Source organism: Mucilaginibacter sp. P4_C11 (assembly GCF_056402115.1).
This window is the reverse complement of record NZ_JBFUIA010000013.1, coordinates 1-115343: the sequence shown is the minus strand read 5'-3', so window position 1 is coordinate 115343 and position 115343 is coordinate 1. Positions and strand designations below refer to the sequence as shown.

The window sequence follows — 115343 nt, the reverse complement described above, 5'->3', positions numbered from 1 at the left end:
TAATTTACGCCGGTTTTCGGCGTAAATTTGTTTTATTATTTAACGTTATGCAGCATTTTAAAAACTTAGCCGATATGCACCGGGCCAACGGTTACGCCCCGCCCGAGAACCCACTCATCAGCATACAGCGGTGCACGCAAACCTGCAGCCTTGGCGACAGGGAGTTTACATCCGATTTTTATATGATCGGGTTTAAAAAACTAAAGTCGGGCGTTATCAAATATGGCCGTACCAAGTACGATCATGATAACGGCAGTATGATGTTTGTAAAACCAAGGCAAATCATTGAATTTAGCAGCGTGGAGTATGAGGACGATGCTTTTATCATCTTCATCCATGAGGATTTTTTGAACGGACATGTGTTGCATACCGAGATTAACAAATACCCTTTTTTCGATTACGAGGCCAACGAGGCCCTGCACCTATCGCCGCAGGAAGAGCAAACCATCTGGGATCTTTTTTATAAAATAGATACCGAGTACCGCAGCAACACCGATGAGTACAGCCGCGATATTATGCTAACCCATATTGATTCGATGCTTAAATATTCGCAGCGGTTTTATAAGCGCCAGTTTATAAACCGGCGCGAGCTATCGGGCAAAACCGTTTCAAAATTCAATGATGCACTGGCTGCCTATTTTAAAAAAGGCTTATTGGTTACCCAGGGACTGCCTTCGGTAAGCACACTGGCATCGCGCCTTAACCTATCTCCCCGTTACCTGAGCGATCTGTTGAAGCAGGAAACCGGCAAAACTGCCATCGAGCTGATCCATATTTACCTGGTGAACGAAGCCAAAAACCTCCTCATGGGCGATGATCAAAGCGTATCTGAAATAGCCTACCAGCTCGGCTTTGAAAACCTGCCCTATTTTTCGAGGCTTTTTAAAAAGGAAACGGGTATTAGCCCCAACCAGTTTAAAAAGCAGTTGGTTAACTGATGGTGATAAACGCCGTTAAACTATGGGGCCCCGGGGTGGAGTATTGAACTTGTTAACTGCCAGCCTCAGGCGGGGCTGGCGTTTGTAGAGGGCAAGTCGCAATCCTCAAAACCGTATTTCTGTGGTCCCCCAGGGTACAGTCCGGCAGAAAGAGCCTGATACAAAAACATATTTATCAATAAACCTTATAATAAATGTGTTAAAACAACGTACCTGTTGGGTTGGCATTCGCCTACAACAATCCGCCTCATCATGACCATAAAACCGTTACTATTGCTTTTGCTGGTATGTATAACTGCCTCACGTGTTCTCGCCCAGGCTAACACTGCCGAAAATATTATACTTAAGGGTATTGTGATTGATAAGGAAAACAGCAAGGCATTGGCTTACGTTAGCGTGGGGATTTTGAACAAGCCCAATGGCACGGTAACAGACACAGCCGGGCATTTTAGTTTCGGCATTAGCCGGGATAATTTTGCAGATACCATCCAGGTAAGCATAGTGGGCTATGCCGCGTTGAAAATTCCGGTAAGTGATTTTATGCCGGCGGCCGATAAAACAATCCGGTTATCAGTAAAGCCGCAACAGCTTGCCGAAGTAAGAATTACAAATGCAATACGGGCAATAAACACAGAAATTATTGGCCGGCAAGCCGTGAGCAAATTTGTACAGGTGTCTGTCCACAACAAAAAAACGGCCGACGAAACCGTAGGCTCCGAAATGGGAATGCTGTATAAAACCAGCCAAAAAAAAGCCCTTATTAAAAATTTCAACTTTTACATATCGGTAAACAACTTCAATTTTATAAAATTCAGGGTAAATATTTACGCCGTAAAAAATGCCATGCCCGACACATTGCTATGTAACCAACAAATTTTTGCCACAGTAGATAATTTTAAAACCGGCTGGACCAATATCAACCTCGATCAATATAACATCAGGGTTAACGGAGAATTTATTATAACCGTTCAGTGGATAGAAGGACGGATGGATAAGAAGGAAGCTCCGCTTACCGTACTCCCGGTGGCAATTACGCCATTTTCGAAAAACTGCTACGCCCGCATAGCAAGCCAGGACAAGTGGAAGAAAATGGGCGTTAACTTGAGCAACTTTGTTACTATAGCATATTAGGTTAGGTGAAAGTTCCCGCTTTCGCAACCACAACATGCCTCTTCCAGTCCCCGCGGATTCTATCGGAGAATACCCTGCGGTTGTGCAAACCAGTCGTGATTAACAAAGCTGTGTTTATGTGCGATGATCGTAAGCATCATTTACTCAAACCCCAAATCGCTCCTTGCAATATAAAAATCCGCTTTGATGTTTTTATATTAGCCCAATAATCATACGTCATATTATACCTTAACCCAATCACACCTGCAACCCAAACCATGCCCGAAATAAACGACAAGCTAAGCACCCTCTACGAAATTTTGATTGATAATTCAGAAACGTTTGAGCAGGAAACAATTGACCTGATTAGCCAGCCAAACAAAATAAATAACCTCAATAGTTTTGCGTCCTTGATGGTTCTCCTCAAAAACGCCAGGTTTATTGAACCACTGCTGCTTCAAATTAGCCGTGGCGAAAAAGGTGACGTTTGGTTATGCGATTTTTTATATGCCGCGGGTGGATTATTACGAGAGCTTTCGGAAGACGAGGACTTTGACACGCCAAAAAACTTAGTTTCCAAATTGGGCTCATGGATTATTAACTACTCAGGCGAACTTGCCTGGATGGGTGCGAGCTTGTTAAAATACAGCCCAGGCAAATCAGCAGAAAAAATCCAGCTGCAAAAACTGGAACAACGGGGAGATTTCTTTTTAACTTATGTTGAGTGTATTTCGGGGCTTTTACGTTACCATAAAAGCAAATACCTCCCATTGGTAAAACAAATTGCGGCAGATGAAACAAGAGACATTAAACTGCGGGAGTATTGCCAGAGTGTTATCGATAATGTGCAGTAATTGGCTAAAAAAACAACCAAATCAATTGCGCCTCTGCGATCTTTGCGCGAAAAAACTTCTTTCCCCCTCATCGGCTCTAACCGCTAATTCGTCTATTCATCCCTGCCAAACGACGATTACAGGAGGCGATACTCCGGGTAGTTGCTACCTTTAAACGATATAAAACAGCTATCCTGTAATTTAAAATCATGAATAAGTTTCAACCAACATGGTCGCGGCGGGAATTCCTGGCCGCGGTTGCCCTTGCCGGAGCCGGTACCGCCATAATGCTAAACCCGATGGCAGCCTGGGCAATTGATGAGGTAGACCCACGCGTAGCCAAAATAGTAGCCGATACACTGGGCATAGATACGCACAACCACATCGACGTACCACTAACCACTGCTGAAGTACCCGGCCCGGATATAAACCTGGCGGGCGAAATGAAAAAGTCGGGCTTATCGGCCATCTGCATGACATTCGCTGTGGATTATCAAAAACTGCAAAACCCCGGCGATGCCTACGAACGGTTTAAAAATGGGCTGGCTTCCATGGACCAGCAGCTGGCCCGTAACGGTATGAAGCGCTCACTAAACATGGCCGATCTTAACACCGCTCATAAAAAACGCCAGCCCACGGTTATCCAATCGGTTGAGGGAGGCCATTTTCTGGAAGGACACATCGAACGACTTGAAGATGCATATAGCCGCGGCCTGCGACACCTGACGCTGCTGCATGACAGCGATGCATCAGTACCCCTGGGCGACGTTTTCACCAATCCCGCACGCTGGGGAGGCCTTACCACTTTCGGTGCCGACGTTATCCGCGAATGCAACCGACTTGGCATCCTTGTCGACCTTGGGCATGCCAGCGCCGAAACAGTGGCCGCTGCACTCAAAGTAGCTAAGCAGCCGGTAATCATTTCGCACACCGGCCTTGATACCCAATTGGGGCAAAACGAGAACATGGCCCGCATGATGCGCCCTCGCCTTATCAGCAAGGAGCAGGCAAAAATTGTGGCAGATACAGGAGGTGTTATCGGCGTATGGACGCACCTGGCTGGGTCAGCATTGGAGTATGTCCAAAATATCCGGGCGCTGGTTGATGTTGTGGGGATAGATCATGTTTGCATCGGCACCGATACCAAACTAACCCCGGCCTACAGGCCGGCGGGCGGCGGTTTCGGCCCCAAACCGGGCGAACAAGGCCCGCCACCGGGAGGCATGCATGGCAATCGTCCTGATGGCCTTCCTCCGGGCGATAAACCCCGTGATGGCGCTAATGGCGGCCTGAACCGCGGCAAAATGGACGGCGGTACCAACCAAACCTGGCCGGATCAAAATACAGGGTTCTATTACACCGTAGTAGAGGCGATGCTGAACACCGGTTTTAACGCAGATGAAATAGGCAAGATAGGTGGCGGCAACTTTTGCCGCGTGTTTGATGCTGCTACGGCCGGCAACCATTAATGTTTGCTACTGGTCAGCCAATCTAACTGTTGTCATACCAGCGCTTTCAAAGGTCAGGTTAACTGACCTTTTTCCATTAGGCCGGGTGCGGTGTTTTACATTTTTTGGTATGGTAAATAACTGGTTGGGCAGTAACTCGATGGTGCTATCTTCCAGGTCAATAAATACGGAGCCTTCAATGACCAGGAAACTTTCATCCGAATCCGGGTGGAAGTGCCAGAAATAAGGCTCCGTCATAACGCTCATCCTCACTACATGGTCATTCACCAGTGCAATTGGAATATTGGTGTATGTGCCGTTGATTGCGGTCGTTTGCGCAATATCAATTATTGTTAAATTTGGAGTATCCATGTGCCCGCAGTTATTATGTTATATAAAGTTCGAAAATATATAGCAGCGAAGCTTTTAGACGAAACCCTAACGATTTTTTTTATTTAAAAATAAAGCCCCCTTATGCAGGAGGCTCATAAATTACTATTTATCTCGCCGATTATTTAATTTGAATCTGTCTGCTTACAGATTTGGCTTCATCTTTTTTGGCAATGTCTACCTTAAGTATGCCATTGGTATAAGCAGCTTCAATCCTGCTGTCGTCTGCGCTATCGGGCAAGGTAAACGATCTTACAAATGAGTTGTAGCTGTACTCGCGCTTGCTGTAATTCTTTTTGTCGTTGTTGTTTTCTGATACATGTTCAACAGAGATGCTTAGCACGTTGCGGTCAAGGCTTAGTTTAAAGTCTTCCTTTTTTAAGCCGGGCGCAGCCAGTTCAATGTGAAAGGTTTCGGCAGTTTCGCTGATGTTAGCAGCAGGCACGCGCGCTATCATGCGGTCGTTAAAAAAGGTGTCGTTAAAAACAGAGTCAAAAACGTCACTAAAACCTGGCAGTAATGAGTTGGTCCTTTTTTCGGGATTAAATTTAACCAATGTCATGGGTTGTCCTCCTAAATAAATTTAATGATTGAACTTATAATTAATTAAACTTCAGAACTTCGTGTTCTGATAATAACTCAACAACTAAAATGCCAGAGGCTAACAGGGGGTAAAAAACTGAAAAAATTTCATACCCGGTGAAAAATTTTCAGTTTACGGCTGTCAAAAATTCTAATATATTATCCACCAATTTACCCCTACCYTTCCCTGTTATACTTAGCCCTGTAATCCAACGGCGATAGGCCTGTTATCTTTTTAAAAACTTCCCTGAAGGCTTTATCATCAGCATAGCCAACCTGGTCCATTACCTCGAAAATGCTTTTGCGGCCTTTTTCAAGGGTGCTTTTGGCTACTTCTACTTTTACACGTTGCAAGTACTCAACCGGGGTATTCCCGGTAGCTTTAATAAAACGCCTGTCGAAATTGCGGCGGCTGATGGCCAGGTTAGCGGCCAACCCTTCAAAAGATATTTTTTCGCGTAAGTTTTCTTCTATAAAGCTCTGGGCCTTGCCAATCAGTTCATCACCATGATTTTTTTGTGCCTGAAAAATACTGAAGGGTGATTGCGATGTCCGGTCCATATCAATCTGGAAAACTTTGGAGCAGTAAATAGCCGTTTGCCTGTCAAAATATTTCTCAACCAGGAAAAGTACCAGGTTCAAAAAGGAGTAGGCACCGCCATTGGTGTAAATGCCGTGCTCAACCGTAAGCAGTTTATCGGTGTGCAATTCGATGTTCGGAAAAAGGCGTTTAAAAGCAGTTGCCGCATTCCAATGGGTTGAGCATGTTTTACCGTCGAGCAGGCCGGTAGCCGCTAACAAAAACGCACCGGTACAAATGCTCGCTATTTCGGCACCAAGTTGATATTGTTCGCCAATCCAACGTACAAGCGCTGCGTTTTCTTTAAGTACCCGGTCGTACTCGTGCGAAACAGAAGGAATAATCAGGAGGTCGGCCTTTGATATTTCATTAATATCTGCCGGAAAAATAGAAAAGAAACCGCCATCCAGTTTTAGTTCCGTTTCAAATCCGGCTATACGCACCTGCATCATAGGCCTATTCCCCATCTGCTGCCAATAGCCATTGGCACGGTTAAGTATTTGAAAAGTACCCACCACGCTGGCCAGGTTGGCGTAGCCTTTAGGAACTAAGATGATCACTTGCTTCATGATGTTTTTTTTGAATAAAGATAGTTAACCATTGTGTCCAAATCAACCCGTCAACATGTCCATATTACACCCTGTGTTTATGCTGTCAAGACATTAAATTTGTAATACAATTCCCAATCAAACCAAAAACTGATAAAAATGACCACACCAGATTTTACAACCACCCTGTTGGTTGACAAAACCCCGAAGGAAGCATTTGATGCCATCAATAACGTACGCGGATGGTGGTCGGAAGAAATTGAAGGCGGTACCAGCAAGCTGAATGACGAGTTTAATTACCATTTTGAAGACATCCATACCTGCAAAATAAAACTGGTAGAAGTTATCCCCAACCAAAAAGTAGTTTGGCTTGTGCTGGATAACTATTTTAAGTTTACCCAGGATAAAACCGAATGGAAGGGCACAAAAATCAGCTTCGACATTGCGGAACAAGATGGCAAAACGCAGATCGTTTTCACCCATCATGGCCTGGTGCCCGAATATGAATGTTTCGAGATTTGCCGGGGCGCGTGGACCAATTACATTCAAAACAGCCTGGCCAGCCTCATCAGTACAGGTAAAGGCCTGCCCAACGCCGCCGGCACCGCAAGAACGGCAGATGAAGAGAAACTCCTGGCCGAAAAACAGTAAAACGGTAAACCATACCATTTCAAAAAACACCATGAACAATTATCAAAAAAGCATCACTGTAACCAAACCCGCCGATGAGGTTTACGCCGCAATTACCCGGCATATTGCCGATTGGTGGAGTGATGACCTAACCGGCGAAACCGCACACGCCGGCGACCAGTATGATATTGCCTTCGGAAAAACAAAAAAGACCTTCAGTATCATTGAAGCGGTACCCAATAGCCGTGTAGTGTGGCAATGTGATAAAGCCTATATAGATATGGCTTCCCTAACAAACAAGGCAGAATGGGTGGGCACAAAACTGATATGGACCATAAGCGCCGATAGCCAGGCTACAACCCTGAATTTTTCACACGAGGGCTTAAACCAAAGTTTTGAATGCTACAACGTATGCGAGGCCGGCTGGGATTATTTTATAGATAGCCTGTATGCTTTTTTAACCACCGGTAGCGGAACGCCGTATCACAAATAACAAGCAGTATCAAATTGATCGTGTACAAACCAAGGCGTCGCGCAGCGGATTGGCAGCGCTGTTAAAAAATACGTATGCAACTGCGTTCAGGGCAAGCTCATCTAAATTGTTAACGGCCATAAGCTGTTATTTAATAATAGCTAACGGAATAAGCTTATAACGTCGGGAAGATATAAGCATCAAACGCTACCTTGTTTTCATTGCCTGATCCTGGTTATATAATCGAGGTACCGAAGGGACTTGTATTGCTCAATAACAGCCACAAATATTGGGATGCGCCTAAATTACGCGATCAGTTTCGTGTTAACCATGTTAAAATATAAAATATTGATTATCAATTATTTATAAATTTTTTATTTGAAATGTGTTAAGTTATGTTAACCCAATCAGATGCGTTTGCCCTGCAACTGTGTTGCTGTTATTTGGCCTTATTGAAAATAAAGAATAATTTTATAGTAAAAACCGCCGACCACCGCTTTCCCAAAACCACCAATATTAAAACCATGAAAACAACCTTATTTTGCCTGCTCACTTTTATAACTTTCCATTTTTATGATGCCCGGGCACAGGAATTGCCTTTTAAAATACCGGCAGCAAGTTTGGGGCAACGTATTGAACAGGATTTTGGACTTGGCACCATATCGGTAAAATATTACCGCCCCAATACCAAAGGCCGCAAAATTTTTAACGGGATGGAGCCCTACGGCATTGTTTGGCGAACCGGGGCCAATAATGCCACCGTTGTAACCCTTACCGATAGCATCCAGGTAGAAGGGAATACCCTTGCGCCCGGCTCCTACTCGCTTTTTAGCATACCCGGCGCCGACGAATGGACAATTATATTTAATAAAACCATTAACCAATGGGGCGCATATGCCTATGACCCAAAACAGGATGTGCTCCGTTTTAAGGTAAAACCAACAAAACTTACCAATAAAGTGGAGACCCTTACCATCCAGTTTGCAGATGTAAAGCAAGACAACTGCCTGCTGCAAATACTTTGGGAAAACACCGGCATCAACATCCATTTAAAAACCGATGTTGATAACCGCATTATGGCCAATATACGGGAGGCCATGAAAAGCGAAAAGAAACCCTACTACATGTCGGCAGTGTGGTGTTACAACCACAACCGAAACCTGGCGCAGGCGCTTACCTGGATGCAGGAAGCTGATAAAACCAACCCAACGGCCTACAATATCAAATACTGGCTGGCCAGGTTACAACTAAAAACAGGTGATAAAAAATCGGCAATTATATCGGCCAATGAGGGGCTCAAGCTGGCTTCTGCCGAAAATAATGCCGAGTACATCAGGATGAATAAAGAGGTATTATATGATGCCGGAACAAACTGATAGCGTACTTCCCTGTCTCATAGTTCCAAAAACTTAGTGTTACGTATCTTTTAAAGCCTTAAATCAACTTTTCCTTATTAATTCAAACCGGCATCCAACTAAAACAAGTAAATTGGGATGCCGGCAAGGTAACAGCCTTCTATGTGCTCAACCTTTGGCATGTTAATTCCGTTTAACTGTAAAGTTTGATGAACTATAAGGTGAATGTTCTGTGGAATAAATTAATTGGCGATAAGCCCTACTTTGCATTAGAGGGGCGCATCTTCCATTCAGTTTGTATTATTGTAATGTTCGGGCTTGCGCTCAACATCCCTTTCAATTATCTGATTGGCCTGCCAAAGCTGGCAGGGCTTATGTTTGTGGTATTGCTGGTTGTAGCGGCGGCTTATTATGCGTCCCGTTTTTATAAAATGCTCAGCCTGGCAATTGTGGCGTTCCAGGTTATCAACAATCTGATGCTGATAGTCAATTATTATGCTAACTCGGGCCTCAATGGCCCTACTTTTGCTATCTTCCTGTTATCGTTTATCATAGCCGTATCAATAATTCCGCAAAGGCAATACGCCATTTGGCTGCCTTTAAACATATCGGTAATGCTTTTGCTGATATACTGGGAAGCGGCCCATCCTGGCTGGATAAAAGATACCTACCCTAACTCAAGCAGCCGCTTTGCTGATTTTGGATACAGTTATATTATCATTGCCGCGCTTATTTTTTTTATCATAGCTTTTATCAGGAGCGCTTATCACCAGGAACGCCGCCGGGCCGAGCATGAAGCCACAGAACTGGCAGCCAGTAACGAAACCAAAAACAAATTGCTATCCATATTGGCGCATGACCTTAAAGAGCCCTTAGCTTCGGTACAGGGTTTCCTGGAACTACTTACTTATTATAAACTGGAGGAAACAGAAAGGCGGAACATTGAAAATGAACTATTAAACCGTACACGCGATACTACGCAAATGCTGGGCAATGTACTTTCCTGGACAAAAAGCCAGATGGGAGGCGTACAAGTACAGTTGATGCCATTACAACTGCGGCACACGCTAACCGGCACACTACAGTTATTAAAAAGTATTTCTGTAGAGAAGCAGATTGAACTACAGTATGACATTGACGAGGCCATTTGGGTTGCTGCCGACCCCGACATGTTGCAACTAGTAGTCAGGAACGTGGTGATGAACGCCATTAAATTTACCTTCCCGGGCGGCAAGGTTACTATTAGCGCAACTACAAGCGATGGTAAATGCACTATCGCGATAGCCGACAATGGCACGGGAATCCCGACCGAAAAGCAGGCTAAACTATTTTCGATAAGTGAGCAGGTTACCTATGGTACCGGTAAAGAAAAAGGCGCCGGTCTTGGCCTGGTGCTTTGCAAAAACTTTGTAGAATTACAGGGCGGCAATATTTGGTTTAAAAGCGAGCCAGGGCTTGGGAGTACCTTTTTTATCAGCCTTAATTATTGCCAACCGGCAACAATCGCGGGTAATTCTCCGGAGTTGTTGATGCAATCGCCCGCAAAACCAGTTTGAGCAAGCCTTCCCGGGATAGGGTGTATCAACAACCGGCCTGCTATGCCTTTAATCACAGTCGCAATCTTCTATATTGGCAATCTGTGTAGACGTTAAAAAAATTGCAGTCCAAAAACATATTTATTGCTAAGTAGGTTGCATTTTTGTAATACACAAAACATCAATCCATGACATCAGTAAAAGCCTATGCAGCGCAGGGAGCAGCAACGCCCCTGGCTCCGTTTTCAATTGACAGGCGCGAACCAGCGGCCGACGACGTTGAAATTAAAATTTTATATTGTGGCGTTTGCCACTCAGATATCCATACCGCCCGTAACGAATGGGGCGGCACCATTTATCCCGCCGTACCCGGCCATGAAATTGTGGGCAACGTTACCCGCGTGGGCAATAACGTAACCCGATTTAAAGTAGGCGATACCGTTGGCGTGGGTTGCTTTGTAGATTCATGTATGCATTGCGCCAACTGCAAAAACGACCTGGAGCAATACTGCCAAAACGGCCATACCCAAACCTACAATTCGCAAAGCCAGGATAAAAAAACTATCACCATGGGCGGCTACTCAAGCCATATTGTGGTTACACAACACTTTGTGTTATCCGTATCAGACAAATTACCGCTCGAAAAAGTAGCACCATTGTTGTGTGCCGGTATTACCACCTATTCGCCGCTACGCCACTGGGGGGTAAAAGCCGGTGATAAGGTTGCAGTAGTTGGCTTAGGAGGCCTGGGTCACATGGCTGTTAAACTTGCGGCGTCAATGGGTGCCGAGGTGACAATGCTAAGCCGATCAAAAAGCAAGGAAAAAGACGCCGCCGAATTAGGCGCGCACCACTTTAAACTAACAACCGATAAAGATACTATGGCCGAACTGGCCAACAGCTTCAATTTTATCATCGATACGGTTTCGGCTGCCCATGATTATAACGAGTACCTGAACCTGCTAACCACCGATGGTGTAATGGTTCTGTTGGGCGCTCCGCCACAACCTACACCGGTAGCTGCTTTCCCATTCATTATGGGTCGCAGAAGTTTGGTTGGATCATTGGTTGGCGGCATAAAAGAAACTCAGGAAATGCTGGATTACTGCGCAGAGCATAACATTACATCAGATGTGGAAGTTATCAGCATTGATAAAATTAACGAAGCCTATGAGCGTACCCTTGCAGGAGATGTGCATTACAGGTTTGTAATTGATATGGCTACGTTGTAAAGCTTAAAGCCGAAGGCTCAAAGCTAAAAGCTAAAGGCCAAAAGTTACTGTTTATGATGACAAAGAACAGGTTTCCTAACAAGAGGTCTGTTCTTTTTTGCGGAAGGATGATATGACATTTATGCAAACATGATAATTCATGCACTTCTACTTTGCTATTTTTCAAGTCAGTTTCGTGCTTTAAGCTCCCTTCCCCCTACCAGCTAACCCTGAAAATTTCGTGATCGTCGCCGTTATCCCTGTCGGCTAAAAGCGAAACCTGTGCCGGGGTGCCATACATTTTCCCCAGGCCAAGCAATAAGCCCCTTACAAATGCTTTTAAACCAATCCGTTTAGAAAAATAATGTACCAAGATGCTGTTTTCCTCAATATCTGTAACCCGGAATTCAGGCGGTGTCAGCTTAGGGTATATCAGCATAATGCGGTTATGAAACATTGGTAAGTTAACCAGGAAAGCTTTTAAATGCTCTCCACCGGCTTCCATCAAATCGCCGTATTTTTCTTTCCCGGTTTTCAATATCCACCACTCGCCAAAAGCCTCCAAAACATCGGCAACAGACATATTCATTTCTTCACTTACCGCATTGGCCAAACTATATGTTAGGTCATCGTCATAAGGTTCGCTGCTGATAAAAAAATCTATGTCAAGCTTTGTACGCAGTTTTACCGCCTCCCATTTTTCTTCACCGAAGTTTGCTACTACTAAATCCTCTATCGCTTTGTTAACTATTCCATACATTTTTTTAAAGGTTTAAGTTTGGGCTAAAAAATACGATGCCAGAATTTTATCCGCCCTGGTAAAAGTATTTGCATTATTGCTTTCGTTATTATCAAAAATTACGGGGTGTTGAATGATGTTTTTAACGTAACGCATCTACGATAAGTTACTATATATAAAGACCATAGCATGAATTAGTGATTTTTATATCAAATTTACTATTTCATTAATTACAGTATCGAGTTTTTTGGCGCTTTCTAACAGAAGCGGTAAAATTAAAGGATCAATCTCACCTTCGGTTTTGTTCATCTCCAACAGGTTAATTAAGCCTAAAATATTAGCCAGGGGCGCCCTCATTAGGTGGGTTTGGTCAAACGCAACTTTTGCCAAAACCATGCTTTTATGTTGGTTGTCGTGTTTAACTTCCTCTTTTTCGGTAACATCCCTGCCATAAACATTAATATAGTCATGGTCGGCAACGTAACGGCCTATAAAGGAATATATCTTATTATCATAACCAGCCTCAAACGGCATATCAAAAAAGGTTTGAAGCTTTAAAACATGCTTCCAAAACTCTTCGCGGCAGTAAGTTTTGCCTTCAAAAGTAAAACATGCAATCTGGTCGGCCGCAGGATTACTCATTAAAATATGGCCGTCGGTCGCAATCCTAAACAACGGATCGGGGTTTTGCAGGGCAAAAAGCGCAATCTCTTCAATTTCATCGGTCGCCTTTCTTAACTCGCTTTTTTTGCGATGAAGAGTGGTAAGTAACTGCCTTAAATCATCATTTACGATATCCTTGGTTTTAAGCACATGCAAAAGATCAATTAACGGATCGTGAAAGGCAAAGTCATGCAGGGTAAGGTGGCGTTGCTTAACGTCTGTCATGTTATCAAACCATGGCGAACCTATAAAAAGCAACTGGTTTGAACTCTGTAAAAGTTCAAATTGACCTCTTAATATATCATTAAACGGGCTGTTAACTTCAATTACCACCAATTGTTTGCACGTGGCTGATATGGAAGAGAAATTAGGTTCGATGCCTGCAGGTCGTTTTAAACGGAAACAGCGATCAAAACTTCCTTGAGGGTCATGTTCCAGCAGCTTTTTTAAACTGTTGCCGCACGATTGAACGGAGAAATCTTGGTTGATAAGTATATAAAACGGAAATAATTGATTGAATTGATCTTCATTAAAAGAAAATATCGTATCGACACTCATTTTATGTTCGGTAAAATCAATCAATAGTTTAGTATTTATAAGGTGTTTTTACGCGCTAATTATCAACGCCTATCTTACTACGTAAAACCCTGACAGGCTGTTGCGTACCATCGGTTATTTTTACGCATATTATACGGATAAATTAAAAATTCTGGTAAAACAGAACTTCTCCCTCCAAAAAAGGCTGTTTTTCAATACCTCATTTTTATTGTAACCTAACATCGCCCAAAATAAACACCACCTAATTCCTAAAATTACCTACCTTAGCTGCCATACTTGCACGGGGTGCTTTTAACCATTAAGGTTATAGGCTGAGATAATACCCGGAGAACCTGACACGGATAATACCGGCGTAGGGATGCATGGGCCATTATTGTTTACGGCGTAGCCGTTTATCCATATAAAGCCTTGTTTCTGTACCCGTATTTACGGTTTAGGAACAAGGCTTTTTTAATTAATAATGGAATAAATGGAGCTTCAAAAAAACAATTTTGGCCTGATGACCCAAAGCCTTAGCAACTGGCAAGGCCGTAAAGAGTGGTTTTTTAACCGCGAACACACCGATACATACGAGCAATGGTACGAAGGCCGCTATAAACGCGCCGAAGTATGGCAAAAAAAGGTAATGGGACAGCTACTGGGTAAAGACCAGCGGGTAAAAGAACTGCTGGAATTTGGCTGCGGCACTACCCGTTTTACCCGCTGGTGGCACGAGATAGGTATTGATGCCACCGGTGGCGATCTTTCGCCATTTATGCTTGGGCAAGCGGTACACCTGTTTAAAGGCGACCTGGTAAATGCCGATTCGCACTTTATGCCGTTTAAGGACCATACTTTTGATGCACTGGCCTTTATTACCACCTTTGAGTACTATCGCGACCCGGTACAGGTTATCCGCGAAGCGGCAAGGGTGGCGCGTTGCGGCATTGCTTTTGGTATGATGAACCGCAATTCGCCCAAAGTACTGCGCCGTAGAGTTCAGCAGGCTTTTGGCAAAAACCCGTTTTATGTTACGGCCACCTTTTACACCCCGGCTATGCTTACTGCCAAAATTGATGAAGCATTAAAAGGCAGGTCGTACAGCCTCGAGTGGACCTGCACCGGCCTGCCCGAATGGTTCCCGGTACAGCAATGGAGCGTACCCGTAGGCGATTTTTTTGGATTATATGTAAAATTTTTAGACTGATAGCCTATGCCGTTAACCGGAAAAATCAGTAGCGGTGGTTTTGATGAAATCATTCTGCCACGCTGCGGCCATCCGCGCAGCGAAGTATTAACCGGGCCCGCCTTTGGTGTAGATGTCTCGCTGGTTGAGCTGCCCAATGGCTTAGGCCTGGCCATGACCAGCGATCCGCTTTCCCTTATCCCTTCGCTGGGTTTGCAGGAATCGGCCTGGCTATCGGTGCACTTAATGGCCAATGATATGGCTACAACCGGTTTTGCCCCGCAATACGCCCAAATGGTGCTGAACCTGCCCGAAGATATGCCGGAAGTAGATTTGATCACCTATTGGAATTTTATCCACCAATATTGTAACGATATCGGCGTGGCCATCACCGGCGGCCATACCGGGCGTATCCCGCAGCAAAACTCAACCATTGCAGGCGGCGGCACCATGCTGCTTACCGCACCGGTAGCCAATATTTTATTAAGCCACAAAGCACAGGCAGGCGACGTAGTGCTGGTAACCAAAGATTGCGCCATGTCATCAGCCGCCATACTGGCCATGAGTTTCCCGGAAACGGTAAAAAACAAATTAGGTAAAGAAGTTTATGACCAGGGCTGCGGGTTGTTTTATCAAACATCGTCATTAAAAGATGCCTTAACCGCAGCCGCAGCAGGCGGTATTACCGCCATGCACGATGTAACCGAAGGCGGGGTACTGGGTGCTGTTTACGAAATGGCCATAGCATCGGGCAGTGGAGTAAGCATCAACAGCGATTTATTGCCCTTAGGCACTGCCCAGCAGGCCATTTGCGGTTTGTTTGGTATCGATTCCCGGTTTTGCATTGGCGCTGGCTCGATGGTGATGTCGGTGAATCCGGAGCAGGTTCAGTACGTTATTCAATACCTGCAACAAAATAACATCAAGGCAACCGCGATTGGCAGCTTTACCAGCAAAACCGGGGGCTACACGTTAATAGAAAACGGCGTTGAAAAACCGATGCCCTACTATGCTACCGACCCTTACTGGGGCGCATTTTTTAATGCTTATAAAAACGGATGGAAATGAAAACAAGCCTTAACATAACCGGCGGCATTTACCTGGTACTTAACCCCACCATGGAGCTTAATTTATTATTGCAAAAACTGGCTGATGCGTTGAAAGGTGGTATCCAGGTAGTACAAATCTGGAATAACTGGCCTGCCGGTGCCGATAAATTAAGCCTGATTGAACATATAGCCGGTCTTTGCCGCTTTTACCGGGTGCCTTTATTGATAAACCAGGAATGGCAATTACTACAAGCTTCGCCCTTTTTGGATGGTGTTCATTTTGATTGTATACCATATGACTTTGACGCTATAAAGGCAAACATTGGCAAACCATTCCTGGCTGGCATCACCTGCTCCGGTAATCTTGATGATATAGCCTGGGCTCACGAACATGGGTTAGATTATGTGTCATTCTGCGCCATGTTCCCCTCTCCTTCTGCCGGCAGCTGCACTATTGTAATGCCCGCTACCGTAAGGGAGGCAAAAAAAATGACTAGTATGCCGATTTTTGTCTCCGGCGGCATGACACCCGAAAATGTCATCGCCCTAAAAAAACAAGCACCATTTGACGGCGTGGCCGTAATTTCCGGATTGCTAAGCACCGCAAACCCCGAACAAAAAGTTAAACAATACCACGAAGCATTAAATTATAAAGCTGATTAACATGAAACTAAAAACCATTAATAAACTATGCTGCCCCTTTGATAAGCAGGACCTTACTTTACAGGTATTTATAAAAGATACCGAACAAAATATTATAGAAGGCATATTAAGCTGCACAGCCTGCCTGCGCAAATACCCAATTGTTTATGGCGTGCCTATTATGTCGCCTGATGAATACAGGCAGATAAAACTGGAGCAGCCTATTGTAGATAGGTGGAAGATAGATCATGGGGTTGAAGACATCATGTTGTTGCCAACGGTAACAGAAGGATAGAGAATACGTTTCGGAAAAGCGCTTTTTATGGCGTGGTTTGATAACAACATTTACCCAACCACCGTTTTTATCATTTATATTTAAGCCATCAAACAATATAAATGACCAGGGCCACCATTCATAAAATATTAACCATCATGATTGCCCTGGTGTGGCTTGCCAATGGCTTGCTTTGTAAGGTACTTAACCTGGTTCCGCGGCACCAGCAAATTGTAGGCAGAATTTTGGGCGAAACACATGCGGGGCTGTTAACCAAATTAATAGGCGTTTCAGAAATATTGATGGCCGTATGGATTATCAGCGGCATCAAATCCCGCTTAAATGCGGTAGCACAAATGCTTATTATCGCAATCATGAACTGCATTGAGTTTGTTTTAGCACCCGATTTGTTATTATGGGGCAAAGCAAATTCGGCCTTCGCGTTTATGTTCATCGCGTTGATTTACTACAACGAATTTAAACTCCGTAAAAACCTGGTGATTTAACCTATGCCTGCATTTTTAAAAGACCATCCTTTTGCTGTCGAGGCTTTTTTTGAGCATTCTGTTGTTTTAACATTCGCATTTCCGAAGGAACAATTAACGCATTTAATTCCCGAATGTTTAACATTGGATACTTACCAGGATAAGTGGGCGTTTATAGCCATTGCGCTGGTTAACACCACAGGATTGCGCCCAAAAGGTTTCCCTAAGTTTATGGGGAATGATTTTACGCTGATAGGGTACCGCGTATTCGTCCGTTATACCAGCAATGCCGGCAAGCGCCTGCGGGGCCTTTATATACTAAAATCCGAAACGGATAAAAAGATGATGGAGTACCTGGGCAACCTGTTTACCCATTATGCTTACACCACAACAGATATTGGACAACGACAGCATAACGGCCAGCTTAATATCCAATCTGCAAAATCCGGTCTCGACCTGCATATAAGGGTAAAAGGCGAGGATATCGCTCTGCCTGCCGGCTCTCCCTTTGCAGACTGGAAGGAAGCGCGCAAATTTGCCGGCCCGTTGCCGTTTACTTTTTCTTATGATAAGCAAACCAAAAAGGTGTTAATTATTGAAGGCGTGAGAGAAGATTGGATCCCGAAACCTGTTGAGGTTATAAGTCAGCATATTTCATTTTTTGACGATGTGGCATTAACCGGCGGGGTTTTGGCCAATGCTTTTATCATTAATAACATTCCGTATTATTGGAAAAAAGGGAGGATTGAGCAATGGAGCCATTAAGAAAACCATTGAAGGGCGTATGGAACATTATCCGCTTTAACCGGCACTTTTATATCCTTGCTGCCGCTTTGGTAGCAGGTTCGCTTTTAGCAGCTCATTATTTCAACTCCCCGTTCAGCACTTTAGCAGTTATCATTAGTTGCCTGGTTGCCGTCACAACGTTGGTATCGCTTGCTATTTCTTTGTACATCTATGACCTTTCGGGCCTGTACAATCTGAACTGGCTGAATGTATTGCCGGCTACTGCACCTCCTATCCTTGTAAATATCAACGCAGGGTTTGATGAAACCAGTGCGCTGTTACAGCTTAAATACCCCGATGCATCGTTAATAGTTTACGATTTTTATGATCCCCAAAAACATACCGAGGTTTCTATAAAACGGGCGAGAAGGGCTTACCCCGCCTTTAATGGTACGGTACAGATAAGTACGGCGGCAATACCCTTGCCGGATAACTACACCGATGTTGTATTTTTAATATTTGCCGCCCATGAAATAAGGGACAAGGCAGGGCGCGACCAATTTTTCGGGGAGCTTAACCGGGTTTTAAAACCTGGCGGCAAAGTGGTATTGCTTGAGCATCTGCGGGATGTGCCAAACTTTATGGCTTACAACCTGGGTTTCTTCCATTTTATGAGCAGGGCAGCGTGGTTGAGTACATTTGCCACCACCGGATTTAACATCGCCTGCGAAACAAAATTCACACCCTTTATTACCAATTTTGTGCTCAGTAAAAATGGAAACACAAATTAAAATAGTCGGTATAATTTTAATGTTGCTGGCTTTGCTGCACAGCGTGTTCCCAAGGTATTTTAACTGGGGAACCGAACTGAGGGATGTAAGCCTGGTTAACCGGCAAATGATGTATGTGCATACTTTTTTTATCGCCCTTACCCTCGGTTTAATGAGCTGCCTATGCCTTACCTCGGCCCATGACCTGGTTGCAACCAAACTGGGTAACCGCATCGCTTTCGGTTTGGGAATATTCTGGACTGCAAGGTTAGTAATTCAATTTTTTGGTTACTCGTCAGATTTGTGGAAAGGCAAGCGCCTGGAGAGTACAGTGCACATTGTTTTTTCTATTTTGTGGCTGTACATGAGCGTGGTGTTTTTTATGATTTATTTTAATCATTAAAAACATCTTTGGGAGGAGGGTATTATTATACATAGCAGAGATTACAGATTAACAACCCCAAAACATAAACCCGCCCTTATTGTTCCCTAAAAAACCCCAGCAAATGAATAATCACCCCTCTCCTAACTGGCCTGTTTTAGATTATCACGATCTGAAAGAAACTATAGCTACTGTACACATGTACACCCAGGTAGTTGGCAAAATAAGGCTGCAGCAAATGCCCTGGATCAATCATTCATGGCAGGTTACTTTGTATGTTAGCCCAACAGGCTTAACTACCGGCAGCATGCCGTATGCGGGCGGTGTTTTCCAGATCGACCTTGATTTCATCAGTCACCAGGTACAGATAACTACCAGCAAAGGGGCAAAACTTGATTTTGCCATAGGAGGCAAAACTGTAGCCGAATTTTATACCGGTTTGATAAATACACTGCAACAAGCCGGCGTGGATGTAACCATTTACGCGGTACCCAACGAGGTTGATCCAGCCATACCTTTTGCCCAAAACCATGCTCCCTGTGGCTATGATGCCGCTGTAATGCACAACTTTTGGCAGGCACTGGTGCGCATCCATAATGTATTCACCGATTTCAGGGCCGGTTTCCAGGGCAAAAACAGCCCGGTACACTTTTTTTGGGGTGGTTTTGATTTGGCTGTTACCCGTTTTTCGGGCAGGCCGGCGCCCTTGCACCAGGGCGCTATGCCCAATATGCCCAAAGTCGTAATGCAGGAGGCTTATTCGCACGAAGTAAGCTCATGCGGCTTTTGGGCAGGCTCGGATGCGTTTCCGCACCCCACATTCTATTCGTACTGTTACCCTACCCCGGGTGATTTTGGCACACAGCAGGTAGCACCACCCGAGGCATTTTATAGCACTGAAATGGGCGAATTCCTGCTCACCTACGAATCGGTGCAACGAGCTGCAAATCCCGAAGCTACTTTGCTTGAGTTTATGCAATCCACCTATGATGCCGCTGCAACAACCGGCAACTGGGACAAAACCTTGCAATGCGACCTATCAGCGCTGAAGAACCGGCTTTAACAGGTCGCCATGCATCCATTAAAAAAGCCGGTCCTGCTCCGTAAGGAGGCAGGGCCGGTTGAAACATGTTGTTGAGCTGTTTTAAGCTACCAGGTCAGCTTCGGCACCAAAGGCCTGGTCGATGATTATTTTCCAGGTACCATCGGTTTGCTGCTGCATTACTTCAATGCCTTTGGCAGCCACTTTCACGTCGTCGCCATCAGTAATGCTCCATTCAGACCGGCCGAGGGCAATATTTCCGGTTTGCAGGCAATACACGGTTTTAATCTCCATTTTTCCTTTGATGGATAAAATGGCTTTTATCGAATCTTCAAACTGTTGCCTGCCCGATACCGGCTTGTTGGGTTCGGGTACGATAATGCCGGTTACATCGTACATACTCATTACGGTGGCTACATCGCCTGTGTTAAAAGCAGCGGCCAGTGTTGCATGGGCATCTTCGGCCCTTCTTGGTAAGTTCATGGTTTATTAAATTTATGGATGAATTAAAATGGTTAAATAATTGACAAGAAATTTTTATCGCTGATGACCGCGGCGGCGAGCCGGCTAACGTTATCATAGGCCTTATTAAAAAGAAACGGCCCCATGCTAACGCGTTTTACACCCAGCGAAGCAAGTGCTTCAAAATCGGGCAGTGCAGGCATGCACATTACGTTTACAGGCAAACGGGTAGCTTTCACAACCGCTTCAATGTCGTTGCTATAGGTAATGCAGGGCACAAAAACTCCGCTGGCTCCCGCGTTTTCATAATTTTCAACTCGTATAAGTGTTTCGGATAGTGCCGATGGCAGGCCCAGCAGGAAACCATCGGTGCGGATGTTTAAAAACAGTTTTAAGTTGTTCCTGCTGATGTGGTTTGCCACTGCCGACAGCGTTTTTTGAAATTCATCAACAGGCTTCAGGTACCTGCTGTCACCGGCAATGGTATCCTCCAGGTTTATACCAACCACACCTGCATCGTGCAGTTTATCTATGTTGGCAATAATACCTTCGATAGTGCGGCTGTAACCGCCTTCCATATCTACGGAAAAGGGGATATTAACTACCTCAACAACTCGTTTGGCCAATTGCAGCAGCACGCCAAAGGGCAGGTTCTCGCCATCCTGGTAGCCCATTGCATTTGATAGCGCCTGGCTGGAAACACCAATGGCCTGGTAACCATTGGCCTCAAAAATTTGTGCACTCCTTACATCCCAAATGTTTCCTAAAATAAGCGGGGTTGGGTTTTGGTGCAGTTGCGAAAATGTTTCGAAATTATTCATGTTGTACCTTTGTTTTAATTGTTGAAACAAAGGTATGGCAGCTGCAAATGCCAAAATTGTACAAACCGGAACGGTTTAAATTATTGCTGTAAAAGCTGGTTAACCGGGGTTATATTTTGCAGGTAGGCCGAGGGTGTAAAGCCCGTAAAAGATTTAAAATCGCGGATAAAATGCGACTGGTCAAAATACCCGCTATCATAAGCGATAGCAGTAAAGGGCTGCTCGTTTCTGGTGATAAGCTTAAGGCTATACTGAAAGCGGATGATTTTATTGAATGACGATGGCGACAAACCTGTATGCCGGTAAATTAATTTGTGCAGGTAACGGGGAGTAATACCATATTTTGAGGCAATATTGCCCAGGTTATTTTCGGCGGGTTCTTTTTTTATGCTTGATAAAATATGAGCCACCCTGTCAATTCCTGGTGCTCTTTTTTCACTGTCCATCAATCGCTTTACCAGGAAGTTTTCTATCAGGGTTATTCTTTTCAGTTGCTCTGTTGTTTCCAGCAGCCGGGTGTGCAATATTTTTGCGGGGCTGCCAATAACATCAGCAAAATCGGTTATCCTGTCGTTAAACGCGCCTATGTCATCATTGAAAAAATAGGCCGCTGAATGTGTAAAAAACTTAATGCCCAGCATAGTATGGCGGCCCTTTGATCGGATGGCCAGGGGTTTTGTAATTTGTCCCCATAGCTCAATGGGTGGGGTTTTCAGAAATTCATGATCAACCAACGATTCCCAGGTACCACTACCCAGGTTAAAAATAACTTCCATATCTCCGCTCGGAAATACAGTATCCTCAAATTCCGTGTCCGAATCTGATTCAAAAATATAGTAATGCCTTACATAAGGCTTTAAAATATCCGATGGAAAAAAATGTTTAAATTCCATAATGTGAATTTACGGTTCTTCTGTTACATCAACCCTGATTTATTACATTATTTATGGTGATCGCTGCTGAACGAATCGCGAAACATTTTCCAACCTGCGGGCGTTTTCTTCCACAACACCAGGAATTTACCCTCGTCAAACAGCTTATTGTTGGCATCGTACGATTTCCAAAGCCCTACTTCGGTTACATAATGCTCACCATCGCCAAATACATCAAGGGTAATAAATTTTCCGTTCCGTAGCCCTATTTTGTCATAGGTCATTTTAAAAAACTTTAGCGGTGCGTCGCCCCCCTGCATGACCGGGGCGTTTGGCGGCATTATCCAGCAATCTTTGGCATATCTGTTGATAAATATGGCCGGATCATTTTTAACAAACGCCTGGAAATAAACGCGGTTACTTTCGGCTATCGCTTTTTTTGCTTCGGCCAGATCTGGGTTTTTACTTTTTTGCTGGGCATTGCCGGTATAAAACATTGATGACAAGGCCACGGTAATAATAAGGGTGATTTTAAACATAACAACAATAATTAAATGATGATACAAAGCTATTGTTGCCGCCGGTGACAAAATTGTACAAACCGGAACTGTTTCTTTGGATTTACTATCGCACAGGATAGCAGGCCCACAATTACCCCCAGGTTCGCGTTAATGATAGCCGCGGATACCGGCCCGTGCTTAATGCCGGTTGTGGGTACAGCGCCGGGCGTACAGTATGAGCAGATAGCACAGCCACCACTTATACCAGTGGTGGAAACGCCCACAAACGTAATTTATCTTAAAATAGTAACATTACCGGATAGCCTGGACCTGCTGCTATCTTTGGTATCGATAATGTAATAATATACCCCGGCAGGTAATGTTTTGCCGCCATAGGTGCCATCCCAGGCTTTGGCATAACCTGTTGATTGCATCACCTTAAGCCCGTACCTATTAAACACACTCACCAGGCAATCGGGAAAAAAAGAAAGGTTGGGAATATTCCATGTATCGTTAACCCCATCGCCATTGGGGCTAAACGCGTTAACAACAGTTATGACAACAGGTGGCAAAATATTAACAAACAGCAAATTACTGGTAACAGGTGCTGTGCAGGCATTGTTTGTTGTAATGGTACAGGTAACCACATCGCCATTATTAAAAGAATTGCCGGTAAATGTACTTTGATTTAAGCCCACATTGGTACCGTTTACCTGCCATTGGTAGGCTGTAATGGCTGCGGAGGGCTGTGCTGTTGCGGTAAATATAATGGTGGTGCCGGCATACACGCCATCGGCCGATGCGGCAATGGCTACCGATGGTGATGGGCTAAGCGGTGCTATCACGTTCACATTGATGGCATTTGAATGGGCCGTTAACGGCCCGGCACAGGTGCTGTTATTGGTGAGTGTACAGGTAACAACATCGCCATTGGCCAGTGTACTGCTTGAAAATGTAGCGCTATTATCCCCAGCAGCACTGCCATTTACCTGCCAGGCATAAGTTGGACTTGCACCTGCGTTGGTGGGGCTTGCCGTAAATAAAATAGTGGTGCCGTTACAATTAGGACTATGCAGATCTGAGCTTATAGATACGGCCGGCGCCGATACGTTAGTAACTGTTAAAACCTGAGTAAGCACCTCGCCGTTACTGGTGGCCGTTATAGTTGAGGTGCCGGTAGCAACCAGGTGAACCTGGCCATTTACAATCGTTGCCACAGCCGGGTTACTACTGGTATAGCTAATTGGCTTAAGGCTGGTGGCACCGGGATCGAAATCATTGTCGCAGGATACTTTTGAAGGTATAACTCCAAATGCCAGCATCGGGCTAACGGTTAGCTCCTGGGTAACCGGTGTAGCCCGAAGGTTCAAAGCGTCCCCTGCCTGCGATGCTGTAATGGTGGTAGTGCCAATACCCGTAACATGGATCATTCCATTAATAATGGTTGCTACCTGCGGATTACTGCTGGTATACGTTATGGGGAAGGCTGTAACATTGCTTTTGGCTACGGGAACAAAGTCGGCATCGTTCAGGTACTTAACCGGTAAGGCTGCAAACACAATAACCCCTTGCTGGTATACAACAAGTTGCCGCGATACCGGAGCGGCTGTGCTATAATTCACATTGCCGTCCTGGGTGGCGGTAATTGTTGTATAACCCACGCCGGTTAGCAGTATATTGCCATCAGCAGTAATAATGGCTACAGCCGGGTTGCTGCTTGTTAAAACAACAGGCGTCTCTGGGTTGGTGCTGCTGACACTTGGCTTTATAACGTTTTTAACAGCAGATGGCAACGAATTAAAGGTGATAACAGATGGCTTAAGCGGCACATCGCTTACCTGTATATTTATAGTTGTATTGCTGCTGCCGCCCGCGTTATACGCCGTAATGGTATAATTGGCGGCCGGGGTTGCGGCCGTTGGCGTACCACTTATAATGCCGGCGTTAGGATCAAATACCAATCCGGCCGGTAGCGGCTTATCAATAGTATAGCCGGTTAAGTTTATTTCCCTTACCAGGTAATTGGCAAAATCCGTTATAAATAAATTACCGTTGCTGTCAACAACCACGCCGATGGGATAATTAAAAGTTGCTGCGCTACCAATACCATTTACACTACCGGGCGAGCCATTACCGGCAATGGTTGTTACCTCCCCCGCCGGTGTAATTTTCCGGATGGAGTGATTTTTATAATCGGCCACATACAAATTACCAGGTGCATCAATTGCCAGCCCGGTAGGGTAGTTAAATGAGGCTGCTGTTTTTAACCCATCGGCATTGCCAACTGCCCCGCTGCCCGCAAAAGTTGTCACCGAACCATCGGTTGCAATCTTCCTGATCATGTTATTTTTTGTATCGGCCACGTAAATATTGCCCTGCTTATCAATTGCAAGCCCGTCGGGGTTATTAAAAGTAGCAGCAAGGCCGGTAGCGTTGTTGGCACCGGCAACACCACTACCGGCAATTGTTTTAACTTCCCCCGCAGGACTGATGAAACGAATGCTGTTATTTTGCTGATCGGCTACATAAATATTGCCCGAGGCATCAACAGCTATACCTCCCGGGGCGCTAAACGAAGCTGCGCTGCCTATGCCATCAATTTTGCCGGCGTTGCCGCTGCCTGCAAAAACCGACGATACGCCCGCCGGGGTAATTTTAAGGATCTTATTGGTGTTAAAATCGGTAACATAAATATTGCCCTGGCTATCAAGCGCCAATCCCGATGGCGAATTGGTGTTGGCAATGGTGTGTACATTGGCCGCAGGCGATATTTTACGGATAGCACCGCTGCCAAAATCCGAAACGTAAATGTTACCCACAGCATCGGCACTAATGCCCGAGGGCAGGTTAAAGCCAGCATCTGTCCCCTGTGAATCGTAAGTAACCGGAGCGCGCCCGCCGGCAAATGTACTTACCTGCCCGTATATTGCTGCAGGCACCGCGCCGCCTGTGTTGGCAGGCGTTAATGATGGTATAACCGTATTGGTGATGTAAACCTGCGGACTTTGATATTTAATATTTGGCGGCAATACGGTTTGTGTCGCATTCACTTTAAGTTGCCGATTGCCAATTGCCTGCACCTTGCTCGGCGCAAATGTAGGTGCAGCCTGGCCGCTATCTTTATAAATTTGAAATACGGTGTTGATTTTTGCAGGTGACTGCGCAAAAGCGCCGACAGAAAAAATGATATGAATTAAAAGCCATAAAAAACAGGTATATCTTTTATTCATACTTTATTGAAGGCCTGCTTATTGTCATAAAATTTGGATGGCACCAAAATATGGTTTTTTGCCCAATAATAGTAACAAGTTTACCGAAGGCTAAGGGCAAACGCACCTAATTGGGTTAACATAACTTAACACATTTCAGATATATTTTTTACAAACATTTGATAATCAATATTTTAAATTTTATCATGGTTAACACTAAATTGGTAGCATAATTTAGGCTCATCCAAATATTTGTGCCCCGTTGCTGGCCAATACAAGTCCCTTTGGTACCTGGGGCATTTAACCACTGTCGGCCAATAAAAACAAGGTATCATTTGATGCTTGTATCTTCCAGACGGTATAAGCTTATTCTGTTAGTTATTATTAAATAACAGCTTCTCGCCGTTAACTATTTATATGCCTTTCTCCTGACAGAAAGCTTACCTGGCAACTAAATTTTATTTGTTCCCTGTGCTTTTTGACAAGATAGCCCGAAAAAACAGCGACGCGCTAAAAAATTGACCGTTTAAACAATTTAATTACAAAAGCTTTGCTTAACATTACTGCCTAAGCGCGAATTTCCCTGCCCGCTTTTAATCACCAATAAAAATTAAAAGAAATGGAACAAAACAAAACGTGGCACGAGAAGCACACAGCATCATTAGCATTTGGCCAAAGGCTGGCCGATAGCGTAGCAAAGGGCATGGGTTCATGGCGATTTATCATCATTCAATCGCTGATAGTAGTTTTATGGATGGGCCTTAATGTGGTTGCGTTTGTAAGGCATTGGGACGTTTACCCTTTTATCCTGCTAAACCTGCTTTTTTCTACCCAGGCCGCTTATGCCGCGCCAATAATTATGATGGCCCAAAACCGGCAAGGTGAACGCGATCGCGCGCAGGCCGATGCCGATTTTAAAACAAACGTAGAAGCCAAACAGGAAATAGAACAATTGCTGGCAAAACTAAATTCAATTGAAATTGAAAAGCTGGATAAAATAGTTGAAATGCTGAAACAAATCTGCCCTCCTAATTTACCGTCACCTCCGCCACAATAACAAGATGCGTTAAGCAGGAAGCAACAAAGCCTTTCAGTTTTAAGCTTTCTGATTTACGCCTTCAGCTTCCCCCTTTACAAATTATGCACATAAGCAAACATTAGTCCAACCACAAAATTAGTTGCGGGACTATTTACAGTTTCGCCGTTTAAAAAATTACTTTCGTGCGGGGTATTAAAATTGTAGGGTTGCATGTATTGCGTGGTATACCCGTAGGTAAACAACAGGCCCACACGCAGGTTAAATTTGCGCCTTTTTAGGTTGGCACCTATTTGCCCATGATAATTGTTGTAATATGCAGTATTTACGGTTTGTCCGTCATCATCCGCAAAAAGGTTCTTATCGGCATAACTAAAATCGGTACGGCCCGAAACATAGCCGGTAACCTCGGGCGTTAGCCCAAAACTTACACCTAAGCCAAAGTTGGTTACTGCTTTCCGGGCATCTTTCACCTTTATAAATGATGATGTAAAACTTTGGGAACCACCACCATCTCCCCTTATAAAGTAATCATTCCTTGGGGTTATAATATTGTATTCGTTTATCCTGCTAAAATACTCTGCACTCACATAAATTTGGCCCCAATCGGTGTCATAGGCATAACCACCTGCAATACTTAAGGGCATTTTCCAGGTTTCTTTAAGCTTGGTTTGCCGGCTGCTGGCCAAAAGATTTATAGTATCTGTGGGGGTAAGCCGTAAATCGGTCACTATGTCATCGCTTAGTATTTCGCCATTGCTTTTCAGTTTAACCAGGGGCGATGTTACCGTCAATCCTAAATGATGCCGCGAAAAGTCGTAAGCCACGCCAGCCCTAAAGTTCATCCCTGCATTATAATGACTCACCTGGAATTCTTCCTGGTCGTTAGCAATGGGCGGCAAACCATCGCTGGTAGCAGTGTTAATAAAAGCCCTTGCGCTGTAATTTTGGGTATAATGCTGGCTGTGCAGTTGGCCCTGCGCCGAAAGCCCCAGCGACAGCCTGGGCGAAACCTTAAAGCCCGCGCTTACCAGGCCTGCGGTTTCGGTAACCGTATTTTGAATACTGTACTGGCCTATAAACTCTTCGCTGCCGGGGCTGTAATCATCGCTCAAAACATTAAACTTGTCATCGCGCTGCTGGGTGGAGTGAAAATCAATCACCGGGTTATGAATAATGGCGTATCCTATAGTGAATTTTTTGCCGCCTTTAAACGCGATAACTCCCGATGCCACCACCGGTATAATACTTACGTTTGATGATTTAAGGGGATAACCCGTGCCCACGCCATTATTAACCTTTGCAGAATTAAACTGGTACACCGAGCCACTGATGCTGGCCGAGTTTTTAGTATTAAAAGCCAAAAGCGCGGGATTAAAGTACAGCACGCCGCTGTCCCTGGTTAGGGCAACGGCAGCCCCCGGTGTTAAAAATCCGGCAGGATTATATTCCTGGGCCCAATAGTGGGTATCCTGGGCGGCCGCATAATAAAAGCAAAAGCCGAAGCAAATAAGAGTTAGGCAGATTTTTTTCAAAGCAGGTTGTTTTAAGCAATTTAATATTTAACTCTTAATAAAAAAAATTTAACTTAATACGCACAAATACCTGCTGTCATGAAGCCTCGCCACGTTGCCTTTTTTTTAACTTTTTTCACATTTATAAGCGTGAGCGTTATTGCCCAAAACCTGAGCTTTAGTGTACCAATAAACCTTTTGCCTAATGCTGTTACAAACAAGGCGGTAGATATTACCCTTTTTAACGGCAGGTATTTTATAACATGGACCGATAGCCAAACAGGCGGCATACATGTGGCCTACCTTGGCGATAAATACCAGCACTTAGCTGTTGAGCATGACTACCTTATAAAAGAAGCACAAAGCGGTTTCGCCCCGGTGTTACGCAAAACACCAACCCGCCTGTATTTAATTTGGATTGGTACCGATGGCAGCATCAAATATACTTTTAACAGCAGCGAAACCGGCTTTAACGACAGCCAGGTTTATACTTTGGCTATAAACAATATGTCACCTTTAACCCAGGGCATTACGTCGGCAATAAATGGCGACAAAATAACCATTACGTCGCACAGCAACTCCAAGGATGGAATGGTGTATGCATTGGCTAAAATTAGTACCGATGGACAGCTTACCTGCGATGGCCTTAAAAAAATACCCGGTAAAAGTGCGGCTTATCCCTTTGTTGCCAGCCTTTCAGATTCGGTTATCAGGATTACCTACAGGGGTTATAGGGATGAGGGTATTTATTATGCCGACTGTAATATCAATAACGATGAATGGACCAAACAAAAGCAGTTGTACAAGGTTCAAAGCGGCGTATCGCCGGCTATTTTCAAGGTGTATGACTCGGGTAAGTTGTTTTACGTTTGGCGGGGTGGCAAAAAAGAAACCAGGCTTTATTATACCACCGAAGAACTGGGCAAACTACGTCTCGCCGAAAGTCCGTTGCCAGGGTATTTTGCCACGCAAAGCCCGGTTTCGATATGTGATGTGGACAAAAGTAAATCAATACTGGCCTATGTTGGGCTGGATAACAAATGCTATATATCTTACTTCAGCAATTATAACCCCGCCAAATGGATGGAGGAAACCTTTTACCCCGCCAAAGCCAATTACAACTTAAAAGATATTGCCATACCCGGTGCACATGATGCCGGCATGTCGGTTTTAACGGCTGCGGGCGGGCAGCAGGCAGGTACCATTAATGAGTGTAATACCCTTACTCAGGTAAAAAATGTAACAGGCCAGTTAAATTCGGGCATCCGTATGTTTGATTTACGGATTGGCATTTATAAAAACGCGCTATATACCAAACACTGCGCTTCTGATTGTATGGAAGATGCTATTGGAGGGGGCTATGGCGAAAAATTCAGCAGTATTTTATTGGGCATAAAAGGTTTCCTGGCAGCCAACAATAAAGAAACTGTTATACTATCCTTCAGCCATTTTTGCGAAAAGGAAGCACCGGCTGCTAAAGTTGCCCAATTTATTTTAGATACCCTTGGCCGCAACATGGTATTTGCCAACGGCGGCAAAAAACTGGCCGATATACCATTAAGCCAGCTGGCCGGCAAAGTGGTGGTAGTTTTTGAGCAATATGCCAGCGCCGATAAAATGATAGACTCATGCTCCATTGCAAAATCATCCAAATGCTTTATCAATTTTAAACGGGAATATGCGGCCACCAACATTTTAGATAACCTGCTTTTAAAAGAAAAGACATTTTTTACCGGCATCACCGGCAAATTGAATGATAACGACCTGGTACGACTGGATTGGCAGCTAACCCAAAGCAGCGATGAAGCCGCCATGGTGTGCAATGATTTCCAGGACGAAAACCTTAACCCGCTGATAAACGGCGTAATGGCCCTCACCAGCGTTATCCGCAATCACCGCAGCATCCGGGATTTATCGGTTATAGGAAACCGGTCTATCCCGGTGGCGGTTAACGAGTGGATGGATAAACGTATTATCAACAAAAACAACAAACCCAATATTTTATATGTTGATGTAGCTAACAACTGGATAACCGATTATTGCATCCAGGTGAATATGCGGGAGATATACACGAGGTAGGGCAGCCTAATAATAAGATGCAAAAAATGCGAAGCCTTCTGGACTTCGCATACTCGATAATTATGTAAAAAACATATTAAACCACCTCCGCCATCGGTTCCAAAATAGCGGCGGTTGGGTCTCCAATCAATCCATTTATAGAAAAATGCATCTTCAGGCACTCCAAAAAATTCTGAATAGCCGGTGTTTGCTTAATAGTTGCTGCGTACCAGGTGCGTTGGGCAATGGTATGATGTAGTGGTTTTGTCACAATGTTGCGACCATTGAGGTATGGTTTAACAATCCAGTCGGCCATAACGCTGATGCCAAGGCCTGCGTTTACCATCTCTATAGTGGCATCTGTATAGTGAATACGGTGCAGCGTTTTGGGCTTTACCTGCTGCGCCTGGATAAGGGCTTCAATCACGGGCGTGTCCTGGTATGATGGATCATACAACGGTAAAATGAGCTCTTCGCCATGAAAATCTGTAACGTCTATAACCTCTTTTTTTGCCAGCGGATGATCGGTACAAATTACGGCCACAAGCTGGTCTTCAAAGATAGGTTCGTATACAATTTTGGTATTTATCATCTGTGTACGCACTATGCCAATATCCAGTTCGCCGCGCATTAAATACTCCAGCGGACGGCGTGTTGCATCCGATAAAATGTGGATATTGATATCAGGCCAGCGGTTTTTGTAATATTTGATGATGCCCGGCAACCAGTGGTATGCCGTGTAACATTGCATGCTGATGGTGAGTTTTCCGGTCTTGCCATTCTTGTAATTCTGGATGTCTTCCTCCAGCGAATTCAGCTCGGCCAGGATCTTTTCGGCGCTCCGCAGGAAGCGGTACCCCTGCTCGCTAAGATGGAGTTTTTTACCCTGCCGGTGAAAAACTTCAATGTCCATTTCGCGCTCCAATTCTTTCAGCTGATGGCTCAGTGCCGACTGTGTTAAGTGCAAAGTTGCGGCTGCTTTTGTAAGCGATCCTTCTTTAGAAATTGTATCAACCAAACGGAAATGATGGAGTGCAATATTCATATATTAGTTTTTCTAATGATTATGACAAAATTAATTCATTTTTCTAATATATATGATAAATCTACATTTGCCGTGTACAAATTACACTACAATGTTACAGATACCTTCAAAACAATTACTTCTGTTTTTAGGTGTTTTTTATGTCATCCAGGCTCAGGCTCAGCAAAAGGTTCTCAATATTAAAGATGCTGAACAAATGGCGCTCGCTAATTACGGTACCATCAAGTCGAAAGCTAATCAGTTAAACGCTGCCAGGGCATATTTAAAAGAAACACGCGCAGAATATCTACCAGATGTAAGCATCTCGGCACAACAAGACTACGGAACCGCCAATGGCCAAAACGGCCCGCTTTATGGCTATCATGGTCTTTCGGCGGCATCATCGGGCCCTGCACTACCTAAGCAAAACTGGAATTCGGCATTTGGCTCGCTTTACCTAAGCAATGTAAGCTGGGATTTTTTCAGCTTCGGCAAAGCAAAGGAAAAAGTTAAAGTGCAAAGCCAGGTGGTTAACCGCGAACAAGCCGACCTGACCCAGGAAACTTTTCAACACCAGGTACGTGTTGCAAGTACCTATCTTAATTTATTGGCCGCACAACAATTGCAAAAAGCACAGGAGGATAACCTTAAACGTGCCATCGACCTGCAAACCGTGGTGGTTGCCCGTGTAAAAAACGGACTTAATGCCGGTGTTGATTCATCTTTAGCCAATGCCGAGGTATCAAACGCCCGTATAGCTTTAACCAATACGCAGCAAACGGTACAAGACCAAAGCAACCAGCTTTCTGTTTACTTAGGCATCCCGGCGCGGGAATTTGAACTGGATAGCGCCTTTATTACCAAAGCGCCAACAACACTGGCCGCGCAAAGCGCCGTTGCTGTTACAGATCATCCTACTTTGCGTTATTACCAAAACCGGATAGGCGTGAGCGATGAGCAGGCCAAATACCTTAAAACGTTTGCCTTACCCACCTTTAGCCTGTTTGGTGTTTACCAGGGCCGCGGTTCGGGTTTTAACTCCGATTATGGCACCAACCAAAACAGTTACAGCAGCAGCTATGGTGCCGGTGCCGACCCTACCCGCTATAATTATTTATTTGGGGTGGCTATGGTTTGGAATTTTACAACTATTTTCAGGACACATTACCAGGTACAATCGCAAAAATTCACATCGGCTCAATATAAAAATGATTATGACCTGGTAGCCCAGCAGCTGCAGGCCCAGCAGTCATTGGCCGAAACCCGCATCAGCAACGCCCTTAAAAACTACAACGAAGTACCCGTTGAAGTTAAAGCAGCCAGCGATGCCTATACCCAAAAATATGCCCTGTATAAAAACGGGCTATCAAACATTGTTGATTTTACGCAGGCGCTTTACACGCTAAACCGTGCCGAAGTTGACAAGTACATAGCATCCAACAACGTTTGGCAGGCATTGCTTTACAAAGCAGCCGCCACCGGCGATTTTGGATTATTCATCAATAATTTTTAAAGATATATTATATAAATAATGGGAATGATAAAAGGGGCGCTTCAAAAACCAATTACCATATTGGTGATAGTAGCCGGGTTGTTTTTTTTCGGGATAAATGCGGTACGTACCATCAAGATCGATATTTTTCCGGATTTGAACCTGCCGGTTATCTATGTATCTCACCCATACGGCGGTTTTACCCCAAACCAAATGGAGGCTTACTTTGGTAAGCAATATGTTAACTTACTGCTATTTGTATCGGGCGTAAAAAGTATCGAAACAAAAAACATACAAGGCTTAACACTGATAAAAGTTACTTTTTACGAGGGTACCAACATGGCACAGGCCGCGGCGGAGGTCACGAGTTATACCAACCGGGCACAATCGGCTTTTCCGCAGGGGTCGCAACCGCCGTTTATCCTCAGGTTTGATGCTTCTACCCTGCCCGTTGGCCAGCTGGTATTAAGCAGCGCCACTCGTACCAATAACGAGTTACTGGATTATGCATCGGTTTATATCCGCTCGTCGTTTACGTCAATACCCGGTTTGGTTGCACCTGCTCCGTTTGGGGGTAACCAACGTACCGTATTGATTAAAATAGATCCGACTGCGTTAAGGACCCACAATTTAACGCCCGATCAGATTGTTGCTGCCCTGCGCGAAAACAACCAGAACACCCCTGCGGGTAACGTGCGCATAGGCGATTATAATTACCTGGCGCCATCAAATACCACCATTAAAAATGTAAAGGATTTTGGGGATATCCCGCTGTATAAAAACGGCATCCAAACCGTATTTATGCGCGATGTAGCAACCATTGAGGATGGGGCGGATATCACCAATGGATACGCACTTATCAACGGCAAACGGTCGGTTTACCTGCCTATTACCAAATCGGCCACGGCATCAACCTGGGAGGTAGTGCAAAATTTAAAGAAGGCATTGCCGAGGTTCCAGGCTTTGGTACCGCCGGATGTAAAACTATCTTTTGTATTCGATCAATCGATATATGTAATAAACGCCGTTAAAAGTTTGGCCGAGGAAGGCGCAATAGGCGCCGTGCTTACCGGTTTAATGGTGTTGCTGTTCCTGGGCGACAGGCGCGGCGCGTTAATTGTAATATTAACCATCCCAACCTGTATCATCTCGGCAATATTCTTCCTGTCGTTGTTCCATCAAACTATCAATATCATGACGCTGAGCGGGCTTTCGCTGGCTATCGGGATCCTGGTGGATGAATCAACGGTGACTATCGAGAATATTCACCAGCACTTTGATATGGGCAAACCCAAGGCATTAGCCATCTGGGATGCCTGTAAGGAGATAGCATTCCCTAAGTTATTGATCCTGTTTTGTATCCTGGCGGTATTTGCGCCAGCCTTTACCATGACAGGTATCCCAGGCGCTTTGTTTTTGCCACTGGCATTAGCCATCGGTTTCTCCATGATCATCTCTTACTTTTTGGCCCAAACGTTTGTACCCATCATGGCCAACTGGATTATGGTGAACAAACACGAAGACCACAGCCATCCCGACGGTTTCGCGCTGGAAGATGAAGGCGAGCCTTGGGAGCAAAAAGAAAAAGCCATGAAGCTTGCATTGGAGCACCATGGCGAAAAGGCAACCCGGTTTGACAAGTTTAGGGAAAGCTTTATGCGCCTGATGGACCGTATGCTGCCGGCCCGCAAGCTTATTGTAACCGTATATGTATTAGGTGCGTTTGCTTTGGCTTTTTTACTATTCAATATCATTGGGCGCGATGTATTGCCCAAAGTAAACTCCGGCACATTCCAGGTGCGTTTACGTGCGCCGGATGGTACAAGGCTTGAACGTACCGAGATTATAGCTGTTAAAGCACAGCATATATTGGGCGAAATTGTGGGCAAAAATCATATTGCCATCACCTCAACATTTGTTGGCTCGCACCCGTCGTCGTTTTCAACCAACCCTATATACCTGTTTATGGCCGGCCCGCAGGAGGCTGTTATGCAGATAAGCTTAACCGAGGATTACAAAGTAAACCTTGATGATTTGAAAGAAAAAATACGCTACCAGGTTGCTAAACAAATACCCGGTGTAAAATTATCTTTCGAGCCGATAGAACTTACTGATAAAATTTTGAGCCAGGGCTCGCCTACGCCTATTGAGATAGCTTTATCTGGTAAAAACAAAAAGCAAAACCAGGAATATGCCTTCAAAATTTTAGATAAGCTAAAGGATATCAAATATCTGCGCGATGCACAAATAGGACAGTCATTTAATTACCCTACTATCGATATCAATATCGACAGGCAGCGGGCGGCTCAATTGGGTGTTGGTCTAAACGACATTTCGCGGTCGTTAGTAGCCTCTACATCGTCATCAAGATTTACCGAAAAAAATAACTGGATTGATGAAAAGGCGGGTCTAAGTTACCTTGTACAGGTACAGGTACCAGAGTACCAGATGAGCAGCCTGAATGATGTGCGCGAGATACCTATACTGGCTAACCAGGCCCGCCCGGTACTGGGCGACGTTGCCGATATTAAAACGGGGGTTACCAACGGCGAAAACGATAATATTGGCGCAATACCTACCTTATCGGTAACGGCCAACTTATACAACAAGGATTTGGGTACAGCCACAACAGATGTGCAAAAGGCTATTAACTCGTTAGGCAAACCGCCCCGTGGTTTAACTATTGAAATGCGCGGTATGAGCCAAACGTTAACAGACACACTGGATAGCCTGCAATCGGGATTGATAGTGGCCATCCTGGTAATATTCCTGATGCTGGCTGCTAACTTTCAGTCGTTTAAAATGTCATTGGTGGTATTATCAACAGTGCCTGCTGTGTTGTTTGGATCGTTGTTTTTGGTAAAAATAATGGGGTCAACGCTCAACCTGCAGTCATACATGGGTATGATCATGTCTGTAGGTGTATCCATCTCCAACGCGGTATTGCTGATAACTAACGCCGAAGAATTACGCAGACATAATGGCGACGCATTAAAATCGGCCCGCGAGGCGGTTGCCCTGCGTTTACGCCCTATTTTGATGACCAGTTTGGCCATGATTGTAGGTATGGTGCCCATGGCATCGGGCCTGGGCGAAGGCGGCGATCAAACATCGCCATTAGGCCGGGCCGTTATTGGCGGGCTTATAGCCTCAACCTTTGCAGCTTTGCTGGTATTGCCGCTGGTTTTTGCATGGGTACAAGGCAACACCACAACCCAATCCGTTTCATTAGACCCAGAAGATAAAGAAAGTAAATTTTATGTCCCTTTACATCATCATGAATAAATTTAAAAATAAACCAATACTTATCCTTGCCGCTTTTGCTATTGCTTTAAACTCATTAAGTGCTTGCCACTCTGATGATAAGGAAAAACAAGACCAACAGGCAGAAGAGCAAACGCAGGCAGCTGCAGAAACACCAACTGTTGAACTGGTAACTGTAGCCAAAGGTAAATTAAGCAGCAGCATTTCCATCCCCGGCGAACTGATTCCTTACCAGCAGGTTGACCTTTATGCAAAAGTTAACAGTTATGTTAAAAAACTTTTAGTTGATATAGGATCTGAAGTACATGCCGGCCAGTTGCTGGTGGTGTTAGAGGCGCCCGAAATAAACTCACAGCTTGCAGGTGCGCAATCGCGCATTAAGCAATATGAGGCTGTTTATTATGCCAGCAAAGCGACTTACGATAGGTTGGTAAGCACCAGCAAAACCCCCGGAACTATTTCGCTAAACGACCTGGAACAGGCCGAAGCTAAAAAGAATGCGGATATGGCTAATGTGGAAGCTGCAAAATCTGCCTTAAAAGAAGTATCGGCTAACCTGGCTTACCTGGAGATAAGAGCCCCTTTTGATGGTGTTATCACCAGCCGTAATGTAAACCTGGGCGCTTATGTAGGCCCCGGTGGTAAAGGATCTGATCCGTTGTTTACTTTGCAGGACCAAAACCGGCTTCGTTTAGTGGTATCGGTGCCAGAAAACTACACCGGATCATTAAGCAATAAAAGCGAAGTGAACTTTACCATAAAAGCTTTGCCCAACGAAAAATTCACAGCCCAGGTAAAACGTATGGCCGGCGCGCTTGACGAAAAACTAAGGGCCGAGCGTTTGGAAATGGACGTTTACAATAAAAGCAAAAAACTACTGCCGCATATGTTTGCAGAAGTTAACGTTCCCCTGCCCGACGGCGACAGCACCTTTGTGGTAGCCAAAACAGCGGTAGCAACATCAACCGAGAAGGTTTTTGTAATTAAAGTGGTAAACAATAAAGCCCAATGGGTTGATGTAAAAAAAGGCCTTACATCGGGCGATATGATGGAGATATTCGGCGACATTAAACCCGGAGATAAACTGGTAAAAGTTGCCAGCGATGAAATAAGGAACGGAAGCAACGTGAAGGAAAAGCAGTGAGTTTGGTGAGAGTGGGGAAAGGCAAAAGGTGAAAGGCGAAAGGTGAGCAGGAAAAACTTGCAACGTTTCATTTCCTGCTGCGTCTTATAAACAAAAAGGATGATCATGAAAAAACTTATCTTCTCTGGGATGGCATTGCTGCTTACCGCTTTCATAGCTGTTAATGCATCGGCGCAGGCGGTAACACGAAATGTATCTGGCTACACAGGTATTGCCTGCGGTGGCCCGTTCAATGTATTTATAAAAATTGATGGCACAGAAAGCATTAAGCTTGATGTAGATGCCGATGTGGTGAACGATATTAAAACCGAAGTAGAAAACGGGGTGCTAAAGGTTGAATTCAAAGATCACTGGAACAAGCACAACAATATTAAACGCGCCAATATTTATATTACAGCCAAAACGCTAAAATATTTGGCCAACAGCGGGTCGGGCAATGCAACCGTAGATGGTGTATTAACCGGCGATAACGCCAGGGTAGCCTTAAGCGGTTCGGGCAATGTTAAAACGGCGGTTAAGTCATCAACACTTGATTTGCGCTTAAGCGGTTCTGGCTCTATCGATATTAAAGGAAGCACCGGTATGGCTGATGTAAACATCGCAGGATCTGGCGAGGTAAACGGCAAAGAACTGAAAACCGAAACCGTAGAAGCCAGGATTGCAGGCTCGGGCAGTGTTAACATCATAGCCAATAAAACCGTGTCGGCCCGTATAGCAGGTTCGGGCAGTGTTTTATATTCTGGCAATGCCACAACCGGCGAAACAAAATATATGGGATCGGGCAGGGTGAGTAAAGTAGACTAAAATTATACCATTACATTCAAACCAAAAGGGCTGTCGCAAAATGTGACAGCCCTTTTGGTTTAAAGTTATTTTATATCGGCTATAATATTACTCAAACTTAAATACATCGCCCAGGTTGGCATTATCGCTGGTGCTCACTTTCATATCTTTGATTTTGCCGGTGCTTATGCTGTACACCCAGCCGTGTACGGCAAGGGGCTGTCCTTGTTTCCAGGCATTTTGCACTATCGATGTTTTGCAAAGGTTATAAACGTTTTCAATCACATTTAATTCTACCAGGCGATTGGTACGCTCCTGCTCATTTTCAATAGCGTCGAGTTCCACAGCATGCAGGCGGTAAACATCTTTAATGTGGCGCAGCCAGTTATCTATCAAACCAAATTCATGGTTGCTCATAGCTGCGATAACACCTCCGCAACCGTAGTGGCCTGTTACAATAACGTGTTTTACTTTCAACACATTTACCGCGTAATCCAATACCGATAACATATTCATATCCGAATGCACCACCATATTGGCAATGTTGCGGTGTACAAATATTTCGCCCGGCGATGTATTGGTTATCTGGTTGGCAGGCACGCGGCTGTCGGCGCAACCTATCCAAAGTACCGGTGGGGTTTGACCATTAGCCAGTTTTTTAAAATATTCCGGATCTTCGGCTAAAGCATCGGCAATAAATTGCTCGTTACCTTCTAAAAGGCTTTCGTAAGTAATATGGCTTGTGTCGTGTAATAATTTTTTGGCACACATAGTTTTTCGTAGATTATTGTTTGGTAGTTTTTATATCGATCTGCCTTTATCGGCCCAAAACAAACGGGTTATTTTGTGCAGCGCTACGGGCGATAAATCATAATATAATATCGTAAGCAAAATTAATGGAATGAAGTAAAAAATTGCAAAATCGTACAGATTAAATAAAAATCCGCCGGCAATTGCCCCTATGAAATAAAAGGAAAGCACCGTGAGGCGAACTATAATTTTATTACGGATCACCGTAGTTTTCTCTACATTAGGATGTACCCACTCGGATACATCGCCCCCAAGGTCGGTAAACAAGCCGGTTAAGTGGGTTGATTTAATCAACCCGCCAGATATGGTAGATACCAGGCTATTTTGTAAACCCATACAAAAAATGATAACACCTATAACTATTTCGCGTTCCAGGTCAGTCTCTTTATAAAAATTATGCCCGTAAACAGCCACGAATAATAGCAGCACAATCTCGATAACTATTGGTGTAGAATGCGCCTTATACCTGCTTTTATACTCCAGCGAACGCACAATAAAGTTAGATAAAAAGGCACCGGCAAAAAACAGCAGCAACCAAATTACAAATACAATGATCTCCCTGAAGTTTTGCTCAACAATATGCTTGGCCAGGTTGGCCACATGGCCGGTAATATTGGATGTAAAGGCCAAAAACGCAACCATACCAGCCACGTTGGTAACGCCCGATACAAAAGCTGTTGATGACGCCAGCAATAAATTTTGTTTAAGTGTGCGTTCTTCTTTTGATTGCCTTAGCATAGGTAACCGTTGTTTATAAGCAACGGATAAAAATAGTATAAAAAATTCAAAAGCCTCACCTAAACTGCGAAGCTTTCATGAGCACAAAAAATATTAAACTGCGAATAATCCTCTCCAAAGGAGAGGGCTTTTGATTTGGGTGTTGGAAAGCAACCCCTTCTCAGTTCGATTTTTAAAGTCTATCCTTGGGAAAAAGCTTTGTGGAATGTCAATTGGAAGTTTATCTGATTTTCAAAATCCTCTCCTTTGGAGAGGATTTAGGTGAGGCTAAAAAACCCCGGCCATTTTCATGAGCCGGGGCTAATCAAACATAATAAACCCCAGATGCCAATCAAACAAAGGGAGGCTATTTCAATCAAACAAAAAATTAATGTGAAGCCACGGCCTCAACGCTATCCAGTTCATACACATAACCTAAATTATGCGGACTGCTGCTGCTCACTTTAATATCCTTCACCAAACCGGTACCTAAATCTATCACCCAACCGTGTACTTCCAGGTCGTGGCGCTCCATCCAGGCATTTTGGATAATGGATGTTTTGCACAGGTTGTATACCTGCTCACTTACATTCAACTCCACCAGGCGGTTTAGCTTTTGGGTTTCGTCGGTAATACGGTCAAGCTCATGACTATGCAGGCGGTACACATCTTTAATGTGACGCAACCAGTTATCAATTAAGCCAAACTGCTTGTTGCTCATTGCCGCAGCCACACCGCCGCAGCCGTAATGACCGGCAACTATCACATGCTTTACTTTAAGCACGTTAACAGCATAATCCAGCACGCTCAGCATGTTCATATCCGAGTGTACACATACATTCGCAATATTCCGATGCACAAATACTTCGCCTGCCTTGGTGCCCGTAACCTCGTTGGCGGGTACGCGGCTGTCTGAACAACCTATCCACAATACCTGTGGCGACTGACCTTTAGCCAGGTTAGTAAAAAAATTACTGTCTTCCTTTAACTTTTTATCAACCCACTCGGCATTGCCGCGGATAAGCGCTTTATAGCTATCGGCCTGGGCCAGTTTTATATTGGTGGTATCAATTACCGGTTTTTCGTTCTTTTTATTTTCTATAAGTGCCATGATGTTTTTCTTTTTTTAATTGTTAATTACTGGTATTGCTAAATCTGTTTAACGGCGATTTGCCGAGACTAAAAACTGATAACTCAATACTCAAAACTAATTAGGGTTATACATTAATTCTTTTAAAGGAGGTACATCGTACTTGTCCTTCATTTCAAGCAGCTGCACTACAATGCCCTTGGTATAGGCGTTGTGCTTATAATTATGGATGATCTCCAAAACATCCGGGTCTATATAACGCGAGTTGGAGCCGTCGATGATCACATCTGTTCCGCTGGGCAGGCTGGTAAGCGTAATTTGTATGGCTGCTTTATTTAAAAAGGATACCTCCTCGGCCAGTTTAATCCTGATCACCTTTTTATCGCCGTTTTTAGTAATCTGGTAAAAATACGGGTTACGTAAATTGGTACGCAGGATATAAAATATACCCACCAGCATACCAATGCCCACGCCTATCAGCAAATCGGTTAAAACAACAGCTGCAATGGTTACTACAAAAGGAATAAACTGGCTTAACCCCTGGTGCCACATATGCTTAAACAGGGCAATGCGTGCCAGTTTATAACCTGTCATAAGCAGGATTGCCGCCAAACAGGATAACGGAATTAAGTTGATTAATACCGGGATAAACAGCAGCGATATTAATAAAAGCAGCCCGTGAACAACGGCGCTTGTTTTGGTACGCGCGCCTGAATTAACGTTGGCAGACGACCGAACTATAACGGCTGTCATAGGCAAACCGCCTAAAAGGCCGCTGGTAATGTTACCTATACCCTGTGCTACAAGCTCGCGGTTAGTTGGCGAGATACGTTTAATGGGGTCAATTTTATCAACGGCTTCCAAACTGAGCAACGTTTCAAGGCTGGCAACCACAGCAATTGTAAAGGCGGTTATCCAAACCTGCTTATTACCAATACTGCTAAAATCTGCCGTTTTAAAAAGGGCAAAAAACTCTGTACTGCTGTTTACAATAGGTATGCGTACAAATTGCTTATCAAGCAGCGCCAAACCTGTATTTTTAAATGCCAGGCTTAAGCCAATACCCGCCAATACAACCAGCAAAGGCGCAGGTACCATAGCCATTTTTTTGAACTTTGGCCAATATATCATCAAAGCCAATGAAACTACGCTGATAATTACTGCCCCATAATTAATTTTACTCAATGCGCCAAGCACACCCGAAAAACTATTGTGTTCATCGGCCTGGTTAAAGCCTTCATCGCCCTCAAAATCGGCATCGTAGCCCACCGCGTGCGGAAACTGCTTCATGATCAAAATAATGCCGATAGCGGCCAGCATCCCTTCAATTACCGCCGACGGAAAGTAGTTGGCTATCGTTCCGGCCTTTAAAATACCCAGCAAAATCTGGAAAAGGCCTGCCAGTACAAGCGCCAATAAAAATGTTTCGTATGTGCCCAGACTGGTTATAGCGTTTAATACAATAACGGTTAAACCCGCCGCCGGGCCGGCCACGCTAAGTTGCGAACCGCTTAGCGAGCCTACTACTATGCCGCCAATGATACCTGTAAGCACACCGGCAAATAATGGAGCGCCCGATGCTAAAGCTATACCAAGACATAAGGGTAAGGCTACCAGGAATACAACAAGACTGGCCGGAAGATCGCGTTTTAAGTTTTTGGGCAAAAAGTATTTTTTTAGGTTAAGATTGCCCATGGCAAATCCACCTTGCTTAATTGACATAAGAAATGTGTTTGAATAAAAATTTAAATGAATTGTAAAGCGTTACAGCCCGGATAAGAAATATCCGGTTAAATCATTTAAACGTTGGGCGGGGGAGTTGGCACTACCGGGTGGTAGGTTTGTATATACAGGGCATGCTCCATGTTGTGGAGCACTTTAGTTTCTGCAACAAAAGTAATGAAATCAATACTGTGTAAATCGTACTCGTCAAAAACCTTTTTCTCTTTAAAGATATCCTTGTCAGGCGTATCCTTTTCGGCTTTTGATTCCTGCTCCAGTTGCAAAATCACCGCACTTACGGCCTTGCTGTCAAGATATAAAAATACAGGAGCAAGTGATAAGGCCATCTTTAACATAAAGACACCCATAAACATTGCAACTACCAGTATTTTGAATTTCCTGACCTTCATTGTCACAAATATATTAAAAATCCCTCGTGGGAAAGCATGTCACAGCAGTTTTATGTACATCTTACAATTTAATTACTATTTTTAGCATGTTACAAACAACCTGAATTGTGAATAAAAAGCTCGGAGTATTAAGACAAAAACGCCAAAAGGCATTTGAAGGCGGCGGCGCGGTACGTATTGAAAGTCAGCATAAAAAAGGGAAATTAACGGCACGTGAGCGGCTCCATTTTTTAATGGATGATGGCTCGTTCCAGGAGATTGGAATGCTGGTTTCTCACCGTTCTACAGATTTTGGGATGGAGAAAGAAAAATACCCGGGCGATGGTGTTGTAACGGGCTATGGCACTATTAACGGACGATTGGTTTATGTTTTCTCGCAGGATTTTACCGTTTTTGGTGGCTCATTGTCCGAAACGCACGCCGAAAAGATCGTGAAGATCATGGACCTGGCTATAAAAAACGGCGCACCTGTTGTAGGCCTGAATGATTCCGGCGGTGCCCGCATCCAGGAGGGGGTTGTATCCTTAGGCGGCTATGCCGATATATTTTATAAAAACACCATGGCATCGGGTGTGGTGCCGCAAATTTCGGCAATTATGGGCCCCTGTGCCGGCGGGGCGGTGTACTCCCCGGCCATTACCGATTTTATATTAATGGTTGAGCACACCTCATACATGTTTGTAACCGGCCCAAATGTGGTTAAAACGGTTACCCATGAAATTGTAACATCCGAAGAACTGGGCGGTGCAACAACCCATGCCACCAAATCGGGTGTTACCCACTTTGCCTGTGCTAACGAGATTGAGGCTATCCAAAACATCAAAAAACTGTTAAGCTATATGCCCCAAAATTGCGAGGACAGAGCCCCTGCCCTTCCTTATGATATTGGAAACGAGCTTCGCCCCGAATTAGATACCCTTTTGCCCGAAATAGCATCAACCCCTTATGATATCCGCGAGATTATTGACCATGTGATTGATACAGGCTCATTTCTGGAGATCCATAAAGATTTTGCCGAAAATATTGTTGTTGGCTTTGCCCGCCTTGCCGGCCGCAGCATAGGTATTGTTGCCAACCAGCCTGCATTTTTGGCCGGGGTATTGGATATTAACAGCTCGACTAAGGCTGCCCGCTTTGTGCGCTTTTGCGATAGCTTCAATATACCATTGCTGGTGTTTGAAGACGTGCCCGGCTTTTTACCAGGTACCGACCAGGAATGGAATGCCATAATTACCAACGGTGCCAAGCTGCTTTATGCCTTTTGCGAGGCTACCGTTCCGCGTGTTACCGTAATTACCCGCAAAGCCTATGGCGGCGCTTACGATGTGATGAACTCCAAACACATTGGCGCCGATATGAACTATGCCTGGCCATCAGCCGAGATTGCTGTGATGGGTGCCAAGGGCGCTGCCGAAATTATTTTTAAGCGGGAAATCAGCACAGCCGAAGACAAGGACGCCAAATGGAAAGAAAAAGAGCAACTATACTCAGATACCTTTGCAAACCCCTACCGCGCCGCCGAACGCGGATTTATTGATGAAGTAATTGAACCCGCCGAAACCCGCCTTAAACTCATTCACGCCTTTAAAATGCTGGAAAATAAAGTAGTAAATAACCCAAGAAAAAAACACGGGAATATCCCATTGTAATAATTCCGCCCGCGATTAAAAGTTAAATAGCCATTAAACTATTTGGTGCCGCCATAGTCATTATTACAAAACTTAAACTTATGCGCTACCTCATCATTCTTGCCGTAACCGCTGCCTGCCTTAATTTTAATAAAACTGTTAAACATTTACCAACATGGTATACTCATGCTACCGGGATGGCAAACGCGGGGTTAGCTACAACTAAATTTTTAGGCGACGAAATTGCTGTTTACAACAAGGCCGGAGTTGTGATAGGGTGGATACAAAACAGCATTATATTTAACTACGAGGGCAGTAAAGCATTAGCCTTTATAGACAAACAGGACGTTTTTGCATTTGGTGGCAACAATACATACTTAGGGCGGTTTCACAATGGCTTTTTCCGTGATAAAGCAGGGAATGCAGTTGCCTGGGTGCGCGGGGCCTCGGACGGGCCAATTACGCTGCCTCCCTTAGATAGAGTGGCCCCTGTTTTCATGCCAGTAATAAAACCCATAACCCCGATAATAGTTACCTTTACTCCGATTGAAACATATTCATGGTCGAACCTGAGCTGGGCCGATTTTATGGGGCAATAAGTAAGATAGTGAAGAAACGTTTTTAAATTAAATTCTCCAATATCTCGTAATCGAAGCCATTTTTTGAAAAGAGCTGACCTGTTTGCGTAAAGCCAGCTTTCAGGTAAAAATTTATAGCCGATATGCGGGCGTTGCACCAAATGCGCCGACCGCCGTTGCGTTTAGCAAAATCGGAAATGTAGGTAAGCATTGTGCTGCCAATTCCCATATTTTGCTGCCCTTCATCAACTGCAAATTTTCTGAATTGAAAATCATCGCCACGCTGAAACAAGGAAACTACGGCAACCATAGCATTGTCTTTAAAAGCTGCAAAATGGAGGCCGTCGTTATCCTCCTCCATTTCCATTTCATAAAGTTTTTGTTGCGGATATAAAACCTTTTGACGTAGCCGCCAGGTTGATTCAGGGCGTACTTGCTCTATCTGCATTTATTTTAGTTAACATTGTTTAGGCAAAACTAACTGTTTTTAGTATATCCAACTACTCCTTCATCAAATCTACAATGATAGCTTTAGCGTAATCGTTCGGGTGTTTTTGGTTAGATAGCTTGGCGGTTTTAAGTGCCTCTTCAATGTCGCCCTGGGCTTCGTAAACAACTGCAAGGTTATAAGCTGCTTTACTGGCCAGCTTAACATCGGCACCATCTATCAGCGGGTTCAAAATTTTAAAAGCTCCATCAAATTTACCCGCTTTAATTTGCATTACCGACGATTCCAGTTGCCCGCCATCGGCATACAATGGCCTTTCATTTGATATCGAGAAAGGCAAATAATCTTTTAACGCATCCAGCGTAGCTTCACGGGTAGCAGTTGTTATAGCAGGTACACTACTCCTGTACGATGGGCGGTAAAATAAAGATGCAAAACCACCCGAATAAACTTCATCCTGGGGCACTTCGGCCATACCTACCAGTTTTTTCGAATAAATGCCATTACTCTCAAATAAGGATAAGCTGGTTTTTATTTTAGTAGCGTAATAATTAGATGGTACACCATTATAATATACCGTTTCGGGGTAAATGCCCGCAGTAACATCGTTGAGCACTAAAACATAATTGGCTTTATTCGCGGCAGCCAAAAACTTAACCGAGTCGGTATTTACAGCATAATTTATCGAATCGACAAGGTTGATGATGTGCACACCTTTTAAATATTCCAACTGGCCGGCCGCCGTTTGGAGCGATATAACTGCCATTTTTTTCAAAACATTTATTCGCCTGTAATCCCTGATTTTAGCAGAATCGGGCTGATAACGATTTACCACAACAATGGTAGTACTATCGCGGCTAAAGCCCATTTTAGGACCATAATTAACAGGTACGGTAACGTATTGAGGTATGCTGCATGACGTAAAAAAAACAATAATCAGGATAAAAAAAGGCGCAAATCGTTTCACGATGGGGTTTATTAAGGTATCAAAATTCAAAAATATTGTAAATATCCCATACTTACAGATTACTGTAAAGCTTACAGTTAATGACAAAAAAATAATGAAAAGGTTTAATTGCCACATGAATTAAAAAAAACATGAATTCCCGATGTAGAGATATTAAATTAACAATAAAAACGTCAATTTATTTCCATTATGGCAAGTTATTTTGAGGCAATATCAATGGCTTTATTATATTTGCTTTATTGCTTATTATAGGTTACCCAAACAACATGGCTAAAAAGAAATCAGATCCCACTCCGCATATTTCAGTTGTAAACGAAACTTCACTGTCTTTTTTCGAAAAATATATCAACAACCCCTCGCCTACCGGTTTTGAATGGAAAGGCCAGGAATTATGGCTGGAATACCTGAAACCGTACATCGATACACATTATGTAGATAACTATGGCACCGCGGTTGGTATTATTAACCCAAAGGCCGATTATAAGGTTGTTATTGAAGCGCATGCCGATGAAATTTCATGGTTTGTAAACTACATTACCAACGATGGTTTAATATATGTAATCCGCAATGGAGGGTCAGATCACCAGATTGCGCCTTCAAAACGCGTAAACATACATACCGATAATGGCATTGTTAAAGCGGTATTTGGCTGGCCGGCAATCCACACACGTACAGGCGGCGATAAAGAAGAGGCCCCCACTCTTAAAAACATCTTTTTAGATTGCGGGTGCACATCAAAGGAAGAGGTTGAAAAATTAGGCATTCACGTAGGCTGCGTTATCACTTATGAAGATGAGTTTATGATCCTGAACGACCGCTATTATGTTGGCCGCGCGTTGGATAACCGTGCCGGTGGTTTCATGATTGCCGAAGTTGCCCGTTTGTTAAAGGAAAACAACATTAAACTGCCTTTTGGCCTATACATTGTAAATGCCGTACAGGAAGAGATTGGCTTACGCGGTGCCGAAATGATAGCCCATAAAATAAAACCGAACGTGGCCATTGTTACCGATGTAACCCATGATACCCAAACACCGATGATCAACAAGATTACGCAGGGTGACCTGGCTTGCGGTCGCGGACCGGTAGTATCATACGCCCCGGCTGTACAAAATAATTTGAATAAATTGCTGATAGAAACTGCTCAAAAAGCCGAAATTCCTTTCCAGCGCCAGGCCTCCTCGCGTTCTACAGGTACGGATACAGATGCATTTGCTTACTCAAATGACGGTGTGCCTTCAGCATTAATCTCTTTGCCACTGCGTTATATGCATACTACTGTAGAGATGATTCACAAACAGGATGTTGATAACGTTATCCGTTTAATTTATGAAACGCTGTTAAACATTACAGCCGGCCAGGATTTCAGATACATCAAATAATTAAACAGGTTAAAACAATTTCGATTTTAAACCATTTCCTTATTCTATTAATAAAATACAATATTAGCAACTAAGTACCCCACATATACATCCTTATGAAACCCACGCTACTTATTTTGGCCGCTGGTATGGCCAGCCGTTACGGCAGTATGAAACAGGTTGACGGCTTTGGCCCCAACGGAGAAACCATAATAGATTATTCAATATATGATGCTATAAAAGCAGGTTTTGGTAAGGTAAGCTTTATCATCCGCGAAGAATTTGCCGATAATTTTAAGGCTATTTTTGAACCCAAACTAAAGGGCCGCATTGAAACCGATTACGTTTTTCAAAGTTTCGACCTGAAACCATTTGGCATTGATAAAGAAATTGAACGCGCAAAACCCTGGGGTACTGCCCACGCGGTACTTGCTGCACGCAACCAGGTAAATGAGCCTTTTTGCGTGATTAACGCCGACGATTTTTATGGTTACGACTCGTTTGAAAAAATGGCCAAATTTTTAACTACCGAAGTTACTGATGATACTTACTCATTAATAGGCTACCAGATTGATAGGACATTGTCTGACTACGGATCGGTATCGCGCGGCGTTTGTAAAGTTGATGACGCCGGCAATATGGTTGAAATTAATGAGCGTACCGAAGTTTACTTTAAAGAAGATGGCAGCGTTGCATACAAAGACGCTACAGGCGAACATGCATTAAGCAATGATACCCGCGTATCTATGAATTTCTGGGGCTTTACCCCTGCTGTTTTCAAACAAAGCGAGGAAATGTTCAGGGAATTTGTTGCCGCTAATGAAAACAACCCAAAATCAGAGTTTTTTATTCCTTTGGTAGCCGATAAGCTGATCAAAGAAAATATCGCATCATTTAAGGTTATACCTACCGGCTCAAAATGGTTTGGAGTTACTTATAAAGAAGATAAACCTATTGTACAAAAAAGTATTTCGGCTTTGGTTGAGAACGGAACCTATCCGGCTAATCTTTGGGACTAAGTCGATTTTTCTGAAATCAAATGCAGACTGTAACTTTTACTCACAAATCAACTTTAAAGGTGGCTTTAGGTGCACTGTGGATGAGATTTTACACCTCCTATTGGACAATCGCTTTATTGGGCTATGTATTCATTAGTCAGGTTGCCTTATTATTAATGCGCAAGATAGCTTTTAAAGACTTTATCAAAGGGTGGACGGCACTAATCTTATTTTTGGCTTTCATCGCGTTAGTAGTTTTTGTCCGGCTTAAACAAGCTTATAAAACCACGCCGTCTGCCGGAGAAGAGTCGCAATGGAAAATTGACAATAATGGCATAGAAATAAAAAAAAGCACTTTATCCATAACGCTCGGCTGGGATAATATCCGTAAAGTAGAAACCAACAAAAAATGGGTGCTTATTTACCTTAATAAAATTCAATGCTTATATATCCCGAAAGAGAAAATTACAGAACACGATCTTTTGGAAATAAAGCATTTGTTATTTACTCAAAAGCTTTCGTTCAAAAGCAAAGCTTAACATATGCTATAAACAAAAAAATCCCGCAATGAGCGGGATTTTTTTGTTTAACACAGATCCGGATTAGTCTACAAAGAAGAATCTCTTTTTGTTGTTCTCGTCGTAAACATGCACGGTTTTTATAACCACCTGATCGTTTGATTTAATCTCAAATTTATAATCGCCGTTGTCAAGGCTGGTTAGCACATAACCTTTTTCTACCTCAACTTTGCTTGGCAAAAAGTCTTCCATCAAAATATTATTTGCCTGGTCAAAAATGGTTACATATGATTTGCTGGCTTCAGATTTTGAAATGATTACCGCAACACCACGATCATGTTTTAATGATGATACAGTGATTACATCTTTACTTTTTTCGGTATGTCCTTTGGCATTGGCAGCAGCCGAAGTAAAAATGCCTGCGCTTAATAACAAGAATAATGCTGATAATTTGATTGAATTTTTCATGATCTTTTTATTTTTTAAATGTTGTTTTTAAATGTGTTTGTTATTTTCAATATCCAAAACAACAACATCTTTTGCAGTTGTTAAAACCAAATAGACCACCTATAAGTAGTTATAGACCAACGGCTTATAATGATCTGCAAACTGCTAAAAATCTACATTCCGGCTACTCAGCATGGCTTTATAGTTCAATATCAGCCGTTCATAGATGCGTTTTTGGTGTTCATCGGTTATGGGGGCATAATTGGCTTGTGTTAAGTCGATAGTACTAAGTCGTAAGTCTAAAGTTGTTTTTTTCTTTTTTGGCTTAGAACCTAAGACTTTGGGCTGAAGACTATCCGTCAATTTATCGTTGACACGACACTGATTTACTTTTATAAAAACTATTGAAACTTAATGGCGTTGCTTTTTTGTGCCCTGTTATCAATTGCACCGGCATGTTACCATATGGAAATAGAAATATTAGGGAACCTACAAAGCGTTGAACAGCAAGGGGGCTTGCTAACCATTAAAACAATAGGAGCAGAAGCAAGGGTGTATGTTTACAGCCCGACAATTATCCGGGTTAATATCAGTAAAAAGCATAGTGATCCAGATAGTTCTTATGCTGTCATTCGGAAAGCTACCAGGCAACTGGAGTTTACCGAATCGGCCGATGCTATCGAAATCAATACTACCGCTATAAAACTCCGTATCCAAAAATCGCCGTTGAGATTCAACTTTTTTACGGCCGACGGCAAGCCACTAAGCCAGGACGATAATCGTTTTGGCACCAACTGGCAGGGCGAGCGTGTAATTACCTATCGTAAATTATACGCGGATGAAAGATTCATTGGGCTGGGCGAAAAAGCCGGCAACCTTGACAGGCGCGGCACATCCTACGTTAACTGGAATACCGATGCCGTTGACTACAATAACAAAAGCGACCCTTTATACAAAACGTTTCCGTTTTTTATAGGCCTGCATAGCGGCCTCACTTATGGCCTGTTTCTGGACAATACCCACAAAAGCTATTTCGATTTTGGCGCAACTACCGACGATGAAATGAGCTGGTTTGGTGCCGATGGCGGCGACATGAACTATTATTTTTTTGGCGCGCAGGGCGTAGCAAAAATAATTGAGGATTATACCTGGCTCACCGGCCGTATGGAGATGCCGCCGCTATGGAGCCTGGGGTACCAGCAATGCCGCTGGAGTTATATGAGCGCCAAAGAGGTATTAAAAATTGCCAAAACCTTTCGCAAAAAAAAGATCCCGGCTGATGTGATGTATTGCGACATTGACTATATGGAGGGCTTCAAAATTTTCACCTGGAACAAGAAAACCTTTACCGATCCGAAGGCCATGATGGAGGAACTAAAAGTGATGGGCTTTCATCTGGTTACCATAGTTGATCCGGGAATAAAGATTGAAGAAGGCTATAAGCAATATGATGAAGGCGTAGCTAACGATTATTTTGCCAAATATCCCAATGGCGAAAATTATACCGGATATGTTTGGCCAGGCCGCTGTCACTTCCCCGATTTTTTCAGGGATGATGTACGTGAGTGGTGGGGCGCAGCTTTTACCGCGTTGACCGATGTTGGCGTAGACGGCTTCTGGAACGACATGAATGAACCGGCAGCCTGGGGACAAAACATCCCTTGGATGGTAAAATTTGCCGATAAATACATGCCGGAAGTGCGCAATGCCTATGGTATGCAAATGGCCCGGGCTACTTACGAGGGCACAAGAAAACTCCTAAATAACAAACGACCATTTGTACTCACCCGCGCCGCATACGCCGGCACACAGCGCTATTCGGCCGTGTGGACTGGAGATAACACCGGCACCGAAGAACACATGCGTTTAGGCCAGCGTTTAGTAAACAGCCTTGGTATTACAGGCATGAGTTTTACCGGCGTAGATATTGGTGGCTTTAGCGCCAACCCAACGCCCGAGCTAATGGTGCGCTGGAATTCGTTGGGAGTTTATACGCCGATGTTTCGCAACCATGCCATCCAGGGTAGCAAAATGCGCGAGCCATGGGAATGGGGTGATGCCAACGAGCAGATCATCAAAAAAGATATTGAGCAACGGTATAAGCTGCTCCCCTATATTTATTCGGCCTTTTATCAATCCACACAAACAGGCCTGCCTATTAGCCGCACGCTGGCCATTGAATATCCTTTTGATGAAAGAGTGTATTTCGAACGCTTCCAAAACCAGTTTATGTTTGGCGATGCGCTGCTGGTTGCGCCGGTTGAAAGCGATAAACTAACAACCGAAGCTTACCTGCCCAAAGGCGACTGGTACCGCTTAAGTACCAACGAAAAACTGAAGGGCGGTAAGATTGTAAAAGCAGCATCGCCTTTAACTGATTTGCCTGTATTTGTAAAAGCAGGCGCTATTATACTGATGCAAAGCATAACGCAAAGCACCGCCGCTAAAGGTGATGGCGTACTGCAACTCCACATCTGGAATGGCAAAGAAGCCACCGAGTTTTTGTATTATGAAGATGACGGAGCGTCTTACGATTATGAGCAGGGTGTTTATTATAAACGGAGCATTAGGTTTGATCCGAAGAAAAAGCAGGTTAATCTTTCTGAAGTTGAAGGAACATTTCAGTCAAAGTACCAGCAAATTAGTTTGGAGTTGCATGGGTTTGAGGGTAGTTCGAATAAAAGATTTTTGGCTTTTGAAACTGGGATAATGGAGATAAAATTTTAGCGGTAAAAGCTTATAACTTCGTCATTGCGAGTGAGCACCAGCCTATGCTGGAAAAAACAGTAATGACATAATTGTAAACGGAGCTTTTGTAGAGACGCAACATTTTGCGTCTCCCGCTTGCAAATCACGCTTGCAAATCACGCTTGCAAATCACGCTTGCAAAGCGAGCTTGAAAATTTTGAACATCCTGGGGGAGACGCAAAATATTGCGTCTCTACATTAAAAAATAATACTGATAATCAACAACTTAAAATCATGTCATTATAAGGCACGAGGCAATCACCTATATGCTTAGGCCCATATAGTTTCGAGATTGCCTGGCACATTATAACGACGTGATCACAACAAATTGATTATTAATATTTTTTGATGTAGAGACGAATAATTGTGTCTCCCCCATGCAAATCGACCATGTATGTAAAAACGTGGATAATTACAGCGGGCAATATTGCCTTTCTATCAAAAATTTGCCATATTTATTTTTGATGGATGAAAAATTTAACAATAGATATCTTGTTCCGGCAACCCGTCTTTCAGGATGGGATTACGGATCAAATGGCTTGTATTATGTAACGATATGCACGAAAAACAGAGTTCATTATTTTGGCGACGTTATTAATGAACCGAATTCGGCAGTAGCTTTAAAAATGACACCGATTGGAGAGGTGGCTTCTAAAAACTGGGCGAATATTCCAATTCATCATCCTTTTATCGAACTGGATGAATTTGTGCTGATGCCGAATCATTTACACGGCATCATTTTTATAAACAAGCCTGATAAAGTTGATTGGCAGGTTAATAAATTTGGCGTGCAAAGCCAAAATTTAGCATCGGCAATGCGTGGTTATAAAGCATCAGTTAAAACATATGCCACCATCAACGAGATAGATTTTGCATGGCAGCCACGATATTTTGATAGGGTGATTCGCAATGAAAAGGAATACCAAAATGTAAGAGCATATATATTCAATAACATGACAGATTGGTTGGCCAAAGGCGATAATGAAGATAATTATTTCCCAATGTAGAGACGCAATACTTTGCGTCTCCCGCGTTTAGGCCCGGATTTCCAACGCTCAATAGTTAGCATTTGAAAATCCGGGAATTTGCATGATTGATTTGCATGCGGAAGACGCAAAGTATTGCGTCTCTACAAATCACGCTTGTAAATGATGGATTTTCAATCATCCTAATCCATTCCGATCGGCGATCCATCCGGCATATTCAACACAGATGCGGGTTGAAATTTATCGGGGTTTTTCTCAAACTCATTGATTTGTGATAAGCCGAACAGCAAATTGGCTTTACTGCTGCCGGTGGCTGTAAGCGCAGCTGTTTTCATCCATTTTTTAAGGTCATCTATCTGTAGTAAAGCAATACCACGTACGCTTTCGGGTGCGCTGGTTGTGGCAGCCAGGGTTAAAACCTGCCTCAGGGCAAGGTTATTTACCAGGCGTTGCAGCTCGCCTTTATAGCCTGCCGGTTGTGGGGCTTTCCAGGTTTGGGCTACCAGCCTGTTCAAGACAGCCAACAGGCCCGGCTGGGTATTATCGCGAGATTGGTATTCAACCAGCCTGGCGGCCCTCTCGGGTTGCAATATGAACGATAAGGTTGCGGCGGCGGCAGATTCTGCAGCGGCCATCGGATCAAAAGTCAGGCCTGTATGCGATTTAAAAGTTTCCCTTGTACGCGGATAACCAATCGGTCGCGGTGGTATTTTCTGTATTAACTTTTCGGGCAGTGCCAATGCATCGGGGCTGATGGTACCCATCAGTGCATTAAAAGCCTTCCATTGCTCGGCAGGGGGCACAAATTTGGTAATGGTTTGCCCATCGTTTTTTAAAGCAAAAGTATAATACAGTCCGCCAAGCATTTTCGAAGCCGCCTCGGCCTGGAAACGGTGAACCAGGTACATCGGCACCAATACCTCTTCAAGTGTGGCCATCGGCGCATCCTGGCGAATGGCTTTTTCCGAAAAATTATCCAGTACATGTTTGCGCAATGCCATCAAGCGGTTCAGTTCATCGGCGGCATTGGTACCGCTATCCCATAAGTGGGCCTGCGGATGGGCGCTGCCGGCAGGGCGGGCGTCATCGTCGGATATAAATAAAAAGCCTTGCTTAATGGTTTCGCTAATAATGCCTTTTAAAGCTTCATCCTCATTTGTACCTTTGGCAAAATCCTGGTAGCCGTAAAGGATAGCGCGTTTATCGTATTCACCAATTTCTGTGCGATAGGCTTTACTGAGGTCGATAGTACCATCTGCATTCAGGCTAATAACCGGTGGCGGGTAGTCCATAACAGATGCCCGGCCATTTACACTGGCTGTAAAATTATGTTGCAGGCCCAGGGTGTGGCCAACTTCATGTGCGGCTAATTGGCGCAAGCGCGCAAGGGCCATTTTCAGCATTTTATCGCTTGTAGGCTTGCCATCTTCATAGGGCTGAACCAATCCTTCGGCAATCAGGAAATCCTGCCTATCGCGCAGGGAACCAAGGGAAACCTGCCCTTTAATAATCTCCCCTGTGCGTGGGTCATCAATCGATTCGCCGTATGACCATCCCCTGGTTGAGCGGTGGATCCACTGGATAATATTGTAACGGATGTCCATTGGGTCGGCATCCTCGGGAAGTAATTTAACCTGGAAAGCGTTTTTATAACCGGCAGCCTCAAAGGCCTGGTTCCACCAGCCGGCACCTTCTATCAGGGCGTTGCGCACAAGTTCGGGTGCACCACGGTCAACGTAATATATTATGGGTTTTACCGGTTCGCTAATTGCCGCTGTTGGGTCCTTTTTTTCCAACCGGTGGCGGGTAAGCATCCGTTTCATGATTGGCTCATCAATAGGCGTAGCGTAATCCATGTACTCTACATCGTAAAAACCAGACCGTGGATCGAAGTTGCGTTTTTTATAGCCCTCATCAGGCAGTTTAATAAAGGATTGGTGCATCCTTACTGTAACAGCATTAGGATCGGGCGTTACCGAGCTAATCTCGTATCCCTTGCCTTTTCCGGCCAGGGTAATAGTGGCCTCAAATTCCGAATTATCAGGAAAGCTTTTTGTATTGGGTAAATACACAGCCGACCGGCTATCATCAAAACCAAAACTGCCTTGGTTAGCATCATTCAATCTATCGGCAATTTTATGGCTGTCGCGCAGCAAAAAGGGCGTAAAATCAACCAAAACCTTATTGCCATCCTGGGCCACAACCGTAGTGCCCCAAATAGCCGATTGTGCAAACGCTTCTTCTACCGATTTACGCTCATCGGCATTATTGCTGATAGCCCGGTAGCTATAATTGGGTTGAATCAGCAATACTTTAGGGCCACTCCTGATGAATTTTACGATGCGGCTGCCGCCAATTTGCCCCCTGTCCAATCCCAGGTCGTTTGAACCAACACCCGCAGGCATCGAGTTTACGTATAAAAATTCCTGGTCGAATTTATCGATCTCTAAAAAGATCTTCCCGGTTTTCTCGTCCCAATAAAAGTTGAAATAGCCTTTGTATTTGATAAAACCTTTTGTTTTGGCGGTAACTTCATCAGTTTGTTGGGCTTTAACGTTCAAAACAAAAACCAATAAGGCAAAAAAGAACAGGTAAACTTTTTTCATAGGGAGGGCAAATCTGTTGTTAAGCCCTAAAATAGGTATAAAAACAGAAAAGGAGGTAAAATTACCTCCCTTCCATTGCTATAAAATCAGCATTAATTATTTCATGCCCTTTTTTATCGCCTCTATTTCGGCAAGGTGGCCTTTAATAGTAGGTAAAGTTTTTGCGGCAAAAGCTTTCAAATCTGCATCTTTGCAGTTTTTGGCAGCATCTTCAAACATCGATATTGTTTTTTTGTGCCCGTCAACCATGGCATCTACGTAAGCTTTGTCGAAATCGCTGGCCGATTTTTTTGAAAGATCTTCCAGTTCCTTTTGCTTGTCTTCGCTTGGTGCAGCAGGCAATGTAATGTTTTTGGTTTTGGCAATAGCCATCAACTCGTCGTTTGCTTTGCCATGGTCGGCCACCATCATCGCAGCAAAGTCTTTAACTTTTTGATTTAAGGCTTTGGTTTCGGCAACTTTAGCTACTGCAACTTCGGCCATACCACCGTTGGCAGCGTCGACAGCAAATTTTGCATCATCTTTGTCGACAGCAATGCCTTTTGCACCGGTTACGCCGGCAGTATCTTTAACCGCCATTGTTGACGTGTCTTTAACGGCATTGGTACTGTCGGCAGCATCTTTACTGTCTTTGGCACCGCCGCATGATTGGAACGATAAGGCAGCAATTGCCACCATCGCTATTAAACTTAACTTTTTCATAGTAGTGATTTATTTATGTTTTTATAGGCAACAACTTTTACTCAGATAAGTTTTATTTTCTTATTTGTAAAATAAATTAAGTCCATATCAACACACCGTCTAATTCCAGCCGGATTTACCTCCTCCTCCCTGGCGAGCATTCTCCCAACCAAATATTTTTGACTTTTTAATTTTGACTTTTGACTTATAAGACGCTTTGTCACATAAATCGTTCAAAATTTCTATATTGGTAGCCTATATATTTATACTAAATGCTAAATAAGCTTTTCTTTACGCTGGTATGCCTGTTGGGCTGTACCGCATTGTTTGCCCAGCAACATGGCCAGGAGTTTGGCATCCAAACCGATAACGATTCGTACCTGGGTCAGGGGTCTGACAAGTATTACACCAATGGTATTTTCTTTTACTACCGCAAGGCTTTAAAAGTGGCAGACACGGGGAAACTTCAAAACAAAATTTTAGGCATCGAATTAGGTCAAAAAATGTTTAATGCACAATCAGGTAACGTTGAGGGTGATCCCGGCAACGTTGACCGGCCTTTTGCCGCATACACCTATATAGGCGGTACCTTAAACCTGCTATATAAAAACGAAAGCACCCTTAAACTTGGTGCCCAAATAGGCCTGGTTGGCCCTGCAGCCGGCGGCGAGCCTATTCAAAAACTTATTCATAACACCTTTGGCTTTTATACACTGAATGGCTGGCAATACCAGATCAGGAACGATGTTGAGCTTAACTTATCTGCCGAATATAACAAACTGCTTGCCCGTGCATCATGGGCAGATGTGAGCCTGGCCAGTTATGCCAATTTGGGTACCGGCTTTACAGGAGCCGGAGTAGGACCGCTTTTTCGCTTAGGCAATTTTAACCAGCTATTCAGTTCAATAAGTACGCAAAGCACGGCATCGTTAACACCCCAAAGCAATTTGCTGCATAAGCAAGAGTTGTTTTTTTACTACAAACCGCAAATAAACGCCGTAGTGTACGATGCCACCATACAAGGCGGCCTTTTTAGCAGCCACGACCCCAATAGCCTGGAAATTACCAGCACCAAAAAAACCTTTGTTTTTAGCCAGCAGTTTGGCGTGGGCTTTAGCTTTACCCGTTTTACTTTTGATGTCGCCGCTATTTTCCACACCCGCGAAGTAGAGACGATGGTATATTCGCACCAATGGGCGGCTATAACCGGGGTTTATCGGTTTAAGTAGTAGATGTGCAGATTTCAAATGTGCAGATATGCAGATGAAGAAAATAGATGTGGGGATGACGAAAACCTATTAATGATGCATGTTTTCGGCATTTTCAAATCAAAAAAACATCTGCACATCTGAAATTTGCATATCTGCACATTAATTATTCATCACGCACATCCCTCCTGTTTTCCTTTTTTGCCGATTGTTTCTTTTTGTTATCTAACCGGGCGGCTTTGGCGGCTTTGCTTACTTTGGTTGATTTGCGTGCCTTTTGCACGTGTAATGCGCGGTTAAAAAGGGCAATCAGCCTTTCAACGGCTTTTTCTTTGTTAAGGTATTGGCTGCGCTCTTCATCGCAAATTACCTGCACCAGCCCGTCTTTATTTAAGCGGTTTTGCAATTTATCAGCGAGCAATGTTTTCTCATCATCAGTAAATAACGCCGAAGCGGCAACATCAAACAAAAGTTCAACCTTGCTTGATACTTTGTTTACGTTTTGGCCTCCCTTACCCCCGCTGCGTGATGTTTTATAAGTTATTTCTTTTTGTAAATCGGCTTTATTCAGGTTCATTTTTCAAATGTAGCTTTTTTAGCTTGATCAGCCTGGATAATTACCTTCCCTTAAATACTGCCTTACGTTTCTGTAAAAACGCAGCTACCCCCTCTTTAAAATCCTCGGTACCAAAGCATTTTCCAAATTCACCTATCTCTGTTTCATAGCCATTTACCCCATCAGTTAATCCGGCATTTACCGAGCGGATGGCGGCAGAAAGGGCCAGCGGAGCCCTTGATATAATTTTCAACATCAATTCCCGGGCTTTATCTAATAATGCTTCCTGACCAACTACATGGGTAATCAGGCCATAATTGAGTGCATCGGCAGCAGTAATCATATCGGCGGTTAATATCATCTCCAGCGCCTTGCCTTTTCCTACTAATTGGGTAAGGCGCTGGGTACCACCGTAGCCAGGTATCAGGCCAAGCGTTACTTCGGGCAAACCCATTTTGGCAGTTTCGGCAGCTATGCGAATGTGGCAGGCCAGGGCCAGTTCCAACCCGCCGCCTAAGGCGAAACCATTTATTGCAGCTATAACAGGTTTGTTGCCGTTAGCAATCAGGTCGAAAACGTCAATTTGATTATTGCGGGCAATGGCTGTACCACTTTCGGCATCAAGGTTGACAAATTCGCTGATGTCGGCGCCCGCAACAAAGGCCTTGATACCTGCCCCTGTTATGATGATGCCGCTTACCAACGGATTATTAAAAGCATTAAAAAAGGCAGTATGTAATTCGGCCAGCGTAGCCTTGTTGAGGGCGTTAAGCTTGCTTTCACGATTTATAGTAATATACTGTATGCTATCTTTCGTTTCTGTTAATATGTTTTCAAATTCCATTGCTGTAGCTTATTTAAAAATTGCGGTGCTGGTGCACCCAATCGGTAATATATTTTACAATGTCCTGGGTATTGGTGCCTGGAGGGAAAAGTTCGCCCACTCCCTGCTCTTTCAGCGTAATCATATCATCATTAGGGATAATGCCTCCTCCGGTTACCAGTACATCGTCCATCTGTTTTTCTTTTATCAATTTCAATATCTTAGGAAAAACCGTCATGTGCGCACCGGATAGTATGGAAATACCAATGGCATCCACATCCTCCTGAAGGGCAGTATTTACCACCATTTCGGGCGTTTGGCGCAAACCGGTGTAAATTACTTCCATACCTGCATCGCGCAGCGATGTGGCAATAATGCGTGCGCCACGGTCATGCCCGTCGAGCCCTACTTTGGCAACAAGAACGCGGATGGGTCGGTTAAAGGTATTACTCATACATTGTAAATGTAATAAGAACGAAGTATAATATCGAATAATGAATTTTGAAAAAAGCCCTGCCATACATACTGCAAAAATCTCCGTTGCAGCTTTATCTTCGCTATTTACAAGCCCTGTTTGCAAGCAGTTATAGGAAGTTGCTGCATTACCCATTGACATGTCCAGTCTCCTTATCACCCTTGTAAAGGCGACAACTTCTTTTACGATGTCTTTTTCATTTACAAGAATCCCCGGATTTTACCACTTGTAATGATATAAAAATTGAAAATAAAAAAGCCTCCCGAAGTACTCAGGAGGCTTTTCTTATTAAAGGCTGCTATTACATTTTTGCTGTAGTATCCTTCATTTTTTTCTTAATCTTCGTTTTTCCGTTCTTCTTTTTCACCTTCACTTTGGTGGTATCAGTTTGCATGGTACCATTTGATGATTTTACCGGTGCCCCATAAGCAAAAACGCTTCCGAAAGAGATTGCTGCTAAAGCAATCATACAAAGTGCCTTTTTCATAGTTTTATGTTTTATAGTTTTTATACTATCAATAACAAATTAACTATAGATTGTTTTTATTTCGTTTAATTAAATAATTGTACCGTTAGGAATAATGGCACGCTTTTTAACAACTACAATACCATCTTGCACCGTATGGGTGCCGTAATCGCCATCGGGCAACAGGCCACCACAGTTAATGCTTACGTCATCGCCTATGTATGTATTTTTATCAATAATGGCGTTTTTTATCTTCACCCTGTCGCCTATACCCATAATCGGCGAATCGCTTAATTTCAGTTCGGCAATTTGCTCCAGCGTTTGGTAATTATCGCTACCCATTACATAGCAGTTCTCAATTTCGGTCTCAACTCCTATTCGGGTACGGATACCAATGATAGAGCGGGTGATAGTTTTAGCGCTGATGATACAGCCATCGGCAATAATCGATTTATTTAATGTAGTACCGGATACTTTTGACGGGGGCAGCATGCGCGCACGGGTATAAATATGATTTTCGCCAAAAAGGTTAAACTTAGGTATCTCGTCGGTAAGGCCCAGGTTAGCATCAAAGAACGATGGGATGGTACCAATATCTGTCCAGTAGCCCTCATACTGGTAACTCAAAACCTTATGATTAACTATAGATTGCGGGATAATCTCTTTACCAAAATCGGTACGGTCATTACCTTCCAGCAATTCATAAAGCAGTTTACGGTTAAAAATGTAAATACCCATTGATGCCAGGTAAACCCTGCCTTCGGCTTTCATCTCGTCGCTTACGTCAGACGCCCAACTTTCAAAGTCCGATTTTGGTTTTTCGATAAATGCTGTAACCATGCTGTCATCATCCGCTTTCAAAATACCAAATCCCGGAACATCAGCCGCGTCAACAGGAATGGTAGCGATAGAAATTTCGGCACCGGCTTCAATGTGCTTGGTTATCATATCATCAAAATCCATCTGGTACAGTTGGTCGCCCGATAGGATCAGTACGTACTCAAACTCATGTACAGCCAGGTGGTGTAAACTTTGTCTTACCGCATCGGCCGTACCTTGAAACCATGATACGCTTGATGGGGTTTGCTCTGCCGCCAAAATATCAACAAAAGCATCGCTGAAGCTGCTAAAGTGATACGTGTTTTTGATGTGTTTGTTTAGCGAAGCCGAGTTAAACTGCGTTAACACATAAATACGTGTAATACCCGAGTGCAGGCAATTGGAAATGGGAATATCAACCAAACGGTACTTACCGGCAATTGGCACAGCCGGTTTTGAACGTGTTGCAGTTAGGGGCGATAAACGACTGCCCTGGCCACCGCCAAGCACAATTGAAATTACTTTAGATGTCATATCAGAGGGTTTAAACTTTCATAAAGGTTTATATATTCTTTGGCCGATCTGTCCCACGAAAAATCGAGGGCCATCATGCGCTTGCGGAGTATTTGTAGTTGTGGCTGGTTTTGGTAAAGTGCGGCAGCGCGGCTTATGGCGTGGCAAATATCATCTACCGAAACCTGGTTAAACCGGATGCCRTAGCCGCCTTCGTCGCCAAAATCAATTACCGAGTCGATTAAGCCGCCTGTACTGCGTACCAACGGCATGGTGCCGTACCGTAGGGAATAAAGCTGGTTAAGCCCGCATGGTTCAACACGCGATGGCATCATCAGGAAATCGGCACCCGCATACACCACGTGTGCCAGCCCTTCGTCGTAACCGATAAATACATTGCACCTGCCGGGATATTTAGCCTTAAGTTCAAGCAAGGCAAGTTCCATATCTTTATCACCCGAGCCAAGGATAAAAAAGTTAATCTCATCGCCATATTGTTCAAGTGTACGGTCAATAGCTTCGGGCAACAGGTCGGCACCTTTTTCTATCACCAGCCGGCCGATGAAGGTAAACAGGGGCTTCGATGCATCCAACCCAAAACGGGTACAAAGAGTTTCTTTGTTTAATTGTTTTCCCTTCGCGAGCGTTTTAGTATTAAAATGGCTCGGGATCATCGGATCTTTCAAGGGATTCCAAACTTCCGTGTCAATACCGTTAATTATACCGTAGCCTTTGGCTCTTTCGATATAAAAAAGATATTCCAAGCCGTTTGAATTAATGGTAAGCTCGCGCAGGTAAGTTGGCGATACTGTGGTATACAGCCAGCTACATTTTACCGCGGACGCCAACGGGTTTATGCCACCAGCCCAATCAAGCAGGCCTGTTGAGGCCGGATCAATTTCGGGCAGATACTGAAAATGCTCCCAGCCAAAAGCGCCATGATACTGGCCGTTATGTATGGTAAATACCGTAGGCACATTGGCCAGCCGTTTATACAATTTGGAATGGTAAAGCAGGAAGGGTACCAGGCCGGAGTGATGATCATGGCAATGGATAATATCCGGTGTTTGCTGCGAGTAGCTGATCCAATCTAAAAAAGCCAACTGAAAAGCAATAAACTGCTCCCGTTCGTCGGGATAGCTGTATACATTTTCCCTGTCAAGCAATCCGGGTATGCGGACTAAAAACAACTCGAAACCCAGCTTATCGGTTTTTTCTTTTAAAATTTCAAAATAAAGGCGGCGGGTGTTTAGTAAAGTTACGGCAGTAAAAACAACATCAAATTCGTTTTCCTGCGTAAACTTGCGATCATAGTAGGGCATTACAACCGCTGCCTGCAAGCCTGCCAGGTTTTGATATTTGGGCAGTGCGCCAACAACATCTGCAAGGCCGCCAACTTTGGCAACAGGGTAACATTCGGCACTCAAATGGAATATTTTCATTCAGGTTTTATTGGCTCAATTTAAGGAAAGATTACCAAAAGAGAAACCTATAATCATTAATATAGTTTTTGAAATTTACAGAGAAGATTGTAAAAATGTTATTAAAGTTTTGACGGTATAGTTATAAAAATGATAGCAAAAACAGCTAATTAAACTTAATCAACGTTGAGTATTGAGTACACTAAGGTGGGATTATTTACTTAAAACGGATTTTTATTGACAGGACACCGGATTTATAGGACATATGCCGATAGATAATATGTGGGATTTGCCAAAGCCAAAGAAACCATCGTTGATACAACGCCATCAGAACATCAGAAAGATATCCGGCAGGATAGAATCGCCGATTTTAAAACACCCGTCTCCTCGTATGTTTGCTCATATAACCCAGTAGCACCAAGAGTAAGTAAAATGACTTTATTATTTTCAGGATCGATGATAAAGTACTCTTTAACACCTGCCGATTCATAAAGCGAACGTTTTTTTTGAGTATCGTAAGCCCTGTTTGTCGAAACAATCTCAATAATTAATCGCGGCACACCATGAACACCATTTTTTTCAACAATATCCATTTGGTCATTTAACACAACAAACAAATCTGGTTGTACTACGGATTGTTGTTTTTCGAAGTAAACATCAAAAGGAGCAGTAAATAATTCGGCTATTGGGCTATTGGTTAAATATTCGAATAAAAGGGAAGTTAACTTTATTAATAATTTTTGATGCTCACGGGATGGCGATGGCGACATACTTAATTCATTGAAAATAACTTCACAGCGGGTACCTTCGGGCAACATCCGATAAATATCAACAGCGGTAGATGGGATCTCCGTTATAAAGTTTTGATATTTATGTTTTTCGTCCATAATGCCGGTAATCTTAAAGCGATAACACAAATATAATTAATTGTGTTGTAAAAAGATTCACTCCTATTTTTCAATTGATTTTAGAAAAAACGTGCCACTGTCTGTTCACGACAGCAGCACGTTTTTATTTTAAGTGGCATATTGATAATTATGCCCGATAGAATTTCTAACTTAATCAACCCAATCTAACTCAATCAACTATTGACCATTATCAATGCGCCTCCAACCAATTCAACCCTGTACCAATCTCTACCATAATAGGTACTGTTGTTTTAATGGCGGTTTTCATATTGTGCATAATGATGGGTTTTACAATTTCAATTTCGTCATGAGGCACATCAAACACCAACTCATCATGCACCTGCATGGTCATGCGGGCGTCCAGCTTTTGGGTTATAAATTCGCGGTGAATGTTGATCATGGCTATCTTGATCATATCTGCAGCCGATCCCTGGATTGGTGCATTGATGGCATTTCGCTCAGCAAAACCACGTACTGTAGCATTGGCCGAATTGATATCGCGCAGGTAGCGGCGGCGGCCCATTAACGTGCATACATAGCCGTTTTCGCGGGCAAAGTTCATCGTATCGCTCATGTATTGCTTTATTCCAGGAAACTGGGCAAAGTACTGCTCAATAATATCCGCAGCCTCTTTACGCGGGATGCCTAAACTTTGTGATAAACCAAAGGCCGATTGCCCGTAAATAATACCAAAGTTAACCGCTTTTGCGTTGCGGCGCTGCTCGCCTGTTACTTCATCTAAAGCAATACCATAAACATTGGCCGCGGTGGCGGTATGAATATCGAGGTTATCAACAAATGCTTGCGTCATGTTTGGGTCTTTGCTAATCTCGGCTATGATGCGCAATTCTATCTGCGAATAATCGGCAGATACAATGCTGTGGCCTGCATTTCTGGGTATAAAAGCCTTACGCACCTCCCGGCCGCGCTCGGTACGGATAGGGATATTTTGCAGGTTGGGGTTAACGCTGCTTAACCTGCCGGTAGCGGCTACCGCCTGGTTGTATGAGGTATGCACCCTGCCCGTTTTAGGATTTACCATAGTTGGCAATGCGTCAACATAAGTTGATTTTAGCTTTTGCAGCTGCCTAAAATCTAATATATCCCTTACAATATCGCTTTTGGCGGCTAATGATAGCAATACATCTTCGCCGGTTTGGTATTGGCCGGTTTTGGTTTTCTTGGCTTTAGGGTCAAGCATCAGTTTTTCAAACAATACTTCGCCCAACTGTTTTGGCGATGCGATATTAAACCTTACCCCCGCTTTTTCATAAACAGTTTTTTCCAGTTTACTAATGTCGGTCTCCAATTCTTTGCTGAACTCGCCCAACGTAAAATGGTCTATTTTTACCCCTTCAAATTCAATGTCGGCCAGTACGTAAATCAATGGATGCTCTATCTCGTGAATAAGCTTTTCGCTTTCCACCTCTTTCAATTTCGGTTCGAAAACGGATTTTAATTGCAGGGTAATGTCGGCATCCTCAGCGGCATATTCTTTTATTTTTTCTATCTCCACATCGCGCATGCTGCCCTGGTTTTTACCCTTGGGGCCAATAAGTGAAGTGATGGAAACCGGCTTATAACCCAGGTAGTTTTCGGACAATACATCCATGCCGTGGCGGGTATCCGGATCTATAATATAATGCGCCATCATGGTATCAAACAGCTTACCCTTAACCTGCACATCGTACCATTTCAGTATCAGGATATCAAACTTAATGTTTTGCCCTGTTTTGCCGATGCTTTCATTTTCAAGCACCTGTTTAAACTCCTTGACTATAGCTTTAACCGCTTCCTGATCTTCGGGCACCGGCACATACCAGGCCTCGCCTGCTTTTATCGAAAAAGACAGGCCAACCAATTCGCAATAATTAGCATCAGTTCCGGTAGTTTCGGTGTCAAAGCAAAAACTTTCCTGTTTTTCAAGGATGGCTATCAGCTCAGCGCGTTTTTCAGCCGTATCGGCCAGGTGGTACTCGTGCGGTACGTTATCTATATTTTTAGATGCTGTTACAAAGTCTTCGCGGATGTCCTCCACATCAACCGTCATGGTGGTGCGGGCCGTGGCAACAGGCTCGCCAAACAGGTCGGTTTGAGTACCGGCAGATTTAAACTCGGTGATGGTGAAATCATCGCCAAACACACGCCTGCCCAGCGTGCGGAATTCCAGTTCGGCAAAAAGGGGTTCTAACAGTTCTTTGCTTGGTGCGCATATCTCCAGGCCCTCCTCGTCCAGTTCAACCGGCACATTTAACAATATAGTCGCCAGTTTTTTTGACAGTAAACCCTGCTCGGCAAATTGCTCAACATTCTCGCGTTGTTTACCTTTTAGCTCATGGCTATGGGCAATAATATTTTCCATCGAGCCGTATTGTTTAATGAGCGATTTGGCCGTTTTCTCGCCTATACCCGGAATGCCGGGAATATTATCTACTGCATCGCCCCAAAGGCCTAAAATATCTATAACCTGTTCAACGCGTTCTATTTCCCATTTCTCCAGCACTTCCTTTACGCCCAAAATTTCCATCTCATTCCCCATACGGGCCGGTTTGTAAATGCGGATATTATCAGATACCAGCTGCGCAAAATCCTTATCAGGGGTCATACAATAAACCTGGTAACCTTTTTGCTCGGCCTTTTTGGCCAGGGTGCCTATAATATCATCGGCCTCGTAACCATCTGATGTTATTACCGGGATGTTGAAACCCAGTATCAGCTTCACTACATAGGGTAATGCCTTTGATAAATCTTCGGGCATAGCCTCGCGGTGGGCCTTGTAATGTTCGTAATCGGTATGGCGTTCGGTTGGCGCTTCGGTATCAAAAACAACAGCCATGTGGGTTGGCTTTTCTTTTTTCAAAACATCCAGCAGGGTATTGGTAAAGCCCATTACCGCCGATGTATTCATCCCACCCGAGGTAAACCGAGGGCTTTTACTCAAAGCAAAGTGTGCCCGGTAAATAAGGGCCATGCCATCCAAAAGAAATAGTTTTTTCATTATATGTGATTACACTGATTTTTAATGATTGCACCGATTAAGATGATCCATTGATTATCAGCAGCTATGTATTGATGATTAAAATTGATTAGTTGCTTTTCAAAAATACAATTAATGTGGTTTAATCACAGTGTTGGCTTCTAAAATCGGTGAAATCATTTTCTATCGGTGAAATCAAAAAACTACTTAAAACTGCACTCCGGAATATGGTCATTCACCATACCCGTTGCCTGCATATGGGCGTAACAAATGGTGGTGCCAAAGAATTTGAAGCCCCGCTTTTTCATATCCTTGCTGATAGCATCCGATTCGGGTGTACTGGCGGGAATTTTATGGTGATGGTTGATAATGGGTTTTCCACCGGGCATAAAGCTGTACAGGTATTTATCAAACGAGCCAAATTCCTGTTGTAACCCAATGAACAGTTTAGCATTGCTTATAGCCGCCAGGATTTTTAACCGGTTACGAATAATACCGGCATCCTGCATCAGGCGCTCTACATCATCATCGGTAAAGGCAGCTACTTTGTGCACGTCAAAATCGGCAAAAGCTTTGCGGTAGCCGTCCCTCCTGCGCAAGATAGTTATCCAGCTTAAACCAGCCTGGGCAGATTCGAGGATCAGAAACTCGAAAAGCGTTTTGTCGTCGTGTACTTCTTTGCCCCACTCTTCGTCGTGGTACTTGTTGTATAAAGGGTCGGTTCCCGCCCATGAGCAGCGAATTATTTCCTGGGGGTTTTCGTTCATTTTTGCCATATAAAAGAATATACTATGGTGAATTTATTTACGTGTTGCTTGTGCAATACGCTTATAATTTTCTTAATAACCGGGTAAGGCGTTTCGCCGTCAGCCGCGATAGCGATGCGCATTTGGGCATTGTGTTGTTTCACTGTTGCCTTTCTTGCGCATCTTATCCAATTGAATAATTCGTCGTCACATGCTAAATCGGGCAATAAACCTGCCTGTGCGCGATAGTTGATAAAATTGTAATAGTTGGTAATATATTTTTTTAACGAGGTTAAGGGGGTACCAATAAAATCAGTTTTGCCAAACTTAGCAATGTCGCCAGGCGAAAATGGCACGTTGTATATCGCGGCCATTTGTTTTAACGCGTCTTCGCGAACATCGGCATATTCGAGTCCAAACATTACCTTATTTTCTCCCACTAATATGGTTCCAAAATCCGCGTCAGGATCCCCGGTATTAAATGAATGACCAACCGGCAAATTAATATCAATAGGACTTCGGGGCAAAGGCCTGCCATAAAATAATAGAAACATCAATACAATCAATAACAGGTTGAACATCGGAAACATATCAACATAAAATAACTTGCGGCGGGATTTTGATTGATACATAAGATTAGGTTTTTACTAATATTATACGCTTGCCATTCATTTTTATTGCGTTAAAAACCAACACATTACCGATAATCATGATTACCTATACAGTTCCGGCTTTGATTTTCCTACCAGTGCTAAGAAGTATGTCAGCGCGTCGAAATCGCAACGCTATAAAGCGGATTTGTATAGTTTGCGATTGTTTCGTTCCTCTTAATGACATAGTTTGCCTATGTCATTTTACCTGTAAGCGTCTCAGATTTTACAACCCGCAACGATGCATGTTTAAAAATCACTCCATTTATTTTCTTATCCAACCCGAAACTTGCTAAGCTTGGTTTAGTTCATCCCAATACTCTACCGCACGTCGGTAATGAGGTATAACGATAGATCCGCCTACCAAATTGGCTATCATAAATATCTCGTTCATTTCGTCGTTGTTAACGCCGACCTCGTGGCATTTGCCAAGGTGGTATTTAATGCAATCGTCGCAGCGCAATACCATACTGGCAACCAGGCCAAGCATTTCTTTGGTTTTTACATCAAGCGCGCCACCGGCATAGCTGGTGGTATCCAGCGCGAAGAAGCGTTTGATATTAGTGTTGGCAGTTTCCATTATCCTATCATTCATCCTGGTGCGATAGCTGTCAAATTCTTCTACAAGTTTTCCCACTTTATAATTATTGAGTTAATGAATTAGTGAATTGTTGATTTCATTTATTTTTGACAATTTTACTAAATTATTTAGCATTTTCAATATAAATCTATAATTTTATCCCGAGTATTTATTTCAATTTTTACCGCTTAATTAAAAAACAATGGAAAGCTTGTCGCCCAATATTTTTGTTAAGGACATTAACGAAACTATAAAATTTTATCACCTGCTGGGTTTTGAACTGGTAGTAACCGTACCCGAAGCCGGCAATGACCTTATTTGGGCCATGATGGCCAAAGGGAACGTAACCATGATGTTTCAAACCATGGCCAGCCTGGGCGAAGAGCTTCCCGATATCAGCCGCCAGGATGGAGCTTCGATGCTGTTATATATCAAACTTAAAAACATCCGGGCATTTTTTGAGTCGGTAAAAGAACTGGTACCTGTTTTGAAAGGCTTAGAAACAACTTTTTACGGGGCCACCGAGTTTTCGATTAAAGACAATAACAATTACGTGCTTACGTTTGCCGAGGACGAGTAAAACGATTAAGCCAAAGGGTGGCAATCATTAAAGTAACTTTCATCTTTTACCGGTGGATATATATTTTCAACAAGCCGTTGCCGAAGAAAAGATGGTCTTTTGCTTAATAATTTTGTATCTTCAAACCTCGGGTACCGTTTTGTGTTAAGGTATCTGAACAGCACCAGATAATCATCTACTCTATGCCGGCAAAAAAAATTATAGCCCCTTTTTATGAACGACTCGCGCTCACCCTGCTGGGTTTTTTGGCCCTTGGCTACCTTATCATTATCGGCAAAGATATCCTCGACCCATTAATTTTCGGGTTTATATTTGCCATCCTGTTGCTGCCGGTTTCCAATTTCCTTGAAAAAAAGCTGCGCCTGCCGCGCAGCATGTCATCATTGGCATCTATCCTCTTGTTGGTGGCCCTGGTTGGCGGCATACTGTATCTGGTGGGCTCCCAAATATCAAACCTTGCCAACGATTGGCCGATGCTTAAAAGCCAGGTTTCGCAATCCATTCACGATTTGCAGAATTGGGTACAATCGGCATTCCATATTAACGCGGCCAAACAATTAAAATATGTAGATGATGCTTCCAAAAAAATAATGGAATCTGGAACGGATGTGGTAAGCACAGCTTTCGGCGCAATCTCGTCGCTCATGATATTTTATGTGTTTATCATGATCTTCACTTTTTTTATTTTGCTTTACAGGCGGCTCCTTCTTCGTTTTATCATTTGGGTATTCAGGGACGAGAACTCGGCCGTGGTGATGGATATTGTAGAAAACATTCAATCTATCATGAGGCAGTATATACTGGGCTTATTGCTTGAAATGTTTATTGTAGCCAGTGTTGCCATTACCGTTTTTTTATTAATCGGCATAAAATACGCGGCATTGCTGGGCATCATTGTAGGTTTATTTAACATCATCCCTTATATCGGCATTTTCACGGCGTTGTTATTAAGCACCATTATCACTTTTGCTACCGGTAATATTGGTAAAACCGTAACGGTAGCTGTTAGCGTAATTATAATACACGCCGTAGATGCCAACTTTTTGCTGCCAACTATTGTGGGTTCAAAGGTGAGGCTTAACGCCCTGATCTCGTTCATCGGCATTATCCTTGGCGAGATGATCTGGGGGCTTTCGGGCATGTTCCTTTCTATACCGGTTATTGCTATTTTCAAAATTATATTTGACCGCATTGAAAGCCTTAAACCCTGGGGTTACCTGTTAGGAGGCGACTATGAGTTAAATAAAAAAGCTGCCGAAAAGCTGAAAGTTGAATAATATCAGTTCAGACATTGAATACTACAAAGCTGAGATTTTGAGAGCCATTGCTTTTAAAACAGCTTTTATTTTTGTTTAATTGATAGGTATATCATTAATTTAGCGGCATAACAATTGTGCTGTACTGCAATTGAAAATCTACCTTTAATGATCCGTAAATACCTTGCTTTAAGTGTTATTGTATGTGCGCTGATACCTTTTGGGACAAATGCACAGGTTAAACCTGCACCGTCATTCAGGCTGGTGCCTTTGGGCGTGCTGGGGGGCATTGATGAAAGTAACCTATCAGCATACATGCTGGCAGCAAGCGGCAGTAATAATTACATATGTTTAGATGCCGGCACGCTGCACTATGGCATAAAAAAAGCCATCGAAAACAAGGCTTTCCCTGTTTCGCCCGAAAAAGTATTAAGGCAATACATCAAAGGATATTTCATTTCGCATGCCCATCTTGATCATCTGGCGGGCCTGGTGATTAACTCGCCCGAGGACAGCACTAAAAACATTTATGGCCTGCAATGCACACTCCAAACACTCAAAACCCACTACTTTACCTGGGCAAGCTGGGCCAACTTTGCCGACGATGGAGAAAGTCCCGCTTTAAAAAAGTTCCATTACAAACCACTTGAGCCGGGCAACGAGGTGGCTATAGAAAACACCGCACTGAAAGTACAGGCATTCCCGCTAAGCCATTCAAACCTCACCAGCACCGCCTTTTTGGTACACAGCTATGATGCTTATATTTTATATTTAGGCGATACGGGGCCCGATGCTATTGAAAAAAGCACCAACCTGCAAAAGCTTTGGGAAGCTATTGCCCCCCTGGTTAAAAGCAAACAACTAAAAGCCATCATGATTGAGGTTTCGTTCCCAAGCGAGCAACCTGATAAGACATTATTTGGTCACCTAACCCCCCATTGGCTAATGGCCGAAATGGACAAACTGGCCGCATTAACCGGCCCGGATGCCATCAAAGGGTTAAATATTGTTGTCACACATTTAAAACCGCCGGCAAACAGCATTATCAAAATAAAAGAAGAATTAAAAGTTGAAAATAAATTACAACTAAACCTGGTTTACCCGCAGCAAGGCAAATCGCTTACTTTTTAACAGCTACCAACCCCAATTTAGGATATATGAAAAATATTTTCAAAACGTGCCTGTTCCTTTGCTTCCTGGTAAGCACGGGCAGCGCATTTGCCCAGCAAGGCAAAGTAATTGAAGAGCAAACCGTTAAAAGCAAAATTTTAAAACGCAACGTTAAATACACCATTTACCTGCCTGCCGATTATGAAACGGCAAACCGCACCTACCCTGTAGTATACCTTTTACACGGATACTCCGACGATAACACCGGCTGGTTACAATTTGGCGAGGTAAACCGTTTTGCCGACCAGGCCATTTTAGACGGTACCATACCGCCAATGATTATTGTGATGCCCGATGGCGGTACCAGCTGGTATATTAACTCCTATGATGGCAAGGAAAAGTATGAGGATTTTTTTATCAAAGAATTTATACCACATGTGGAGCAGGCCTACCGAGTAAAAACAGAAAGACAATACCGCGGAGTTGCCGGCCTTTCCATGGGTGGCTACGGTACACTGATTTACGCTATTAAATACCCGCAACTATTTTCGGCGGCGGCGGCATTAAGCGCGGCAGTATTCCCAGACGACCAGATGGTTAACCAGCCCGATGACAATTACGAACACGTTTTTGGCCAGCTATTTGGCCGTGGATTGAAGGGTAAAGACAGGCTGAATAAAGACTGGCAGGCAAATTCAGTGTTGAACCTGGTACAAAATAAAACGGCAGACGAATTGAGCAAAGTGCGCTACTGGATTGATTGCGGCGATGACGACTTTTTAACCATAGGCAACAGCATGCTGCACATAGCCCTGACAGAAAAGAAAGTACCTCATGAATTCAGGATGCGCGATGGTGCCCACAACTGGACGTACTGGCGCACAGGCATCACCAACGCCCTCAGTTTTATAGGCGATGGTTTCAGGCAGAAGTGATAGATGTGCAGATATGCAGATTTCAGATGTGCAGATGGATTGATAAGATGGATGAGATAATGTTTCACTGTTGATAAATGGCAAAGGATTTTAATCTTCCGATTTCAATAGACCACCTGGAAAAACTTACGGATGGCACGCTACCGATAGCAGAATTTTTGAGCGTTTTTTTGGGCGACGATCAAAACAACGCCAATATGCGGCAGGGCCTGGCGTCCTACTTTTATGATAACGGAGGATCGCCCGAAGTGCGGGAATTTGATATTGTAGATGCTCAGTTTAACACCAATGACTTAACGGGATCATTCAAATGCATGTTCACGGTGTATTATTTTTTCACCTGCAGCGATATTAAAAACGACAAACGCGAAAACATAACCTGGAAATTTAAAATTGACGAGACAGCGCCAACCGTTGCTTTTGCAGGCGAAGAACCATGGGTGTGGGATGCGGATTAATTATAAATGTGCAGATATGCAAATTTCAGATGTGCAGATGAAAATGGAAACATTTCAGACGTATAGATTTATTTTCAAATCCTCAAATTTTCAAATTGATTAAAATATTATGAAAAAACTTATTCTAATCTGCCTTCTCCTTTCTGCATCTGCCGCATTTGCACAGCGTATCCCGGCCGGCAAGGTGATAGAGGAACAAAACGTAAAGAGCGATATTTTGGATTACAACGTAAAGTACGCCATTTACCTGCCTGCCGATTATGAAACATCAAACCGTACCTACCCTGTAGTATACCTGCTGCATGGCTATGGCGACGACCAAACCGGCTGGCTGCAATTTGGCGAGATTAACCGTTACGCCGATAAAGCCATCGCCGAAGGTAAAATACCACCCATGATTATTGTAATGCCTGATGCAAAAACCACATTTTACATTAATTCCTACGATGGTAAACGTAATTATGAAGATTTCTTTTTCAAGGAATTTATACCTACCATCGAAAAAGATTATCGCATAAAGGGGACCAAGAAATACCGCGCCGTAGCCGGTTTATCTATGGGTGGATTCGGCACCTTAATTTACAGCATCAAACATCCCGAAATGTTCTCGGCAGCGGCAGCATTAAGCGCAGCCGTACGTAACGACGAAGATTTTATGGGTATTACCGATGCCCGGTGGGCCGAGGCCTACGCCAAAGTTTTCGGCCCCAACCTTAAAGGCGCCGATCGGTTAAATGATACATGGAAAGCAAATTCCATTTTAGGCTTAATTCAAGGCAAAACAGCCGATGATCTTAACGATTTACGTTACTGGATTGATTGCGGCGATGATGATGCCTTAAGCAAAGGCAATTCCCTGTTACACGTAGCCCTGATGGACAAGAAAGTCCCCCACGAGTTCCGTATCCGCGACGGTGCCCACAACTGGACTTACTGGCGCACCGGCATTATAGATGCATTAAATTTTATCGGGGATAGTTTTAGACAGAAATAAAATAGTATCAAGTAGTAGTTAGTATCAAGTATCAAGACTGGAGTTGCTGGTTTGCATTGTTAATTCGACATTACTGGTAGCTGCTTGTGAGAATGCAAGCAACGAAAAAAATCTTGCTACTTGATACTTGCTACTTGATACTAAATTTTGACACTAACTACTTGATACTAAAAATCTATTGATCACTCAACAAATCAATACAGTTCTTGCTCAATTTTGCAAGGCGGGCGGGCAGGGTGCCAAGGGCGGCTTCGTTATTTAAATTGGTATAGAGTACCTTAATAATTTTCAGGGTATTTTCGTCCGGATCGCAGGCCTGGGCTTTTTCAAGGTGGGGTAAAGCCAACCGTGCTTTTTCAATATAATTCAAGTTCATTACCACGGGCTTTCCCGAAATATCTTTGATATACAAGTAGCCTAAAGCACGGTGCGCCACATAATAATCAGGCTGGGCAGCCACAACTATTTTGTAATATTTAATAGCATTGATGCTTTGATTATCGTCTTCGTAAAGTTTTGCCAACGAATTATAAAATGCCACCCGCACTTTGGGCGTTAGTTTGGCTGTATCGGGCAAAATCTTTTGGGCAAGGGCAATTGACTGGGCAGCGTCATCATTCAGCTTTGCCACATTAAAATCAAGGTAACTATCATAAACCTGTTCGGCAGTTTGAGCCCGGGTAACGGCTCCCGAAAACAATAATAAAAGCAGCACTAATACCTTTCGGGTCATCATTTAGTTATCCTTCTGCCTTAACACTGAACAAAAACACTACCGATTCGCCCAATATTACCTGGTCGCCTTCATTCATGGGGTGGCCAATCTGCGTCGAGTTAAGCTTAATCAGCTTATCGTCTGCTGCTATGCTGATCTTGGTTTTATTACGCGGTGGTACACCACCCTCATCGGCAAAAATCATAAAACATTCCGTGTCTTTATTCCACTCAATATGGGCGTGTTGCCTGCTAATAAATTTGTTACTGGGGTCGTTACTATCTGCCGGGAATATGATCTTGTTCAGCCTGTATGATCCGTTCTCGGTTATCACTTTTTTATCCCGGCCAATATTAATCTTGCCGTCGGTAGCCTTAATCAAATACTCTTCCTGTTCGGCCTCTCCGCTTAGTATCCTGATATAAGCAATGGCCGACGATGCATTATGCGCCACCTGCCTGCGGGTATGCATCTGGAAAGCGGCGTCAATCTCGGGAATCTTTGGCACATCAGCGGGAAGCTTATCTGCAAATAGCACGTCAATGGTCCAGTCATCGGGTAACTCTATCGCGTAGTCATCAGCAATCCGTTGAATCTCGTTCCTGAATACTTCCTTTTCGTGCACATAAACCGCACCTTCATAAAGATGTTTGTCGTCGGGGTCGGGTGCCAGGTAAAGCAGTAGCTCTTTGATGTGTCTGCCTTCGCCGCCTTCAACCTTTTGCAGGGCCTCTTTTATAAAACGTAGTATGGCTTCGCGCAGGCCCTTTACATCAACCTGTCCCTTTTCTCCGCCGCTTTTACTAAAAAAACTAAATGCCATTTTTTAAAGTTTTAAGTCTTGAGTTTTAAGTTCTGAGTCTTTATTTTTTGACTTGGAACTTAAGACTCTATACTTTATTGAATAATCTCTTCCGGATTCTCCGGCACAATACTCTTCATATAACCCTTTTCCAAAAGGAAGGGGATTACGTGTTTCCCGGCTAAATGCACCGCATCTGACGATCCTTTGGTCGATTCTACACGGATACAAACAACCATATTGCCTTTTCCGTTTGCCTCCGGCGCAAAAAATACATACCACCCATCATTTACGCTTTTATTTTTAACAATACGCTCGGGCGTACCGCTTTTACCGGCAACTGCTATACCCAATATAGGCACCTTTGGCGCGCTTTGCGTTATCATATATTGCTTCAGCAAGGCGGCATAATCTGGTTTATCGGCCAAGGTAATACCGGCCTTTACAGGCATTTTTGTTTTGCCAACATTCAATACAAACCGATTGGCTAATAACACGCCATTATTGGCTACGCCCGATACCAGCCGGGCAACAGATGCGGGAGTAGCAATCAACTCTCCCTGCCCCCAGGCCATACCCGAAATACCCTTGGCCCTGGTTTTATGAATATTGTTAGGATCGTACCGGGGTTTGGTATTAAACTCGGTTTTACGCCACAGGTTACGCCACTTTTCTTCCTGAGCATCGTTTTCGGCGGGTTTATTATAATAGTAGCCGCCCACCCCATGCAAAAACATCCCGGTTTTCATATACAGGTTTACCATATACTCTTCCAGGTGCTGCTGATTGGCCAGTTTAATAAAATATACGTTGTTTGACTTGGCTATTGCGCGCTCCATGGTAATGATACCGGTTTCGTCCGGCTCGATACCTTTGGTACGGATACGCTCTTCCATACTTACGTGGTAGGTTACTTTAGATGCGTCAATGCCCAGCTTATTAAATGCCGACATGGCTGTTAATACTTTAGCTGTTGAACCTGGCTGCGAGGCATAAGTAAAGCCCAGATCGGTAGTGGTCATCCAGTTGGATAATTTATTCTGATCGGCCTGCGACATCGTTAGCTGATCCCAGTTGTGCACTGGTGGCAGCGGGTACTGCGCCGATACCAGTACATCGCCAGTATTGGCCTCCATAACCACTACGGATACCCGGTTATCATACAAAGATGTATCGGTAGCTATAGATTGCTGAATTTTTGTTTGCAAGTCGGCGTCCATCGTCAGCTTAACATCCCGGTTACGATTTTTAAATGCTGCCACTTCGGGGCCGTTAATATCGGCTAACAGCAATGGTGCCAGTTCGCTATAATCCTTCTTAGCTACCGTCATTTCCTTTACGCCACGGGGCAAAAACCTGTCTTCCTGGTAGCGCGATGCCTTTACATTGTAACTACTGACGGGCATTTTAAAACCACGTAATTCGGCCGCGTGTTCATACTCGGCAAAGTAGCCGTTGGTACTGCCATTAAATACACCTGTATTTACATCGCCAGTCCAAAAAAACATTTGTTCTTCAAAGGGGTAAAACCGTTCCAGCCGCTTGTGCACTGCCGAATCGAGGTTATAATCTTTTACGCCTGCTACAGCCAGTTTCTTTTGCTGTTTTTCAATAAGTTCGGGTTTACTGGTAGCCAGGATCAATCCGTTCCTGTCCAGTAACGATCCGGCTTGCAGCTTGTTCATCAATATGGCAATCCTTGGGTTATAACTAAACATCCGCAGCCCGCTTTTATCGGCAACCAGGGCTGGCTTCACCACCCATTTTTTATTATCGGCGCTATAGCGCGATACATTTACGGTTAACAATATTACGCCGGCCAACGCCGCCGCTAAAGCGGGCACCAGGTTTTTATCCTGCTGTTTGGTAATGTAATCCATTTGCACCTGGCTGCCCTTTACCAATGATACCGACAGCAAAAAACCGGTTGCCAATAAATTGATTACCAACGACGAACCACCATAACTCTCAAACGGCAACGATACGCCCGACAAGGGCAAAGCACCAATTGAGCCACCGGCTATCAGCAAAAACTGCACGAACGTACATACCCCTATCCCTGCGCTTAAGTAAAACAACAGGGGCGTACCCGTTTGCCGCCCAATAATTATCGACCGGTGTAAAAACAGCAGGAACAATATAAATACGGCCGCCATACCTGCCCAGCCAAACTCCTCGCCTATTGATGGCAAAATCATATCGGTATGGGCTTCGGGGATTGTTTTAGCAAAGCCCTGGCCAACACCTTCGCCTGTTAAACCGCCACCGGCCATAGCCCAAAGGCCGTTGGCTACCTGGTCGCCGCCATAAACTTCATTGTTCCATGGATCCTGCCAGATGGCTTTACGCTCAACCAAACGTTCAACAGGGCCGGGAATAATTTTATCTAATCCCGGAATTTTGTCGATGGTTAAAAAAGCACTGATCACAATTAGTGCCATCACGGCCGATTCACTTAAGTATCTTGGTTTCCAGAAACCAAACAAACCTAATATGCCAAAGGTAATGCCCGCGCTTAGCCAAACATTGTCAAAAAACCAGGTAATAAGCACATAAAGCACCACAAAACCGGCCATTGGAAAAAAGTCGCCACGAGAGAAAGAGAACAGGATGATAAAAGTAAAACAGATTACCATGGCAGGTCCCAGATCGCCCAAAACTAAAAACAGCAGCAGCGTTACCAAAGTGGCTATCAGTGCCGATGAAAAGAACGACAAGCGCTTGCTCCAGCTGGCATACTGGCTGATAAATTTTTCATTAGCGGCAAAAAATCCCGCCAGGAAAATAATTACCAGGTATTTTACAATCTCGCTTGGCTGAAAACCCAACAGGTTTACCTTAACGCCGCTACCCTCGGGCCCGGTGCCAAATAAAATTGTACTAAACAAAATGCCCATAGCCACAACAACCCATGGCCAGCCATTTGCAGCGCTGCGCGTATTTTTAAATACCAGCAAACGGTATAAACCCGAGTCGGCAGTAAGCTTGCGCAGGTTGATAAACAGTACAACGCAGATAATACCAACGCCTATGCCCAGGTAAATGAGAGTGTCTTTTGCTAAAAACCTATCCCTTAACGGATCCTGCAAGCTTAATAAAGTAAGAAACGAGATTCCCGTAAGTACCATTACCAGGGGTAATATAATTTGATCGGCCTGCGGATAACGGTAGCTTAACAGGATATGGATAATAATAAACCCGGCAAAAAAGCTGGCAGCAATAATCCAATACCAGGTGTTGAAATCGTCGATGGTACGTATAATAAATGCTCCTTCTTTTTTCAGGATATTGAAATCGCGGGTTGACAGCAGCTTAATGCTGTGCGGCGACTGCACAAAGTTTACCTTTTTATCGCCATCCAGTTCAACAACCCCCTGCGAGCGGCCAAACTCAAAACCTGGCTGCAAGGGTAATAGTTCAAATGCCTTATCGGTGGGCAAATTTTTAAACTCGTAATTGCCATTGGCATCGCTACGGGCAAATGCCGTAAGCGACTGTAGCTGTCGTTTTTTATCGGCATTGGCAATAAACACCTTTTTTGCAGCCGGCAAATTCTCGGTGGTTGTGTTTTTGGCAGCCGTTTCCTCGTCAGAATAAATACTGTCTCTGGGCAATATCATATTCAGCCTCACTAAAACACCAGCAACCGGTTGTTCTTTGTGGGTGATTTTGCCACTGATGCTGTAATCGCCCAGGCCCAGATCGTTTTGGACGGGAATTTCGGGCGGGTGATTTTTTTCCTGGCTAAACCGGATGGAGTCATCCCCGGTATAACCCAGCAATTCGCGCGAATCCAATACCCGCTGCCTGAATGATTCCCCGCCTTGTTCTATAGCCTCATCGGCATTAACATAGTATTTGCGTTTATTCAGTTCGCCGGCGTTATCAAAAGCGCCAGCCGAGCTTGCCTTGACGGCAATAACAGACTGAATATAATCTACATCCCTCGGGTCATCAAAATAGTAACCTTTTTTTAGTAACGCGGCTACGTTTCTGGCCCTGTTTGGGGCATTTAGGTTTACGATGGTGCCATCCTGCAGGCGTTTATCAACATCCGTAAATTTTTGCTGCAAAACCATATATAGCCGGCCAAAAAGCATAGCCAGCAAAATACCTGTAAGTAATAAAAACAATCGCTCCAACCGTCTGCCGGGAGCTTTGGGTGTGCCCTTATCCATTAGTGCTTGATGGCTTTGGGTAACGAATCTATTTTGAACATGCCCCCAAACAACCTGCCCGATACATATTGTTTATCGGGGAAAAGGTAGGTAGTTTGCACAGGCGTTACGCAGTTACTAAACTGCACATATTTTAATACCAGGGCATCGTTATGTGTAATAACTCCGGTTTTAAAGCCATCAAATGCCACACTATCCAGCACCACATATTTGCTTTTTGGCGATAACATGAAAGCCGCGCCTTTATAACCCGAATCGGGCTTAAAAACAATTTTTCCCTTCGCCTTTATGTACAGGCTATCCCTGCCAATATAAATGGAATCGCTTAATACTATTGGTTCCTTAAAGTCAGTTGCCGAAAGTATAAGGGTGCTCCCCTTTAACTTATTCAGCGTGTCCTGTAGCTTTATTTCGCCCGCACTTTTTGGCCTGGTAACAGGCCTGGCGGCAACCGGTTTTGTATCGTCGTGCTTTAGCTGCTGGTTTATCCAGCACTGCCACACAAATCCGCATAAAACAACCAGTAACAATATGGCCAGTAAAACTACCGCACCGCGATTGCTTTTTTGCTTTACTGGAACAGTTTCGGGTCCATCGGGTAATTTAGGGCGATGTTTGGGATCAATAATCTCTTCGGCAACCTTAGCCGAAGCCACCGGCCGGGTTACATTTTGAACACGCGGGGCTTTGTTGTTATGTACCAACACCACCGTCACGTTATCTTTACCGCCTTTATTATTGGCCGCCTGTATCAGTTTAGCTGCCTTATCTTCCAATTCGCCGGCCCCTGTTAGGATACTTTTTATCAGGTTTTTATCAACCAGGTCGGTAAGGCCATCGCTGCAAACCAATAACATATCGCCGGGTAAGAAAGGCGAATGGCCTGTTTCTACAAAGTCGGCTTCTTTAGCAATATTAGGATCAAAACCCAGGGCTTTATTAATTTCGTTGCGCTTAGGGTGATCCATAGCGGCTTCTTCGCTCAACCTGCCCGAATCTTCCAGGAAGCCTACAAAGGAGTGATCTTTTGAGATTTTAATGAGCGAATTATCGCGCAGCAAATACAAACGGGTATCGCCCACATGGGCGTAATGAAACTGGTTATTCTCCAGGTCGACCACCGCAAGCGTAAGTACGCAGGCCATGTTCTGCAGTTCCTTATCTGCTATTTTTTTATCGTAAATTTGTTTGTTGGCATCAATAAAAGTATTCACCAACAAGGCGCTCACATTGCCGGCGATGTACGATAGATCTTTAATAATGGTCTCGCGCGCAATTTCGGCGGCAACCTCGCCGCCTACATATCCGCCTACTCCATCAATTACACAGGCCAAAATAAAATTATCATCATTGGCTTTCTGGGCAATAAAGGCATCCTCGTTATTGTCCCGCTGCCTGCCGGTATCGGTTAGTCCGAAATAATTATTTGCCATGGCTTGATCTTTTTATGTCGATAAAATGGGCCAGCAATAACAAAACACATATTGCCAGTAAGCCTATTGATAATATTTGTGACATTACGCTTCGGGTTTAAATATGTTGATGCCGATAATACCATTCAGCAATATTTTTGAGTTAAAAGGCAATTCCACCCATTGCGGCGAGTTTACATCGCTCCGGGTAATTTCCTGCTCGTTAATCATGGTCAGTTCGCCAAATGATGACAGGTAGAGCTTACCATCGGCTTTATTCATGCGGATGCGCAGGTGCGGGGTATTTACCCAATCGCTCGGAATTTTAAATACAGCGGCATCTTCGCGCGTTTCTTCGTTGCCAGATACTACAATATCTTCATTCTTCATCAGGAATTCCACCTTACGACCTACAAACTGCTTATCGGGCATAATTGTATCCAACCGGGCCAAAACAGTTTGCCCGGGTTTTACCACGTCCTTTTCGTTATAATGCAAGTCATTTGCGTAAGGTAGTTCGTAATATCCCTCGCTGTAATAGGTAAAGCCTTTTAAAATATCATTGCTTATATCCAAAGTTTGAGCAACGCCGGTATGGCGGGGTATAAAGGTTACCCGCAGGTTTTCTTCTTTTTTATTGCTCCCGGGCAACAGTTTGCCTATAAAGCCCTTGTCACCCTTTTTATAATCAGGATGTGATACCAGCCTGAACACCCATTTTGAACTTGATGGTTCAACCTTTTTGCCTACTTCCTGGTGTTCGCGCAGTAGTTCATAAAATTTTTTTACCGATTCATGTACAATGATGCCAAACAAACCCGAACGGTTGTTTATAAACTCCTGATAGTCTTCTTCGTTAAAGCTGATGATGTATTCGTGATAAAAAACAACCCTATCGGCAAATGACAGCTGAGCAACGGATTCTTTAAATTTTTCGATAATGTACAGGTACACATCATCGGGAGTGAGCGTTTTATTTGCTACAGCAGCCACCGCGGCGGCCTTCCCATTCGGCAGAAACCAGTCCTGCAGACCTATTTTTTGCCAAAATGTAGATTTGGATTCCATTAGGTAAATCTTTTTTAGATGTTAATTATCATTAACTAAAAACTCAATTTTGATGTATCAGCGTTTTTTATGCTATCGCGGTAAAACTGCGGGTCGGATTTAGACTTGTGTTTTACGCCACGCAATATCGAATCTGCCAATGAATCCACCTCGGGCGGAATACTGGCAGCAGGATCATTGTTAACCGGTTGTGTTTCTTCATGTGTATCCCTTTTAACCTGGCTATCTGGTTTGGCCTGGGTACTGCCCTGACTTAAAGTATCCCTTGGCGGCGTTGTTGATTTAAAAAAAGTGTTATAAATACCCTTACGATGCTTAATGGCCATAACAGACGAAAAACCGGTTAGGGCAACCAATACCACAATTAAACTAATAAATAACGGTTTAGAAATACGTACCGCATGCTTACCTACAACAACAGGCGTTTCAGTTCCAGGGTTTACAACGTGCACGCCCCTGGCGCTTTCGGCCTCCTGGTAGTAAAGTAACAGCCCTTGCAGCCGCTCATTTTCCTTTAATAATACCGAAGCATTCCAGGAATCATCAACATCTGTACTGTTTACCGCCGATATACTGCTATATACCAAAACCTCCTGCAGCTCGATTCCATTGGCATAACGGTTTTCGGGCTCTTTTTCCAGGCATTTGGCAACAATTTTAAGCAGCCATGCAGGCACCTGCATTTCATGCTGTTTCTTTTCGTCGGTCCACCCGGCAGGCAAATTCTTTTTGCGTAGTTCCATCACATCAGGAACTTCCTTTTCCATATGCGACAGCATAACCGCGTTGCGGGAGGTTTCGCCGTTATCGTTAAGCGGGAAAGGTACCTGGCCGGCAATCAATTCATACAGGATAATACCGTAGCTGTACACATCGGTCTGAAAATACATCAGTCCTTCGTTTTGCTCGGGTGCCATAAATTCAATAGCCCCGGCATGCCTGATGCTGGTGCGCCGCTGATCGTCAGACATAGCCGAAAGGCCAAAATCAAGCAGCACATAGTTACCCGTATGGATATTGAACTTTACATTGTTGCTTTTAATATCGCCATGCTTAACCGATACCTTGTGGCAATGCGAGAGCGCATTTGCCAACTGATCGGCCAGTTTAATGATTTCCTTGATGGTAAAAATAGCCTCGTGCGGTGGCTTCAATAAATCCTCCAGGTCGGGGCCATCAATATATTCCATCTCGATAAAAGGAAACGAACCGCTTTCGGTAATACCCGAATTGAGGATTTTGACCACATTGGGATTGGGCTCTTCGTTTACCTTTTTTAGTTTTTCAACCTCGTTCTGAAAATTTCTGAAATTTTTATCGTCAGTACTCTCCGTATGGATTGGGGTGGGTAATAATTTTACCGCTGTAATGATAGGGCCATAGCGCCTGCCTTTATAAACAGAGCCTTGTCCGCCCGTTCGCAAAGCCCCCATATTCTCCAAACCTTCGGTAATTGTAAATACTTTGCTCATTGAGTTATACTTGCAGTGCTGTAAACATAAATAACAATTGATTAAACTTTGTTATTTCAACATAACGCACATGTTGGCGTTTGGTTATAAAAATATGAAAAAAAGTGCGGATGATCGATTTGAAAATTTGAGGATTTGAAAATTTGAAAATGAGGATCGGAAGATGTGCGGATGATTATACATTTGAAAATAACTCCCATCATTTTCAAATCCTCAAATTTTCAAATTCTCAAATAACTCATTAGTTAACAATTATCTCATCCACCAATAACCAGGCCTTAGCACCGGCAATATATTCGCCAGGTGGGATAATGCCTTTGTTGGTACCAATTACCCTGACATAGCGGCCCTGCGTTGGTTTAATATCGGCTTTTACCGTGTTGATACCGTTGGCGGTAAACTCGGTTTGGCGATAAACTTCGGTATAGTTTTTTCCATCTGCCGATACTTCGAACGTAAGCAGTGTTGGCTCCCACATTTTTTGCCAGTGGTATTTTAAAATATTGATACCCAACTGTGATATTTTTTGAACCGAACCCAGATCGACCACGGCATCCAGGTTATTGCCGTTAAAGCCATACCACTGGCCATCATTGTATAATTTGCTGCCAAAAATACCGTTCACCAAACCAAAGGTATTGCCGGGATTATAGGCCACCTGCGGCTGGTTTGCAAGGGTTACGGTTTTACCAATACCTTTGTGAATGGCAAAACTTTTTACGTACACACGCCCGGTTAATTTGCCATTGCCAAACACCGCGGCTTTTATAGTATCCGATTGGGTGATGGTCAAGGCATTGATATACGCTTTACTACCTAAGCCCGGCGTCGATCCATCGGTGGTATAAAATATTTTTCCACCGGGCAAGGTAGTGCTTAAGCTAAGCGACACCTGGTGGTTTGCAGTTTCACTTACATTATCTGTTATCTCATCAAAAGTATTAGCGGCATTAATATTGAGTTTTTTGAACAGTGATTGCTCAAACCGTAACCGCCTCAAAAAGCCATCATAGTCCTTATTTTCCTTAGCCGACCAGGCTACTTCGGCCAAAGCCAGCATCCTGGGGAACAGTTGCCGCTCGGCCCGGGCGGGGCTGGGCAGGTATTCGCTCCAGGCATTGGCTTGCACACCTTTGATGTACCGGGCTTCATCGCCAGATAATTCTTTTGTTAAAGGTTCGTAATTATACACTTTGCTGAGCGGGGTATAGCCGCCGGCTGTTATGGGTTCGCCTGGGTATAACGACTGATAATAGTCCAGGTAAACATATTTTTCGGGCGTCATGATTGCATTGTGATGTTGTTTGGCAGCAGCTATGCCACCTTCCTCTCCAGTCCAACTCATTACGGTAGCACCGGGAGTTAAGCCGCCTTCCAGGATCTCGTCCCACCCAATAATCTGCCTGCCTTTGCTGTTCAGGTATTTTTCCATGCGGCCTATGAAATAGCTTTGCAGTTCGTGTTCGTCTTTTAAATGCTCATCCTTAATGCGTTTCTGGCATTTGGGGCAGGTTTTCCATTTAGTTTTGGGACATTCATCGCCACCTATATGAATATATTTTGAAGGAAAAAGTGGCAATACTTCGTCGAGAACGTTTTGCAAAAAGGTAAAGGTTTCATCGTTACCGGCACAATATACGTCATCAAAAATACCCCAATATGTAGCCGTTTTATACGGGCCGCCGGTGCAACCCAGTTGCGGGTAAGCTGCCAATGCCGCCAGCGCGTGCCCCGGCATTTCAATTTCCGGTATAATGGTGATGTGCCTGTCTGTCGCATATTTTACAATGGCTTTAACCTCCTGCCGGGTGTAATAACCGCCATACCGTTTGCCATCAAAAAGGTGAGGGATATCGCGCTTGTGGCCTATGATGGTTTCATCCCTATAGGCCGAAATGCTTTGTAAAAGCGGGTATTTTTTTATTTCTATGCGCCAGCCTTGGTCGTCGGTAAGGTGCCAGTGAAAGGTATTTATCTTGTACAGGGCCAGCATATCAATCCACTTTTTGATATCATCGGCAGCAAAAAAGTGGCGGCATACATCCAGGAGCATGCCCCGGTACGCAAAGCGTGGATGATCTTGAATGGTGCAGTTCCCGGCGGTTATTTTTCCGTTAGATGAGCGTAATAGCTGAATAAGCGATTGCAGGCCATAAAATACGCCAGCCTCGTCATGACCGGTTATATTAATTTGCTTTGATGTTACCACCAGTTCATAACCTTCATTATCGGCGACTTTAGAGGAATCGATTTTCAGGATGATAGTGCCTTCGCTTTTCAATTTAAGCTGATAGCCGGCAAGAGATTTAAAATATTGATTGAAAAATATAAGGTTACCTGTTTTGATTCCCGGCCCAATAGTTATACCGGTAGCCGCAGAAAAAGTAAATACCCCACTATTTCTTTCAAACTTATCCGGCTGCGGTATAACGCCCTGCTGTTTAATTTGTGCCGATGAATAACCGGCAATTAATATCAGGCCTAAAGTAGTTAACAGAAATTTGCACGAAGGCATCAGCTTTATCATGAATAGGGATTTGCAGAGCCGAATATAGCTGATTATAGGTATCTGCGCACTAAATATGAAAATTACAGGCTGCCAATGGCTTTGCGGTAGTTGTTAATAGCAGTCACAATAGATTTCACTATAGCATCCTGCCCGCCGGGCGAGTTGAGGTAATCCTCTTCTTCGGGGTTGTTAATAAAACCTGTTTCGATAAGTACGGCAGGCATGGCGCTATGGGCCAATACCAGTACACCCTGCTCCTTCACCCCTTCGCTTGGGCGGCCGTCAAAATCAGTAAATTCGGCATTGAGCAAATCCCCGAAGAGGATACTTTGCTTGCGGTATTTTTGAATATAGGCATTCAGGATAATAGCGTTTGATGGGTCGGTTTCATCATAGCTTTCGTAGTTTTGCTTATAGTCTTTTTCCTGAAAAATGGAGGCGTTTTCACGTACGGCTTCCTCCTGCTCTTTAAGCCTGTGGAAACCATAAACCAACAACAACACTCCCTTACGCTTATGGGCCGAAGCTGCGTTCCCTTCGGGCGACGAGTTGCAGTGGATAGAAACAAACAGGTTGCCATGCGCCTGATTGGCTATGTTTGAGCGTTGATTAAGGGGAATAAACGTATCATCGGTACGGGTCATTAGGCTGGTGATGCCTTTCATGCCGGTATCAATATAAAGTTTCAGTTTTTTGGCGATGGCCAGGGTAACATTTTTTTCAACCGAGTATGATCCGCGGGCGCCAGGGTCTTTACCGCCATGGCCTGCATCAATAATTACCGTTTTAAAGCGGAAGCCGGAGGTAGCCGGAATGGTATCCCTTTGCTGGGCACCGGAGCTAAAACAACAGCACAGGCATAGTCCTAAACCGATGATTACTACTGAAAAAAGCTTTTTAAAACCCCTCATTTTTTTACCGCCTTTTTACTGCATTTGGGACACAAGCCGGTTGCGTATAATGTAAAGCCCTGTGGTTCAAAACCGGGGGGCAGGGTTATGGCCGGCAGGTGCAAATCATCAAGGCAGTATACGTTTTTGCATTGGGTGCAATTGAAATGCAGATGCTCGTCATGGTGATGGCCTTCATTGCAGCTGGATGAGCATAGCGCGTAGTTGGCTGTGCCGTTTAAATCAAACACCTTGTGGATAATGCCTTTTTCTTCAAAAGCATTCAGGATGCGGTATAGGGTAACGCGGTCAATATCATTCATAACACTCTCCAGATCAGGCTGCGAGGTGGCTGCGCTGCGTGCCGACATCATGGACAGTACCCGGAGCCGTGGGGCAGTTTTTTTTAAATGGTGCCTGTTCAGCAGGTCCTCGAAGTGAAAGTTGTTACGGGCTGGTTCCATTTAAGTTTTACCGGGGGTGTATACGTGCAAATATATACAACGTTGCATTAAGGATGAAATTATACCCGCCTCCCTGTTATGCATGTGTTTGCCCAAAACTACCTTTCAATATTTATCGCGCCTCAAACATCCGGCTTGGTAACCGGAAATTCCAAAATAATCTCGGTCCCCTGAGTTAGTTTACTTTTTACATTTATACTGCCACCTAAGGCCTCAACCTGGGTTTTAACCATAAAAAGCCCCACACCCTTGCCTTCCATGGTTGTATCAAAACGTTTGTACAAGCCAAACAGGTTAGCAGCGTTCTTGTCAAGATCAATGCCTTTGCCATTATCTTTAAAAGTAAGCCTTATTTTATCATTTTGCCGATGGCTTTCAATATGAATAAGCGGTGCGGTACCTGCCCGGCGATATTTGATACTGTTTGAAATAATATTATAAAAAATACTGTAAAGAAAGCCCCGTACAGTAAACATGGCATCTATTTCATCAAACGCGCATTCAAAAGAGGCATTTTCGCCGGTGATGATATATTGCATATCGGCTTTAACATCATTCACGAGGTCATTAAAAACCACCAGGTCTTTTTGCTCATTTACCACCTTGCGGGTTTGCAAAATATGGTTCAGATCCTTAATAACTGTATCAATGTCTTTTGCCGATTGCCCGGCTTTTTCAAGTACCTCGTGCATTTCGCTCAACGTTTCATCTTTTTGGTCGATGAGGTACGATAGGCCAATTATATTGGCTACGGGTGCCCGCAGGTTATGCGATATGATATAGGTAAACTGCTCCAGGTCTTTATTTTGCCGAATCAAATCGGCCGTTATCTTTTCGCGTTCAAGCCCGGCAATTTTATGCCCGGTAATGTTTTTGTTGGCCACCACAAAACCACAAGGGGTATGCTCGCTGTTTTTTACAACAAACCATTGTATGTGATACCATTCTACACTGCCATCTTTTTTTGGATAACTTAATTCATATTCAGCGCTTCCGTCCCTGACTACTTTATCCAGCATTTCTTCCATAAAGCCCATTCTTTCTGCCGGGAAATAATTCTTCATGGCCAGGCCCGTCTTCAGCGTTTTGTTAGCGCGTCCTTCAGAATATATTTGCGCCTGTGTGTTAAAAGAGATGATATTCAGCTCATCATCAAACAGCACGTAAGCTATATCTGTGTTATCAAAAATAGCGCGCAGGTTTGCCTCTGATTTTTGCAGCGCTTCCTGATCCTGTTTACTTTGGGTAATATCTGTTACCATGGCAAGGGCTCCCCTGTACCTCCCCGTTTTATCAAAAATTGGGTTGGCCGATATATTTGCCCAAACATCCTCGCCGTTCTTTTTTACATACCTGATATTTAAATTTTCTTTGGCCCCGTTCCTGCGCCTTTCCATACATGCTATGGCGTAGGCCTTACCTTCTTCATCCATAAAATCGTAAAGCTCTTTTCCCAGCATTTCTTCTGCGGAGTAGCCCAAAATTTCGCCTATTTTGATGTTTACAAAATTGGTCTTTTCGTTTTCATCAATTGTCCAGATGCCTTCCTGCGCCGTTTCAACAATTTGCCGGTACAGTTCCTCGCTTAACCTAAGGGTTTCCTTTTCGGCTTTGCCCGATGTAATATCCCTGATAATCCCTTCGGCCTTTGCCAAATGCCCGGTATAATCCATTATGGGGATCGTTTTTTTCTCTACCCAGCGTATCGTTCCGTCTTTGTGGATAATACGGAACTGGTTACTAACCCGCTCGCCCCGCTCTAAACTTCTATGCTCGTTAACAGCAATATCTTTATCCTCCGGGTGAATCATATCAAACAATAACCGGCTGCCTGTAATAAAATCCTCAGGTTTATAACCACATAGCTTTTCGCACCCCTCCGACATTTGCAATACCTGCGTGCTTACCATATCCACAGCAAAGAAAACTTCGTCCATGGCATTAAAAAATGCCATCAAATTATCATGGGTACCTTCCTGTGTTTGCATATTTACGGCTATAGGTTTATTTGGTAACATGAAAGTACCAAGTTTGATTTAAAAAAAACAAAGCATATAGCACGGGGCTGCTAAAAATGCCATTCTCCAGTTAGTTAATGTTAAACCGCGCTGCTTGTACTTAAAAAACTCCCGAGGCTATTAAAGACAAGTTGCATGTTATTTAATAACACCACGGTTTGTTAGCCATAATAGCGAATGTAATATACGCAATTGCAAAACTTATATAATAGCTATTTTAAAATAGATAACTATCGCGACGAAGGGGAAACAATCCACATAAACAATTGACTATAAACACAATAAACACCCGCAACAGCGCAATTATTTTTTTTATTGCTAAAAAACAAATTTTAGTTAACAATTTGGCAATCAAGATAATATTGAATTACTAACTGCAACAGGTTATTTGGGTGCTTTAAAAATTAAATAACAGCCAAGCAACCCAAATAAAACATTAGGCAACATGACAACTATTGCCGGAGGAAAGCCCCCTTTGATTGAAAATGTGATGGCAAATTTTTCGACTATAATATAGGCAAAACAAAGCAAAATGCCCGCTCCCAACGGGAGGCCCACACCGCCGCGCACCTTGCGCGAGGATAAGGCCACACCCAAAACCGTTAAAACATAAGCAGATAAAGGGTACACAAAACGATGGTACATTTCGTAATACAAGTTGTTTAAAACTTCTGGGCGGCGTAATTTCTCTTTGCCGATGTTTTTATTGAGCTCCTGTAATGACATTGCGCTATATACATTATCATACAAAATAAAATCGGTCGGGTGCATGTCAAGGATGGTATCTTTTGGGGTATTGCTGCTTATAAATTGCTCGCGCAGGCCATTCACATATTTAACCGAGTAGTTTTTTAGTGACCATACCCCTTTTACCGAATCATAGGCAGCTGTTTGTGCCACGAGTTTCTGAAGCAAAGTATCACCGTTAAATTTTTCCATAATAAACAGGTCGCCGGTGTGTTTGGCTTCGTTATAACTTTGCATGTACACAAAAGTGTGTTTATCTATCTGCATATGTACGCCACTTTTGGCCGGGTCGTTATCCGTCATTCCGTTGGCATTTTCAAAATTGTTTTTTAAGCGGTTGGTATAGGGTATCAGGTATACATTGGCGAAAAACGAAATGATAAATATAATGGTAGCGGCCATAAAATAAGGTCGCAAAAAGCGGTTAAAGCTCACCTTGCCGCTTAAAATGGGCACTATTTCTGTTTGGTTGGCCATTTTTGCCGTAAAGAATATAACGGCCAGGAAATTAATTAACGGTGATAATAGATTCAGGTAATAAGGGATAAACCCGGCATAATAATGGAATACGATATCATGAAGCGACGCATGTCTGGCCGTGAAATTATCCAGCTTCTCTGATACATCAAAAACAACGGATATCACCATGAAAATGCCCAGGGTAAATAAAAAAGTACCCAGGTATTTGCCGACAATAAACTTGTCGATAATTTTCAACTGCCGGCCCATAAATGCCATCCCTTAGCTCAATAGCGTTATGGTGCCGGAGCGGATATTACAAATGGGGTAATGATGATATGCCATTAGTTAAATTGCTGATAAAGGTATTGCCCCTATTAACGCAATTTTTAGTTTGATAATATAAGGTTTAGGAAATTTGATTATAAAGGGGCAATAAACCACAAATCCGTGATTATAATTTGAGCTTTATATTGAAAGGAAGGCCCCCGGCATTTCAATTAAAGGCACGCGCTATTTCATCTCCCTTAAAAACGCCGCCGCGTCATCGCCCGTTTTGTAATCCAAACTGGCAAGCCTGGCCATATACAGTTGGCGAACATTGACCCTTTTGTAATATGGAAAATCCGTTTTTAACCCGTAATGTGTGCCTCTTTTTCGTTCAGCAGAATTTTGACCAGGTAATTTGCCGATCCTTTAAAAGGCTATCTTTTTCCTGTCGCCCGGTAAACTATACGCCCTCCAACCATTGTCATATTCACTTTGATATTACGTATTTTATCAGGATTGATGGTTGTTGGGTCGGCATCCAGCACCACCATATCGGCAAACCGCCCCGGAAGTAATGATCCTTTTTTGTTTTCTTCAAAAGTAGTATAAGCACCACCATAGGTGTAGGCTTTAATGGCATCCTCGGCATCAATGCATTGGTTGGCGCCAATTACAACGCCCTCTTTTGTTTTGCGGGTAACAGCGCTGCCCAGCCGCAGCATAGCCGGGTAAGCAGATATTGGCGCATCCGAATGCAAGGCATACACAATACCCATATCCTGGGCTGTTTTGGTAGGGTGCAGCAATTTAAGCCTTTCGGGGCCGTAAACCAGCATCTTCTCGCCCAGTTCATACATGTAGCAATGAAAAACCGGGATAATACCAGCGTTCTTAATATGGTCAAGTATATTTTGGTTGGTGATGCTGCAATGCTCAATACGATGGCGGGCATCGGTACGCGGGTGCAATTTCTGAGCCTTTTCAATGGCTGCTATCACCATGTCAATTTCGCGGTCGCCGTTGGAGTGGCAGGCTATCTGCCAGCCAAAGCTGTGAATTTTCAAGAACAGGCTATCAAGCGCGGCCTGGCTGCGGGCCGGCGGGATACCGTAGTAATCCTTTTTGCCGGTAAGCGGGTTAATCATGTCATACGGTTCATACAACCAGCAGGTTTTGCCGCTTAAAGAGTTCCCTTGTATCACCTTGATGGTGTTGATGCGTAAATAATCGGAATGCAGCTGCGGTATTTTACCATTCAAAACCTGGTCAAGGTAATCAACCCCGATGATGAGGTTAAAACGCATCGGGAATTTTTCGGCCACCAGTTTGTTGTAGGTAACCACTTTTTCGGGGGTTGTCCAGGCATCCCCTATACTGGTTACGCCGCTGGCCAGCACCTGGTTAAAGTAAAGACGGTAACCCGCCATTTCCTGTGCCGGCGTAGGCTTAGGCGGATAGGTGATATTTTTTGCCCGGCGCAGGTAGCCCGCGGCCAACTCTTTACAAATACCATCGGGTTTATTGGTGCCCGGGTAGCGCTCAAACAGGCCGCCTGCCGGGTCTTTAGTGGCTTCATTAATACCAGCATGCTCCACCAGGTATGAATTAGCTGCCGACATGTGGCCGCTTACATGGCTTATTAAAATGGGGTGCATGCTACTGGCCTTATCCAGGCTATCGCGAATGGGCTGCCCGCCAAGCTTGGTTTCGTTATAGCCAACGCCCCGTATCAGCATCCCCTTTGGGGTAATGGCAGCCTTGCGTTTAAGCAAGGCGATGAGATTTTTCATCGAACTTACCGTATCCAGCCTGAGCACGGCGTAAGGTTCCTTAAATTCATATACAGGTGCCGGGTGCTGGTGCACATCATTAAAGCCGGGCATTACAGTTTTACCATGTAAAGCAATAACGCGGGTAGCCTTGCCTATATATTTAGATACCTGTTTATCGGTGCCTGCAGTCAGTATTTTCTCATTTTTTATGGCGATAGATTGGGCACGGTCGCCCTTATGTTTAAGGGTGATAATATTGCCGCCGGTAAGCACAAGTTCGGCCTGTTGGGCATGCAGGGTATACGACAACAATAAAAAAGAAAATACGATAAGCTTTTTCATAATGGATGTGAAAATGCTTATCGCATGTTACTGCCGTGTTGGGTAATTATTAACTTATTGATATAAAATGGCTTAGCAGGGGTATGAAGTAACCAAATGAAGTATATCAACCCATTCACTTTCCAATTGCACAGCTTTCGAGGTGATACCCTCGGGGAGACCATAACTTGGCCAGCGGCCACAAACGTAAAGTATTGCTGCCAGCAAAGCCAATTCGCACCTATATGCTACAATTAATTATTTAAAACGTTCAATCCCCTTTAATACGTTCTCTAAGCCTGGTTTTATACCCGTGCCCGTTATCTTGAAAGATGTTAGAACAAATTGATTAAAGCCGCCATAAAACTCCAGTTCCAAGGCAGTAGCGTTAAGCTTGGTTATTTTGGCATATTGCCGCCAGGTGTTGTTGCTATTAAGTTCGAGCCAGCCATTTAAAACACGATAACTACCGAAGCTAACGTTTGTTGGGCCCGATGATTGATACTCGGAAACGTAGGGCGTACCTTTACTGCACGCAGTAGATAATTTACCAATATCGGTGCTTACAATTGCGTTTCCATTTGCAGTTCTGGTTAAAACATCTGTGAAAGTATATTTCTGCTCAGCCAAATAATCTGCTACATAACTCCAGCTTGAACAGCTTATAACACCATTACTGTTTTTAAATACATAGTAAATATCTTTTACGTTGCAGGAGTTGCCAATTATATTACAGCTTTGTTGTTTTGTATCTGGATCAATAGCATAGTCTTCATAAGCTGTCCAAACCTTGGCTTTTAACAGGGCAACGGAATCAATGGTAGGAGTGTAGGTAGCTGACTGAGTTTTTGATACATTATTGTTTAGGGCCGCCTGGTTATATGTGATTTTGAATGTGAAATTAGTAATTGTCTTTATGTTTTTATTAGGATTTGATGCTGTTATCTTTAATCCTTTTGTATCGTTTATCGCTGTTAATGAAATATCAGGATTACTCACTTCAGAAATAGTTACATATTTGTTATTCGCCAAAATTATTTTTTCTGCGGCTGTAGTTTTAACCATTGTTGGATGTACTATAGTTGCTTGAGTAACTTTTTGAAAATAAGTACCAAAGCGATTTTTTAGATCATCAAATTTAGCTTTAAACATTTTTTCATCATCCTGCAAAGCTGTGGCCTGAGTTATAAAACTGCCGAGTAACGGATCATTTAAATCGGATTGCTGTATAGTTCTGAAATTGCCATTAAGATTTAACCAAACATTTTTGTTATTGCTAAGTGCAAGAACACTGGTTGTACCCCTTGTTGAAATAGATGCAGTATTTATAACAGGGGCTTTTATAGTATTTAATAAAAAATCCGGTGCAAAGTCTTTTATTTTAATGTAACTGTCAAGCAAATTACCTTCTTCGTTTAAAGCCGCCTTTACCGCCATTTTGAAAAGCACAGCCGAAACAACCACCGGAAAAACCAAAGCTAGCGAAGGAGCAGCTATCATTGCGCCTATTGCATAAGCAAATGTAGCTGTGCTTGCTGTGGCAATAATTACTTTAGTAGAGAATATCCTACCTAATGTAAAGCCCTGGCTGCCAATTTCTGTATTCCCAATTTCGTTGACGTTCAATTTATTAGCAATCAAAGCATTTACAGACTGTTTTACGCTAAAGCCCCTATAATCAGGATCAATAGATCCGGCGCTTTTAAAAGTTGCAGGGTTTAAATTACTATTTTGTATCATGTATGCAATTGACAACTTTTCGGCTGGTGTAGCCGATTGTAAGTTTGTACTAAATTGTACCATCAACTGCTTTATAAATGCGAAATCGTCGTCAACCGTCGTATTGGGCCGTGATTGTTGTTGTAAAGTATCAATAATGGCGTTGACATTATTTTTAAACATATCAATTGTTGCATTCGGGTCCGAAATGCTCTTGTAAGTATCAACTATCGCTTTGGTGGTATACGGCTGATCGCCAAGTTTAAAACTAACATCATAGCTTCCAGACGAAATTACAGGCAACAGTAGCGACAGCTGCTTGTCACCTGTTTTATATAATACAACCGTAGATGTACCTATTTTTGCCATTATCGTATCCTTAGTTATCGATTCGGGCGTGTTATAAGTAATTATTTTACCCGGCCCGCCATGTGCCGAGGTATCGGGAATAAGTGTAACCGGATTTTTAGGAACTATCACCACCGGTGGCAGCGTTACCACAACCGGCGTGGCTGGTTTATTTTCTTTTTTACACGAGCCGGCAATAACTATTGTTATTGCCAAAATGAACAGTATGTTGCGTTTCATATTGTGATTGGTTTATGGCAACAAAATAAGTTCAATTTATGACCATGTAAATACCCACTTCCAAGTAATTTTCAGATTATTGACACTGCTTGCCACTAAGGGCCAAAGCAAATCAATAACCGCCTAATACTATAGCTTGTCTGGTCTTTGGCGAGGCAATAGTAAATGCCGGCTTGATCATAGTTTTATCATAAAACCGTTTTATTTGGTGCGAAGATCGCCTGAAGTCTAAGAAAAAATAAGCAATTCACTTTGCAGTTGAATCTTGGCTCGAAAAGCCTCTCAACTTAATGGCTATCTGGCATAGGCCCTATGGAGATAGTAAAAACAGCTATTTCACCTCCTTTAAAAACGCTGCCGCGTCATCGCCCAATTTATAATTAAGCTTGGCAAGCCTGGCCATATACAATTGGCGAACATCGGCCCATTTGTAGTACGGAAACCCGGTTTTTAACCCGGTAATATGCGCCTCTTTTTCGTTCAGCAGGATCTTTACCAGGTAATTTGCCGATCCGTTCTTTTTATAAAACACCCACTGGATATTTGAGCTTAAAGGGGCCACGTTCGAAGCTTGCCACGCGGCATCAAATTGGTTGATATTTGGCGACACCTTGTCGGCTCCCACAATGCCCAGCAGTGCGGCAAATGGCGAAATAGTTTCGGCATGGGCAAAGCGGAGGTTGGCGTTGGTTACCCCGGTTTTTATGAAATCGTCGCTGGTGGTTATAAAATTGGCCAATAAAGGCGCTGCTATAATTACCTGTATGCCATTGGGTTTTACACCAGGGCCTTTCACCAAAAAATCTTCAACGGCATCGGTGCGGCCTAAAGCCTTTAGCTCGTCGCAGGTAAAAAAGCTTGTAAAATCAAGATCCTTTGGATCGATGCCTTTTTGGCTGATTTCCTCCTTTAACGAATATACTATAGTTGCAAAACCCCAGATATCGCTCACTACTTTTTCCGCCCACTTTTTATCCTGTGTTTTCAGAAAGTCCGACTTAAAAAGTCGTGAGGTGATGTTTTTGTTAATCTCGTCAATGTGCTCTGCCTGGGCGATAATTACTTTGTACTTTTCCCAATCGTCCCCGTCTTTATAAGCTGTGTAAGCCGGCGATTCGTCATAAAAACGCAGGTTCAAATCATCATTAGCCTCGGTTATTTGTGCCGAATCTTTAAAGCCGGCTCTCAGCCCCGATAAAAAGGCGTCGGCACTTTGTTTGGTGCGTACTTCTTTGGTGATGGTAACATTCAATTTGGGGTGGCTGTCAAATACGTTGCTGTAGTTTCGATACATGCTATTGCCTATCTCCTTCAACTCAGCACGGCCTTCGGCTGATATGGATTTGGTGCTGCCTTTCTCTACCTTTTGCAGGTTGAGTACCATTTGCTTAAGCTGCCGGCCTTTTTCGGTGAGCATGCCCGCGCTATCGGCCTTTAACAAAATAGTGTATATGGCGGTGGTATTTACATCCTTAGTTAAATGCCTTGCACCGTGCCTGCCTAAATGGTTAATAAACACCGGCTGGTAGCCCTTAGGCACCGGCATATATTTTGCCAATGGTGCTTTGTACAAAGTTTTAGTACCTAAAAAAGCGGTACCACAATCCTGGGCATGGACGTTTAAAGCAGATGCTGTTAGGAACAGGAAGTATAAGAGGGCTTTTTTCATGGGTTGAAAGGATATCGTATAAAAAACATCATAAATTTGCTGTTATGCTGAGCCCCGTCGAAGCATAGCGGGCAAAGGCCTCTCCGCGCGACCCTTCGAAAGGCTCAGGGTGACAGGCCCACGAACTTCGAAAATAGGACATGTTATGGGTAGCCTGTCGAAGTATGGCGTGGCGAGGGCCTCTCCACGCGTCCTTCGACAGGCTCAGGATGACAGGCCAACGTTCTTCGTGTTTCGACGACAAAATCGCATAAAAATATCAATTTAAACATACAAGGATCCGTTTTCCAACTGATCCTTGCAAATGAACAGGGGTAAAATATTATTAATGCTGGTTACCGCTAAAATCATTTTGATAGGCACCTGCGTCTTTACCCGGCGGCGTAATATCCGTTCCGTAAGTACCTGTTGCAGTTACCGCGTGCATGGGGGTAAAATCAGTTTTGCCGGCGTTAAGGCCTTTTGACGTTGGTTTTAACCTGAAGTTTGATGTACCAACCATCACAGCAGCGGGTGTTTGCAATGATACAGTCATTGGGCCGGGGTTAGCGGTATAATCAAATGCGGTTAAATCATAACCATAAAATGCAGGGTCATTATCTTTTGGCGTGGTTGAATGTATATCGGCCGACTGGAAAGTTGATACGCCATCTGCCGCGTTAAACAAATCCACAATCTTTTGGGTTGAGCCGTAGTAGTATTGGTTATTGTACTTTATGTTGGTTAAATCAGCATCGCTGGTTAAGCGTAAACCAAAACGGCAGTTGGCAATAATATTATTGTAAACTGTACCACGGGCTGCCTTTTCAAAATTGATAGAGCCGCCACGGCCTGATTTTGTTTGCCTGAAACCGCAGTTAACCATGGTATTATTATACATGTTAACATTGGTTTGCGTGCCCGAGCTACCTGCATCAGATGCTTTTAGCGCATTGGTTGCCGCGCCTATCATGAAGTTATAGGCCAGATCGCCAACGGTACCGCTTTTCATGTTAAAGAACTCGCCACCCGATTGGCCGCAAAGCTCGAAGGTATTACGCATAACACTAATCTTGCCGCCCGATACCCGGATGGCATCGTCCTTGGCGCCAAATATCCACGAATCTTCTAAAATGAAGTTCCTGTTAATGTTTTGAAAAAAGATGATATACCTTGGGTCGCCACTGGCGTAAATACCGCTTTCGTTACCGCTTGCCGGGCCGCCGGCAAATTCAAGGTGCGTCCATTTAATAATCAAATCACCACCGGGTGTAGTACTTTTTGACGAAGGATCGGGCCAGCAAACTATACCTCCCCAATATCCTTTAAAAACGTTGCTGTAGTTTTGGGCAGCTGCTTCAGTATGGTAAGTATCTGCATTTTGCACAGTAATGTAGTTGGGTTTTTCCTTTGTGCCCAGGCTGATAAAAGTGCCGTGCATAATAATCTCCGGCGCTGTTTGGTAGGTTTTGCCATCACCAATAGCTATCAGCTTTACACCGGCTTCCATTTGCAGGGTATCGCCCTCGTTTACGGTGATATCTGTTTTAAAATAATAGGTTTTGCCGCTAAGCATGGTGCCTTTAACAGCGCCCTTAAGGGTATCGGAAGTAATACCGTTACTTACCTGGTGCAATGGCGGCGAAATAATTGCCAGTTCGGCTTTATGACATGCGCTTAAGGCCAATGAGGCAAGGCATGCAAAAAATATTTTGTTTAAGCTTTTCATCTTTAATATCATTATAATTTATACCGTAAACCAAGTATGTAATATTGCTTGTACAGGTCTTTACGTACAGCTGTGTTCTCGCCCGCTTTTTGCAGTTCAACATTTACCGCGTCTGTTGGGTAAGGCCTTCTTATCTCCAGTTCGTAAGGTGTATTTAACAGGTTGGTTGCCTTAACATACAGGTACAGGTTGCCAAACAAACGTTTATCGGCCGATAGATCAAGCGTGGTGAAACCTTTTTGCCAGATATCATTATCAAGGTAAGGCGAAACTGTGTTTAACCTTGCACCGGTATATACAAATGATAGCTGCGCATTTAACCCGTTTTTGATGCTTCTGTACAATAACGACAGGTTGCCGATATTTTTAGACTGACCTTGTAACGAGCGGGTTTGCTGTACCGTGCGATGCGTTACCTGGCCCTGGTCGTTACGGTAATCCTCTTCTTTATCGGTAGTTATTTTTGAATTGGTGTAGGTATAGTTGGCACGGATACCAAAGCTTCTGAAATATTTGGTATAATCAACCTCAAAACCATAGTTATGGGCATTGCCAAAGTTCTCGGGCTTCAATACGTAGCTTGTTTGGTTTTTTTCAATAGCATATTCAACCGGGTTGTTTATCGATTTGTAAAACACCCCAACCAACAACTGGTCAAGCGCCTTCGGGAAAAGCTCATACCGTAAATCGAAGTTCTCGGCGGTGATGCGTTTCAGGTTTGGATTGCCTAACTCATCATACAATGCATCCGGGTCGCCGGCGGTATGCGGCACCAGCTCATAAAAGTTTGGGCGGCTGATGGCTGAGTAGTATGACAACCGCAGATCCTGTTTATCATTAAACTGGTATTTAAAGTTCAGGCTTGGTAAAAAGTCATAATATTTAATTGTACCTGTCTTGCCTTCAACCGACACATCGGCCTGGGTATTCCATGCCTGGCTGGTATGTTCATACCTTAAGCCGGCAATAGTTAATAATTTACCGGCAGTAAATTTAACCTGGCCATACCCGGCGCCAACTTTTTCGGTAAAATCATAGTTAAGCGCATTGGTAGGCGTACCCTGGGTATTGAAAAGATCGAACGTGTTTAAATCAACATTGCCGTTAAATGTTTGGGCGGTATTGGCGGCACCCGGCCTCAGGTCATATTCGTCAAAACTGCTGTGCCTGGTTTTATCGCGGTACATACCACCGGCGCTCAGCTCAACTTTAGTATCAAACAAGGTTGGCGTATAAATAAAGTTTAGGAAACCCGTTTTATCTTCATCAGAGTTTTTAGCAAATGTGCGGCTTTGTGCCTTATTGGCGTCAAAAGTGAATGGCGCCTGCACTATACTGCCGTCCGACTGAATATTTCGACCCGTGTTCAGGTTAAGTTCGGCCCTGTCGGGCTCATTGGCGGTAGCTTTTGAGTAAACAGCCGTCCAGTTGATGCTGAAATTATCGTTCAGCCTATGATCTCCATGTAAATTGCCGTTTCTGATGGTTTGTACCGTCCTGTCGCTGCGGTAGGTTTGGCCTACCCGGCCGGTACCTATACCTGCGCGGCCAAGTTCTAAACTGGTATCCGAGCTAAACCTGTAGGTGTTTTGTGCAAGGTTGATGTAATCCAGGTCGAGCGTGATTTTATTGGCATTGTTAATACGGTAATCAAACTTGGTAATAACACCGGTACGCTGTTGTTGAATATTATAGTTACGTTTTTCAATATCGGTAACCAGCGGTTGGTTGTTTGCGGGGTTAACCTCGGTGCTAAAAAATGCACCGTTGGTTTGCCTATAGGTATTTTGGTAGCTTAATGATACCAGTGCACCAAACTTTTTATTGCCGCTACGGCCGCCTATGCTTAAACCCGCTATAGTAGCCAAAGGCACTTTGTTTTCGCTGTAGTGAAAGGGGGCGGTTGTAAAATCGGCACCAGTAGCTATACGGCCATCGGCACGTGGCGAGGTTTGTAAACTACCACTACGGTCAAACTTGGTAAACCCTTTGTTAAAAAAGTTGGCCGCCAAACCAGTACCTAAGTTGGCACGAACGGTGAAATCATCCGGTGCATCTTTTAATACCAGGTTTATGGCACCGCCAATAGCATCGCCTTCCATATTGGCCGTAAGCGATTTGGAAACCTCTAAACGGTCAACAATATCTGCCGGAAAAATATCAAGCGGCACATAACGGTTTTTATTGTCGGGACTGGGAATTTTAACGCCATTTACAAGCGTATACTGGTAACGCGCATCCATACCACGTATAATGGCGTATTGTGCCTCGCCATTGGTGCTGCGGTCAACAGATACACCCGATACGCGCTGGGTAACATTGGCTATGGTAATATCGGGCGATGCTTCGATAGTTCGTGCCGATACCACGTTTAACAAAGCCGGTGACCGGCGCTGGGCATTGGTGGCCGATTGATCGGTAGCTTTATCGGCCCGGCCGGATATGGCTACTTCGTTTAGGGCGTGCTCCTTTGTTTTTAAGGATAATTTGACGTTGGCGATGGCGCCATCCTGTACGGTTACAACGGTTTCATCCTCTTCAAAGGAAATGTAATTGGCCTCAACCTCGTACTTGCCGGCGGGTACATTTTTAAATACGAAGCTGCCATCAAGACCAACACCGGTTGATGCTTTGAAGCTTTTATCTTTGCTTGTTAATTTAACGGTAGCGCCAATCAGGGGTTCGCCTGTTTTTCTATCGGTAACGGTTCCTTTAATTGTACCACTGGCAAAAACAAAACTGCTGATGACAAACTGGAAAATAATTAACAGGGGTAGGAGTTTCTTCATTATCATGGGGATTAAAAATCCCTGCAAAGAAACCCCGGCGGTTTAATGATTAAATAAACACAACGTTAACATATTGTTAAGCAAGGTTAAAAAACCAACAATAAATAACTTTTTACGTAACAAACCTGTTTCAATGACATAAACTACAAAGTTGCTACAGAATTGTTTACTATTAAACCTGCTCCTGTTTTGTGCACAAATCGATCTGCAAATGATAATTAAATTGCTTATTTATGAGGTATAAACATCCTCCCTGCCCGACAATACCAGTTCGTCTATCCCGCTGATCACCTCCCGTATTTTATCATCAAACCTGAGTACTGCGGTTTCAAGAAGGTTATAGTATTCGCGGGGTGCATTAAAATCCTCTGATTTGATGAGCTCAATCATCCCCATTATTGTGGTAAGCGGCGCCCTGAACTCGTGTGCTTGCAAATGGGCTATTTTTAATAGTGAGCGGTTTTGGTCAATGATCCTTATTTCCTTAACCTTACGGTCGCTTACATCGCGGATGATGTAGGATATGCCTATAATTTCGTTGGCTGCATCCCTGGCTGTTTCAAACGACGCCTCCCAATATATCACGCCGTGCTGCCCGTAGTCGGTTGTACCTTCTTCAAAAACATTTTGCCCGGCCAGTGCGGTTTTAAAGCCCTCAATAAACCTGGTTACAAAATCGGGGGCTATGAATTTTATAAACATGGCGCCTTTTACCAGGTGCTCCCGGTGCATTTTTTCAATAAAGTTGTAGGCTACTTTATTAAAATCCACAACTTCGGCATTTTTATTCAACAGGATATGAAAGTTTGGTGCACTTTCAAAAAAAGACCGCTGCGATATTTCTGCACTTCTTAAAATTTTCCTTTGGGCCTCAAATTCCAGCTTGCTTTTATTCAGCATCTCAACGGCTATCCGCAGCTCCATTAAATTCATTGCTTGTTTGGATAACATTTGCAGCATCAGTATTTGCTGTTTGGTAAGGTTAAAGGGTTGCAAGTGCACTACACACAAGCTGCCTATCCTTTGTCCATGGCTGGTTATCAGCGGTGCGCCGGCGTAAAACCTGATGCCGGGTTGCCCGGTTACAAGGGGGTTATCGGCAAAGCGCAGGTCGGTAGTTGCATCCGGCACCACCATTACCTCATCGCTTTGAATGGTGTGGGTACAAAATGAAATCCCGCGCGGCATTTGGGGAATATCAATCCCATTACGAATTTTAAGCCATTGGGTATCCCTATCCAACAGGGTAAGCAGTGCAATGGGTGCATCACAGGTTTCGGATGCCATTTGTAAAAGTACCTGGAACTCTTCATCTGTCTCCAGGTCCAGGTTCTTAAAACGCTCAACAGCTTTTAAACGAATTTCGTCATCAATCATAGCACCGTGTAAATTTGTTTAATCCCTAACGTTATACCAATTAGTACCGTACCACGACGAGCAATTGCTAATAATACGAATTTTCGCCGAAAATAGTTGGTTAATTCCGCTTGCGCCTCCCATTTGTTTTAACAGCCAAACTGGCCAACAGCGCATGTATCAATAATTTTACAGGCAATTGTATTTACCCATCAGTCAAATTAAAAACTTGCATTGCAATAATAAACAACCTAACTTCGTATTTATATTAACCATGAGCATACAAAAGCACTTTTACTTTTCCCTGGGGCTTACCTCCATGAGCGATGCATCATCGTTTAGGGATGCTGTGCTGGCCAAAGCTGTGCTGGCCCAATACTAACTTCGTTCCCCCCTCTTCTTTTTTAATACTGCCCAAGCCGATTTACTGCCATATGGGTTATTCGCGCTATAAGCATATTTTAAACATCCGAAACTATCCTGGTACTTTAAACGTTTTATTATCAACCAATTAAAACAACATGCCTGTATATCATTCATCAGGAGCAATTCCGCCTAAAAGGCATACGCAGTTCCGTAAGCCCGATGGTACCTTATACGCCGAGGAGCTGGTATCTACCGAAGGTTTTTCAAGCCTTTACTCGTTGGTTTACCACGCCTACCCACCCACTATTGTTAAAACCCTGGGCGAGCCATACAGCGTTGAACCCAAAATAGCCCGCGAAAAACACCTGAAGCATACAAGTCTTATTGGCTTTAATGTACAGCCCGAAGACGACTACCTGCAAAGCCGTAAACCGGTGCTGGTAAACAGCGATTTGCACATTTCACTGGCCGCGCCACGCCAAAGCATGACCGATTATTTTTACAAAAACAGCCAGGCCGACGAAGTGGTGTTTATTCATGAAGGTACCGGCACTTTAAAAACCGGGTTCGGCAATATTAAATTCGGCTATGGCGATTATTTGGTAATACCACGCGGTACCATTTACCAGATGGAGTTTGATGGCACAGCAAACCGCCTGTTCATTATCGAAAGCTTCAGCCCCCTCCGTGCGCCTAAACGCTACCGAAACCAATACGGGCAGCTGATGGAGCATTCGCCCTATTGCGAGCGCGATATTAAACGCCCGGCCAACCTGGAAACCCATGATGAGCACGGCGATTTCAAAATCCTGATTAAAAAACAAGGGCTTATTTACCCCTACATTTACGGCACACATCCCTTTGATTTTATTGGCTGGGATGGCTTTCATTACCCATGGGCGTTATCTATTCATGATTTTGAACCGATAACAGGCCGCTTGCACCAGCCACCGCCCGTACACCAAACATTTGAGGGCAACAACTTTGTGATATGCTCATTTGTGCCCCGTAAGTTTGATTATCACCCCTTATCTATCCCCGCCCCATACAACCACAGCAATGTAGATAGCGACGAGGTTTTGTATTATGTAGATGGCGATTTTATGAGCCGCAAAAGCGTGGTTAAAGGCCAGATAACCCTGCACCCCGGCGGCATTCCGCATGGCCCGCACCCCGGATCGGTCGAGAAATCAATAGGCAAAGAGTCAACCGACGAACTTGCCGTAATGATTGACCCCTTCAGGCCGCTGATGCTTACCGAAGATGCGATAAAGATTGAGGATGAAAATTATTATAAAAGCTGGCAAATGTAGAGTTAGGCGAAAGGTAAAAGCTGAAAGGCAAAAGGTAGACCTCCTTTTCAAATCAATAATTCAGTAATTCAAAATTTAGAATTAGGAAAAGGTAAGCCCCCTTCAAATCAATAATTCAATAACTCACTAATTCACTAATTAACATGCACACACAAACTATAGATAAACCAACAACCTCAACTGATTTTTTACCCCTTAACGGTACCGATTATGTTGAGTTTTATGTGGGTAACGCCAAGCAGGCCGCCCATTATTATAAAACCGCCTTCGGCTTTCAAACGCTGGCTTATGCCGGCCCCGAAACCGGCGTGCGCGACAGGGCATCATACGTATTGCAACAGGGTAAAATCAGGTTGGTATTAACCACTCCCCTGCACTCGGACCACCCTATTGCCGAGCATATTAAAAAACATGGTGATGGGGTAAAGGTATTGGCCCTTTGGGTTGATGATGCCTACGATGCCTTTGAACAAACTACCAGCCGCGGTGCCGAACCTTACCAGCAGCCACAAACCCTAACCGACGAATATGGCGAGGTACGCACCAGCGGCATTAAGCTTTATGGCGAAACCGTTCACCTATTTGTAGAGCGTAAAAACTACAAGGGCTTATTTTTGCCCGGCTACCAAAAACTGGAAACCAGCTACAGCCCTACCGAGGCCGGCTTGCTTTATGTTGACCATTGCGTGGGTAACGTAGGCTGGCATAAAATGAATGCGTGGGTTAACTTTTATGAGGAAGTACTGGGCTTTAAAAACATTTTAACCTTTGATGATAAAATGATATCTACCGAATACTCGGCGCTGATGAGTAAGGTAATGAGCAATGGCAACGGCTACGTAAAATTCCCTATTAATGAACCGGCCGAGGGTAAAAAGAAATCGCAGATTGAAGAGTACCTGGAGTTTTACGAGGGCGAGGGCGTGCAGCACCTGGCACTTGCCACCCGTGATATTGTAGCCACGGTTACCGAACTGCAAAACCGCGGCGTAGAGTTTTTAACCGTACCTACATCCTACTATGATGAGCTTACAGACAGGGTTGGGCACATTGACGAAGACCTGGAACCACTTAAAAAACTGGGCATACTGGTTGACCGGGACGACGAAGGTTACCTGCTGCAAATTTTCACCAAACCTATTGAAGACAGACCTACCCTTTTCTTCGAGATCATTCAGCGTAAAGGGGCAAAATCATTTGGCGCCGGTAATTTCAAAGCTTTGTTTGAAGCCATTGAACGGGAGCAGGATTTGAGGGGGAATCTTTAAAGCTGAAAGCTACTATTGCGATCTGTGTCTTCACAGATCGCAATTCCAATTGCTACGTGTTTTTGACCCGGCTTAGGTTCACCTGGTAGCAACCGGATATTTAAAGAATTGAAAACCCAAAAATCAATAGCCTATGCTAAATACCGCGTGTATCGCTATTTGATTGTAACTGCCATAATTGCTAAACTCATGGGGCTGGGAATCTTCGGGTCGGGTTTCGTAGCCCAGGCTTAAATCCAGCCCATATTTTTTTGATGCTTTAAACCTGAAAGCATAGCCAATGTTAGGGGCTATAACCAGGGCCACTTTTTTGCTGGTGTAATTACTGTGACTTTCATTTAAATTGAACGACACGCCTGCATTGCCCTCAACAAAAAGGTTACCATCCATATATACCCTTACACCTAATTCAACGGGAGCAAATGAGGCAACATGGGCGTTGCCGTTATAGCTGTTATTGTAATTATACCTATCGTTGTAATAGGCAGCCTCTGACAGTATAAACGTATAAGCCCCGGAAGCCATGATACTAACCGGGGTTGATTTGATAGGAAATTCGAATTTAACACCAAAACCACTGGCTATAGGGTATTCACCGCTATGCGGCCCTACGGTAGCGCCCAGGTTGAAGCCAACTGCAACCCTCGAAAGCCTGGTATCGCTGGTTTGTGCCTTTGCAGTATGGGCAGCAACTGCTAAGATCAACAGGGCGAGTAATTTTTTTTTCATGTGATAAGATATATGGATTACCCCCCCGGGTGAGAGAATTTTAAGGAATTAAACGGGAAAGCTAAACCCTGCAACCGGCACTTACTTTAAAATGTATATTTATACGAAAAGCCGATACCTATTTGCCCCATTTTGAAATCCGAATCGATGTTTTCATAGCCACGCTCGTACCGGAAACCGATATCGAGTGCATGGTGAACACCAAACGGGACAGCCGCGCCTGCACCTCCCGAATATATAAATGAAGCTTTAGCCTGATCCCCTATTTTTATCGCATCTCCTGCTTCGGCACTAACAAACAGGTATTTTACAAAGTAATACCTCAGCCCGGCTTTTAACGGAACATATTTATACGGCGGCGGGGTGCTTGTATTAGATGGGCCTGCATAACTGCCCAGCTGCGTTGGCGTAACGTATAAATATTTCAGGTTGGAGTGATAAACCACGTACCCAACACTCGCCGTAGCATGCAAAGCCGGGGTTAACGGAAACTCGGCCCTTATCGTCCCGCCCAAACCATCCTGGTAAATATCGCGGGTATGTAACGAATTAGGATGATCGACATTGATAGGTATCCCCACATCGGGCCCTATGCTGATGCTCATTTTATTGCCCATTTGCGCGCTAACCCTACTTGAAGCCACGCAAAACATCAACAATATAAAAAGACGGATATATTTAACTGCCATGCAGATTCCAGGTTTTATAATAATTACGCATACATATCGCTAAACGCAACAACGTGAAGCTATTAATATTTTTTATGAATTGATTCTCATTCCAGCAAAAAGCCCCGGCAACTCAATTGCCGGGGCCGTTCATTAAATCTCTTCGATATTACAATCCCAGGCTGAAAGCAACGTGAAAAGCAACCAGGTTATACGCGCCATAATTGGTAATGTAAGGATTAACCAACGAATAATCAGAAGGCGTTTTATTGCTTTCCAGCCTGGTTTCGTATGATAAGCTTAAATCTAATCCAATTTTTTGCGACGAACCAAACCTAAAACCGTAGCCAATACTTGGCGATAATATAGGCGCTACACTTTTATCAGTAGTGGAATGGGCAGAATTGAGGCTAAACGATGCACCTACATCGCCTTCAAAAAAAAGCTTGTTAACATATACCCTTGCACCTATCGTTACAGGCACAAATGATGCAATTGCACCGGTAATATAATTTCCATAATTACTATCGCTACTCGCAGAATAACCATCTTGTGATACGTAAAACTCATAAGCAGCTGATGCTGTAATACATACCGGGCTACCGGCTATGGGGTATTCCCCTTTTAAGCCAACGCTGCCTGCTGCCGGGAACCCAGAATGCTGCGGGCCGGTTGTAACGCCAACACCAAAACCGGCGCTAAAACGTGGTAAAAGGTCATCGTCCTGGGCTTTAACAGTTAGAACGGCACAAAGTAAAATTGCGATAGAGAGTAAGGTTTTTTTCATGCTATTAAATAAGGTTTAATTATTTGCCAAAAATAAAGAAATATTTAAGCCATTTAATTAGTAAGGCTGATAAAAATTTCCTCCAGCGTTTTATTGTTATTACCGGCCCGCAAACCCTGCAGGGTATCATCGGCAACTATTTTACCTTTATTAATAATAATCACTTTATCGCAAACAGCTTCTACCTCCTGCATAATATGGGTAGATAGGATGATGGTTTTGGTTTTGCCCAAATCGGTAATTAACTGGCGGATGCCTATCAGCTGGTTAGGATCCAGTCCTGAGGTGGGCTCATCTAAAATAAGCACATCGGGATTGTGAAGTATAGCCTGGGCAAGGCCCACCCGTTGGCGATAGCCTTTAGATAGCTGCCCAATTTTTTTATGTTGCTCGGGCCCAAGGCCGGTTTGCTCAATCACTTCGGCAATGCGGGCTTCGGGCTGGGCCATTTTGTGGATGCCTGCTATAAACGCCAATGATTCCTTCACGTACATATCCAGGTATAGCGGGTTGCTCTCGGGCAGGTAGCCAATATGTCTGCGTACATCTAACGACTGCGCTACCACATCAAACCCGCAAACCGATGCCGAGCCCGATGTTTGGGGTATAAAGCCGGTAAGTATCTTCATCGTGGTTGATTTACCTGCCCCGTTAGGCCCCAAAAAACCCAGCACACCTGTTTCGGCAGTAAAGCTGATGCTATCAACTGCCTTTTGCTCGCCGTAAATTTTTGTCAATGCTTCTACCCGGATACTCATGCGGTAAAAATAGATGTTAGATATGAGATTTGAGATATGAGATGGAAGAATTTCGGAATCAGGAATTTCGATCGGATTTTTTGGGTGTCCGTCCGTCCGGAGGTGACCAACACTGTGGACGGCTTTGTTAATTGGTTCACTGGTTCATTAGTTCATTGGTGGATGGTGGCCCAAGATAGCGGGAAGGAGGCAACTGTTTTAAATTCCACTAAGGCTATGAACTATGAACCATTATCCACGAATAAACTTTTAACAATTAAACTTTAACAACTCCAATATCGATGTTTCTATTTTTTAAATTAACTACCAAAATATAACCGGCAAATACTTGCTACCTGATCATGGTAACCGGCCCGGATAACTTACTTCCCCCGTTTTTAGGATCAATAATGTAATAGTACGTGCCCGATGGTAAAAGCCGGCCATTTATACTGCCGTCCCAGGGGTGCTGATAGCCAACGGAGTAAAATACCCTTATGCCATACCTGTTATAAACATTTACTGTACAATCGGGTAAAGGCATTAAATCGGTTATACTCCAAACATCGTTAGCACCATCGCCGTTTGGCGTAAATGCATTAGGTACAAAAACCGAAGTGCTGTTTTGGGCCAATATGGAAACGGTTATCGCGTTAGAGGTTACCGAAGGGTTGATAACGCACGTACCACCCGAAACCATGGTACAGGTAACCACATCGCCGTTTAATAACTGTTGCGAGGTAAAATTGGGGCTGTTGGTACCAACGCTTTGCCCGTTTACCTGCCATGAATATGCAGGGATATCCTGTACGTTGGCCGATGGAGTTGCCTTGAATGTAATTGGCGTACCAAAAGCTACAGCCCCGGTGGCCGATGAAGAGATGACTACCGAGGTGGTTACATTAGCATCGGCAGTTAATGTAACCGGGGTTGACACCGCAGAAGAAACCGGTGTACAGCCATCATTATTGGTTACTACACAAGTTACCTTATCGCCTGTTTTCAAGGTACTGCTGGTATATTTATCGGTACCATCGCCGCTATTTATTCCGTTAAGCTGCCACTGGTAAGTTGGGTTATTACCCTGGTTAAGGGCTGCCGCGGTATAGGTAACAGAAACACCTTCGCAAATACTATAAAAATCGGGGGTAACTTTTACCGATGGCGTAACCAGCGGTTCAACAGTTAATATTTGCGATACCGGCGTAGCAGCGTTATATAAATTGTTGCCGCTTTGCGAAACTTCAATGGTGGTGCTGCCCGGGCCGGTAATATGAATGTTACCCGTAGCCGAAACTGTAGCTACAGCAGTATTACTGCTGGTATAAGTAAGCGGTATAATTGAATTTGAACTAACAGCACCCGCTGCAAAATCGATACTGCACACGTTTTTAACAACTATTGCCGGAAACGCTATAACCTGATCCTGGGTTATGGTATACGTTTCTGATACAGGCAAAGCATCGGTATAGCTTTCATTGCCTTGCTGGTGGGCTGTAATAATGGTAACACCGGGCGCTATTACATGAATTTGCCCGTCGGCACCCACATAAGCAACTGCCGGGTTACTGCTGGTATAAGTTATAGGAGTTTGTGTATTGGTACTGGTGGCATCGGGGTGCAAAATATTGTCCGGATCGATATGCATAACTACCGGTGGCGGAAAGTTTATGATTGATGGTTTTAATACAATTTCGACTACAACCTGTAAATTTAAAACGGTGCTGTTGCTTCCGGTAGCATTGTAGGCCGTAACTGTATAATCTGTTGCAGGCCATAAAACTGTTGGTGTGCCGCTAATTTTGCCGGTGGTAGCATCAAAAACCAACCCGGCAGGTAGGGGCTTATCAATTGTATAGCCTGTAATAGTTATTTTTCGTACCGTGTTATAGCCACTTTCGCCCAAAAACATATTGCCTTTTCCGTCAAGCACCATTCCAATTGTTCCGGCAAACGAGGCCGCTGTGCCTATACCATCAGCTCCACCCCTTGCGCCACTGCCGGCTACCACGGTTACAACGCCGGTTGGCGATATTCGTTTAATAAGGTTATCCTGCTGATCGCCCACATACACATTACCGGTGCCGTCAGCCCTCAATTCCCGCGGAAAGTTAAACCCCCTTGCAAAGGTGCTCACTACCCCGGCAGGTGTTATCTTCCTTATCGAGCCATTCCCCGAGTCTGAAACATATAAGTTACCCTGGGTATCCAGCCCAACCGCTGTAGGTGTATTAAACGAAGCCGATAGCGGTGTTAAAGCATCGGCAGAACCCATTGCTCCGCTACCGGCATAGGTAGATACCGTTCCGTCGGGCGTAATCTTCCTGACCATATTATTTGCCTGGTCGGCAACGTAAATATTGCCCAATCCATCAACGGCCAATCCCCTGGGGCTATTAAAACTTGCCGCTTTGCCTTTACCATTTGCAGCCCCGGCAGCCCCACTGCCCGCAAACGTGGTCACGTCGGCATTCACGCTTACCTTTCTGATTAAATTAGTAGCCTGGTCCGACACAAAAAAATCGCCTGTAGGGCCAATAACTATACCATCCGGTTCCGAAAAACTTGCAGCCCGGCCCTTTCCATCTGCCGAACCGGCAGCACCACTGCCGGCAAATACCGACAGTTTGCCCGCCGGCGTTATTTTCTTAATTTGGTTCTCGCCCCAGTCTTCAATAAAAAAGTCCCCATCTTTATCCACTGCAAGGCCTGTAATGGTAAAAAAAACACTCACTAAACCATAATCCACAACTGTGCTTACCTGCCCATATATTGTAGCAGGCACCGCGCCGCCTGTATTCGTGGGTACCAGGGTAGCTATCGGCTTATTAATTTCATAAACATGCGGGGTGGTATACTTAATTGCAGGTGCCTGGGCAAACATAAAGCCAGGGCAAAAAACAAGTATAATAAGTAACGCTTTATGGGGTAACAAAGAAAAAAGCGATTGCATTTGTAATTAAATATGTAATAAGGTTAAACATCAGCTAAAGTAAGCCTTTTAGCCGATATCCTTCTTCAAACAAGCAAACATACCAGGATAATAACATATTAAAGGGTATACGGCTGCAACACGCTTTTCTTGCCAATCGCCATACGGCTTAAAAAGCTTTTTTATCCCCCCCTCGGCTATGCCAATTAGCCTTAAAATATGTTAAAAATATTGTTTCTGCCAATAGAATGCTTTAAGTTGCATCCCGAACGCTATCCTTATTTACGCCTATGAACAAACTCATTTTTACGCTGGCATTCATCCTTACCGGCGCATCGGCCTTTGCACAAACGTTTACGTTTAACCAGGGTGGCCCAACCGTTAAAAACTATTATACCGAACTGCCTTATCAAAACATTTATGGCAAACTGGTGGTAACTGTTGAGCTTAGTGGCGTAAAACACCGCTTTTTGTTTGATACCGGGGCACCCGTAGCGCTTAGCAAACAACTTGCAGCGCAAATAAATGCCAAAACCATGCATGTTGATTTAATAAACGATGCCAATGGCGTGGCCGATTCCACCACCATCGTGGGCATTGATGATATCAGGATGGGCGATGTAATTTTTAGCGGCATCCCGGCGCTTGTGCTACTGCCAGATATGTATAAGTGCTGGAATGTTGAGGGGGTAGTAGGCAGTAATATGCTTCGCAATTCAATTGTAAGTATAGTTGCCGACAGGCAAGTGATTATTATTACCGATGAGCCCGATAAGCTGAGTTTGAACAAAAAGCATAGCGTACCGCTGGTGCTTGATGCCAATAACAACCATCAAAGCGACCCGGTTATTAAGGTATTTATGAATAAGGTAAGTGTGCTTATGGCTTTTGACAGCGGCCAAAGCGCATTCTTGCGCTTCACCGACGATTATATGAACCAATTGGGCAAGCTAAACGCCTGCCAGGTAGTTGATAAAGGTTATGGCGCAAGCCAGATTGGAGCGTATGGTTTGCAGGCTAATGCCGATAAATACCTGGTGGGCGTTGCATCGCTAAACATCGGGAGCGCCCGTTTTGATAACATAACTGCCGAAACCAACAAAAACGGCAATTCGGCCTTTGGCACCAAACTCCTGGATTATGGTAACATCACCCTCGATTTTATACACGGCAAGTTTTACTTTGATCCCCGTACAGAAACAACCAACCTGGCCGAAAAGCACTGGCCTTTTTCGCCTACTATGCAGGGCAACAAACTGGTAGTTGGTGTGGTATGGCAAAAAGGTGCCACCCTGGTTAAACCCGGCGAACAAATTACCGCCATTAACGGCAAAGATTATTCGGAAGTGAGCCTGTGCGATATGTTGAATAACAAACCGCCTCTTAACGGTTATGAAGCAGGCACCATCACCATAAAAGATGCAGGTGGCCAGCTACGCAACGTACAGATAGTGAAAGAGTAACAGGGCGTTGCCCACACCGGTAGAAGTGTGTGCCAGGCCATACACTCATACTGCACAGGCCTTATTCACAGGCCGGTATCCGTTTCTGTCCTTAACGCAAGCTTCCGTTAATCAAAAAGCCTGTCCGTCCGTACGGGGGTGCCACTCTTTAACGGACAAATCCGGACGGGTATGGTTAAAACCAGTTTTGCCAAAAGTTTGCCTGTCCGCCCCTGTCCGTTTTTGTCCTGTTCTCCCTTGCGGACGGACACTACAAAAGGGCAACCATTGTTTAAGTTTAGGGGCAAAGGAATGTACACAAGCATTGGCAGTATGTTTATTACGCAGGCAATCAATCAACCAAACAGCCATGTATTATTGCCTGCACTTTAGTAAATTCACCGGCACTTATCGCAATGAAAATAAAGTTCAAACTAACACAAGCTACCCACCTTGCCCCTCAAGTTGTAATTGACAAAACAGTATCCCTGTTAGAGGGCCTATTTTGTCTACACATCTTTTAGGAAAAGAAAATTGTCATTTCGATAGAGCACTGGGAGGCATAGAGCGGGGCGCGAAAGAGAAATCTTAAACGCCCTGCATCCAAACCAGCCAATCGGAATGCAGGGCGTTTAAGATTTCTCCTCACCCCCCTGCGCACAATCCAGCCGGTTCGTTCGAAATGACAACTGATTTTATTAATTGATGGGATCCAAAAGATGTGGGAACACGATAGCTGTTAGAAGGCAACGACTATAGGGTTACTAACTTAACCAGCAGTGTTGTTGAGTTTGACAATAATCCCTGGAAATTAAGGTGGAGGCACGAAGCCATAGCACGGTTGGATGAAGGAAAGTTTGAGCTTAGCGTTTCGGGAGATGAGGCTTTGGTAACCTTTAGTTATTACACAAGTTTAACCGCTCCTATCGTTATATTTATTGCCCTTTCAGTAATTTCAATAAAAGACCATCAATATCATGGCATTTTATTTTTCCTGGCATTTTACCTTTTTGCCATATCAATACAATTAATTACCCAAAGAGGTACAGCAAAAGATATGTTAAAGAGTATATTGAGCAGTTTACCCTGATTTTTTACTGCCCATATTTTTTTTATTGCCCTTCAATTTATAAAAACCGCGTTTTTATAAAATACCTCCCCTTACCTTAAATTTATATAAAGTGGGGAAAGCGGGCGGGTGCATGCTATCTGGTGTGCTTATGTGGTTGGTTGTGTTTTCGTCCGTCCGCTTTAGTGTCCCGGTACATGTCGGACAGGGCGGACAAGGTTGTGTGGGCCTGTTGTGGTGTCCGTCCGCCCACAGGTGTAGGACGGTATCGGACGGAAGCGGACAGTTTTTAGTACTTTTAAAACAGAACAGGCCCATTACAAATATACAGAAATTTCTTTAAAATAAAGAATAAGGCAGTAAAAAAACAGGGCTGACGCATAAGAAACGTTAAAAACGGGAGGTGTTGCCAACAAAATGTTGATAAAGAGGTGATAAGTTTAAGGGTTGCGGTTGTCAAAAAGGCTTTCAAGTTTTTTTCTTTGTAAAAAAGAATATGCCCACATCCCTTCACGATCATTTCAGATGGATACCCGATCCACGCACGGGCAATAATAAGAAGCATAATTTACTGGAAGTAATCATTTTATCGGTCTTGGCAGTGTTATGT

The 115343-nt window shown here is 43.8% G+C and carries 96 protein-coding genes and 1 riboswitch; of the genes, 41 read left to right on the top strand and 55 right to left on the bottom strand.

What is annotated here, in order from left to right:
* Positions 1-47 precede the first annotated feature (47 nt).
* From AC1DU2_RS13855 to AC1DU2_RS13840, 4 genes are all read left to right on the top strand, one after another.
* On the top strand, positions 48-938 hold the full coding sequence (locus AC1DU2_RS13855) for a helix-turn-helix domain-containing protein (RefSeq protein ID WP_477384971.1): 891 nt from the start codon (positions 48-50) through the stop codon (positions 936-938).
* Between the two features lie 252 nt (positions 939-1190).
* On the top strand, positions 1191-2069 hold the full coding sequence (locus tag AC1DU2_RS13850) for a carboxypeptidase-like regulatory domain-containing protein (protein ID WP_477384970.1): 879 nt from the start codon (positions 1191-1193) through the stop codon (positions 2067-2069).
* 257 nt (positions 2070-2326) lie between these two features.
* The gene (locus AC1DU2_RS13845) at positions 2327-2902 is read left to right on the top strand and encodes a hypothetical protein (protein WP_477384969.1); all 576 of its coding nucleotides are present in this window, start codon (positions 2327-2329) and stop codon (positions 2900-2902) included.
* Between the two features lie 188 nt (positions 2903-3090).
* On the top strand, positions 3091-4350 hold the full coding sequence (locus AC1DU2_RS13840; protein ID WP_477384968.1) for a dipeptidase: 1260 nt from the start codon (positions 3091-3093) through the stop codon (positions 4348-4350).
* Between the two features lie 6 nt (positions 4351-4356).
* Here AC1DU2_RS13840 and AC1DU2_RS13835 read toward each other — a convergent pair whose 3' ends face one another.
* From AC1DU2_RS13835 to AC1DU2_RS13825, 3 genes are all read right to left on the bottom strand, one after another.
* Entirely contained in the window at positions 4357-4701 is a 345-nt protein-coding gene (locus tag AC1DU2_RS13835; protein ID WP_477384967.1) for a cupin domain-containing protein, read from the bottom strand.
* 139 nt (positions 4702-4840) lie between these two features.
* A complete protein-coding gene (locus AC1DU2_RS13830; RefSeq protein WP_477384966.1) occupies positions 4841-5281 on the bottom strand; it encodes an Hsp20/alpha crystallin family protein in 441 nt (146 codons plus the stop codon).
* Between the two features lie 197 nt (positions 5282-5478).
* A complete protein-coding gene (locus AC1DU2_RS13825) occupies positions 5479-6450 on the bottom strand; it encodes a GlxA family transcriptional regulator (RefSeq protein WP_477384965.1) in 972 nt (323 codons plus the stop codon).
* A gap of 138 nt (positions 6451-6588) precedes the next feature.
* On the opposite strand from AC1DU2_RS13825, the gene AC1DU2_RS13820 reads away from it, so the two are divergent.
* The 5 genes from AC1DU2_RS13820 (at position 6589) to AC1DU2_RS13800 (ending at position 11653) form a co-directional block, all read left to right on the top strand.
* Positions 6589-7080: an SRPBCC family protein gene (locus tag AC1DU2_RS13820; protein WP_477384964.1), complete on the top strand. Its 492-nt coding sequence runs from the start codon at positions 6589-6591 to the stop codon at positions 7078-7080.
* 31 nt (positions 7081-7111) lie between these two features.
* On the top strand, positions 7112-7552 hold the full coding sequence (locus AC1DU2_RS13815; protein ID WP_477384963.1) for an SRPBCC family protein: 441 nt from the start codon (positions 7112-7114) through the stop codon (positions 7550-7552).
* A 503-nt stretch (positions 7553-8055) separates the two neighbouring features.
* Complete coding sequence (locus tag AC1DU2_RS13810; RefSeq protein ID WP_477384962.1) at positions 8056-8907, top strand: DUF2911 domain-containing protein; 852 nt, start codon at positions 8056-8058, stop codon at positions 8905-8907.
* Positions 8908-9095: 188 nt separating this feature from the next.
* Positions 9096-10442 carry a sensor histidine kinase gene (locus AC1DU2_RS13805; RefSeq protein ID WP_477384961.1) on the top strand — a complete coding sequence of 449 codons (1347 nt, stop codon included), beginning with the start codon at positions 9096-9098 and terminating at the stop codon, positions 10440-10442.
* Between the two features lie 167 nt (positions 10443-10609).
* The gene (locus AC1DU2_RS13800; RefSeq protein ID WP_477384960.1) at positions 10610-11653 is read left to right on the top strand and encodes an NAD(P)-dependent alcohol dehydrogenase; all 1044 of its coding nucleotides are present in this window, start codon (positions 10610-10612) and stop codon (positions 11651-11653) included.
* A 196-nt stretch (positions 11654-11849) separates the two neighbouring features.
* Here AC1DU2_RS13800 and AC1DU2_RS13795 read toward each other — a convergent pair whose 3' ends face one another.
* Together AC1DU2_RS13795 and AC1DU2_RS13790 are read right to left on the bottom strand one after the other, a co-directional pair.
* Positions 11850-12392: a heme NO-binding domain-containing protein gene (locus AC1DU2_RS13795; protein WP_477384959.1), complete on the bottom strand. Its 543-nt coding sequence runs from the start codon at positions 12390-12392 to the stop codon at positions 11850-11852.
* Between the two features lie 183 nt (positions 12393-12575).
* On the bottom strand, positions 12576-13592 hold the full coding sequence (locus AC1DU2_RS13790; RefSeq protein ID WP_477384958.1) for a hypothetical protein: 1017 nt from the start codon (positions 13590-13592) through the stop codon (positions 12576-12578).
* A gap of 271 nt (positions 13593-13863) precedes the next feature.
* Positions 13864-13968: riboswitch (TPP riboswitch) on the top strand.
* 93 nt (positions 13969-14061) lie between these two features.
* On the opposite strand from AC1DU2_RS13790, the gene AC1DU2_RS13785 reads away from it, so the two are divergent.
* The 9 genes from AC1DU2_RS13785 to AC1DU2_RS13745 all read left to right on the top strand — a co-directional run bounded on the left by AC1DU2_RS13785 (position 14062) and on the right by AC1DU2_RS13745 (position 20148).
* Complete coding sequence (locus AC1DU2_RS13785) at positions 14062-14778, top strand: class I SAM-dependent methyltransferase (RefSeq protein ID WP_477384957.1); 717 nt, start codon at positions 14062-14064, stop codon at positions 14776-14778.
* Positions 14779-14784: 6 nt separating this feature from the next.
* Positions 14785-15825, top strand: a complete 1041-nt coding sequence (locus tag AC1DU2_RS13780; RefSeq protein WP_477384956.1) for an AIR synthase-related protein — start codon at positions 14785-14787, stop codon at positions 15823-15825.
* On the top strand, positions 15822-16469 hold the full coding sequence (locus AC1DU2_RS13775) for a thiamine phosphate synthase (RefSeq protein WP_477384955.1): 648 nt from the start codon (positions 15822-15824) through the stop codon (positions 16467-16469). The genes AC1DU2_RS13780 and AC1DU2_RS13775 overlap by 4 nt, the downstream gene beginning before the upstream one ends.
* A 1-nt stretch (position 16470) precedes the next feature.
* Positions 16471-16743, top strand: a complete 273-nt coding sequence (locus AC1DU2_RS13770; protein ID WP_477384954.1) for a Trm112 family protein — start codon at positions 16471-16473, stop codon at positions 16741-16743.
* Between the two features lie 101 nt (positions 16744-16844).
* Positions 16845-17228, top strand: coding sequence for a DoxX-like family protein (locus AC1DU2_RS13765; RefSeq protein WP_477384953.1), 384 nt, complete (start codon positions 16845-16847; stop codon positions 17226-17228).
* Between the two features lie 3 nt (positions 17229-17231).
* On the top strand, positions 17232-17972 hold the full coding sequence (locus AC1DU2_RS13760; RefSeq protein WP_477384952.1) for a DUF2071 domain-containing protein: 741 nt from the start codon (positions 17232-17234) through the stop codon (positions 17970-17972).
* Positions 17960-18724 carry a class I SAM-dependent methyltransferase gene (locus tag AC1DU2_RS13755; RefSeq protein ID WP_477384951.1) on the top strand — a complete coding sequence of 255 codons (765 nt, stop codon included), beginning with the start codon at positions 17960-17962 and terminating at the stop codon, positions 18722-18724. The genes AC1DU2_RS13760 and AC1DU2_RS13755 overlap by 13 nt, the downstream gene beginning before the upstream one ends.
* Positions 18708-19106: a hypothetical protein gene (locus AC1DU2_RS13750; RefSeq protein ID WP_477384950.1), complete on the top strand. Its 399-nt coding sequence runs from the start codon at positions 18708-18710 to the stop codon at positions 19104-19106. Before AC1DU2_RS13755 ends, AC1DU2_RS13750 begins: the two co-directional genes overlap by 17 nt.
* A gap of 103 nt (positions 19107-19209) precedes the next feature.
* A complete protein-coding gene (locus AC1DU2_RS13745) occupies positions 19210-20148 on the top strand; it encodes a DUF5996 family protein (RefSeq protein WP_477384949.1) in 939 nt (312 codons plus the stop codon).
* Positions 20149-20229: 81 nt separating this feature from the next.
* On the opposite strand, the gene AC1DU2_RS13740 is transcribed toward AC1DU2_RS13745, so the two are convergent.
* The 5 genes from AC1DU2_RS13740 to AC1DU2_RS13720 form a co-directional block, all read right to left on the bottom strand.
* Complete coding sequence (locus AC1DU2_RS13740) at positions 20230-20610, bottom strand: YybH family protein (protein ID WP_477384948.1); 381 nt, start codon at positions 20608-20610, stop codon at positions 20230-20232.
* Between the two features lie 32 nt (positions 20611-20642).
* A complete protein-coding gene (locus AC1DU2_RS13735) occupies positions 20643-21410 on the bottom strand; it encodes an isocitrate lyase/PEP mutase family protein (RefSeq protein ID WP_477384947.1) in 768 nt (255 codons plus the stop codon).
* 80 nt (positions 21411-21490) lie between these two features.
* On the bottom strand, positions 21491-22303 hold the full coding sequence (locus AC1DU2_RS13730) for a helix-turn-helix domain-containing protein (protein ID WP_477384946.1): 813 nt from the start codon (positions 22301-22303) through the stop codon (positions 21491-21493).
* Positions 22304-22350: 47 nt separating this feature from the next.
* Positions 22351-22821, bottom strand: coding sequence for a YybH family protein (locus AC1DU2_RS13725; protein WP_477384945.1), 471 nt, complete (start codon positions 22819-22821; stop codon positions 22351-22353).
* Positions 22822-23075: 254 nt separating this feature from the next.
* On the bottom strand, positions 23076-26012 hold the full coding sequence (locus AC1DU2_RS13720; protein ID WP_477384944.1) for a T9SS type B sorting domain-containing protein: 2937 nt from the start codon (positions 26010-26012) through the stop codon (positions 23076-23078).
* A 598-nt stretch (positions 26013-26610) separates the two neighbouring features.
* Here AC1DU2_RS13720 and AC1DU2_RS13715 point away from each other — a divergent pair.
* Entirely contained in the window at positions 26611-27048 is a 438-nt protein-coding gene (locus AC1DU2_RS13715; protein WP_477356110.1) for a DUF1003 domain-containing protein, read from the top strand.
* A 74-nt stretch (positions 27049-27122) separates the two neighbouring features.
* Here AC1DU2_RS13715 and AC1DU2_RS13710 read toward each other — a convergent pair whose 3' ends face one another.
* Positions 27123-28562, bottom strand: a complete 1440-nt coding sequence (locus AC1DU2_RS13710; RefSeq protein WP_477384943.1) for a hypothetical protein — start codon at positions 28560-28562, stop codon at positions 27123-27125.
* Positions 28563-28640: 78 nt separating this feature from the next.
* Here AC1DU2_RS13710 and AC1DU2_RS13705 point away from each other — a divergent pair, with 78 nt between their 5' ends.
* Positions 28641-30620, top strand: a complete 1980-nt coding sequence (locus AC1DU2_RS13705; RefSeq protein ID WP_477384942.1) for a phosphatidylinositol-specific phospholipase C domain-containing protein — start codon at positions 28641-28643, stop codon at positions 30618-30620.
* 76 nt (positions 30621-30696) lie between these two features.
* Here AC1DU2_RS13705 and AC1DU2_RS13700 read toward each other — a convergent pair whose 3' ends face one another.
* Positions 30697-31644, bottom strand: a complete 948-nt coding sequence (locus tag AC1DU2_RS13700; protein WP_477356101.1) for a LysR family transcriptional regulator — start codon at positions 31642-31644, stop codon at positions 30697-30699.
* Positions 31645-31735: 91 nt separating this feature from the next.
* Here AC1DU2_RS13700 and AC1DU2_RS13695 point away from each other — a divergent pair, with 91 nt between their 5' ends.
* From AC1DU2_RS13695 to AC1DU2_RS13680, 4 genes are all read left to right on the top strand, one after another.
* Complete coding sequence (locus AC1DU2_RS13695; RefSeq protein WP_477384941.1) at positions 31736-33136, top strand: TolC family protein; 1401 nt, start codon at positions 31736-31738, stop codon at positions 33134-33136.
* Between the two features lie 18 nt (positions 33137-33154).
* Positions 33155-36400, top strand: a complete 3246-nt coding sequence (locus tag AC1DU2_RS13690) for an efflux RND transporter permease subunit (protein ID WP_477356095.1) — start codon at positions 33155-33157, stop codon at positions 36398-36400.
* On the top strand, positions 36393-37523 hold the full coding sequence (locus AC1DU2_RS13685; protein WP_477384940.1) for an efflux RND transporter periplasmic adaptor subunit: 1131 nt from the start codon (positions 36393-36395) through the stop codon (positions 37521-37523). The genes AC1DU2_RS13690 and AC1DU2_RS13685 overlap by 8 nt, the downstream gene beginning before the upstream one ends.
* 105 nt (positions 37524-37628) lie before the next feature.
* The gene (locus tag AC1DU2_RS13680) at positions 37629-38327 is read left to right on the top strand and encodes a head GIN domain-containing protein (RefSeq protein WP_477356089.1); all 699 of its coding nucleotides are present in this window, start codon (positions 37629-37631) and stop codon (positions 38325-38327) included.
* Positions 38328-38414: 87 nt separating this feature from the next.
* Here the strand turns inward: AC1DU2_RS13680 and can are convergent, their stop codons facing one another.
* The 5 genes from can to AC1DU2_RS13655 all read right to left on the bottom strand — a co-directional run bounded on the left by can (position 38415) and on the right by AC1DU2_RS13655 (position 43055).
* Positions 38415-39077 (bottom strand): carbonate dehydratase, encoded by a 663-nt coding sequence (can, locus tag AC1DU2_RS13675; protein ID WP_477384939.1) that lies wholly within the window; start codon positions 39075-39077, stop codon positions 38415-38417.
* A 30-nt stretch (positions 39078-39107) separates the two neighbouring features.
* Positions 39108-39854 carry a YoaK family protein gene (locus AC1DU2_RS13670; protein ID WP_477356083.1) on the bottom strand — a complete coding sequence of 249 codons (747 nt, stop codon included), beginning with the start codon at positions 39852-39854 and terminating at the stop codon, positions 39108-39110.
* A gap of 367 nt (positions 39855-40221) precedes the next feature.
* The gene (locus AC1DU2_RS13665) at positions 40222-40944 is read right to left on the bottom strand and encodes a carbonic anhydrase (protein WP_477356080.1); all 723 of its coding nucleotides are present in this window, start codon (positions 40942-40944) and stop codon (positions 40222-40224) included.
* Positions 40945-41040: 96 nt separating this feature from the next.
* Complete coding sequence (locus tag AC1DU2_RS13660) at positions 41041-42645, bottom strand: SulP family inorganic anion transporter (protein WP_477356077.1); 1605 nt, start codon at positions 42643-42645, stop codon at positions 41041-41043.
* A 77-nt stretch (positions 42646-42722) separates the two neighbouring features.
* Positions 42723-43055, bottom strand: a complete 333-nt coding sequence (locus AC1DU2_RS13655; protein WP_477356074.1) for a hypothetical protein — start codon at positions 43053-43055, stop codon at positions 42723-42725.
* Positions 43056-43162: 107 nt separating this feature from the next.
* Here AC1DU2_RS13655 and AC1DU2_RS13650 point away from each other — a divergent pair, with 107 nt between their 5' ends.
* The gene (locus AC1DU2_RS13650) at positions 43163-44704 is read left to right on the top strand and encodes an acyl-CoA carboxylase subunit beta (RefSeq protein WP_477384938.1); all 1542 of its coding nucleotides are present in this window, start codon (positions 43163-43165) and stop codon (positions 44702-44704) included.
* 80 nt (positions 44705-44784) lie between these two features.
* Positions 44785-45282: a 4-fold beta flower protein gene (locus AC1DU2_RS13645; protein ID WP_477384937.1), complete on the top strand. Its 498-nt coding sequence runs from the start codon at positions 44785-44787 to the stop codon at positions 45280-45282.
* Positions 45283-45304: 22 nt separating this feature from the next.
* On the opposite strand, the gene AC1DU2_RS13640 is transcribed toward AC1DU2_RS13645, so the two are convergent.
* On the bottom strand, positions 45305-45709 hold the full coding sequence (locus AC1DU2_RS13640) for a GNAT family N-acetyltransferase (RefSeq protein ID WP_477356064.1): 405 nt from the start codon (positions 45707-45709) through the stop codon (positions 45305-45307).
* Positions 45710-45761: 52 nt separating this feature from the next.
* Positions 45762-46676, bottom strand: coding sequence for a DUF6340 family protein (locus tag AC1DU2_RS13635; protein ID WP_477384936.1), 915 nt, complete (start codon positions 46674-46676; stop codon positions 45762-45764).
* Between the two features lie 266 nt (positions 46677-46942).
* Between AC1DU2_RS13635 and AC1DU2_RS13630 the strand changes: the two genes are divergently transcribed.
* The 3 genes from AC1DU2_RS13630 (at position 46943) to AC1DU2_RS13620 (ending at position 49574) form a co-directional block, all read left to right on the top strand.
* On the top strand, positions 46943-48058 hold the full coding sequence (locus tag AC1DU2_RS13630; RefSeq protein WP_147056590.1) for a M42 family metallopeptidase: 1116 nt from the start codon (positions 46943-46945) through the stop codon (positions 48056-48058).
* Between the two features lie 95 nt (positions 48059-48153).
* Positions 48154-49056, top strand: coding sequence for a nucleotidyltransferase family protein (locus AC1DU2_RS13625; RefSeq protein ID WP_477356059.1), 903 nt, complete (start codon positions 48154-48156; stop codon positions 49054-49056).
* A gap of 20 nt (positions 49057-49076) precedes the next feature.
* On the top strand, positions 49077-49574 hold the full coding sequence (locus AC1DU2_RS13620) for a YcxB family protein (RefSeq protein ID WP_477384935.1): 498 nt from the start codon (positions 49077-49079) through the stop codon (positions 49572-49574).
* 63 nt (positions 49575-49637) lie between these two features.
* On the opposite strand, the gene AC1DU2_RS13615 is transcribed toward AC1DU2_RS13620, so the two are convergent.
* Positions 49638-50021 carry a hypothetical protein gene (locus tag AC1DU2_RS13615; protein ID WP_147056587.1) on the bottom strand — a complete coding sequence of 128 codons (384 nt, stop codon included), beginning with the start codon at positions 50019-50021 and terminating at the stop codon, positions 49638-49640.
* Positions 50022-50465: 444 nt separating this feature from the next.
* Between AC1DU2_RS13615 and AC1DU2_RS13610 the strand changes: the two genes are divergently transcribed.
* Both AC1DU2_RS13610 and AC1DU2_RS13605 read left to right on the top strand, forming a co-directional pair.
* Entirely contained in the window at positions 50466-52727 is a 2262-nt protein-coding gene (locus tag AC1DU2_RS13610; protein WP_477384934.1) for a glycoside hydrolase family 31 protein, read from the top strand.
* A gap of 425 nt (positions 52728-53152) precedes the next feature.
* Positions 53153-53755: a transposase gene (locus tag AC1DU2_RS13605; protein ID WP_477356050.1), complete on the top strand. Its 603-nt coding sequence runs from the start codon at positions 53153-53155 to the stop codon at positions 53753-53755.
* 161 nt (positions 53756-53916) lie between these two features.
* Here the strand turns inward: AC1DU2_RS13605 and AC1DU2_RS13600 are convergent, their stop codons facing one another.
* Together AC1DU2_RS13600 and AC1DU2_RS13595 are read right to left on the bottom strand one after the other, a co-directional pair.
* Complete coding sequence (locus AC1DU2_RS13600) at positions 53917-56340, bottom strand: zinc-dependent metalloprotease (RefSeq protein ID WP_477384933.1); 2424 nt, start codon at positions 56338-56340, stop codon at positions 53917-53919.
* A gap of 96 nt (positions 56341-56436) precedes the next feature.
* Positions 56437-57042 (bottom strand): DUF4142 domain-containing protein, encoded by a 606-nt coding sequence (locus AC1DU2_RS13595; RefSeq protein WP_477356044.1) that lies wholly within the window; start codon positions 57040-57042, stop codon positions 56437-56439.
* Positions 57043-57293: 251 nt separating this feature from the next.
* Here AC1DU2_RS13595 and AC1DU2_RS13590 point away from each other — a divergent pair, with 251 nt between their 5' ends.
* Positions 57294-58250, top strand: a complete 957-nt coding sequence (locus AC1DU2_RS13590) for a lipid A deacylase LpxR family protein (RefSeq protein ID WP_477384932.1) — start codon at positions 57294-57296, stop codon at positions 58248-58250.
* Positions 58251-58395: 145 nt separating this feature from the next.
* Here the strand turns inward: AC1DU2_RS13590 and arfB are convergent, their stop codons facing one another.
* The 11 genes from arfB to AC1DU2_RS13535 form a co-directional block, all read right to left on the bottom strand.
* Positions 58396-58806, bottom strand: coding sequence for an alternative ribosome rescue aminoacyl-tRNA hydrolase ArfB (gene arfB / locus AC1DU2_RS13585; protein ID WP_477356038.1), 411 nt, complete (start codon positions 58804-58806; stop codon positions 58396-58398).
* A 40-nt stretch (positions 58807-58846) separates the two neighbouring features.
* Positions 58847-59629 carry an enoyl-CoA hydratase/isomerase family protein gene (locus AC1DU2_RS13580; protein WP_477384931.1) on the bottom strand — a complete coding sequence of 261 codons (783 nt, stop codon included), beginning with the start codon at positions 59627-59629 and terminating at the stop codon, positions 58847-58849.
* A gap of 13 nt (positions 59630-59642) precedes the next feature.
* Positions 59643-60062 carry a cobalamin B12-binding domain-containing protein gene (locus AC1DU2_RS13575; RefSeq protein WP_477356032.1) on the bottom strand — a complete coding sequence of 140 codons (420 nt, stop codon included), beginning with the start codon at positions 60060-60062 and terminating at the stop codon, positions 59643-59645.
* 322 nt (positions 60063-60384) lie between these two features.
* Positions 60385-60570, bottom strand: a complete 186-nt coding sequence (locus tag AC1DU2_RS13570; RefSeq protein ID WP_477356029.1) for a hypothetical protein — start codon at positions 60568-60570, stop codon at positions 60385-60387.
* A gap of 69 nt (positions 60571-60639) precedes the next feature.
* On the bottom strand, positions 60640-61902 hold the full coding sequence (locus tag AC1DU2_RS13565) for a glucose-1-phosphate adenylyltransferase (protein ID WP_477384930.1): 1263 nt from the start codon (positions 61900-61902) through the stop codon (positions 60640-60642).
* Entirely contained in the window at positions 61899-63323 is a 1425-nt protein-coding gene (locus tag AC1DU2_RS13560) for a glycogen synthase (protein WP_477384929.1), read from the bottom strand. Before AC1DU2_RS13560 ends, AC1DU2_RS13565 begins: the two co-directional genes overlap by 4 nt.
* Positions 63324-63637: 314 nt before the next feature.
* Positions 63638-64189, bottom strand: coding sequence for a Uma2 family endonuclease (locus AC1DU2_RS13555; protein ID WP_477356020.1), 552 nt, complete (start codon positions 64187-64189; stop codon positions 63638-63640).
* 211 nt (positions 64190-64400) lie between these two features.
* Complete coding sequence (gene polA, locus AC1DU2_RS13550) at positions 64401-67208, bottom strand: DNA polymerase I (protein WP_477384928.1); 2808 nt, start codon at positions 67206-67208, stop codon at positions 64401-64403.
* A 182-nt stretch (positions 67209-67390) separates the two neighbouring features.
* On the bottom strand, positions 67391-67954 hold the full coding sequence (locus tag AC1DU2_RS13545) for a DNA-3-methyladenine glycosylase I (RefSeq protein ID WP_477384927.1): 564 nt from the start codon (positions 67952-67954) through the stop codon (positions 67391-67393).
* Entirely contained in the window at positions 67951-68565 is a 615-nt protein-coding gene (locus AC1DU2_RS13540; RefSeq protein ID WP_477384926.1) for a hypothetical protein, read from the bottom strand. Before AC1DU2_RS13540 ends, AC1DU2_RS13545 begins: the two co-directional genes overlap by 4 nt.
* Positions 68566-68875: 310 nt before the next feature.
* Positions 68876-69220 carry a carboxymuconolactone decarboxylase family protein gene (locus AC1DU2_RS13535; RefSeq protein WP_477384925.1) on the bottom strand — a complete coding sequence of 115 codons (345 nt, stop codon included), beginning with the start codon at positions 69218-69220 and terminating at the stop codon, positions 68876-68878.
* Between the two features lie 145 nt (positions 69221-69365).
* Here AC1DU2_RS13535 and AC1DU2_RS13530 point away from each other — a divergent pair, with 145 nt between their 5' ends.
* The 6 genes from AC1DU2_RS13530 to AC1DU2_RS13505 all read left to right on the top strand — a co-directional run bounded on the left by AC1DU2_RS13530 (position 69366) and on the right by AC1DU2_RS13505 (position 74496).
* Positions 69366-69743, top strand: coding sequence for a VOC family protein (locus tag AC1DU2_RS13530; protein WP_477356005.1), 378 nt, complete (start codon positions 69366-69368; stop codon positions 69741-69743).
* A 182-nt stretch (positions 69744-69925) separates the two neighbouring features.
* Positions 69926-71020 carry an AI-2E family transporter gene (locus AC1DU2_RS13525; RefSeq protein WP_477356002.1) on the top strand — a complete coding sequence of 365 codons (1095 nt, stop codon included), beginning with the start codon at positions 69926-69928 and terminating at the stop codon, positions 71018-71020.
* Positions 71021-71167: 147 nt separating this feature from the next.
* Positions 71168-72130, top strand: coding sequence for an MBL fold metallo-hydrolase (locus AC1DU2_RS13520; protein WP_477384924.1), 963 nt, complete (start codon positions 71168-71170; stop codon positions 72128-72130).
* A 26-nt stretch (positions 72131-72156) separates the two neighbouring features.
* Entirely contained in the window at positions 72157-73044 is an 888-nt protein-coding gene (locus AC1DU2_RS13515; protein ID WP_477355996.1) for an alpha/beta hydrolase, read from the top strand.
* Between the two features lie 77 nt (positions 73045-73121).
* Positions 73122-73502, top strand: coding sequence for a hypothetical protein (locus tag AC1DU2_RS13510; RefSeq protein ID WP_477384923.1), 381 nt, complete (start codon positions 73122-73124; stop codon positions 73500-73502).
* A 109-nt stretch (positions 73503-73611) separates the two neighbouring features.
* Positions 73612-74496: an alpha/beta hydrolase gene (locus AC1DU2_RS13505; RefSeq protein WP_477384922.1), complete on the top strand. Its 885-nt coding sequence runs from the start codon at positions 73612-73614 to the stop codon at positions 74494-74496.
* Positions 74497-74671: 175 nt separating this feature from the next.
* Here AC1DU2_RS13505 and AC1DU2_RS13500 read toward each other — a convergent pair whose 3' ends face one another.
* The 17 genes from AC1DU2_RS13500 to AC1DU2_RS13420 form a co-directional block, all read right to left on the bottom strand.
* Entirely contained in the window at positions 74672-75232 is a 561-nt protein-coding gene (locus AC1DU2_RS13500) for a hypothetical protein (protein ID WP_477384921.1), read from the bottom strand.
* Between the two features lie 4 nt (positions 75233-75236).
* Positions 75237-76034, bottom strand: a complete 798-nt coding sequence (locus tag AC1DU2_RS13495; RefSeq protein WP_477384920.1) for an FHA domain-containing protein — start codon at positions 76032-76034, stop codon at positions 75237-75239.
* 74 nt (positions 76035-76108) lie between these two features.
* Complete coding sequence (locus AC1DU2_RS13490; RefSeq protein ID WP_477384919.1) at positions 76109-80191, bottom strand: FtsW/RodA/SpoVE family cell cycle protein; 4083 nt, start codon at positions 80189-80191, stop codon at positions 76109-76111.
* Positions 80191-81624: a protein phosphatase 2C domain-containing protein gene (locus tag AC1DU2_RS13485; RefSeq protein ID WP_477384918.1), complete on the bottom strand. Its 1434-nt coding sequence runs from the start codon at positions 81622-81624 to the stop codon at positions 80191-80193. The genes AC1DU2_RS13490 and AC1DU2_RS13485 overlap by 1 nt, the downstream gene beginning before the upstream one ends.
* Positions 81625-81708: 84 nt before the next feature.
* On the bottom strand, positions 81709-82671 hold the full coding sequence (locus tag AC1DU2_RS13480) for a hypothetical protein (RefSeq protein WP_090653187.1): 963 nt from the start codon (positions 82669-82671) through the stop codon (positions 81709-81711).
* A 35-nt stretch (positions 82672-82706) separates the two neighbouring features.
* Positions 82707-84143, bottom strand: a complete 1437-nt coding sequence (locus AC1DU2_RS13475; protein WP_477355973.1) for a serine/threonine protein kinase — start codon at positions 84141-84143, stop codon at positions 82707-82709.
* A 241-nt stretch (positions 84144-84384) separates the two neighbouring features.
* Positions 84385-86670: a glycoside hydrolase family 20 protein gene (locus AC1DU2_RS13470; protein WP_477384917.1), complete on the bottom strand. Its 2286-nt coding sequence runs from the start codon at positions 86668-86670 to the stop codon at positions 84385-84387.
* Between the two features lie 62 nt (positions 86671-86732).
* The gene (locus AC1DU2_RS13465) at positions 86733-87563 is read right to left on the bottom strand and encodes an N-acetylmuramoyl-L-alanine amidase family protein (protein ID WP_477384916.1); all 831 of its coding nucleotides are present in this window, start codon (positions 87561-87563) and stop codon (positions 86733-86735) included.
* Positions 87560-88006: a Fur family transcriptional regulator gene (locus tag AC1DU2_RS13460; protein ID WP_477355964.1), complete on the bottom strand. Its 447-nt coding sequence runs from the start codon at positions 88004-88006 to the stop codon at positions 87560-87562. Before AC1DU2_RS13460 ends, AC1DU2_RS13465 begins: the two co-directional genes overlap by 4 nt.
* 122 nt (positions 88007-88128) lie before the next feature.
* Complete coding sequence (locus AC1DU2_RS13455; RefSeq protein WP_477384915.1) at positions 88129-90024, bottom strand: PAS domain-containing sensor histidine kinase; 1896 nt, start codon at positions 90022-90024, stop codon at positions 88129-88131.
* A gap of 384 nt (positions 90025-90408) precedes the next feature.
* On the bottom strand, positions 90409-91509 hold the full coding sequence (locus AC1DU2_RS13450; RefSeq protein WP_477384914.1) for an LptF/LptG family permease: 1101 nt from the start codon (positions 91507-91509) through the stop codon (positions 90409-90411).
* Between the two features lie 425 nt (positions 91510-91934).
* A complete protein-coding gene (locus AC1DU2_RS13445) occupies positions 91935-93614 on the bottom strand; it encodes an amidohydrolase (protein ID WP_477384913.1) in 1680 nt (559 codons plus the stop codon).
* Positions 93615-93851: 237 nt separating this feature from the next.
* Positions 93852-95900 carry a hypothetical protein gene (locus AC1DU2_RS13440; RefSeq protein WP_477384912.1) on the bottom strand — a complete coding sequence of 683 codons (2049 nt, stop codon included), beginning with the start codon at positions 95898-95900 and terminating at the stop codon, positions 93852-93854.
* Between the two features lie 331 nt (positions 95901-96231).
* The gene (locus AC1DU2_RS13435) at positions 96232-97569 is read right to left on the bottom strand and encodes a histidine-type phosphatase (RefSeq protein ID WP_477384911.1); all 1338 of its coding nucleotides are present in this window, start codon (positions 97567-97569) and stop codon (positions 96232-96234) included.
* A 325-nt stretch (positions 97570-97894) separates the two neighbouring features.
* Positions 97895-99277 carry a hypothetical protein gene (locus AC1DU2_RS13430; protein ID WP_477384910.1) on the bottom strand — a complete coding sequence of 461 codons (1383 nt, stop codon included), beginning with the start codon at positions 99275-99277 and terminating at the stop codon, positions 97895-97897.
* A gap of 11 nt (positions 99278-99288) precedes the next feature.
* Positions 99289-102066, bottom strand: a complete 2778-nt coding sequence (locus tag AC1DU2_RS13425; RefSeq protein ID WP_477384909.1) for a TonB-dependent receptor — start codon at positions 102064-102066, stop codon at positions 99289-99291.
* Between the two features lie 231 nt (positions 102067-102297).
* The gene (locus AC1DU2_RS13420) at positions 102298-103443 is read right to left on the bottom strand and encodes a GAF domain-containing protein (RefSeq protein ID WP_477355939.1); all 1146 of its coding nucleotides are present in this window, start codon (positions 103441-103443) and stop codon (positions 102298-102300) included.
* A gap of 500 nt (positions 103444-103943) precedes the next feature.
* Between AC1DU2_RS13420 and AC1DU2_RS13415 the strand changes: the two genes are divergently transcribed.
* Complete coding sequence (locus AC1DU2_RS13415; protein ID WP_477384908.1) at positions 103944-105101, top strand: homogentisate 1,2-dioxygenase; 1158 nt, start codon at positions 103944-103946, stop codon at positions 105099-105101.
* Between the two features lie 143 nt (positions 105102-105244).
* On the top strand, positions 105245-106369 hold the full coding sequence (hppD, locus tag AC1DU2_RS13410; protein ID WP_477384907.1) for a 4-hydroxyphenylpyruvate dioxygenase: 1125 nt from the start codon (positions 105245-105247) through the stop codon (positions 106367-106369).
* 123 nt (positions 106370-106492) lie between these two features.
* Here the strand turns inward: hppD and AC1DU2_RS13405 are convergent, their stop codons facing one another.
* The 5 genes from AC1DU2_RS13405 to AC1DU2_RS13385 form a co-directional block, all read right to left on the bottom strand.
* A complete protein-coding gene (locus tag AC1DU2_RS13405) occupies positions 106493-107098 on the bottom strand; it encodes a hypothetical protein (protein ID WP_477384906.1) in 606 nt (201 codons plus the stop codon).
* 86 nt (positions 107099-107184) lie between these two features.
* The gene (locus tag AC1DU2_RS13400; protein WP_477384905.1) at positions 107185-107787 is read right to left on the bottom strand and encodes a hypothetical protein; all 603 of its coding nucleotides are present in this window, start codon (positions 107785-107787) and stop codon (positions 107185-107187) included.
* Positions 107788-107935: 148 nt separating this feature from the next.
* A complete protein-coding gene (locus AC1DU2_RS13395; RefSeq protein WP_477384904.1) occupies positions 107936-108553 on the bottom strand; it encodes a hypothetical protein in 618 nt (205 codons plus the stop codon).
* A 53-nt stretch (positions 108554-108606) separates the two neighbouring features.
* Entirely contained in the window at positions 108607-109311 is a 705-nt protein-coding gene (locus AC1DU2_RS13390; RefSeq protein WP_477384903.1) for an ATP-binding cassette domain-containing protein, read from the bottom strand.
* 331 nt (positions 109312-109642) lie between these two features.
* Positions 109643-112243, bottom strand: a complete 2601-nt coding sequence (locus tag AC1DU2_RS13385) for a T9SS type B sorting domain-containing protein (RefSeq protein ID WP_477384902.1) — start codon at positions 112241-112243, stop codon at positions 109643-109645.
* 269 nt (positions 112244-112512) lie between these two features.
* Here AC1DU2_RS13385 and AC1DU2_RS13380 point away from each other — a divergent pair, with 269 nt between their 5' ends.
* On the top strand, positions 112513-113685 hold the full coding sequence (locus tag AC1DU2_RS13380; RefSeq protein ID WP_477384901.1) for a retropepsin-like aspartic protease: 1173 nt from the start codon (positions 112513-112515) through the stop codon (positions 113683-113685).
* Positions 113686-115343 lie beyond the last annotated feature (1658 nt).

Bases quoted from the DNA above. Each gene is read 5' to 3' on its own strand.
- AC1DU2_RS13580 (WP_477384931.1), bottom strand. From the start codon at position 59,629: ATGGAATTTGAAAACATATTAACAGAAACGAAAGATAGCATACAGTAT.
- AC1DU2_RS13690 (WP_477356095.1), top strand. From the start codon at position 33,155: ATGGGAATGATAAAAGGGGCGCTTCAAAAACCAATTACCATATTGGTG.
- AC1DU2_RS13490 (WP_477384919.1), bottom strand. From the start codon at position 80,191: ATGGATAAGGGCACACCCAAAGCTCCCGGCAGACGGTTGGAGCGATTG.
- AC1DU2_RS13425 (WP_477384909.1), bottom strand. From the start codon at position 102,066: ATGAAGAAACTCCTACCCCTGTTAATTATTTTCCAGTTTGTCATCAGC.
- AC1DU2_RS13810 (WP_477384962.1), top strand. From the start codon at position 8,056: ATGAAAACAACCTTATTTTGCCTGCTCACTTTTATAACTTTCCATTTT.
- AC1DU2_RS13510 (WP_477384923.1), top strand. From the start codon at position 73,122: ATGGCAAAGGATTTTAATCTTCCGATTTCAATAGACCACCTGGAAAAA.
- AC1DU2_RS13415 (WP_477384908.1), top strand. From the start codon at position 103,944: ATGCCTGTATATCATTCATCAGGAGCAATTCCGCCTAAAAGGCATACG.
- AC1DU2_RS13735 (WP_477384947.1), bottom strand. From the start codon at position 21,410: ATGAATAATTTCGAAACATTTTCGCAACTGCACCAAAACCCAACCCCG.
- AC1DU2_RS13855 (WP_477384971.1), top strand. From the start codon at position 48: ATGCAGCATTTTAAAAACTTAGCCGATATGCACCGGGCCAACGGTTAC.
- AC1DU2_RS13430 (WP_477384910.1), bottom strand. From the start codon at position 99,277: ATGAAAAGCTTAAACAAAATATTTTTTGCATGCCTTGCCTCATTGGCC.
- AC1DU2_RS13775 (WP_477384955.1), top strand. From the start codon at position 15,822: ATGAAAACAAGCCTTAACATAACCGGCGGCATTTACCTGGTACTTAAC.
- AC1DU2_RS13565 (WP_477384930.1), bottom strand. From the start codon at position 61,902: ATGACATCTAAAGTAATTTCAATTGTGCTTGGCGGTGGCCAGGGCAGT.
- AC1DU2_RS13760 (WP_477384952.1), top strand. From the start codon at position 17,232: ATGCCTGCATTTTTAAAAGACCATCCTTTTGCTGTCGAGGCTTTTTTT.
- AC1DU2_RS13610 (WP_477384934.1), top strand. From the start codon at position 50,466: ATGGAAATAGAAATATTAGGGAACCTACAAAGCGTTGAACAGCAAGGG.
- AC1DU2_RS13480 (WP_090653187.1), bottom strand. From the start codon at position 82,671: ATGGAATCCAAATCTACATTTTGGCAAAAAATAGGTCTGCAGGACTGG.
- AC1DU2_RS13660 (WP_477356077.1), bottom strand. From the start codon at position 42,645: ATGTCAATTAAGCAAGGTGGATTTGCCATGGGCAATCTTAACCTAAAA.
- AC1DU2_RS13700 (WP_477356101.1), bottom strand. From the start codon at position 31,644: ATGAATATTGCACTCCATCATTTCCGTTTGGTTGATACAATTTCTAAA.
- AC1DU2_RS13390 (WP_477384903.1), bottom strand. From the start codon at position 109,311: ATGAGTATCCGGGTAGAAGCATTGACAAAAATTTACGGCGAGCAAAAG.
- AC1DU2_RS13420 (WP_477355939.1), bottom strand. From the start codon at position 103,443: ATGATTGATGACGAAATTCGTTTAAAAGCTGTTGAGCGTTTTAAGAAC.
- AC1DU2_RS13820 (WP_477384964.1), top strand. From the start codon at position 6,589: ATGACCACACCAGATTTTACAACCACCCTGTTGGTTGACAAAACCCCG.
- AC1DU2_RS13790 (WP_477384958.1), bottom strand. From the start codon at position 13,592: ATGAGTGTCGATACGATATTTTCTTTTAATGAAGATCAATTCAATCAA.
- AC1DU2_RS13530 (WP_477356005.1), top strand. From the start codon at position 69,366: ATGGAAAGCTTGTCGCCCAATATTTTTGTTAAGGACATTAACGAAACT.
- AC1DU2_RS13435 (WP_477384911.1), bottom strand. From the start codon at position 97,569: ATGAAAAAAGCCCTCTTATACTTCCTGTTCCTAACAGCATCTGCTTTA.
- AC1DU2_RS13380 (WP_477384901.1), top strand. From the start codon at position 112,513: ATGAACAAACTCATTTTTACGCTGGCATTCATCCTTACCGGCGCATCG.
- AC1DU2_RS13685 (WP_477384940.1), top strand. From the start codon at position 36,393: ATGAATAAATTTAAAAATAAACCAATACTTATCCTTGCCGCTTTTGCT.
- AC1DU2_RS13475 (WP_477355973.1), bottom strand. From the start codon at position 84,143: ATGAGCAAAGTATTTACAATTACCGAAGGTTTGGAGAATATGGGGGCT.
- AC1DU2_RS13740 (WP_477384948.1), bottom strand. From the start codon at position 20,610: ATGAACTTACCAAGAAGGGCCGAAGATGCCCATGCAACACTGGCCGCT.
- AC1DU2_RS13715 (WP_477356110.1), top strand. From the start codon at position 26,611: ATGGAACAAAACAAAACGTGGCACGAGAAGCACACAGCATCATTAGCA.
- hppD (WP_477384907.1), top strand. From the start codon at position 105,245: ATGCACACACAAACTATAGATAAACCAACAACCTCAACTGATTTTTTA.
- AC1DU2_RS13445 (WP_477384913.1), bottom strand. From the start codon at position 93,614: ATGAAAAAGCTTATCGTATTTTCTTTTTTATTGTTGTCGTATACCCTG.
- AC1DU2_RS13515 (WP_477355996.1), top strand. From the start codon at position 72,157: ATGAAAAATATTTTCAAAACGTGCCTGTTCCTTTGCTTCCTGGTAAGC.
- AC1DU2_RS13830 (WP_477384966.1), bottom strand. From the start codon at position 5,281: ATGACATTGGTTAAATTTAATCCCGAAAAAAGGACCAACTCATTACTG.
- AC1DU2_RS13595 (WP_477356044.1), bottom strand. From the start codon at position 57,042: ATGAAAAAGTTAAGTTTAATAGCGATGGTGGCAATTGCTGCCTTATCG.
- arfB (WP_477356038.1), bottom strand. From the start codon at position 58,806: ATGAACCTGAATAAAGCCGATTTACAAAAAGAAATAACTTATAAAACA.
- AC1DU2_RS13525 (WP_477356002.1), top strand. From the start codon at position 69,926: ATGCCGGCAAAAAAAATTATAGCCCCTTTTTATGAACGACTCGCGCTC.
- AC1DU2_RS13840 (WP_477384968.1), top strand. From the start codon at position 3,091: ATGAATAAGTTTCAACCAACATGGTCGCGGCGGGAATTCCTGGCCGCG.
- AC1DU2_RS13485 (WP_477384918.1), bottom strand. From the start codon at position 81,624: ATGGCAAATAATTATTTCGGACTAACCGATACCGGCAGGCAGCGGGAC.
- AC1DU2_RS13640 (WP_477356064.1), bottom strand. From the start codon at position 45,709: ATGCAGATAGAGCAAGTACGCCCTGAATCAACCTGGCGGCTACGTCAA.
- AC1DU2_RS13545 (WP_477384927.1), bottom strand. From the start codon at position 67,954: ATGAACGAAAACCCCCAGGAAATAATTCGCTGCTCATGGGCGGGAACC.
- AC1DU2_RS13540 (WP_477384926.1), bottom strand. From the start codon at position 68,565: ATGTATCAATCAAAATCCCGCCGCAAGTTATTTTATGTTGATATGTTT.
- AC1DU2_RS13500 (WP_477384921.1), bottom strand. From the start codon at position 75,232: ATGATGACCCGAAAGGTATTAGTGCTGCTTTTATTATTGTTTTCGGGA.
- AC1DU2_RS13495 (WP_477384920.1), bottom strand. From the start codon at position 76,034: ATGGCATTTAGTTTTTTTAGTAAAAGCGGCGGAGAAAAGGGACAGGTT.
- AC1DU2_RS13450 (WP_477384914.1), bottom strand. From the start codon at position 91,509: ATGGCATTTATGGGCCGGCAGTTGAAAATTATCGACAAGTTTATTGTC.
- AC1DU2_RS13680 (WP_477356089.1), top strand. From the start codon at position 37,629: ATGAAAAAACTTATCTTCTCTGGGATGGCATTGCTGCTTACCGCTTTC.
- AC1DU2_RS13850 (WP_477384970.1), top strand. From the start codon at position 1,191: ATGACCATAAAACCGTTACTATTGCTTTTGCTGGTATGTATAACTGCC.
- AC1DU2_RS13440 (WP_477384912.1), bottom strand. From the start codon at position 95,900: ATGAAACGCAACATACTGTTCATTTTGGCAATAACAATAGTTATTGCC.
- AC1DU2_RS13800 (WP_477384960.1), top strand. From the start codon at position 10,610: ATGACATCAGTAAAAGCCTATGCAGCGCAGGGAGCAGCAACGCCCCTG.
- AC1DU2_RS13720 (WP_477384944.1), bottom strand. From the start codon at position 26,012: ATGAATAAAAGATATACCTGTTTTTTATGGCTTTTAATTCATATCATT.
- AC1DU2_RS13400 (WP_477384905.1), bottom strand. From the start codon at position 107,787: ATGGCAGTTAAATATATCCGTCTTTTTATATTGTTGATGTTTTGCGTG.
- AC1DU2_RS13395 (WP_477384904.1), bottom strand. From the start codon at position 108,553: ATGAAAAAAACCTTACTCTCTATCGCAATTTTACTTTGTGCCGTTCTA.
- AC1DU2_RS13645 (WP_477384937.1), top strand. From the start codon at position 44,785: ATGCGCTACCTCATCATTCTTGCCGTAACCGCTGCCTGCCTTAATTTT.
- AC1DU2_RS13665 (WP_477356080.1), bottom strand. From the start codon at position 40,944: ATGGCACTTATAGAAAATAAAAAGAACGAAAAACCGGTAATTGATACC.
- AC1DU2_RS13785 (WP_477384957.1), top strand. From the start codon at position 14,062: ATGGAGCTTCAAAAAAACAATTTTGGCCTGATGACCCAAAGCCTTAGC.
- AC1DU2_RS13655 (WP_477356074.1), bottom strand. From the start codon at position 43,055: ATGAAGGTCAGGAAATTCAAAATACTGGTAGTTGCAATGTTTATGGGT.
- AC1DU2_RS13520 (WP_477384924.1), top strand. From the start codon at position 71,168: ATGATCCGTAAATACCTTGCTTTAAGTGTTATTGTATGTGCGCTGATA.
- AC1DU2_RS13815 (WP_477384963.1), top strand. From the start codon at position 7,112: ATGAACAATTATCAAAAAAGCATCACTGTAACCAAACCCGCCGATGAG.
- AC1DU2_RS13705 (WP_477384942.1), top strand. From the start codon at position 28,641: ATGAAGCCTCGCCACGTTGCCTTTTTTTTAACTTTTTTCACATTTATA.
- AC1DU2_RS13575 (WP_477356032.1), bottom strand. From the start codon at position 60,062: ATGAGTAATACCTTTAACCGACCCATCCGCGTTCTTGTTGCCAAAGTA.
- AC1DU2_RS13765 (WP_477384953.1), top strand. From the start codon at position 16,845: ATGACCAGGGCCACCATTCATAAAATATTAACCATCATGATTGCCCTG.
- AC1DU2_RS13470 (WP_477384917.1), bottom strand. From the start codon at position 86,670: ATGATAAAGCTGATGCCTTCGTGCAAATTTCTGTTAACTACTTTAGGC.
- AC1DU2_RS13600 (WP_477384933.1), bottom strand. From the start codon at position 56,340: ATGAAAAAAGTTTACCTGTTCTTTTTTGCCTTATTGGTTTTTGTTTTG.
- can (WP_477384939.1), bottom strand. From the start codon at position 39,077: ATGTGTGCCAAAAAATTATTACACGACACAAGCCATATTACTTACGAA.
- AC1DU2_RS13620 (WP_477384935.1), top strand. From the start codon at position 49,077: ATGCAGACTGTAACTTTTACTCACAAATCAACTTTAAAGGTGGCTTTA.
- AC1DU2_RS13795 (WP_477384959.1), bottom strand. From the start codon at position 12,392: ATGTATGGAATAGTTAACAAAGCGATAGAGGATTTAGTAGTAGCAAAC.
- AC1DU2_RS13730 (WP_477384946.1), bottom strand. From the start codon at position 22,303: ATGGAATTTAAACATTTTTTTCCATCGGATATTTTAAAGCCTTATGTA.
- AC1DU2_RS13835 (WP_477384967.1), bottom strand. From the start codon at position 4,701: ATGGATACTCCAAATTTAACAATAATTGATATTGCGCAAACGACCGCA.
- AC1DU2_RS13755 (WP_477384951.1), top strand. From the start codon at position 17,960: ATGGAGCCATTAAGAAAACCATTGAAGGGCGTATGGAACATTATCCGC.
- AC1DU2_RS13745 (WP_477384949.1), top strand. From the start codon at position 19,210: ATGAATAATCACCCCTCTCCTAACTGGCCTGTTTTAGATTATCACGAT.
- AC1DU2_RS13590 (WP_477384932.1), top strand. From the start codon at position 57,294: ATGCTAAATAAGCTTTTCTTTACGCTGGTATGCCTGTTGGGCTGTACC.
- AC1DU2_RS13625 (WP_477356059.1), top strand. From the start codon at position 48,154: ATGAAACCCACGCTACTTATTTTGGCCGCTGGTATGGCCAGCCGTTAC.
- AC1DU2_RS13405 (WP_477384906.1), bottom strand. From the start codon at position 107,098: ATGAAAAAAAAATTACTCGCCCTGTTGATCTTAGCAGTTGCTGCCCAT.
- AC1DU2_RS13555 (WP_477356020.1), bottom strand. From the start codon at position 64,189: ATGGACGAAAAACATAAATATCAAAACTTTATAACGGAGATCCCATCT.
- AC1DU2_RS13455 (WP_477384915.1), bottom strand. From the start codon at position 90,024: ATGTTACCAAATAAACCTATAGCCGTAAATATGCAAACACAGGAAGGT.
- AC1DU2_RS13695 (WP_477384941.1), top strand. From the start codon at position 31,736: ATGTTACAGATACCTTCAAAACAATTACTTCTGTTTTTAGGTGTTTTT.
- polA (WP_477384928.1), bottom strand. From the start codon at position 67,208: ATGAAAAAACTATTTCTTTTGGATGGCATGGCCCTTATTTACCGGGCA.
- AC1DU2_RS13385 (WP_477384902.1), bottom strand. From the start codon at position 112,243: ATGCAATCGCTTTTTTCTTTGTTACCCCATAAAGCGTTACTTATTATA.
- AC1DU2_RS13780 (WP_477384956.1), top strand. From the start codon at position 14,785: ATGCCGTTAACCGGAAAAATCAGTAGCGGTGGTTTTGATGAAATCATT.
- AC1DU2_RS13615 (WP_147056587.1), bottom strand. From the start codon at position 50,021: ATGAAAAATTCAATCAAATTATCAGCATTATTCTTGTTATTAAGCGCA.
- AC1DU2_RS13630 (WP_147056590.1), top strand. From the start codon at position 46,943: ATGGCTAAAAAGAAATCAGATCCCACTCCGCATATTTCAGTTGTAAAC.
- AC1DU2_RS13570 (WP_477356029.1), bottom strand. From the start codon at position 60,570: ATGAAAAAGGCACTTTGTATGATTGCTTTAGCAGCAATCTCTTTCGGA.
- AC1DU2_RS13750 (WP_477384950.1), top strand. From the start codon at position 18,708: ATGGAAACACAAATTAAAATAGTCGGTATAATTTTAATGTTGCTGGCT.
- AC1DU2_RS13465 (WP_477384916.1), bottom strand. From the start codon at position 87,563: ATGAGGGGTTTTAAAAAGCTTTTTTCAGTAGTAATCATCGGTTTAGGA.
- AC1DU2_RS13460 (WP_477355964.1), bottom strand. From the start codon at position 88,006: ATGGAACCAGCCCGTAACAACTTTCACTTCGAGGACCTGCTGAACAGG.
- AC1DU2_RS13805 (WP_477384961.1), top strand. From the start codon at position 9,096: ATGAACTATAAGGTGAATGTTCTGTGGAATAAATTAATTGGCGATAAG.
- AC1DU2_RS13725 (WP_477384945.1), bottom strand. From the start codon at position 22,821: ATGTTTAAAATCACCCTTATTATTACCGTGGCCTTGTCATCAATGTTT.
- AC1DU2_RS13670 (WP_477356083.1), bottom strand. From the start codon at position 39,854: ATGCTAAGGCAATCAAAAGAAGAACGCACACTTAAACAAAATTTATTG.
- AC1DU2_RS13845 (WP_477384969.1), top strand. From the start codon at position 2,327: ATGCCCGAAATAAACGACAAGCTAAGCACCCTCTACGAAATTTTGATT.
- AC1DU2_RS13505 (WP_477384922.1), top strand. From the start codon at position 73,612: ATGAAAAAACTTATTCTAATCTGCCTTCTCCTTTCTGCATCTGCCGCA.
- AC1DU2_RS13770 (WP_477384954.1), top strand. From the start codon at position 16,471: ATGAAACTAAAAACCATTAATAAACTATGCTGCCCCTTTGATAAGCAG.